The sequence below is a fragment of the Caulobacter sp. GW821-FHT10A10 genome (assembly GCF_059415745.1).
In genome coordinates this window covers 834,803-923,537 of record NZ_JBWKNV010000002.1, presented here as the reverse complement: position 1 = coordinate 923,537, position 88,735 = coordinate 834,803, and the positions used below count along the sequence as shown (strand labels likewise).

The 88,735-nt window shown below is 69.1% G+C and carries 89 protein-coding genes, 4 tRNA genes and 3 pseudogenes (1 of these 96 only partly in view); 40 read left to right on the top strand and 56 right to left on the bottom strand.

The features are described from left to right. The first annotated feature begins 381 nt into the window (after nt 1–381). Nucleotides 382–810, top strand: coding sequence for an RrF2 family transcriptional regulator (locus tag AC07NS_RS09270; RefSeq protein ID WP_494602823.1), 429 nt, complete (start codon nt 382–384; stop codon nt 808–810). Nucleotides 811–893: 83 nt separating this feature from the next. Here the strand turns inward: AC07NS_RS09270 and AC07NS_RS09265 are convergent, their stop codons facing one another. Then, nucleotides 894–1,325: a CBS domain-containing protein gene (locus AC07NS_RS09265; RefSeq protein ID WP_110120655.1), complete on the bottom strand. Its 432-nt coding sequence runs from the start codon at nt 1,323–1,325 to the stop codon at nt 894–896. A gap of 228 nt (nt 1,326–1,553) precedes the next feature. On the opposite strand from AC07NS_RS09265, the gene hfaA reads away from it, so the two are divergent. The 3 genes from hfaA to hfaD are packed head-to-tail and all read left to right on the top strand — an operon-like array spanning nt 1,554 to nt 4,165. Next, nucleotides 1,554–2,015: a holdfast anchoring protein HfaA gene (gene hfaA / locus AC07NS_RS09260; RefSeq protein WP_494602822.1), complete on the top strand. Its 462-nt coding sequence runs from the start codon at nt 1,554–1,556 to the stop codon at nt 2,013–2,015. Beyond that, nucleotides 2,005–3,009, top strand: coding sequence for a holdfast anchoring protein HfaB (hfaB, locus tag AC07NS_RS09255; protein ID WP_110120657.1), 1,005 nt, complete (start codon nt 2,005–2,007; stop codon nt 3,007–3,009). The genes hfaA and hfaB overlap by 11 nt, the downstream gene beginning before the upstream one ends. Next, entirely contained in the window at nt 2,936–4,165 is a 1,230-nt protein-coding gene (gene hfaD, locus AC07NS_RS09250) for a holdfast anchor protein HfaD (protein WP_487292517.1), read from the top strand. Before hfaB ends, hfaD begins: the two co-directional genes overlap by 74 nt. 904 nt (nt 4,166–5,069) lie before the next feature. On the opposite strand, the gene AC07NS_RS09245 is transcribed toward hfaD, so the two are convergent. Beyond that, nucleotides 5,070–6,320, bottom strand: a complete 1,251-nt coding sequence (locus tag AC07NS_RS09245) for a serine hydrolase domain-containing protein (protein WP_494602821.1) — start codon at nt 6,318–6,320, stop codon at nt 5,070–5,072. Between the two features lie 216 nt (nt 6,321–6,536). Here AC07NS_RS09245 and AC07NS_RS09240 point away from each other — a divergent pair, with 216 nt between their 5' ends. Further along, complete coding sequence (locus AC07NS_RS09240) at nt 6,537–9,470, top strand: M16 family metallopeptidase (RefSeq protein ID WP_494602820.1); 2,934 nt, start codon at nt 6,537–6,539, stop codon at nt 9,468–9,470. A 1,166-nt stretch (nt 9,471–10,636) separates the two neighbouring features. On the opposite strand, the gene AC07NS_RS09235 is transcribed toward AC07NS_RS09240, so the two are convergent. Further along, a complete protein-coding gene (locus tag AC07NS_RS09235) occupies nt 10,637–11,545 on the bottom strand; it encodes a hypothetical protein (RefSeq protein WP_494602819.1) in 909 nt (302 codons plus the stop codon). A 179-nt stretch (nt 11,546–11,724) separates the two neighbouring features. Between AC07NS_RS09235 and AC07NS_RS09230 the strand changes: the two genes are divergently transcribed. Beyond that, nucleotides 11,725–12,270 carry a PAS domain-containing protein gene (locus AC07NS_RS09230; protein ID WP_110120663.1) on the top strand — a complete coding sequence of 182 codons (546 nt, stop codon included), beginning with the start codon at nt 11,725–11,727 and terminating at the stop codon, nt 12,268–12,270. 126 nt (nt 12,271–12,396) lie between these two features. Here the strand turns inward: AC07NS_RS09230 and AC07NS_RS09225 are convergent, their stop codons facing one another. The 4 genes from AC07NS_RS09225 to AC07NS_RS09210 all read right to left on the bottom strand — a co-directional run bounded on the left by AC07NS_RS09225 (nt 12,397) and on the right by AC07NS_RS09210 (nt 17,043). Continuing rightward, nucleotides 12,397–13,260, bottom strand: a complete 864-nt coding sequence (locus AC07NS_RS09225; protein WP_494602818.1) for a class I SAM-dependent methyltransferase — start codon at nt 13,258–13,260, stop codon at nt 12,397–12,399. A gap of 75 nt (nt 13,261–13,335) precedes the next feature. Continuing rightward, a complete protein-coding gene (locus AC07NS_RS09220; RefSeq protein ID WP_494602817.1) occupies nt 13,336–14,277 on the bottom strand; it encodes an aldo/keto reductase in 942 nt (313 codons plus the stop codon). A gap of 243 nt (nt 14,278–14,520) precedes the next feature. Further along, nucleotides 14,521–16,185 carry a choline dehydrogenase gene (locus AC07NS_RS09215; RefSeq protein ID WP_494602816.1) on the bottom strand — a complete coding sequence of 555 codons (1,665 nt, stop codon included), beginning with the start codon at nt 16,183–16,185 and terminating at the stop codon, nt 14,521–14,523. Between the two features lie 330 nt (nt 16,186–16,515). Then, the gene (locus tag AC07NS_RS09210) at nt 16,516–17,043 is read right to left on the bottom strand and encodes a gamma carbonic anhydrase family protein (RefSeq protein ID WP_494602815.1); all 528 of its coding nucleotides are present in this window, start codon (nt 17,041–17,043) and stop codon (nt 16,516–16,518) included. A gap of 311 nt (nt 17,044–17,354) precedes the next feature. Here AC07NS_RS09210 and AC07NS_RS09205 point away from each other — a divergent pair, with 311 nt between their 5' ends. Then, a complete protein-coding gene (locus AC07NS_RS09205) occupies nt 17,355–18,131 on the top strand; it encodes a PhoH family protein (RefSeq protein WP_494602814.1) in 777 nt (258 codons plus the stop codon). Between the two features lie 101 nt (nt 18,132–18,232). Next, complete coding sequence (locus AC07NS_RS09200) at nt 18,233–20,224, top strand: OPT family oligopeptide transporter (RefSeq protein ID WP_494602813.1); 1,992 nt, start codon at nt 18,233–18,235, stop codon at nt 20,222–20,224. A gap of 61 nt (nt 20,225–20,285) precedes the next feature. On the opposite strand, the gene AC07NS_RS09195 is transcribed toward AC07NS_RS09200, so the two are convergent. Together AC07NS_RS09195 and AC07NS_RS09190 are read right to left on the bottom strand one after the other, a co-directional pair. Continuing rightward, a complete protein-coding gene (locus tag AC07NS_RS09195) occupies nt 20,286–20,516 on the bottom strand; it encodes a GNAT family N-acetyltransferase (protein ID WP_494602812.1) in 231 nt (76 codons plus the stop codon). Further along, nucleotides 20,517–20,969 carry a hypothetical protein gene (locus AC07NS_RS09190; RefSeq protein WP_494602811.1) on the bottom strand — a complete coding sequence of 151 codons (453 nt, stop codon included), beginning with the start codon at nt 20,967–20,969 and terminating at the stop codon, nt 20,517–20,519. 107 nt (nt 20,970–21,076) lie between these two features. On the opposite strand from AC07NS_RS09190, the gene AC07NS_RS09185 reads away from it, so the two are divergent. Then, entirely contained in the window at nt 21,077–21,937 is an 861-nt protein-coding gene (locus AC07NS_RS09185) for a hypothetical protein (RefSeq protein ID WP_494602810.1), read from the top strand. On the opposite strand, the gene AC07NS_RS09180 is transcribed toward AC07NS_RS09185, so the two are convergent. Continuing rightward, the gene (locus AC07NS_RS09180; RefSeq protein ID WP_494602809.1) at nt 21,928–22,539 is read right to left on the bottom strand and encodes a TetR/AcrR family transcriptional regulator; all 612 of its coding nucleotides are present in this window, start codon (nt 22,537–22,539) and stop codon (nt 21,928–21,930) included. The genes AC07NS_RS09185 and AC07NS_RS09180 overlap by 10 nt on opposite strands. 94 nt (nt 22,540–22,633) lie before the next feature. Here AC07NS_RS09180 and AC07NS_RS09175 point away from each other — a divergent pair, with 94 nt between their 5' ends. After that, entirely contained in the window at nt 22,634–23,899 is a 1,266-nt protein-coding gene (locus AC07NS_RS09175) for an MFS transporter (RefSeq protein WP_494602808.1), read from the top strand. Here the strand turns inward: AC07NS_RS09175 and AC07NS_RS09170 are convergent. The 4 genes from AC07NS_RS09170 to AC07NS_RS09155 all read right to left on the bottom strand — a co-directional run bounded on the left by AC07NS_RS09170 (nt 23,896) and on the right by AC07NS_RS09155 (nt 25,888). Further along, a complete protein-coding gene (locus AC07NS_RS09170) occupies nt 23,896–24,312 on the bottom strand; it encodes a type II toxin-antitoxin system VapC family toxin (RefSeq protein ID WP_494602807.1) in 417 nt (138 codons plus the stop codon). The two genes, AC07NS_RS09175 and AC07NS_RS09170, sit on opposite strands and share 4 nt — an antisense overlap. After that, on the bottom strand, nt 24,312–24,581 hold the full coding sequence (locus AC07NS_RS09165; protein ID WP_494602806.1) for a type II toxin-antitoxin system Phd/YefM family antitoxin: 270 nt from the start codon (nt 24,579–24,581) through the stop codon (nt 24,312–24,314). The genes AC07NS_RS09170 and AC07NS_RS09165 overlap by 1 nt, the downstream gene beginning before the upstream one ends. Nucleotides 24,582–24,663: 82 nt before the next feature. After that, nucleotides 24,664–24,870 carry a DUF3126 family protein gene (locus AC07NS_RS09160; protein WP_494602805.1) on the bottom strand — a complete coding sequence of 69 codons (207 nt, stop codon included), beginning with the start codon at nt 24,868–24,870 and terminating at the stop codon, nt 24,664–24,666. 106 nt (nt 24,871–24,976) lie between these two features. Beyond that, entirely contained in the window at nt 24,977–25,888 is a 912-nt protein-coding gene (locus tag AC07NS_RS09155) for a LysR substrate-binding domain-containing protein (RefSeq protein WP_494602804.1), read from the bottom strand. Nucleotides 25,889–25,960: 72 nt separating this feature from the next. Between AC07NS_RS09155 and AC07NS_RS09150 the strand changes: the two genes are divergently transcribed. Beyond that, entirely contained in the window at nt 25,961–26,092 is a 132-nt protein-coding gene (locus tag AC07NS_RS09150; protein ID WP_494602803.1) for a hypothetical protein, read from the top strand. A 61-nt stretch (nt 26,093–26,153) separates the two neighbouring features. Further along, nucleotides 26,154–26,711: a hypothetical protein gene (locus tag AC07NS_RS09145; protein ID WP_494602802.1), complete on the top strand. Its 558-nt coding sequence runs from the start codon at nt 26,154–26,156 to the stop codon at nt 26,709–26,711. A 3-nt stretch (nt 26,712–26,714) separates the two neighbouring features. Here the strand turns inward: AC07NS_RS09145 and cysE are convergent, their stop codons facing one another. Next, nucleotides 26,715–27,545 (bottom strand): serine O-acetyltransferase, encoded by an 831-nt coding sequence (cysE, locus tag AC07NS_RS09140; RefSeq protein ID WP_494602801.1) that lies wholly within the window; start codon nt 27,543–27,545, stop codon nt 26,715–26,717. A 74-nt stretch (nt 27,546–27,619) separates the two neighbouring features. Beyond that, nucleotides 27,620–28,231, bottom strand: a complete 612-nt coding sequence (locus AC07NS_RS09135) for an NUDIX domain-containing protein (protein WP_494602800.1) — start codon at nt 28,229–28,231, stop codon at nt 27,620–27,622. Nucleotides 28,232–28,302: 71 nt separating this feature from the next. On the opposite strand from AC07NS_RS09135, the gene AC07NS_RS09130 reads away from it, so the two are divergent. After that, nucleotides 28,303–28,917: a nitroreductase family protein gene (locus AC07NS_RS09130; RefSeq protein ID WP_494602799.1), complete on the top strand. Its 615-nt coding sequence runs from the start codon at nt 28,303–28,305 to the stop codon at nt 28,915–28,917. Between the two features lie 176 nt (nt 28,918–29,093). Here the strand turns inward: AC07NS_RS09130 and queF are convergent, their stop codons facing one another. After that, nucleotides 29,094–29,549, bottom strand: a complete 456-nt coding sequence (gene queF, locus AC07NS_RS09125) for a preQ(1) synthase (protein ID WP_110121693.1) — start codon at nt 29,547–29,549, stop codon at nt 29,094–29,096. Nucleotides 29,550–29,641: 92 nt separating this feature from the next. On the opposite strand from queF, the gene AC07NS_RS09120 reads away from it, so the two are divergent. Beyond that, complete coding sequence (locus AC07NS_RS09120) at nt 29,642–30,445, top strand: SDR family NAD(P)-dependent oxidoreductase (RefSeq protein WP_494602798.1); 804 nt, start codon at nt 29,642–29,644, stop codon at nt 30,443–30,445. Between the two features lie 248 nt (nt 30,446–30,693). Further along, a complete protein-coding gene (locus AC07NS_RS09115; protein ID WP_487291737.1) occupies nt 30,694–31,386 on the top strand; it encodes a TorF family putative porin in 693 nt (230 codons plus the stop codon). Between the two features lie 80 nt (nt 31,387–31,466). Here the strand turns inward: AC07NS_RS09115 and AC07NS_RS09110 are convergent, their stop codons facing one another. The 9 genes from AC07NS_RS09110 to sfsA form a co-directional block, all read right to left on the bottom strand. Then, the gene (locus AC07NS_RS09110) at nt 31,467–32,117 is read right to left on the bottom strand and encodes a cysteine hydrolase family protein (RefSeq protein ID WP_494602797.1); all 651 of its coding nucleotides are present in this window, start codon (nt 32,115–32,117) and stop codon (nt 31,467–31,469) included. Then, nucleotides 32,114–33,175 (bottom strand): LLM class flavin-dependent oxidoreductase, encoded by a 1,062-nt coding sequence (locus AC07NS_RS09105; protein WP_494602796.1) that lies wholly within the window; start codon nt 33,173–33,175, stop codon nt 32,114–32,116. The genes AC07NS_RS09110 and AC07NS_RS09105 overlap by 4 nt, the downstream gene beginning before the upstream one ends. A 101-nt stretch (nt 33,176–33,276) precedes the next feature. Further along, complete coding sequence (locus AC07NS_RS09100; protein ID WP_494602795.1) at nt 33,277–34,560, bottom strand: MFS transporter; 1,284 nt, start codon at nt 34,558–34,560, stop codon at nt 33,277–33,279. Further along, nucleotides 34,560–36,962: a TonB-dependent siderophore receptor gene (locus tag AC07NS_RS09095; RefSeq protein ID WP_494602794.1), complete on the bottom strand. Its 2,403-nt coding sequence runs from the start codon at nt 36,960–36,962 to the stop codon at nt 34,560–34,562. The genes AC07NS_RS09100 and AC07NS_RS09095 overlap by 1 nt, the downstream gene beginning before the upstream one ends. A gap of 178 nt (nt 36,963–37,140) precedes the next feature. Further along, nucleotides 37,141–37,812 carry an RES family NAD+ phosphorylase gene (locus AC07NS_RS09090; RefSeq protein WP_494602793.1) on the bottom strand — a complete coding sequence of 224 codons (672 nt, stop codon included), beginning with the start codon at nt 37,810–37,812 and terminating at the stop codon, nt 37,141–37,143. Further along, the gene (locus AC07NS_RS09085; protein WP_494602792.1) at nt 37,809–38,333 is read right to left on the bottom strand and encodes an antitoxin Xre/MbcA/ParS toxin-binding domain-containing protein; all 525 of its coding nucleotides are present in this window, start codon (nt 38,331–38,333) and stop codon (nt 37,809–37,811) included. Before AC07NS_RS09085 ends, AC07NS_RS09090 begins: the two co-directional genes overlap by 4 nt. 194 nt (nt 38,334–38,527) lie before the next feature. After that, nucleotides 38,528–39,232 (bottom strand): GntR family transcriptional regulator, encoded by a 705-nt coding sequence (locus AC07NS_RS09080; protein ID WP_494602791.1) that lies wholly within the window; start codon nt 39,230–39,232, stop codon nt 38,528–38,530. A 203-nt stretch (nt 39,233–39,435) separates the two neighbouring features. Continuing rightward, the gene (map, locus tag AC07NS_RS09075; protein WP_494602790.1) at nt 39,436–40,266 is read right to left on the bottom strand and encodes a type I methionyl aminopeptidase; all 831 of its coding nucleotides are present in this window, start codon (nt 40,264–40,266) and stop codon (nt 39,436–39,438) included. 182 nt (nt 40,267–40,448) lie between these two features. Further along, nucleotides 40,449–41,162, bottom strand: coding sequence for a DNA/RNA nuclease SfsA (sfsA, locus tag AC07NS_RS09070; protein ID WP_494602789.1), 714 nt, complete (start codon nt 41,160–41,162; stop codon nt 40,449–40,451). Nucleotides 41,163–41,214: 52 nt separating this feature from the next. On the opposite strand from sfsA, the gene AC07NS_RS09065 reads away from it, so the two are divergent. Continuing rightward, entirely contained in the window at nt 41,215–41,976 is a 762-nt protein-coding gene (locus tag AC07NS_RS09065) for a competence/damage-inducible protein A (protein ID WP_494602788.1), read from the top strand. 94 nt (nt 41,977–42,070) lie between these two features. On the opposite strand, the gene AC07NS_RS09060 is transcribed toward AC07NS_RS09065, so the two are convergent. Then, complete coding sequence (locus AC07NS_RS09060; RefSeq protein ID WP_494602787.1) at nt 42,071–42,448, bottom strand: helix-turn-helix domain-containing protein; 378 nt, start codon at nt 42,446–42,448, stop codon at nt 42,071–42,073. A gap of 106 nt (nt 42,449–42,554) precedes the next feature. Here AC07NS_RS09060 and AC07NS_RS09055 point away from each other — a divergent pair. The 5 genes and pseudogenes from AC07NS_RS09055 to AC07NS_RS09035 all read left to right on the top strand — a co-directional run. After that, nucleotides 42,555–42,743, top strand: a pseudogene (locus tag AC07NS_RS09055) (LuxR C-terminal-related transcriptional regulator); the annotation flags it as partial. 172 nt (nt 42,744–42,915) lie between these two features. Then, on the top strand, nt 42,916–43,281 hold the full coding sequence (locus AC07NS_RS09050; protein WP_494602786.1) for a hypothetical protein: 366 nt from the start codon (nt 42,916–42,918) through the stop codon (nt 43,279–43,281). Next, nucleotides 43,254–43,400 (top strand): hypothetical protein, encoded by a 147-nt coding sequence (locus AC07NS_RS09045; RefSeq protein ID WP_199228593.1) that lies wholly within the window; start codon nt 43,254–43,256, stop codon nt 43,398–43,400. The genes AC07NS_RS09050 and AC07NS_RS09045 overlap by 28 nt, the downstream gene beginning before the upstream one ends. Nucleotides 43,401–43,495: 95 nt before the next feature. Further along, nucleotides 43,496–43,834, top strand: a complete 339-nt coding sequence (locus AC07NS_RS09040) for a hypothetical protein (protein ID WP_494602785.1) — start codon at nt 43,496–43,498, stop codon at nt 43,832–43,834. Between the two features lie 81 nt (nt 43,835–43,915). Continuing rightward, nucleotides 43,916–44,338, top strand: a complete 423-nt coding sequence (locus AC07NS_RS09035; protein ID WP_494602784.1) for a hypothetical protein — start codon at nt 43,916–43,918, stop codon at nt 44,336–44,338. 145 nt (nt 44,339–44,483) lie between these two features. Here the strand turns inward: AC07NS_RS09035 and AC07NS_RS09030 are convergent. From AC07NS_RS09030 to hisD, 3 genes are all read right to left on the bottom strand, one after another. Continuing rightward, nucleotides 44,484–44,570, bottom strand: a tRNA-Leu gene (locus AC07NS_RS09030). Nucleotides 44,571–44,619: 49 nt separating this feature from the next. After that, nucleotides 44,620–45,384: an SDR family NAD(P)-dependent oxidoreductase gene (locus tag AC07NS_RS09025; RefSeq protein ID WP_494602783.1), complete on the bottom strand. Its 765-nt coding sequence runs from the start codon at nt 45,382–45,384 to the stop codon at nt 44,620–44,622. A gap of 15 nt (nt 45,385–45,399) precedes the next feature. Then, nucleotides 45,400–46,725 (bottom strand): histidinol dehydrogenase, encoded by a 1,326-nt coding sequence (hisD, locus tag AC07NS_RS09020; RefSeq protein WP_494602782.1) that lies wholly within the window; start codon nt 46,723–46,725, stop codon nt 45,400–45,402. Nucleotides 46,726–46,839: 114 nt separating this feature from the next. Between hisD and AC07NS_RS09015 the strand changes: the two are divergent. Then, nucleotides 46,840–46,956: pseudogene (locus AC07NS_RS09015) on the top strand (hypothetical protein); the annotation flags it as partial. Nucleotides 46,957–46,986: 30 nt separating this feature from the next. Here AC07NS_RS09015 and AC07NS_RS09010 read toward each other — a convergent pair. The 3 genes from AC07NS_RS09010 to AC07NS_RS09000 form a co-directional block, all read right to left on the bottom strand. After that, nucleotides 46,987–47,589, bottom strand: coding sequence for a helix-turn-helix domain-containing protein (locus tag AC07NS_RS09010; protein WP_494602781.1), 603 nt, complete (start codon nt 47,587–47,589; stop codon nt 46,987–46,989). A gap of 199 nt (nt 47,590–47,788) precedes the next feature. After that, on the bottom strand, nt 47,789–48,844 hold the full coding sequence (locus AC07NS_RS09005; protein ID WP_494602780.1) for an NAD(P)-dependent alcohol dehydrogenase: 1,056 nt from the start codon (nt 48,842–48,844) through the stop codon (nt 47,789–47,791). Nucleotides 48,845–48,971: 127 nt separating this feature from the next. Continuing rightward, complete coding sequence (locus AC07NS_RS09000) at nt 48,972–50,594, bottom strand: sensor histidine kinase (protein WP_494602779.1); 1,623 nt, start codon at nt 50,592–50,594, stop codon at nt 48,972–48,974. Nucleotides 50,595–50,659: 65 nt separating this feature from the next. Between AC07NS_RS09000 and AC07NS_RS08995 the strand changes: the two genes are divergently transcribed. Both AC07NS_RS08995 and AC07NS_RS08990 read left to right on the top strand, forming a co-directional pair. After that, nucleotides 50,660–51,277, top strand: coding sequence for a response regulator transcription factor (locus AC07NS_RS08995; RefSeq protein WP_110121673.1), 618 nt, complete (start codon nt 50,660–50,662; stop codon nt 51,275–51,277). Nucleotides 51,278–51,396: 119 nt separating this feature from the next. Beyond that, on the top strand, nt 51,397–51,768 hold the full coding sequence (locus tag AC07NS_RS08990) for a response regulator transcription factor (protein WP_494602778.1): 372 nt from the start codon (nt 51,397–51,399) through the stop codon (nt 51,766–51,768). 50 nt (nt 51,769–51,818) lie between these two features. On the opposite strand, the gene AC07NS_RS08985 is transcribed toward AC07NS_RS08990, so the two are convergent. The 4 genes from AC07NS_RS08985 to AC07NS_RS08970 form a co-directional block, all read right to left on the bottom strand. Next, nucleotides 51,819–51,895: transfer RNA gene (locus AC07NS_RS08985), tRNA-Arg, on the bottom strand. Between the two features lie 20 nt (nt 51,896–51,915). After that, nucleotides 51,916–51,992: transfer RNA gene (locus tag AC07NS_RS08980), tRNA-Arg, on the bottom strand. Between the two features lie 58 nt (nt 51,993–52,050). Continuing rightward, nucleotides 52,051–53,367 carry an NCS2 family permease gene (locus tag AC07NS_RS08975; protein WP_494602777.1) on the bottom strand — a complete coding sequence of 439 codons (1,317 nt, stop codon included), beginning with the start codon at nt 53,365–53,367 and terminating at the stop codon, nt 52,051–52,053. 2 nt (nt 53,368–53,369) lie between these two features. Beyond that, the gene (locus tag AC07NS_RS08970) at nt 53,370–54,431 is read right to left on the bottom strand and encodes a purine nucleoside permease (RefSeq protein WP_494602776.1); all 1,062 of its coding nucleotides are present in this window, start codon (nt 54,429–54,431) and stop codon (nt 53,370–53,372) included. Nucleotides 54,432–54,568: 137 nt separating this feature from the next. Here AC07NS_RS08970 and AC07NS_RS08965 point away from each other — a divergent pair, with 137 nt between their 5' ends. Further along, a complete protein-coding gene (locus tag AC07NS_RS08965) occupies nt 54,569–55,471 on the top strand; it encodes a 5'-methylthioadenosine/S-adenosylhomocysteine nucleosidase (RefSeq protein WP_494602775.1) in 903 nt (300 codons plus the stop codon). 167 nt (nt 55,472–55,638) lie between these two features. Here AC07NS_RS08965 and AC07NS_RS08960 read toward each other — a convergent pair whose 3' ends face one another. Further along, complete coding sequence (locus tag AC07NS_RS08960) at nt 55,639–56,601, bottom strand: ABC transporter ATP-binding protein (RefSeq protein WP_494602774.1); 963 nt, start codon at nt 56,599–56,601, stop codon at nt 55,639–55,641. A gap of 154 nt (nt 56,602–56,755) precedes the next feature. On the opposite strand from AC07NS_RS08960, the gene AC07NS_RS08955 reads away from it, so the two are divergent. Both AC07NS_RS08955 and AC07NS_RS08950 read left to right on the top strand, forming a co-directional pair. Then, on the top strand, nt 56,756–57,037 hold the full coding sequence (locus AC07NS_RS08955) for a zinc-finger domain-containing protein (protein ID WP_494602773.1): 282 nt from the start codon (nt 56,756–56,758) through the stop codon (nt 57,035–57,037). 1 nt (nt 57,038) lies between these two features. Beyond that, the gene (locus tag AC07NS_RS08950; protein ID WP_110121666.1) at nt 57,039–57,470 is read left to right on the top strand and encodes an acyl-CoA thioesterase; all 432 of its coding nucleotides are present in this window, start codon (nt 57,039–57,041) and stop codon (nt 57,468–57,470) included. A gap of 134 nt (nt 57,471–57,604) precedes the next feature. On the opposite strand, the gene ggt is transcribed toward AC07NS_RS08950, so the two are convergent. Then, nucleotides 57,605–59,353 (bottom strand): gamma-glutamyltransferase, encoded by a 1,749-nt coding sequence (ggt, locus tag AC07NS_RS08945; RefSeq protein WP_494602772.1) that lies wholly within the window; start codon nt 59,351–59,353, stop codon nt 57,605–57,607. Between the two features lie 276 nt (nt 59,354–59,629). On the opposite strand from ggt, the gene AC07NS_RS08940 reads away from it, so the two are divergent. Together AC07NS_RS08940 and AC07NS_RS08935 are read left to right on the top strand one after the other, a co-directional pair. After that, a tRNA-Arg gene (locus tag AC07NS_RS08940) sits at nt 59,630–59,706 on the top strand. A 72-nt stretch (nt 59,707–59,778) separates the two neighbouring features. Beyond that, nucleotides 59,779–60,240 carry a low molecular weight protein-tyrosine-phosphatase gene (locus tag AC07NS_RS08935; protein WP_494602771.1) on the top strand — a complete coding sequence of 154 codons (462 nt, stop codon included), beginning with the start codon at nt 59,779–59,781 and terminating at the stop codon, nt 60,238–60,240. Nucleotides 60,241–60,350: 110 nt separating this feature from the next. Here AC07NS_RS08935 and AC07NS_RS08930 read toward each other — a convergent pair whose 3' ends face one another. Beyond that, entirely contained in the window at nt 60,351–60,998 is a 648-nt protein-coding gene (locus AC07NS_RS08930; RefSeq protein WP_494602770.1) for a TetR/AcrR family transcriptional regulator, read from the bottom strand. A 169-nt stretch (nt 60,999–61,167) separates the two neighbouring features. Between AC07NS_RS08930 and AC07NS_RS08925 the strand changes: the two genes are divergently transcribed. The 5 genes from AC07NS_RS08925 to AC07NS_RS08905 all read left to right on the top strand — a co-directional run bounded on the left by AC07NS_RS08925 (nt 61,168) and on the right by AC07NS_RS08905 (nt 68,375). Continuing rightward, nucleotides 61,168–61,335, top strand: a complete 168-nt coding sequence (locus AC07NS_RS08925) for a hypothetical protein (RefSeq protein WP_494602769.1) — start codon at nt 61,168–61,170, stop codon at nt 61,333–61,335. A gap of 64 nt (nt 61,336–61,399) precedes the next feature. Continuing rightward, nucleotides 61,400–62,575 (top strand): efflux RND transporter periplasmic adaptor subunit, encoded by a 1,176-nt coding sequence (locus AC07NS_RS08920; RefSeq protein ID WP_494602768.1) that lies wholly within the window; start codon nt 61,400–61,402, stop codon nt 62,573–62,575. Between the two features lie 202 nt (nt 62,576–62,777). Further along, nucleotides 62,778–65,963: an efflux RND transporter permease subunit gene (locus tag AC07NS_RS08915; RefSeq protein ID WP_494602767.1), complete on the top strand. Its 3,186-nt coding sequence runs from the start codon at nt 62,778–62,780 to the stop codon at nt 65,961–65,963. Between the two features lie 161 nt (nt 65,964–66,124). Continuing rightward, the gene (locus AC07NS_RS08910) at nt 66,125–67,519 is read left to right on the top strand and encodes an efflux transporter outer membrane subunit (protein ID WP_494602766.1); all 1,395 of its coding nucleotides are present in this window, start codon (nt 66,125–66,127) and stop codon (nt 67,517–67,519) included. Nucleotides 67,520–67,742: 223 nt separating this feature from the next. Further along, nucleotides 67,743–68,375, top strand: a complete 633-nt coding sequence (locus AC07NS_RS08905) for a flavin reductase family protein (RefSeq protein WP_494602765.1) — start codon at nt 67,743–67,745, stop codon at nt 68,373–68,375. Nucleotides 68,376–68,489: 114 nt separating this feature from the next. Here AC07NS_RS08905 and gyrB read toward each other — a convergent pair whose 3' ends face one another. The 6 genes from gyrB to dnaN all read right to left on the bottom strand — a co-directional run bounded on the left by gyrB (nt 68,490) and on the right by dnaN (nt 76,404). Continuing rightward, a complete protein-coding gene (gene gyrB, locus AC07NS_RS08900) occupies nt 68,490–70,940 on the bottom strand; it encodes a DNA topoisomerase (ATP-hydrolyzing) subunit B (RefSeq protein ID WP_494602764.1) in 2,451 nt (816 codons plus the stop codon). Beyond that, on the bottom strand, nt 70,937–72,115 hold the full coding sequence (gene recF, locus AC07NS_RS08895) for a DNA replication/repair protein RecF (RefSeq protein ID WP_494602763.1): 1,179 nt from the start codon (nt 72,113–72,115) through the stop codon (nt 70,937–70,939). The genes gyrB and recF overlap by 4 nt, the downstream gene beginning before the upstream one ends. A 172-nt stretch (nt 72,116–72,287) precedes the next feature. Beyond that, nucleotides 72,288–72,665 carry a VOC family protein gene (locus tag AC07NS_RS08890; protein WP_494602762.1) on the bottom strand — a complete coding sequence of 126 codons (378 nt, stop codon included), beginning with the start codon at nt 72,663–72,665 and terminating at the stop codon, nt 72,288–72,290. A gap of 255 nt (nt 72,666–72,920) precedes the next feature. Further along, complete coding sequence (locus tag AC07NS_RS08885) at nt 72,921–73,280, bottom strand: hypothetical protein (protein ID WP_494602761.1); 360 nt, start codon at nt 73,278–73,280, stop codon at nt 72,921–72,923. Further along, the gene (locus AC07NS_RS08880; RefSeq protein WP_494602760.1) at nt 73,277–75,217 is read right to left on the bottom strand and encodes a S9 family peptidase; all 1,941 of its coding nucleotides are present in this window, start codon (nt 75,215–75,217) and stop codon (nt 73,277–73,279) included. The genes AC07NS_RS08885 and AC07NS_RS08880 overlap by 4 nt, the downstream gene beginning before the upstream one ends. 68 nt (nt 75,218–75,285) lie before the next feature. Beyond that, complete coding sequence (gene dnaN / locus AC07NS_RS08875) at nt 75,286–76,404, bottom strand: DNA polymerase III subunit beta (RefSeq protein WP_494602759.1); 1,119 nt, start codon at nt 76,402–76,404, stop codon at nt 75,286–75,288. Nucleotides 76,405–76,640: 236 nt separating this feature from the next. Here dnaN and AC07NS_RS08870 point away from each other — a divergent pair. Continuing rightward, nucleotides 76,641–76,808, top strand: a pseudogene (locus tag AC07NS_RS08870) (DUF2061 domain-containing protein); the annotation flags it as partial. 170 nt (nt 76,809–76,978) lie between these two features. Here AC07NS_RS08870 and AC07NS_RS08865 read toward each other — a convergent pair. The 3 genes from AC07NS_RS08865 to hrcA form a co-directional block, all read right to left on the bottom strand. Then, complete coding sequence (locus AC07NS_RS08865; RefSeq protein ID WP_494602758.1) at nt 76,979–77,356, bottom strand: GIY-YIG nuclease family protein; 378 nt, start codon at nt 77,354–77,356, stop codon at nt 76,979–76,981. Nucleotides 77,357–77,492: 136 nt separating this feature from the next. Continuing rightward, nucleotides 77,493–78,110, bottom strand: coding sequence for a nucleotide exchange factor GrpE (gene grpE / locus AC07NS_RS08860; RefSeq protein ID WP_494602757.1), 618 nt, complete (start codon nt 78,108–78,110; stop codon nt 77,493–77,495). A gap of 13 nt (nt 78,111–78,123) precedes the next feature. Further along, entirely contained in the window at nt 78,124–79,200 is a 1,077-nt protein-coding gene (gene hrcA / locus AC07NS_RS08855) for a heat-inducible transcriptional repressor HrcA (protein WP_110120421.1), read from the bottom strand. 124 nt (nt 79,201–79,324) lie between these two features. Here hrcA and rph point away from each other — a divergent pair, with 124 nt between their 5' ends. Then, entirely contained in the window at nt 79,325–80,041 is a 717-nt protein-coding gene (gene rph / locus AC07NS_RS08850; RefSeq protein ID WP_058348955.1) for a ribonuclease PH, read from the top strand. A 34-nt stretch (nt 80,042–80,075) separates the two neighbouring features. Here the strand turns inward: rph and AC07NS_RS08845 are convergent, their stop codons facing one another. The 7 genes from AC07NS_RS08845 to AC07NS_RS08815 form a co-directional block, all read right to left on the bottom strand. After that, nucleotides 80,076–81,683 carry a M61 family metallopeptidase gene (locus AC07NS_RS08845; protein WP_494602756.1) on the bottom strand — a complete coding sequence of 536 codons (1,608 nt, stop codon included), beginning with the start codon at nt 81,681–81,683 and terminating at the stop codon, nt 80,076–80,078. A 123-nt stretch (nt 81,684–81,806) separates the two neighbouring features. Next, the gene (locus tag AC07NS_RS08840) at nt 81,807–82,130 is read right to left on the bottom strand and encodes a hypothetical protein (RefSeq protein WP_494602755.1); all 324 of its coding nucleotides are present in this window, start codon (nt 82,128–82,130) and stop codon (nt 81,807–81,809) included. A 9-nt stretch (nt 82,131–82,139) separates the two neighbouring features. Then, nucleotides 82,140–82,487: a RidA family protein gene (locus AC07NS_RS08835; RefSeq protein WP_494602754.1), complete on the bottom strand. Its 348-nt coding sequence runs from the start codon at nt 82,485–82,487 to the stop codon at nt 82,140–82,142. A 53-nt stretch (nt 82,488–82,540) separates the two neighbouring features. Beyond that, entirely contained in the window at nt 82,541–83,992 is a 1,452-nt protein-coding gene (locus AC07NS_RS08830) for an FAD-binding oxidoreductase (RefSeq protein ID WP_494602753.1), read from the bottom strand. Nucleotides 83,993–84,082: 90 nt separating this feature from the next. Next, on the bottom strand, nt 84,083–84,511 hold the full coding sequence (locus AC07NS_RS08825) for a thioredoxin domain-containing protein (protein WP_494602845.1): 429 nt from the start codon (nt 84,509–84,511) through the stop codon (nt 84,083–84,085). A 228-nt stretch (nt 84,512–84,739) separates the two neighbouring features. Continuing rightward, nucleotides 84,740–84,970 carry a helix-turn-helix domain-containing protein gene (locus AC07NS_RS08820; protein ID WP_110120425.1) on the bottom strand — a complete coding sequence of 77 codons (231 nt, stop codon included), beginning with the start codon at nt 84,968–84,970 and terminating at the stop codon, nt 84,740–84,742. Nucleotides 84,971–84,989: 19 nt separating this feature from the next. Continuing rightward, a complete protein-coding gene (locus AC07NS_RS08815; RefSeq protein WP_110120426.1) occupies nt 84,990–85,520 on the bottom strand; it encodes a DUF2975 domain-containing protein in 531 nt (176 codons plus the stop codon). 358 nt (nt 85,521–85,878) lie between these two features. On the opposite strand from AC07NS_RS08815, the gene rdgB reads away from it, so the two are divergent. The 4 genes in view from rdgB to AC07NS_RS08795 are tightly spaced (at most 58 nt apart) and all read left to right on the top strand, a layout consistent with a single transcriptional unit that may run on beyond the window. Further along, the gene (rdgB, locus tag AC07NS_RS08810; protein WP_494602752.1) at nt 85,879–86,484 is read left to right on the top strand and encodes an RdgB/HAM1 family non-canonical purine NTP pyrophosphatase; all 606 of its coding nucleotides are present in this window, start codon (nt 85,879–85,881) and stop codon (nt 86,482–86,484) included. A 28-nt stretch (nt 86,485–86,512) separates the two neighbouring features. Next, nucleotides 86,513–87,643 (top strand): radical SAM family heme chaperone HemW, encoded by a 1,131-nt coding sequence (gene hemW, locus AC07NS_RS08805; protein ID WP_494602844.1) that lies wholly within the window; start codon nt 86,513–86,515, stop codon nt 87,641–87,643. Nucleotides 87,644–87,701: 58 nt separating this feature from the next. Beyond that, nucleotides 87,702–88,574 carry a 16S rRNA (cytidine(1402)-2'-O)-methyltransferase gene (rsmI, locus tag AC07NS_RS08800; RefSeq protein ID WP_487290655.1) on the top strand — a complete coding sequence of 291 codons (873 nt, stop codon included), beginning with the start codon at nt 87,702–87,704 and terminating at the stop codon, nt 88,572–88,574. After that, nucleotides 88,571–88,735, top strand: partial view of a YraN family protein gene (locus tag AC07NS_RS08795; protein WP_494602751.1) — the beginning only. It continues 240 nt past the right edge of the window; 165 of the gene's 405 nt are visible here — the first part of the coding sequence; the start codon lies at nt 88,571–88,573; its stop codon lies off the right edge, out of view. The genes rsmI and AC07NS_RS08795 overlap by 4 nt, the downstream gene beginning before the upstream one ends.

Here is an 88,735-nt window from a genome sequence, read left to right as displayed (position 1 = left end):
TTCTAGTGAAGCAATCCTGCCCAGTCAACCAACTCTTTTCGAAACTTTCCGAAGAACCGAAGCTCCCCAGAAAGCAACAAAAGCGCTCCCTCCCGAAGACCCTGAGGTCGTCGGCAATCCAGCTGCCCGAGTCGATTGAGGCCGCGGAATTTAGCGATCCAGCGCCGAAAATGCAAGTCGAAACCTTCATTTCCGAAGCTGCGAAGGCGTCCCCCGCGGCGAGGTGCGGCTTCTACGTGGGGCCTCCGCCGGCCGCAAGCCGATTCCGCCCGCCCCGCGCCCTTAGCTGTGGGCGGATCTGTGCATGGAACCGTGAACGGAACAGCTTGCGCCCCGCCCCGCCGTGGCTCCATAGAGCGCTCTATAGAAGAGGGGTCGTCTATGTTGTCCCAGAAGGCGCGCTACGCCCTGCGCGCGATGATCGAACTGGCGCGCGCCGAGGAGCAGGTCACGGCCGGCGAACTGGCCCTGCGCGCCGACGCGCCCCGCAAGTTCCTGGAAGCCATCCTGCTGGGCCTGGCCCGCCACAAGCTGGTGACCAGCCGCCGCGGCAAGTTCGGCGGCTACCTGCTGGCCCGCCCGGCCGCCGACATCAACTTCGCCGAGATCATCCGCCTGGTCGACGGACCGCTGGCCCTGGCCCCCTGCGTCAGCCGCACCGCCTTCCGCCGCTGCGAGGACTGCAGCGACCTGGTGACCTGCGCCCTGCGCGAGGCCCTGCTGCGGGCGCGCGACGCCACCGCCGCCGTGCTCGAGGGCTACACCCTGGCCGACGCGGTCACCGGCACGGGCGCCGAACTGATCGGCTGACGCGCCTCTCTCCATATGTAAGGGCGCTCTCTCATATGGAGGCGCTCCCTATAGAAAAGAGAGCGCCCTCGCCCGCCCCGGCCTCAGCCGGCGGCGATATAGGCCTTCAGGCCATCGGCCTCGGCCTGGGTCTCCTGGATCTTGTACTTCACCAGGTCGCCGATCGAGATGATCCCGACCAGCCGACCGCCCTTGGCCACCGGCAGGTGGCGGATGCGCCGGTCGGTCATCTTGGCCAGCAGGGCCTCGATGGTCTCGTCCGGCTGGGCGAAGATCACGTCGCGGGTCATGCAGGCCGAGATCGGCTTGGTGAGGGCGCCGGCCCCCTCCTTGGCGATCTGCCGCACGATGTCGCGCTCCGACAATATGCCGGCGATGCTTTCGTCGGCCTCCAGCACCACCATCGCCCCGACCTTGCGGGCGTGCAGCAGGGCGGCCGCCGCGCCGACGGTTTCCTGCGGCGAGGCGGTGAACACCAGGTCGCCCTTGTCCTTCAGGATCTGAGACACCAGCAAAGCTCAATCCTCCCTTATGGTTCTTGGAGAACGAGGGTCTCGCAATCCCGCTCCGGGATCAATGGCGTAAGAGACGCCAAAGGACGCGCGGCCCTCCGATCGACCGCCCCAACCGCCGCGCGGCGCGCGTTTAACCAATTCTGGATACCTTGGCGCCTAGGATTGGCGTGTCCGGTTTTGGCACGGGGGTTGCTTGCGATCCCCTGGCAGACAGTCGCGGAGCCCGTCATGGCCTCAAATAAGAACAACAAGCCCCTCGTCCGGGCCTACGGCGCGGCTCTCGTCGCAGCCGGAGTCCTGATTTCGGGCGCCGTTCCGGCCTTCGCCCAGAGCGTCAGCACCAATTCGGCCTCGTACAACGCCGGCTATGGCCGCACGGCGGGGCAGGAAAACCAGATCGTCGACTATTCGACCCGCGACGCCAACGGCAATCGCGTCATCGTCGACGGCGTCATGCTGACCGGCAGCGACCAGAGCGTCTATTCCAGCCGCAGCTCGTCGGGCTCGCTCGACAGCTATTCGGGCGTCGGCAGCCTGGGCGGCTATTCCAGCTCGACCGCGATCGGCAACAACCTGACGGTCATCACCCAGGGCAGCAACAACGTGGTCATCGTCAATTCCAAGCAGGTCAACAACGGCAATGTCACCGCCGGTTCGTCGACCAACGGCGGTGTCTCCAATGGCAACTAAGCGGATCCTCCTGCTGGTGGCCGCGGCCTGCTCGGCGCTCAGCGCCTGCGGCGGCGGCGTGCCCAAGCGCCTGGACGCGGGCAACTACGCCCGGCCGATCGGCACGGCGCCGGTCACGGCCAACCCGACCCCCTATTCGACCGCGCTGAACTGCCTGGCCAGCTACGCCCGGCAGAACCGCGTCGCCGCCCCGCGCATCGCCGTGGGCCGCATCGCCGACTACACCGGCAAGGAAGAGTCCGACGGTTCGGGCCGCAAGGTCACCCAGGGCGCCTCGCTGATGGCCATGACCGCCTTCGCCAAGGCCGGCATGCCGATGGTCGAGCGCTTCGACACCTCGGTCTCCGAGCTCGAACTGAAGTACGCCAACAACAAGCTGATCTCCGACCGCCCGGCCCCGACGCCGGACGCCCCGGCCGACTATCGCAAGATCGTCGCCGGCCAGGTCGCGGGCTCGGACTTCTACCTCGTCGGCGGCGTCACCGAGCTGAACTACAACATCCACTCGGCGGGCGCCGACCTCTATGGCGGCGACCTCGACAGCGACGGCCTGAAGGCCAACTTCAAGCGCCGCCTGTTCGTGATGAACATCGCCATGGACCTGCGCCTGATCAACAGCCGCACCCTGGTGGTGGAAGACGTCATCTCCTACCAGAAGCAGGTGATCGGCCGCGAAGTCAGCGCCGGCATCTTCGCCTTCGCCAACAACAACGTCTTCGACCTGTCGGGCGGCAAGGGCGCGCTGGAGCCGGTGCAACTGGCCGTGCGCTCGCTGATCGAGCGCTCGGTCGTCGAGATGAGCGCCAACCTCTACGGCATGCCCGGTCCCCAGAGCTGCCTGCAGTCGGATCCGTTCGGCGCCGACACCGTCGGCGTCACGGGCGCCTACACGCCCGCCTACAACAACCTGGGAACCAACAATGCGCAGACCCGCGAAGATCCGTCTCGCTGGAACGATCGCAGCGATCCCTCTGTGCGTCGCGGTCGCTACTAGCGTCGCCTTCGCCCAGGGCCAGGTTCTCAACAACCAGGTCAATCTGGGCGAGGTCTTCACCGAGCAGACCCTCAACGTCGTCACCGTCGAAGAGGGCGTCAGCGCCACGACCACCGCCACCGGCAACGCCGTCGGCATCGGCGGCGAGCGCGCCGACGTCAGCGCGACCTCAAACCAGGTGAACTCCGGCTCGGTCTACGGCCACGGCGTGGTCAACGCCTCGGGGTCGATGGGCGCCTCCAGCGACGTCACCACCGTGGCCACCGGCAACAACGGCTCGGTCGACATGACCGAGGCCACCTATTCCGGCTTCACGGTCCAGACCAACAGCGGCGCGGTCACCGCCCGCGGCCAGGTCGAGGGCGAGACCGCCCAGGCGGGCGACCTGACCATGGCCACCCAGGCTATGGGCAACGCCCAAGGGCTCTATCTCGACAACGGCTCGGCCGGCGCGCGCATCAGCCAGGCCAATTCCGGCGACGTCCTGGCCGACGGCGGGGCGATCGTGCAGTACGTGAGCGGCACGTCCACCGTGGCCGGCGCGGCGGCGGGCAACAGCATCGCGATCGGCGGCTACAACCAGTCGGCCGCCCGGGTGATCGCCGACCAGGGCAACACCTCCGACCTGGTGCAAGCCAGCAAGTTCACCGCCTATGGCAACAGCTACCTGACCAGCACGGCGACCACCGCCGTCGCCAACGATCTGTCGGCCAGCAACACCGGGCCGCTGCTCGACGTGGCCAACCACCAGTACAACACCGCCTATGTGCGCTCGCAGGCCGAGACCAGCTCGTATCTCTACGGCGCGGCCCAGGCCAGCGCCAACGGCGTGGGCAACAACGCCATCGTCGGCAACACCGGCGCGGCCCTGGTGCTCGACAACGTCCAGACCAACGACGGCGGCGGCGTCGAGGTGATCGCCAGCGCCACGGGCGACACCGGCTACGACATCGGCGCCAGCGCCACGGCGGCCGGCAACTCGGTCACCGGCTATGTCTGCAGCCAGTGCGGCGGCTCGATGAGCGTCTCCAACGACCAGTCCAACAGCGCCGACGTCTCGGCCCGCTCGACCACCACGGTCACCGGCTCGGCCCGTTCGGTCACCGGCACGGCCAGCGCCACGGGCAACAACGCGGCGTTCTACATCCGGAACTGACTTTGCTCCTCCCCGGTGAAACGGGGGAGGTGGCGCGCTGCTGATACGCAGCGTGACGGAGGGGGCGAGACTGGGCTCCGCGCATTCCCCTCCTCCGTAAAATCCCCGCGAAAGCGGGGACCCAGGTGTTTTATCGTCGAGCGCCGTGGGTTGCAGAAAAAGCCTGGGTCCCCGCTTTCGCGGGGATTTTACGGATGTTGGGGTGCTGACGGGGATAGAGCGCCCTCAATCCCCGGCGATCTCGAACCAAACTCCAACCAATCCAACCCCTTACAACTTTCTCAGCGTTCTGGATCAGACGCGCTGAAACTCGCTGCATAATCAGAGCTGTCCCGTCGCAGGGAGAGGGCGCAAGGATCCGGCCCGAAGCGTGCGGCGGTGATGCGATCGAGCGGGGCTGACGGAGCGGCGAGAGCCGGGCCTGAAGGCTTAAATGAGGATGGGGGACGTAAACCCATCCGTCGGGGGTCTGCCTAATAGGCTCCCGCCCGTCCAAGGGTACGCGCCCTGACGCACTCCTGGCCGCATGAACGGGGGAGCCTTGCGAGGGAAGGGGTGAAGGGCGGAAGAGGCCCGCGCGCCCCGGCCTGAGGTCAAATGATCGCGCGGGGCGTCTAAGCTTCGTCGAAACGGTATTTAGAACTCACACATCCGGGCGAGGCTCGGACGTCCCGCGCCCTCTCCATCCCCTCAGCGGTTCACCGCGTGAGATCGCCAACCCGCGCGCCCAGGAACCTCCCCCCGTGGGGGAGGCGGCCGAAGGCCGGTGGGGGGCCGTTTTCAGCTTTCGAGGCGTCGGACGATCAGCAACCACTCCCCCCTCCGATCGCTGCGCGATCACCTCCCCCACAGGGGGAGGTTCCTCGGGGCGGCCGCCACCTTCTCCCGCAAGGGGAGAAGGATTTTACCGCCCGTACACCGCGTCGCGCAGTTCGCGCGTCACCTGGCCGTTCATGCCTTCGAACGCGGTGTTGGTCAGCAGCACCACGGTCAGACCAGCCTTCGGATCCACGAACCAGTTGTGTCCATAGACCCCGCCCCAGGCCAGCGTGCCGACGCCTTGCGGCGTCTTGGCCACCGCCGGATCGTCGAGCACGGCCCAGCCGTAGCCGAAGCCCCAGCCCGGCCCCTGGGTGGCGGCCTTGATCCCGGCCTGGTCGGTGGTCATCAGCTTGACGCTGGCCGGCTTCAGCACCTTGCCGCCGCCCGTGCGCACGGCCTCCAGCAGGGCCAGCACGTCGCCGGCCGTGCCGACCATCCCCGCTCCGCCCGAGGGGAAGGCGGCCGGATCGGTAGCGCGGCTGGGGGCCATGCGCACGGCGGTCGCGCCCAGCGAGACGTCCTGATTGTCGGTGATCCTTGTCGGCGCCGGGCTGGCGTTGGCGTAGGGGGTGGCGAGACGCGCCGGGTCCTTGGCCTGGAAGCCGGCGTCCTTCAGGCCCAGCGGTCCGGTGACGGTGCGCTCGACCACCTGCGGCAGCGGATGGCCGTCGGCCTTTTCGGCCACCAGCCCCAGCACGTCGATGGCCAGGGAGTAGCGCCAGGCGCTTCCGGGCGCGAAGGCCAGCGGACCCTTGCCGATACGGGCGACATTCTCGTCCAGGCTCAGGCCCGAGATGTCGAGCCCGTCCGAGACGCCCAGCTTGTGGTAGGGGTGCTGCGCCGTCTCCGACAGGCCGTAGGTCAGGCCAGCCGTATGGTCGAGCAGCTGGCCGATGGTGATGGTCGGGGCCGAGCCGTCGGCCAGGGCCGGCTTGAAGTCGGGCAGCCATTTGGTCACCGGATCGGCCAGCGACAGCTTGCCCTCCTCGACCAGCCGCATGATCGCCACGCTGACGAACGGCTTGCTGACCGAGGCCAGGCGGAACACCGCGTCTTCCCGCATGGGGGCGGCCGCCTCGCGGTCGGCCAGGCCCACGGCCCGGTGGTAGACGAGCTTGCCGTCGCGGGAGACCAGGGCCACCGCGCCCACCAGCCGCTGGTCGGCCACGGCGCGGTCGAGCACCGCGTCGATGCAGGCCGCCAAAGCCGCGTCCTGGTTCTGCGCGACCACCGCCGGCTTGCCCACGGCCTGGGCCTGAACCATCGCCGGCGCGCCCGCCAGCACCGCCCAAATCGCCAGGGGGGCCGCAACGCCCGCAAGCCATCGACGCATTTCGCTGCTCCCTCGCCGCCGGACGCCCGGCCTTTCTACGGAGTGGGATGCGCGCCGGGCTTGCGCAAGGCCGGAACCGCGAGTTTCCCACAGGCTTGCGGCCCGATGTTGCAAACCGGAAGTCGCCCCGGCCGAATCCGCCGCCGCGCGGCCTTGCTTGCGCCACGCGCGCCGCCCAAGTTGAGCTTCGACTTCTTCCGCAATCGATCGGTAGCCATGATATCCGTCTCGCGCCTGGCGCTCGTCGTCTCCGCCGGCCTGGCGCTCACCGCCTGCTCCACCCTGCCTTCCGTTCTGCCCGGTTCGAGCAAGAAGGCCGACGCCCCGACCGCCTCGGCCGCGCCGCCTGCGGCCCCGGCGCCGATCGCCCCGGTCAAGACCTCGGGCCCGCAGTTCTCCGACCTCAAGCCCGGCCAGTGGCCGCACGAGATTTCCGACGTCGCCGTCGATCCGGCTATCCGCTTCGGCGTGCTGCCCAACGGCATGCGCTACGCCCTGCGCAAGAACGCCACCCCGCCCGGCCAGGCCGCGCTCAGGCTCTGGTTCGACGCCGGCTCGCTGATGGAGGCCGACGACCAGCAGGGCCTGGCCCACTTCCTTGAGCACATGGCGTTCAATGGCTCGAAAAACGTGCCCGAAGGCGACATGGTCAAGATCCTCGAGCGCAGGGGCCTGGCCTTCGGGGCCGACACCAACGCCTCGACCAGCTTCGACGAGACGACCTACACCCTAGACCTGCCCAAGACCGACGACGGCACGGTCGACGACGCCATGATGCTGCTGCGCGAGGCGGCCGGCGAACTGACCATCGATCCCGCCGCCGTCGACCGCGAGCGCGGCGTGGTGCTGTCGGAGGAACGCACTCGCGACACCCCCGGCTACCGCGTCTTCAAGCAGGGCTTCGCCTTCAACCTGGCCGGCCAGCGCCCGCCCGAGCGCCTGCCGATCGGCACGACCGACGTCATCTCCACCGCCCCGGCCCAGCGCATCCGCGACTTCTACCAGGCCTGGTACCGGCCCGAGAACGCGGTGTTCGTGGCCGTCGGCGACTTCGACCTCGACGCCATGGAGGCCAAGATCAAGGCCCGCTTCGGCGACTGGAAGGCCGTGGGCGAGCCGGGCAAGCGCCCCGACCTGGGCGCCGTGGCCCAACGCGGCCTGACCGCCAAGGTCATCGTCGAGCCGGGCTCGGGCGAGTCCGTGCAGATCGGCTGGGCGCAACCGGCCGACCAGCGGATCGAGACCAAGGCCACCGACCGCGAATACATGCTGGAATCCCTGGGCATGGCGGTGCTGAACCGCCGCCTGCGCGCCCTGGCCCGCGGCGAGACCCCGCCGTTCATCTCGGCCGGCGCCCTGCGCAACGACCAGTACCACGCCGTCCAGATCAACGGCCTGTTCGCCCAGGTGAAGCCGGGCGACTGGAAGACCGCCCTGCAGGTGCTCGACCAGGAACAGCGCCGCCTGGTGCAGTTCGGCGTGCGCCAGGACGAGCTCGACCGCGAGATCACCGCCATGCGCGCCGGCTACCAGGCCGCCGCCGCCGGCGAGGCCACCCAGCGCACCCCGGCCCTGGCCGGCGCCATCGTCGGCAGCCTGGGCGACCGCGACGTGCCGACCAGCCCCTCGCAGAACCTCGCCGGCTTCGACGCCATCACCAAGGACCTCAAGGCCGACGCCGTCTCGGCCGCCGTGCGGTCGCTGTTCGCCGGCCAGGGCCCGCTGATCGTGCTGCCCACCCCGACCGCCATCGAGGGCGGCGAGGCCACGGTCACCGCCGCCTATACGGACTCGACCAAGACCCCGGTCACCCCGCCGGCCGCCCCGGTGGTCACGGCCTGGCCCTATGCGGTGTTCGGCCCGACCGGCAAGCCGGTGGAGCAGAAGGACGTCGCCGACCTCGACACCGTCTTCGTCCGCTTCGAGAACGGCGTGCGCCTGACGGTCAAGCCGACCAAGTTCCGCGACGACCAGATCCTGGTGAAGGCCCGCATCGGCAACGGCCTGCTCGACCTGTCGAAGGCCGGCCAGAGCCCGCTGTGGTCGGCCTCGTCGATGATCGAGGGCGGCCTCAAGCAGATCACCGCCCAGGACATGGAGCAGGTGCTGACCGGCAAGGTCTGGAACGCCGGCCTCGGCGTCGAGGACGACGCCTTCGTGCTCAGCGGCCGCACCCGTCCCGAGGATCTCTCGACCGAGCTGCAGGTGCTGGCGGCCTACGCCTCCGACGCCGGCTGGCGGTCCGAGGCCTTCAACCGCATCAAGACCTATTACGGCACGATCCACGACCAGCTGGAGCGCACCAACAGCGGCGTCGTCGGCCGCGACCTCGCCGGGCTGATGCACCCGAACGACGGCCGCTGGACCTTCCCCAGCCGCCAGGACATCGCGGCCGGCTCGATCGACCAGTTGAAGGCCGCCGTCGGCCAACCCCTGTCGACCGGCCAGATCGAGGTCGTCGTCGTGGGCGACACCACGGTCGAGAAGGCCGTGGCCGCCGTGGCCGAGACCTTCGGCGCCCTGCCCGTCCGCGCCGGCGCACCGGCCCCGGCCGAGGCCAAGCAGGTCGGCTTCCCCGCCCCGTCCAAGACCCCGGTGATCCGCACCCACAAGGGCCGCGCCGACCAGGGCCTGCTGTTCATGGCCTGGAAGACCGACGACCTGTTCAGCGACCTGCAGCGCTCGCGCAACATCCAGGTCCTGGCCCAGGTGATGCAGCTGCGACTGATCGACGAACTGCGCGAGAAGCAGGGCGCGACCTATTCGCCCTCGGTCTCGGCCACGGCCAACGCCACCTTCCCCGGCTGGGGGTATCTGGGCCTGTCGGTCGAGGTGCCGCCCGAAAAGCTCGACCAGGTGGTCGCAAGCGTCCGCAAGATCGCCGCCGACCTGCGCGACAAGCCGGTCAGCGCCGACGAGCTGGAACGCGCCAAGCTGCCGCGCATCGACCAGCTGGAAAAGGCCCGCGAGACCAACGAGTACTGGCTGGGCGCGCTCTCGGGCGCCCAGACCGACCCGCGCCTGCTCGACGCCACCCGCTCGGTGATCGCCGGCCTGCAACGCGTCTCCGCCGCCGACGTCCAGAAAGCCGCCCGCAGCTTCCTGTCCGACGACAAGAGCTGGACCTTCGAGGTCAAGCCGGAGAAGTGACCATGATCCTAAGCTGACGGTTTGAGCGACCCTTAGAAGCTGTGCTACTTTGACGGAATGTCTGCTCAGCTTACTTTGCTGCTTTCCGGTGCTGCGATCGCGATATGTGCGGTCGTTCAGCTGTTTGCAGGCGTGGCCTTTAAGCGCGCCTACGATGATCTAACTAAGCTGCCGCCAGTTGTACCGCCGGTTTTAGAGGCCGTGTCGAAGCCCGCGAAGGAAGCCACCGAAGCACCGAGCCCTGTGAAGGCGCGACAGCCTGCGCGCACCGCAGCCTCTCAGATAAATGAATTCGAAGGGAAAGTCGGTTCGGTCACATCGACCAATCAGCAAGGGGGCATCACTGCGGGAAATGTCGGTACAATTAACGTGGGCACGCCAGAGCGTTAGCGCGCTTGTGCTTCTAGGAGCGTTAGCATTGGAAGACGCGTTTGCCGCCGAATTGCGTGTAGAAGAGCCAGCTACCTCTCCTGCCGCCCAGATTGGATCTGTCAATTCAACCGGCCAATTGGGCGGGATGACAATCGGGAATGTCTCTCAGCTCAATCAGACCGTAAGTCCGACACTCGTTCGCGGCCCCCTCCTCGAAAAATTCAAAACATCATACGTGACAGGATCTAGACTTTACAGAGAACTAGACACTCCATCCAACGATGCGAATTTGCAGTCCCTCATAAATTCTTGTGATCTTTGGTTGAACGAAACCGCTAATTGGTTGCGTCGCGACCTTGGTGACTACCCAGCTGAGCGCTTTTTGTTTCGCCCACCCATGATGTCGTTTAGCTATGGAGGTGGTCCGGGTGAGCTCGCTCACGTAGCGCAGAAGAGAGGCGAGATCCGACAAGCACTCTCGCTGCTTTTGATCAACTTGGATCAGTTAATGCGAGAGCCTTCGCTTTACCCTGATCCCTCCTCTCAAAAGCCGATGAAATAATAGTCCCTTTTTGCAGATCCTTCTCTGGAACATCGACGTAGTGGATAGTCGTAAGGTCAGCGTGTCCTAGCGCTACTGAGCCCTGACAGAGGAAGTGGCGGCATACAAAGCGCCTAGCTTCGCCCCCTCCACCACTTCGTGATCCCCCTCCCCAGCAAGCGGGTGAGGAGCAAAAGAAAAAGGCCTCCGCTCTTTCGAACGGAGGCCTTTCTCGTTTCGATGGACTGGGGTGCTAGTAAACCACCCCACCGACGCCGCCGTCGAGGCTGAGGCTCATGCCCGACGACCGCGTCTCCCGCACCGTCTCCTCGCGATAGGCGGTGTAGGTCTCGGTGGTCAGGATGCTCAGGATCTTCACGCCGGCGCCGTAGCGGCGCAGCAGCGAGCGCTCGTTGCAGTCGCGTGCCGGACGCTGCGGACGGCAGACCAGGGTGCCGCCTTCGCCACCACGAATACCAGGCGTGTGATAGAGCGCCTCGTTCTTCTGGCAGATATAGGTCTGGGCGCCGCGGCCGCCGGTGCTGACGTCGATCGTGCTGTCGTACTCGCCGATCACGTACTGCATGCGGCTGCCGGCGATGCAGCGATAGAGCTCGCCGTCATAGAGGTCGTCGATGTCGCGGTCGGGGGTGACCTGCGAGGCCGGGTGCGGGATGTCCTTGTCGTCCAGGCAGACGGCGCGGACGACGACGCGCTTGAACTTGGTGCGGGTGGCTTCATAGGCCGTGCGGCGGGCGGTCTCGCCGCCGACGACGTTGAGGCCGTCGATGTAGCCGGTGGCCTGCGGGCCCGAATAGTAGCCGCCATGCGCGCCGCCGCCGTAATAGACGGTCGAGCTGGCGCCCGCGCCGGCCCCGGCGCTGCTGCCGGCCGACGCGTTGGCCGAAGCGCTGGCGTTGACGTTGACGTTCACATTGACCGAGGTCTTGCCGCCTCCGCCGCCACCACCGCAGCCGCTGTTGCAGCCGCTAGGCGGCTTGGGCGGGCGCGGCGGCGCCGGCGGCGGGGTGCAGCAGCTCGGAGGCGTGGTCGTGCAGCCGCTGTTGCACTGGGCGTAGGCGACGCCGCCCACGAAGAGTCCGGCCATAGCCGCCCCGATGGCGATCCACAGCTTGGACACGGTCAGTTTCGGCGCCGTCATGGCGTCTCCCCTTCACACAGCGTGCGTCTTCCAGCCGGTTCACCAGCAAGAAGCGCGCCATGGACCCGCCGCGCCTCGACTCTGTGCCAAGACGATACGACGGGGCCCCTGGCCCGGTTCTCCTAGCAAGCCCCATGCGGTCGATCTGGACCGCGAAGTGGACCCGCCAGGGGACGACGATGTTCCATCCAAGCACGGAACGGTTGATAGACTATTGGCGAACCCAGGCCGGCGCCGCGCGCATGCCGGCCCGCGCCGATGTCGATCCGGGCGATTTCCTCGATATTCTGTCCCAGGTCTTCATCCTGGGACGCTCGGCCGGCCGCTATCCGTTCCGCCTGACCGGCGGCTTCGTGGCCGATCTGCACGCCCGCGACCTGCGCGGCGAGGACTCGCTGTCGCTTTGGGCGCTGTCGCACCGGCTGGAGGTGAAGTCGGCCCTGGAGGTCGCCCGCCGCCGAGCCGAGCCCGTCGTCGTCACCGCCGACATCCGCGCCCACGGCGTCGCCTCGGTCGGCATGGAGGTGCTGCTGGCCCCGATGACCGGCGCCAGCGGCGAGGTCGACCGGTTCCTGGGCCTCTACCAGCCGATCGCCATGATGCAGCGCCTGATGGGCCGCCCGGCCTACGAACTGGGCGTGCGCCGGATCCAGGCGCTCGGCCCCAACAATGCCGAGGCCCCGCGCCTGCGGCTGGCCAGCCTGGACGGCCGGCTGATCGCCTGAGAAGGTTTCCTCCCGGACTCTGGAGCGGGAGGCTTGCGTCGCACTGCCGGGTGCGACGCCGAAGGGACGGAGGGGGACGCTCGGGAGAGCGCCTCGCGGCGGGAGCGCCCCCTCCTCCCGGATTTACTAGGCGTCGCCGTTGCGTGCGGTGACGATCCAGCCGGCGCCGTCGATCACCACCGACCGGTCCTGCGCCTTGGCCGCGAAGGCGTCGCGCACGGCGATCCTGGCTTCTTCCACCACCGCCTTGGCCTGGTCGGCCAGGGCGCGGGTCAGCGGGCCGACCTGGAAGGCCAGGTCCACGGCGTCGGCGATCGCCGCCTCGCGCGTCTCGCCTTCCCCGAAGACGATCCGGCTGTCGATCGGCGTCAGCTCGACATCGACGAAGCCGGCCTCGCCCAGGATCCGCTCCACCCGCGCCCGGTCGCCGAACGAGAACGGCCCCGGGGCCTCGGGCGGCGGCGCGGTCGGCGGGCCGACGATCGGGGCGATCGCCTTCAGCGGCAGCCGCACCCAGTCGTTCTCGCCCGCCCCGCGCCAGCAGACGAAGGCTAGGCGGCCGTTCGGCTTCAGCGCCCGGCGCATATGGGCGAAGGCGCCGGCGGGATCATCGAAGAACATCACCCCGAACCGCGAGAACAGCAGGTCGAACTGCGCCACCGGCAGCAAGGCCCGGCTGGCGTCGGCGACCTGGAAGCGAGCGTTGGGCCGGTCCTCGCCCAGCTCGCGGGCCCGCGCCACCAGCGGTTCGGAAACGTCGACGCCCAGCACCCCGCCCTTGGCCCCGACCAGGGCCGCCAGCGCCAGGCTGCCGGCTCCCGCGCCGCAGCCGATGTCCAGCACCTGCTCGCCCGGCGCCGGCGCGGCGGCGGCGACCGCCGCCCGGCCATAGGCGTCGAGCATCCGGTCCAGCCGCGCCTGGTTCGCCACCCAGCGCTCGCCGGTGCGCCCGTTCCAGTCGGCGATCTGGTGGACGTTGCGCTCGGTCATGGCGGGGCCTCAGTTGAGAATTGATCTCAACAAGCTGTAGCCCCGCCGTCCGGTCCTGTCGACTGCCCCTGTCGACTACTGCCCCGCCGCGTCCAGCGCCGCGATCACCTCGGGCGGCAAGGTCAGGCGGGCGCCGGCCAGCAGCTCGTCCAGCTGCGCGACGCTGGTGGCGCTGGCGATCGGAGCGGTGATGGCCGGATGGGCGACGATCCAGGCCAGGGCGATCTGGGCCGGGCTCGCGCCGGTCGCCTCCGCCGCCTGGTCGAGCGCGGCCATGATCCGGAAGCCCTTGTCGTTCAGATAGCCCTTCACCGTCCGCCCGCGCGCCTTGCCCTCGAGGTCGGCCTCGCTGCGATACTTGCCGGTCAGGAAGCCGGCGGCCAGGCCGTAGAACGGTATGATCCCGACGTCTTCCCGCGCCGCGAGGTCCGCCAGCGCCCCCTCGACCTCGTCGCGGTCATAGAGATTGAACTTCGGCTGGATCGACTCGTAGCGGACCAAGCCCTTGTCGGCCGAGGTCTTCAGCGAAGCCTCCAGGCGCTCGGGCGTGAAGTTCGAGGCCCCGATGGCCCGCACCTTGCCGGCCTTCACCAGCCGGTCGAAGGCCTCCAGCGTCTCGTCGATCGGCGTGGCCGCATCGTCCTCGTGCGACTGGTAGAGGTCGACGTAATCCGTCTGCAGCCGGCGCAGCGAGTCTTCCAGCGCCGCGACGATGTTGGCGGCCGACAGGCCGGGGCGCTTGGGCCACTTGGCCACCTTGGTCAGGATCTTGATCCGGTCGCGCTTGCCGCCGGCCGCCAGCCAACGCCCGATCGTCGCCTCGGACTCGCCGCCCTCGTGCCCCGGAACCCAGGCCGAATAGACATCGGCCGTATCCACCGCGTCGAAGCCGCCGTCGACGAAGGCGTCGAGCAGCCGGTGCGAGGTCGCCTCGTCGGCCGTCCAGCCGAAGACGTTGCCGCCGAACACCAGCGGGGCGATCGAGAGGCCGGAGCGGCCGAGGGGGCGTTGGCTCATGAAGCAGGTCCTGATGGAAGACGGCCGTGGACTGTGGGCGGTTTTCCCCGCCCTCGCCCAATCAAACTTTGAAATAAGGCCTATTGGGCGCGGGCGTGGGATCTATCCGAAACCGCCCGTATGCCCTCTTCCGTAAAACCCCCGCGAAAGCGGGGGCCCAGGTGTTTTATCGTCAAGCGCCACGCGTTTCAGAAAAAGCCTGGGTCCCCGCTTTCGCGGGGATTTCACGGAGGTGTGGTGAACTCAAGCCGCCGCAGCAGACGCGCCGTCGAACACCGGCACCTCGACCGGCGCCGGGGTCGCCTTGCCGCGCAGCAGGTCGGCCGCGCGCTCGGCGATCATGATCGTGGGCGCATTGGTGTTGCCGCCGATCAGGGTCGGCATCACCGAGGCGTCGATCACCCGCAGGCCCGCAAGGCCCTGCACTCGCAGCTGGTCGTCGACCACCGCCAGCGGATCGCCGGCCGCGCCCATCCGGCAAGTGCCGACCGGGTGATAGATCGTCTCGGCCTTGGCCCGGATCCAGGCGTCGATCTCGGCGTCGCTCCTCACGGCCGCGCCGGGCGCGTACTCGCTGTCGACATAGGGATCGAGCGCCGCCTGGGCGGCGACGTCGCGGCCGATCCGCACGCCCTCGCGCATGGCCCGGCGGTCCTCGTCGGCGGCCAGGTAGTTGGCCAGGATCTTCGGATCGGCGAACGGATCGGCCGACTGCAAGCCCACCGTCCCACGGCTCTCCGGCCGCAGCTGACAGATGTGCAGGGTGAAGCCGTCCTTCTCGACCACCACCTTGCCGTGGTCCTGCATGATCGCCAACACCGCGTGGATCTGCAGGTCGGGCCGGTCGAGATCGGGCCGCGAGCGCAGGAAGGCGCCCGACTCCAGGAAGTTCTGCCGACCGATGCCCTTGCCCATCAGCAGGTACGAAAGGCCCACGCCCAGCTTGTTCAGCCCCTTGTTGGCCGAATAGGCCGTCTTCAGCCCCTTGGTCGTCCACGACAGACAGACGTCCAGGTGATCCTGCAGGTTCTGGCCGACGCCACGCGACTCGTGGACCGTCGAGATGCCGTGCGCCTTCAGCGCCTCCGGGTCGCCGATCCCCGAAAGTTGCAGAATTTGCGGAGACTGCACCGCGCCGGCGCTCAGCAGCACCTCGGCGTCGGCATGCGCGACCGCCGTCTGGCCGCCCTTGCCTGCGACATATTCGACACCGATCGCCCGCCCCTTCTCGACCAGGATCCGCGTCGTGCGGGCCTCGGTGATGCAGGTCAGGTTCGGCCGCGACAAAGCCCCGGCCAGATAGGCGGCGGCCGCGCTCCAGCGCTTGCCGTCGCGGATGGTCAGATCGTAGGGGCCGAAGCCCTCCTGCTGATAGCCGTTGAAATCCTTGGTCACCGGATGGCCCGCCTGGCGGCCCGCCTCGATCACCGCCTTGTAGAACGGGCTGTCGGACTCGCCGGCCGAGACGTGCAGCGGCCCGTCGCCGCCATGATAGTCGCAGCCCCCGCCGTGGAAGGTCTCCGAGCGCTTGAAGTAGGGCAGCACCTCGGAATACGACCAGCCCGACAGGCCCATCTGCCGCCACTGGTCATAGTCGCGCGCATGGCCGCGGATGTAGATCATGCCGTTGATGGCCGAGGATCCGCCCAGGCCCCGGCCGCGCGGCCACCACAGGCGGCGGCCGTCCAGGTGCGGCTCCGGATCAGTCCAGAAGCCCCAGTTGCTCTCGCCCTTGGCCTTGATCAGTTCGCCCACGCCCGCGGGCATGCGCACCAGCACCGAGCCGTTCTTGCCGCCGGCTTCCAGCAGCAGAACCTTCACCGCCGGATCCTCGCTCAGCCGCGCGGCCAGCACGCAGCCCGCCGAACCGGCGCCGATGATGACGTAGTCGTAGCGCGTGCCCGACATGGCGTCCCTCCCACAATGTTATCGTTGTTAAGACAGAGAGTGACCCGGCCGGGCGACGGCGGCAAGAGGGCGCGTAAACGCCGCCATAACGTCGTTACGGATTTTGCGAAGACTCAACCTTAATCCGATCTGCAAACCTGCCCGCCATCATGACGGTCATCAGATCGATCGGCGGCTTCGTGGAGAGCGCCTTCCGGTCATCCGAACTTCCAACGGCGGCTTCAGTCCCGCTGCCGCCGTGAGAAGCCCCGCGCATCGAGCCCCCCGCGCGGGTCCGTCAGGAGCGCCGCCGTCTTCCCCCCAGAGGGCGGCGCTCCTGCATTTTCCGGCTCAGATGGCCTTCAGGCCGGCGCGATAGCGCTTCCAGTTCTCGACGTAGTGCAGGGCCGAGGCCTGCAGGATCATCGCCTGATGCTCGCTGACCTCGCGGATGATCTTGCCCGGCGCGCCGACCACCATCGCGTTGTCGGGGATCTCCTTGCCCTCGGTGATCAGGGCGCCGGCGCCGATCAGGCAGTTCTTCCCGATCCTGGCGCCGTTGAGGATGATCGAGCCGATGCCGATCAGCGAGCCGTCGCCGATCGTGCAGCCGTGCAGCATCACCATGTGACCGACGGTGACGTTGGCGCCGATGGTCAGCGGAATGCCGGCGTCGGTGTGCAGCACCGAGCCGTCCTGGATGTTGCTGTTTTCGCCGATCGTGATCGGGTCGTTGTCGCCGCGCAGCACCGCGCCCCACCAGACGCTGGCGTTCTGCTTCAGAACGACGTTGCCCATCACGCTGGCGCTGGGGGCGATCCAGTATTCGCCTTCCAGGGGAAGCCGCGGCGCCGCATCGCCCAACGAATAGACAGTCATCCGTACACCCCGTGTTCTTTTGGCACGCAGAATCTTAATCGGTCAGAAACCATAATCACCCCATTGTAAATCCGGTGATTCGGCATGGAACATCCCTTCATCGGGAGACTTCCTTCCGTATCCGCCGCGGACCATACCGACCGCGGCCTCCTGACGACGGAGAACAGGGTCTTGCGTTCGGCGTTCCGGCGTACAGCACCGCCTTCCTGGGGCTCCACCGAGCCGCCCGGCCGCGCCTGCGGCTCCGTCTTCTGCTCCTCTCATCGACCCAAGGACGACGCCTCACGGCCTCGTCCTTTTTTCATGCCTGAATGGAGGCTTTGATGACCAAGCGAGCCCTGAAGCGGATGGTGCGCGAGGGCGCGGACGATCGCTACGACGACGGCAAGGTTCGTCGTCTGCCGGTGGAACATCGCGGCGGCTGGTCGCCGCTGGGCGACACCGACAATGCGCCCAGGGATCAGAGCTACATCAAAACCATAAAACCCAAATCGCCGGGCCAGGCCCAGCTGATGGAGGCCATGGACTCCAAGAACCTGGTCATGGCGCTGGGTCCCGCCGGCACCGGCAAGACCTACCTGGCCATCGCCAAGGCCGTGGAGGCGCTGGAGGCCGGCCGGGTCAACCGCATCGTGCTGTCGCGCCCCGCCGTCGAGGCCGGGGAGTCGATCGGCTACCTGCCGGGCGACATGGAAGACAAGCTGGCTCCCTATCTGCGCCCGCTCTACGACGCCCTGACCGATCGCCTCTCGGTCAAGCGCATGCGGGCCCTGATGGCCGAGGGCGCCATCGAGATCGCCCCGGTCGGCTTCATGCGCGGCCGCACCCTCAACAACGCCTTCGTGGTCATCGACGAGGCCCAGAACTGCACCTACATGCAGCTGAAGATGCTGCTGACCCGCCTGGGCTGGCACTCGACCATGGTGGTCACGGGCGACCCGAACCAGTCGGACCTGCTGCCCGGCATCTCGGGCCTGGCCGACGTGGCCGCCAAGTTCGAGGAGCTGTCGAACATCGCCGTCGTCCGCCTGGCCGACAAGGACATCGTCCGTCATCCCCTGGTGGCCGAGATGCTCGGCGTTCTGTGACCCTAATTCTGTAATTTCATAACAGAACTTGCCCTTACGGGCTTGAGTATGGGGCGGTCGGACTGCAAGGTCCGGCCGCCTTAACTGTTTTGGGACCCCATATGTCCGATGCCGCTGCCGCCCCACGCTCGGAGTTCACGCTCCGCGGCGTGCTTCTGGGGATCCTGATCACCGTCGTCTTCACGGCCGCCCAGGTCTATCTCGGCCTCAAGGTCGGCCTGACCTTCGCCACCTCGATCCCCGCCGCGGTGATCTCGATGGCCCTGCTGCGGTTCTTCAAGACCTCGACCATCCAGGAAAACAACATCGTCCAGACGATCGCCTCGGCGGCCGGCACGCTGTCTTCGGTGATCTTCGTGCTGCCGGGCCTGCTGATGATCGGCTGGTGGTCGAACATCCCGTTCCTGGCCACCTTCGGCATCTGCGCCGTCGGCGGCATCCTGGGCGTGATGTACACGATCCCCCTGCGCCGGGCGCTCGTCACCAACTCGCCCCTGCCCTATCCGGAAGGCGTCGCCGCCGCCGAGGTGCTGAAGGTCGGCGCCGGTTCGCGCGAAGGCGCGGCCGAGGGCAAGGCGGGCCTGTGGGCGGTGATCGCCGGCACCCTGGCGTCGGCGGCCTTCGCGGCCCTGGGCGCGGCCAAGATCTTCGCCGCCGAGGTCGCCACCTATTTCAAGGTCGGCAAGGGCGCGACGGGCATCGGCGCATCGAGCTCGCTGGCGCTGATGGGCGCGGGCCACCTGATGGGCATCACCGTCGGCATCGCCATGTTCACCGGCCTGTTCATCGCCTGGGCCGTGCTGGTGCCGATCCTGACCGGCGTGTTCCCGGCCGAGGCCGGCATGAGCGTCGCCGACCACGCCCTGAAGGTCTGGTCCACCAAGGTCCGCTTCCTGGGCGCCGGCGTCATCGGCGCGGCCGCGATCTGGACCCTGGGCAAGCTGGTGGTGCCGATCTGGCGCGGTCTGGTCTCGGCCTTCGAGGCCGGCAAGGCCCGCCGCTCGGGTTCCGGCGAGATCCCGCGCGTCGAGCAGGACATTCCGATCTTCGTCGTCGGCCTGGTGTCGGTGGCCCTGCTGGCCCCGGCCGGCTGGCTGCTGGCCGCCTTCGCCCTGGCCGGTCCGGCCGGCGGCCTGGCCTTGCCGCTGACCATCATCGGCGTCGCCTACCTGGTGTTCGCCGGCCTGCTGGCCGCCGCCGTCTGCGGCTACATGGCCGGCCTGATCGGCTCGTCCAACAGCCCGGTCTCGGGCATCGCCATCCTGACCGTGCTGGGCGCCTCGCTGCTGGTCGGCGCCATCGGCCGCGGCCTGATCGGCCCCGACGCCGCCAAGGCCCTGGTCGCCTTCGCCCTCTACGTCACCGCCACCGTCCTGGCCGTGGCCGTCGTGGCCAACGACAACCTGCAGGACCTGAAGACCGGCCAGCTGGTCGACGCCACCCCGTGGAAGCAGCAGTCGGCCCTGGTGATCGGCGTGCTGTCGGGCGCCGTGGTGATCCCGTTCGTGCTGGACCTGCTGGCCAAGTCCAACGGCTTCGTCGGCGCGCCGAACCTCAACGTCGTGCCCGGCGCCGAGCCCCTGGCCGCGCCGCAGGCGACGCTGATCTCGACCCTGGCCAAGGGCGTCATCGGCCATAACCTGCAATGGGACCTGCTGGGCGTCGGCGCCCTGATCGGCCTCGCCCTCGTCGTGATCGACATCGTCCTGCGCCGCGCCAGCAAGGATCGCTTCAGCCTGCCGCCGCTGGGCGTGGGCCTGGCCATCTACCTGCCCAGCGCCGTGACCGCCCCGGTGGTGGTCGGCGCCGTCGCCGGCTGGATCTTCGAGCGCGTGGTCGCCAAGGACCGCAAGGCCGAGGTCGCCAAGCGCCTGGGCGTGCTGATCGCCTCGGGCTTCATCGTCGGCGAGAGCCTGTTCAACGTGGCCCTGGCCCTGCTGATCGTGGCCACCAACAAGGGCGCGCCCCTGGCCATCGCCTCGCCGCCGCCCGAGCACCTGGGCATGATCATCGCCCTGGTCGTCGCGGCGATCCTGGTGGTGGCGCTCTACGCCTGGTGCCGCATCCAGGCGCGGAAGACGGAAGAGGCCTGATCGGCTTTTTCCGCTGAAGACGAAGACCCCGGAAGCTTCCGCTTCCGGGGTCTTTTTCGTTTCAGGCCGCCGCCAGCACGGTGAACCAGACGTCCGCCCGCCGCTCGAACCCCAGCGCCCGATAGAGCGCATTGGCCCCGACGTTGTCGGCGTAGCTGTGCAGGAACGGCGTCTCGCCCCGCGCCAGGATCTTGCCGGCCACATGCGCCATCAGTCCGGCGGCGTAGCCCTGGCCCCGGAAGTCGGGACGGGTGCAGACGCCGCTGACCTCGGTGAAGCCGTCTGGCCGCATTCACTCGCCGGCCATGGCCGCCAGTTCGCCGCCCACCTTCACCCCGACGAATTCGCCCAGTTCGTGGGTGCGCGAAAAGAACGGCCCTGGCTTGGTCAGGGTCGCAAGGGACAGCATCTCGGGCGAGTCGGCGTCGGTCAGCGCGACGATCTCGAAGTCGACCGGCTTGAGCGGCGTAATCGCCGACGCCGTCATCTGCCAGCACAGGGCGCTGGAAACCACCGCCGTCCCGGGGATCGGTGGCGGCGGAGAAAGCTCGACGAGGCCGCTGTTTCCATGTTCGCGGACCAGCGCGCCCAGGGCCGCCAGGCTTTCTGGCGTCTCCTCGGCCACGGCGGCGAACAGGCCAAAGCGTGGATCCATCCGCAACGCGACGCCATTCGCGATCGCCAAGTGCGCCTGCCGGCCGGTCAGGCTGGACCAGACGGGACGGTCGAGAAGGTGGGCGGCCATGGCGGATTCCGGAAAGTCGATACGAGCACGGGGAGCTTTGCAGAGGTGACCGCCGCCTCACAGCTATCTAGGATTGAGACCGTTCGATCTCCACACGAAGGACGGAAATGAAGTTCGCTCTCGCGCTCGGCGCCGGTCTTCTCGCGACCTTCGTTTCCGCCGGCGCTTCGGCCCGCGGCGTTCCGCCGCCGCCGATGCTCACTCCACTGGAACTGCAGCAGCCCATCGACGGCTACGACATGAGCGGCCCCTACGAGCAGTGGCGACACTGGATCGAGGCCCGCAAGGGACCGGTCATGGACGCCCTGCTCGCCGCGCCGCCGCTCCCGCCGCCCGGCGAGCAGGGGTTCGGCGCGACCCAACTGCGCTTCAAGGCCCATTGGGACCTCGGCCGTTTCACCACCGGCGACGCCCAGGTCTATTGCCGGCCCAAGCCGCCCTACGGCTTCGACCAGACGACCTGCCACGTCGTCCTGCGGCGCGTGCAGATCCCCGACGACGTCGGCGGACTGGGCGGACCCAACGCCCTGTCGCGCTGGATGCAGGCCAATTTCGACGCCCCCGCCCTCGCCCGCCACCTGCGGGCCGAAGGCGTCGAGCCCGGCGCGAACTGGTGGCGCGTCGATCGCGCGCGGATGTTCGCGGCCTCGCCCTCGCCCGACGACGCGCTGAAGGCCGCGGCCCGCCTTGACCGGGTGGATTCCCGCGACTGCCCGGCCATGGCTGAAGCCTTCGCCAATCTCGACAGTTCCATCATCGACTTGCGCTTCGACATGACCGGGATCGGCGACGACGTCGTCGGCCAGGCGCCCGCGCCGCACTCGAACTTCTGGACCTACACCCTGAACGTTCGCGGCGACAAAGGCCTCACCACGATCGAGACCGACAGCTGGCGGATCGGCGACCTCGTCATTCCGATCCTCAAGGCCGCCGAGGCCTGCGCGAAAGCCGCGCCGCCTCAGCAGTAGGCGGCGATCAGGGCCTTCACGGCGCCGACGCTGGCCATGGCCGGCTTGTCGTCGCCGTCGAACATCTGGCTGGAGGTGAAGACCCCCTCGATCAGCAGCAGGAAGGCGTCGCCCAGGGCCTTGGGGTCGGTCGCGCCCATCTCGGCGGCCTTGGCGCGCAACCGCGCGCGCAGGTCTTCCTTGTGGGTCTGCGAGACCATGCGGCCGGCATGCTGGCGGTCGGGATATTCCACCGCCGCGTTGCTGAGCGCGCAGCCGCGATAGTCGTCGCCGACCGACCGCGCCGCCAGCCCCTCGAAATAGGCGACCATCTGGGCCTTGGGATCGTTCGGGAAAGCATCCTCGGCCGACTTGAACCGGTCCCAGAAGCCCTCCTCCACCTCGCGCAGCACGGCGGCGACCAGGTCGTCCTTTGACTTGTAGCTGCGATAGAGGCTGGGCTTGGTCACGCCCGCCTTGCTGACGATCTCGTCCACGCCCACGGCGCGGATGCCTTCCCGATAGAACAGGTCGCGCGCCGTCTCGAAGATCTTCTCGGCCGCCCGCGCGCCGGGCGCGTAGGGCTGCAGGTGGAGGGGCGTGTCGGCGTCGGTTTTCGTCATCGTGAACAAGGCCTCTTGACGATGTTACTAACCGGTACGTACAACGCCATCAAGACCCGTACCGATCGGTTACATTTTCCGCTTGGAGCAGCTCATGGCCGCGATCCGCCGCCCCTTCGGCCGCAACTACGCCTTCGTGGTGGCGGGCGTGACCTTCCTGGCCCTGCTGGCCGCGGCCGGCCTGCGGGCCGCGCCGGGCGTGCTGATCCTGCCGCTGGAAAAGAGCTTCGGCTGGGATCGCGGCTCGATCTCGCTGGCCGCCGCCATCGGCATCTTCCTCTATGGCCTGACGGGTCCGTTCGCGGCGGCGCTGATGCAGTCGTTCGGCGTGCGCAAGACGGTCAGCCTGGCCCTCGTGCTGATGGCCGCCTCCACCGGGCTCTCGGCCTTCATGACGGAGAGTTGGCACTACGTCGCCACCTGGGGCGTGCTGGCGGGCTTCGGCAGCGGGGCTGTGGCCATGGTGCTGGGCGCGACCATCGTCAATCGCTGGTTCGTCGAGCGGCGCGGCCTGATGCTGGGCCTGCTGACCGCCGCCACGGCCACGGGGTCGCTGATCTTCCTGCCGGCCATGGCCTTCATCGCCGAGCACGGCGGCTGGCGGCCCGTGGTGCTGACCGTGGCCGGCGTCGCCGCGATCATGGCCCCGATCGCCTGGTTGCTGATCCCCGAGCGCCCCGCCGACATCGGCCACAAGCCGTTCGGCGCGGGCGAGGACTGGGTGGAGCCGCCGCGCGGCTCGGCCTCGAACGCCCTGGCCGGCGCCTTCGGAGCCCTGGCGCGGGCCAGCAAGACCCGCACCTTCTGGCTGCTGTTCCTGGGCTTCTTCATCTGCGGCCTGACCACCAACGGCCTGATCGGCGTGCACATGATCGCCTTCTGCGGCGACCGGGGCATGCCCGAGGTCCGCGCCGCCGGCCTGCTGGCGTTGATGGGCCTGTTCGACCTCTTCGGCACCACCGCTTCGGGCTGGCTGACCGACCGCTACGACCCGCGCAAGCTCCTGTTCGTCTACTACGCCCTGCGCGGCCTCTCGCTGATCTACCTGCCCTATTCGGACTTCTCGATCGTCAGCCTGTCGGTGTTCGCGGTGTTCTACGGCCTGGACTGGATCGCCACCGTGCCGCCGACCGCCCGCCTGGCCACCCAGGCCTTCGGCGACCGCGACGGTCCGATCGTGTTCGGCTGGATCGCCGCCGGCCACCAGCTGGGCGCGGCCACGGCCGCCGTCGGCGCGGGCCTGATCCGCGCCGCCCAGGGCCAGTACGTCCAGGCCTTCGTCATCGCCGGCGTCGCCGGCCTGGTCGCGGCCGGCGCCTCGCTGCTGATCCGGCGCGAGGTGAAGGCGATGGCGGTCTAGGCGTTCCAGGGATCCAGTACGGGACCGCCCCAGGCTTCGAAGTCGCGGACGTTGCGGGTGACCAGGGTCAGGCTGCGCACCTCGGCGGTGGCGGCCAGGAAGGCGTCGATCGATGGCATTGTCCGACGGGCGTTTTCGGCGGCGCGGCGGATGCGGGCCTGGGCCATGGCCACCTGGGCATCGACGGGCAGCAGCCGCTCACCGAAATCGGCGACCACCGCATCGAGCCAGTCCCGCAGGCTTTCCGCCTTGCGGCTCGGCGCGAGACGCTCGACGCCATAGCCTGCCTCCGCCACGCTCATGACGCTGATGAACAGGACCGCCACTGGCTGGTCCGCCAGCCATCGCGCGACACCCGGATGGGGCCTCAACTTCGTCGCGTCGGAAAAGACGTTCGTATCGAGCAGGAACATCAGAATTCGACAACCCGCCCAGGATCCTGGTCGCGGGCGAAGAGTTCGGCATGCTCCTCATCGCTAAGCACTCGGTATTTGGGATCGAGCCAGGCGTGTGGTTTCCCCGGCGCCGCGCTGCGCAGCCGCTCGTACTCCTCGGCCGACAGCACCACGGCGGCGTCCTGGCCGTCCCGGGTCAGATGCTGGGGCCCTTGCGTGCGGGCTCGCTCGACCACTTCGCCGAACTTGGCTTCGGCCTCGGCCAGGCTCCAGGTCCCGTCAGCCATCTCGCCCTCGCGCCATAAAAAATGACCACCCCGGCAGGATAGCCAGGATGGTCATTTTTTCATAGCGACGGTGCGCTGAAGCCTATTCGAGGTCTTCGGCCAGGATGGCCATCTCGAACATGTAGGAGCCGTCCTCGTCTTCGTCCTGGAAGACGACGCCGATGAATTCGCCCTTCACTTCGACCTCGGCCGAGTCCTTCTGCTTCGGACGGGCCTTCACGGCGATGTGCGGGTTGCCGAAGGTGCGCTTCAGGTGAGCTTCGAGCTTGGCGATGGCGGCGGCGTCCACGGGGGGCTCCTGATCTTGTTATTGGGCTTTCGCCCCCGTGGGGCGGAATGGCGGGAAACTAGAGGTCCCGGGCGCAAAGTGTAAGGCCTTTTGCGCGCGAACCGGCTCAGGCCTGTTGAGAAAACGGCGGCGGCGCGGTCGCCCGCCCCTGCTCCACCAGCCAGTCGCGGAAACGCCGGGCCCCGCGCGAGGCGCCGGTCCTGGGCGTCAGGGCGCACAGCAGCGTCGGCTCGGCCGCCATGCCCAGCGGCGCCACCAGGCGTCCCGCCGCCAGGTCCCGCTCGGCGAAGGCGTAGGGCACGACCGCCGCGCCCAGCCCGGCGGCGGCGGCCTCGATCATGTAGAAGTAGTGGTCGAACTCCCGCACCAGGCCCGGCGCCGGCAGGTCGAGACCCGCGGCCTTCGCCCACTGGTCCCAGCTGTGCAGGTAGGTGCGGGTGTGCAGGCGCGGCAGCGTCGCCAGGTCCGCCGCCGTCCGGACGCGCGCGGCCAGTTCCGGCGCGACGACGGGTCCGACGAAGGTCGCCAGAAACGGCGTCGCCTCGGCGTCGGACGACGACGGCGCGTCGGGCTCGCGCATGCGGATGGCCAAATCCACGCCGTCGGCGCGAAAGTCGAACGGCCCGTTGGACTCGGCCACCCGCACCGGCGTGTCGGGAAAGCGCGCGACGAAGTCGGGCAGGCGCGGGATCAGCCACTTCATGGCGAAGGTCGGCAGGCACGAGACCACCGTGGGCCTAGGCTCGTCTTCGGGCGGGCGCGGCACGGCCTCGTCGAGGATGTCGAAGGCCCGGGTCAGGCCCTCGGCCAGCTTCAGCCCGGCTTCGGTCATGACCAGGCGATTGCGCGGTCCCTCGGTCAGGGCGACGCCCAGATGGTCCTCGAGCTGGCGGATCTGGCGACTGACGGCCCCGTGGGTGACGCACAGCTCGTCGGCGGCCAGGGTCATGCGCCCGCGCCGGCCGAAGGCCTCGAAGGCGCGCAGGGCGTTCAGCGGTGGCAGCGGATGACGAGCCATGTGACGAAACCTCACAGACCTCGACCGATAAGTCGTTAGCCGCGCGGCCGCAACCACCGGATAAGCAAGGACATGGACAGGCAGCGGAAAATCACATCGGCGCAATGGGCGGCGGTCGCGGCGCTGTGGGCGCTGGCGATCTACGGCATGACGGCCAAGCCGGCGCCGAGGCTTGAGACGGCGCGGCTGGTGGCGTGTCGCTGAAGCTTGGCCGCTCAGCCACCTTGCCTCTAGGATGCCCCAGCGCGGCGAACGGGATCCGAAGATGAAGTGGTCAGACCTGTTCAAGCCTCGCAAGGTGCTAGGCGACTACGATCCGCTGAACGATCCGACCATCGAGCAAACCTTCTACATCCTCGCGGCGCGCAAACGCCGGGACGTCGGGCGCGACACCCAGGCCCGGCTCTATCTGCATGACGGCAAGCGCCTGATCGTCACCGCCGTCGCGGGCATCAGCGACACCGGACCGGTGGCCATTCTCGACATCGGGTCACCCGACCGCGAGATCGGCGTCTGCGTGCGCGAACACCTCCTACGGTTCTCACCCGACAGCCCGAGCGACATGCGTGACCACAAGGCCGCCGACTGGGCGGCGTTCAAGGCTTCCAAGGAGCGCTCGGTAAAGGGCTTCGAGGAACGATGCTTCATGGTCATCGTCCAAGGCGGGTCCAGCAGCGTCACGATCGACGCCTTTCCCCGCAAGGGCCTGCACCCCGGCTTCAGCGTCCATGCGACCGAGCGCTACGACGAAACCGAATTGGGCGCCGCCATCCGCCGGACCCTGGCCGGAGCCCAGGCCCTGCGGAACGCGGGCGTCCTCTAGTCCTCAGATCACGTAGTCGTACACCACGTCGGCCAGGGTGTGGTCCATGGTCCGGGCCGGCTCTTCGCAGGTGGGGCAGTTCACCAGACGGGCTGGCACGCCTGCGGCGGTGCAGTGGGGCGGGATGGGCTTCAGCACCACCGAGCCCGAAGCCACCTTGGCGTATTCGCCGACGGTGATGTTGCCCAGCACCTTGGCGCCCGCGCCCAGCAGCACGCCCTTGCCGATCTTGGGGTGACGGTCGCCGCGCTCGGCGCCGGTGCCGCCCAGGGTCACGCCGTGCAGCATCGAGACGTCGTCGCCGACCACCGCCGTCTCGCCGATGACGATGCCGGTGCCGTGGTCGATGAACACGCCCGCGCCGACGCGCGAGGCCGGGTGGATGTCAACCTGGAAGACCTCGCTGGCGCGGCTCTGCAGGTAGAAGGCGAGGGTCTCGCGATTATTGTTCCACAGCCAGTGCGAGACGCGGTGGGTCTGCAGGGCCAGGAACCCTTTGAAGAACAGGAAGGGCTGGACGTAGCCCTTGGTGGCCGGGTCACGCTCGAACACGGCGCGCAGGTCGGCCTCGGCGGCGGCGACGAGGGCCGGATCGCTCTCGAAAGCCTCGGCGGCGAATTCGCGGGCGGTCATCGCCCGCATCTCCTGGTCGCCCAGCTTGCGGGCCAGCTGGAAGGTCAGGGCGTCGGCCAGATTGTCGTGGCTGAGGATCACGGCGTTGAGCAGCGAAGCCAGGGCCGGCTCGGCCTTGGCGGCGTGTTCGGCCTGGTTGCGCAGGGCGGCCCACACGGGCGGCGCGGCGCGCTCGGTCACGACTTCAAGATGCTTGGCCACGGGGCTCTCCCTTCCCAGCGGAGACTAGAGCATATTTATTCAAAACGCCCTAGCCGAACGGACGCGAACCCTACTCAACGCGCCAGGACCAGCGCCGCCAGGTCGGCCGGCAACTCGCCCACGGACGCCATATGGTGCACCCGAAGGAGTAACGCCACCGTCAACGAGTCCGGCATCCGCCCAGTGACCGCGGCGTGGAGAGCTTCCTGGAACGGCACGCGGGCCACGGCCAGGTCCTCGGTGTCGTCGGGCGCGGTCTCCGTCGGCGACAGGTCCATGGCCAGAAAGCCATAGGCGAACTCGTCGGTGACCGAGTTGGAGAGCTCCATGGTCAGGATCGGTCGCCAGTCGCCGGCGACCAGCCCGACCTCCTCGGCCAGTTCGCGCCTGGCGCCGTCGAGCGGATCCTCGCCCATGGGCGCGCCCCCCTCTGGCAGCTCCCAACTGTAGTTGCCGTGGGCGAAGCGGTTCTGGCCCACCAGGGTCACCGTGCCGTCGGCATGCAGCGGCACAATGCCGATCGCCTGGTTCTTGAAGCCGACCTTGCCATAGAGCGCCGGCCGCCCCGTCGGGGCGATGGCCTGATACTCGGTCACCTGGATCCACGGGTTGTCGTAGACGACCTTGGCGCTGGTCACGCCCCAGGGTTTTCCGTGCGGCTTCAGCCAGATTGGATCGTCGGACATGGTCTCTCGACTTGTGCGGGCCGCGCGCCGGCCATAGGTGACCTGCCTTAGCGCGCTTTCAGGAGATCGTCTTGGCCGGTTCCGTTCCCCCCGCCCCCGAATTCGGCGAACCGATCGCCATCGAACCCGCGCCCGAGGTGCTGGCCTTCCTGGCCCGCCGCCGCTCGGCTTCGGCCATGGCCCTGGTCGCGCCCGGCCCCAGCGAGGACGAACTGTCCGACCTGCTGCGCCTGGCCGTTCGGGTGCCCGACCACGGCAAGCTTTCGCCCTGGCGCTTCGTGCTGCTGCGCGGGCAGGCCAAGGCCGCCTTCGCCGAGAAGATCGCGCCCCTGGCCGCCGACCAGGCCAATCCGGTCAAGGCCACGGCCGCCATGCGCAAGCTGACCACCCCGCCGCTGGCCGTGGCGGTGATCGCCCGCCCGCTGTCGGACGAGGTGCCGAAGTGGGAGCAGGTGATGAGCGCCGGCGCGGTCTGCACCCAGCTGCTGCTGGCCGCCTCGGCCATGGGCTACGGCGCCAACTGGATCACCGACTGGTACAGCTTCGACGAACGAGCGCTGCAGATCCTCGGCGTCGCCGAGGGCGAGCAGGTCGCCGGCTTCCTCTACATCGGCACGAGCGCCGAACAGCCGCAGGAACGCGTGCGGCCCGACGTGGCGGCGATCACCAGCGAGTGGACGGAGTAGTTCCTTCTCCCCTTGCGGGAGAAGGTGTCGACGAAGTCGACGGATGAGGGGTCGCACCCACGAAAAACGCCGCGACAGCTGATCGGCTGTCGCGGCGTCTTGCTTTTGAGAGACCCCTCACCCGACCTCCCCTCCGGGAGGCCACCCTCTCCCGCAAGGGGAGAGGGGACGGGTAATCACCCCCGGCCGCGATAGGCCGGCACGCCTTGCTCGGGCACCCACAGGCCTTCCGGCGCCGGGCCGGTCTGCCAGAAGACGTCGATCGGGATACCACCGCGCGGGTACCAGTAGCCGCCGATGCGCAGCCAGCGGGGCTTGGCCACCTCGACGATCTTGCGGCCCACCTTCACGGTGCAGTCCTCGTGGAACGAGCCGTGGTTGCGGAAGCTGGTCAGATAGAGCTTCAGCGACTTGCTCTCGATCAGCCAGTCGCCCGGCGCGTAGTCGATCACCAGGTGCGCGAAGTCGGGCTGGCCGGTCACCGGGCACAGCGAGGTGAATTCGGGGGCCACGAAGCGGGCCAGGTACAGCACGTCGTTCTGCGGATTGGGCACGGCCTCGAGCACGGCGGCCTCGGGGCTCTCCGGCGCGGAGACGGTCTGGCCCAGTTGGGTCACGGAAAGTTCGGTCATGGTCGCGATTTAGGCCTCCGCCCCCGGCGAGACAAGCGCCCGCGCGCCGGCTACGGTGTCGCAAACAAGCGTTCGAACTCAGGAGGAAACGGATGACGGGTCGCGACTTCGACGGCTTCACGGTGGTGGTCACCGGCGCTTCGACGGGCCTTGGCCGGGCCATGGCGGTCGAGACCGCCCGTCGCGGCGCGGCCCTGGTGGTGGTCAATTTCGCCAGCAGCGCCCAGGAGGCCGAGGAGACCGCCCGCCAGATCGAGACGCTAGGCGCCCGCGCGGTTCTGGCCCAGGGCGACGTCGCCGACGACGCCGATTGCCGGCGGATCGTCGAGGCGGCCGCGCCCTCGGGCCGCATCGACGCCCTGTTCAACAACGCCGGCGTGACCAAGTTCGCCCCACGCCACGCCGACCTCGACGCCGTGAACGCCGAGGACTTTCTCAAGCTCTATTCGGTCAACGTGGTCGGCGCCTTCCAGATGTTGCGCGCCGCCCGCAGCCTGCTGGAGGCCGCGCCCCGGCCCGGCGCCGTGGTCAACACCAGTTCGATCGCCGGGGTCATGGGCAACGGCTCGTCGGTGCCCTACGCCGCCTCCAAGGGCGCGATGACCACCATGACCCTGTCGCTGGCCCGCGCCCTGGCCCCGAGGATCCGGGTCAACGCCGTCTGCCCGGGCTTCATCGACACCCCGTGGTTCGGCAAGGCCATGGACGAAGAGAAGATCGAGCGCCTGCGGGCCGGCGCGGCGGCGGCCACGCCCCTGCAGGTCGCCTCCAGCGCCGAGGACGTGGCCGGCGCGGCCGTGTTCCTGGCCTCGCCCGCCTCCCGCCACGTCACCGGCGAGACCCTGCTGGTCGACGCCGGACTGCACCTGGGCGCGGCGACGATGGCGATGCGCTGAAGCCGCAGCTAAGCGCTAAACATCCACCTGGCGACAACTGTGGCCTAGGAAGCTGCTTATGAAGCAAATTCGTCACACATGCCCAAGTTTTGGACGACCCTTGTTCTTATCGCTGGCGCTGTCGCCTAGCTGATTGCAACTAGAGCACGGCCCGCAGTTAATCCTGGCTTGTGAACTGACGCGCTTGCAGGCGCCGCACAGGTTGGGAGCAAACTCCCGGCGGGCTAACAAAAAAGGGGATAGCACGGATGAAGTTCTTCAAGCTTTCGCTGGCGGCCGCCGCCGCGACGGTCGCCCTCGGCGGCGCCGCCATGGCCCAAGAAGTCAGCCTCTCGTACAATGTCGGCATCGCCAGCGACTACGTGTTCCGCGGCGTGAGCCAGACCCAGGAAGACCCGCAAGTGTTCGGCGGCGTCGACCTCGGCTACGGCATCGGCTACGCCGGCGTCTGGGCTTCGAACGTCGATTTCGGCACCGATGATCCGTCGGTCGAAGTCGACCTGTACGGCGGCATCAAGCCGACCGTCGGCGACGTGTCGTTCGACTTCGGCGTGCTGTACTACGGCTACGTCGAAGACAAGGGCCTGACCCCCGGCAAGTTCAGCTACACCGAACTGAAGGCCGCCGTGTCCAAGCCGTTCGGCAAGGTCACCCTCGGCGCCGCCGCCTACGTCTCGCCGGAATGGCCGGGCGACCTGGGCACCGCCACCTACGTCGAAGTCAACGGCTCGGTGCCGCTGAACGACAAGTTCTCGCTGAGCGCCGCCCTGGGCAAGCAATCGGTCGAAGACGCCGCCGACTACACCACCTGGAACGTCGGCGTCGGCTACGCCCTGACCGACAAGCTCGGCCTGGACGTCCGCTATTGGGACACCAGCGAGCATGACTTCGGCGACATCTACAAGTCGCGCATCGCCGTCTCGCTGAAGGCCGCTTTCTAAGCCAAGGCCCTTCGGTAAAGGATCAGCCGCCCGGGTTCGCCCGGGCGGCTTTTTCTTTATCGGTTCATCAAGATCCGGGGCTAGCCGCCCCAGGCCGCCTCGATCTCGGACGCGGTCTCCAGCAGGGCGAAGCTCAGCCCCAGGCTCTTCAGCGCGCCCTCGTGCAGGTCGGGCTCGTAGGCGGCGCAGGCGTCGCTGGCCACGAAGACGTGGTAGTCGCGATGGAAGGCGTCGCGCACGGTGCTGTCGACGCAGCACTCGGTCGTCAGGCCGCAGACCACCAGCGTATCGACGCCCCGCGCCCGCAGCCGCGCGTCGAGATCGGTGCCCACGAAGGCGCTGTAGCGCGGCTTGCGCACCACCAGTTCGCCCGGCCCTGGGACAGGACCGTAGAAGTCGGCGCCCCGCGTTCCGGCCCGGCAGATGGCTCGCTCGATCTCCGGATCGCCGCCGCGCCGGCGCATGCGCTCCAGCAAGGTGGGGGCGTCGGTCTGCGGTGTCGTCTCCAGGCCGACGAACACCACCGGCGCGCCGGCCGCCCGCGCCGCCTCGACCAGGCGACCGGCCGCGGCCAGGGCGGCTTCCACCGCCGACAGGTCGACGCCGAACCGGCCGATCACCCCGTCCGGCGCGGCGAAGTCCACCTGCATGTCGACGACCAGCAGCGCCGTGCGCGCCGGCGCGATCCAGGTCGAAAGGCCGTCGTCGGCGCGGATCGGGGCCGTGTTCAAGGATAGGCCTCCCGCAGGCCAGGCAGGATCTCGGCGCCGAACATGGAAAGGCCGGCCTCGTAGTCGGGGAAGATCAGCATCAGCCCGTCCAGCTCGCAGGTTTCGACCAGGTCGCGAATCCGCGCCCCGCAGGTCGCCGGCGCGCCGATCACCGTCCGGGTCATGAACGCCCCCTGGCGCGCGGCCGTCTCGGCGAGGCGCTCGGGGGGCACGCCCCAGTTGGACAACATGGTGGTGACCGCCGCCATGTCCACCCCGTCGCGATAGCGGTCGGCCAGGGCTTCGGCTTCGGCGTCGGTCGCCGCGTGGACCACGGTGCACATGGCGTAGGTGCGGATCGCCTTGCCCAGCTCGGCCGCCCGCGCCTTGGCCCGGCGGCTGGCCTCGCGCAGCGCCGTCTCGTCCTCGCCGCCGATGAAGCAGGCGTCGGCTTCGGCGACGGCGAAGGAAAAGCCGCGCTCGGAGACGCCGGCGCAGATCAGGTCCGGGCGCGGGGCGCTGATCGGCTTGGGCTTGGACCGGCAATCGTTCAGCGTGAAGAACCGCCCCTCGTGGGTGACGCTGTCCTCGGTCCAGAGGCGCTTGACCAGGCGGGTCCACTCCTCGGCCAGCTCATAGCGGTCGTCGTGGCTCAGCGTGTCGTCCCAGGCGCTCATCTGGGCGAACTCGTCGCGATAGGCGCCGGCGACGATGTTGAGGCCGGCCCGACCGCCGCTGATATGGTCGAGGGTGGCGATCATCTTGGCGGCCACGGCCGGGTTCTGCAGCAGCGGATGCAGGGTGGCCCAGATCTTCACGCGGCTGGTGGCCTCGGCCAGGGCGGCCATCAGGGTCACCGACTCCAGGGCCGCGCCCCAGTGGTCGGTTTCGCCGCCGAAGCCGCGGAACTTGGCCATCGACATGATGAAGTCTAGGCCGATCTCATCGGCCAGCACGGCGGCGGCGCGGTTCTGGGCGTAGAGGCCGTCGAGCGGCGGCGTCGTCTTCGAGACGATCCAGCCGCCATTGGCCACGGGCAGGAAGACGCCGAACTCCTTGCGTCCGTCCTCGCGCCCCATGCTCGCCTCCTGCCGTGCTCGCCCTGCTGGCGAGTCGGCGGCGACCATAGACCAAAAGGATGACGTAGGGAGACCCCGGGACGAGGTATCGGCGTGCGGTATCAGGGCGCCGGGACGGCCTCCGTCTCCGTCGTCGCGAGACGCGGCTTGGGCGGGCGCATCATCAGGGCGGCGACGAACACCACCGCGGTCAGGGCCGCGAACAGCTCGAAGGTCTGGGTGAAGCCCCCCAGACGGTCGCGCATGAAGCCGCCGATGAACGGCCCCGCCGCCGACACCGCCCCCACCAGGCAGACCAGCGAGAAGAGCTCGACGTTGTTGCGGCGGCCGAAATAGTTGAGCAGCAGCAGGCTGACGGCCAGCACGGTGAGGCCAAAACCCAGGCCCACGCCGACCGCATAGAGCGCCTGCAGCGGCAGGGTCGTGGCCCGCGACAGGGCCAGCAGGCCCACGACAAGCAGGCCTTGCGCCAGGGCCAGCAGCCAGCGCGGGTCGACGCGGTCGCCGACGGCCCCGCCGGCCAGACGCGCCACGACCTGCATCAGGCCCTCGGCGCTGAGCGCGCCGGCCGCCACGACGCCGGCCACGCCCAGCTGGGTCAGGTGCGCCTGGGTCAGGCTGGCGGCGGTCACCCCGGCCAGCAGGTGGCTGAAATAGGCCGCCACCAGGATGGCGAACTGCGGGGTGCGCACGGCGTCGCGCACGCTCCAGTCGTGGTCGGTGCGGTAGACGCGCGGATGGGCCGGGGCGGCCTTGGCGTCGGCGGCGGTCAGGCGGTCCATGGCCGCGCCCGCCTCCTCCAGCCACTTGGGACCGCCGACCACGGCGGCGCAGAGCAGGCCCAGCACGCCGATGGCCAGCGCCTGCAGCGCCCAATAGACCCGCCAGTGGCCGTCGAAGGCGCCTTGGCTGGCCAGCACCATCAGCGGCCCGGCCACGCCGCCCAGGGCGCCGCAGGTGAAGTAGATGCCGAACGGCATGGCCCGCTGGCGGAAGATCGCCGACAGCACATAGGTCCCCGGAATCAGGGCCGCGGCCTGGAAACCGACGCCCAGCAGGGCCGTGGCCAGGAAATAGGCCGGCAGGCCGTGGACATTGGCCATCAGCGCCAGCCCCCCGGCCATGACCGCCGCGCCGGCCACCAGGGTCGCGCGCACGCCCCAGCGGCGGATCAGCAGGGTCGGCAGCCAGGACGAGGCGCCGGTGGCCACGCCCATGATCGAAAAGCCGAGGAAGGCGTGCTCCCAGCTCCAGCCCAGTTCCGGAACCATGGCCGGAATGACCACGCCCAGCGACGAATAGGTCGCCGCGGTGATCAGGAACAGCAGCAGAGAAAAGGCGCCCAGCAGCAGCCAGGGGCGATGCTGGATCCGGACGTGGGCCATCAGAAGCGCCTCGCGAGGGTGACCCGCCACTCCCGCCCCTTGCCGGGCAAGGCCGCGAGGTTGGCGTAGGTGTCGGCGACGGGCGTGAAGTAGAGCTCGTCGAACAGGTTGTCGATGTTGAGCGTGGCCGTATAGGGGCCGTACTCGTAGGCGACCGAGCCGCTGGCCACGGCATAGGCCGGATAGACCACCGCGCCGGGAACCGTGCCCGAGGTCTTGGTCACGTGCGTCACGCCCAGGGTGGCGAAGACCTTGCCCCAGTCGTGCTGGTCCGACGTGTAGGCGCCGTACAGGCTGACCACCGACTTGGGGATCAGGGTGTAGTCGTAGTCGCCCGGCCGGATGCTGGCGAAGCTCCACACCACATAGGCGCCGCCATAGCCGTCCACTCCGCTGACGCCGGCGGTATAGGTCGGGATGTACTGGAACGAGGTGTCGGGCCCCTTCACCGTCGTGTGCTGGCTGTTGCCCGAGAAGGTGAAGCTGAAGTGGTCGCTGGCCAGCCAGCGCACCTCCAGCTCGACGCCCTTGGCGCGTGTGCCGGTCGGCGTGGCGTTGATCCCGGTCAGCTGGGTGCGGTTCTGGCGATAGCCGGCCAGCGAGCCGATCAGCGTGCCCTTCAGCCATTGGAACTTCACGCCGGCCTCGGCCAGGTCGCTGTCCGACAGCCAGGCGTCGCTGGCGTCGGCCACCAGGCCTGGCGCGATGTCGCCCGCCTGGCTCATCTCGAGCGCCGAGGCTTCGGCATAGGTGACGTAGGGCATCAGCCCGAAGGGCGCCTTGTACGAGACGCTGGCCGTATAGGTCCCCTTGCCCTTCCCCGCCTTCTGCACGCCGGCGACGGTGTAGGACAGATAGCCGACGTCCTCCGACGTGACGTCGTAGTCGTCGTAGCGGCCGCCCAGCATCAGGTTCAGGCGCTCGCCGATGGAGATGTCGGTGGTGAAGAACACGCCGGCCTGCGTCCACTTGGAGTGGTTGTCGTTCTCCCATTGAACGCCGTCGCCGGGATTGAACGGACTGCCGATGATGTCGGTGGCGGTGGCGCCGTACGACAAGTCCCGGCGATCCAGGGCGATCAGGCCGCTGTTGAAGCTTTCACGCCGGCGGCCGTCGAAGGCCCGGTACGAGGCGCCGACGAAAGACTGGGCCCGCAGCGCGCCGTCGAAGGCCTCGTTGCGGAAGTCCCAGGTCAGGCGGGCCTCCCAGACGTCGCTGTCGAACCAGGCCGGATAGCCGTAGGAGACGAAGCGCTTGTTCTCCAGGGAGTCGTAGAACAGCTGCAGCTTCACCGAGCTGTCGGGCGACAGCTTGCGGCCGATGTCGAAATAGAGGGTGTTGGTCGCCGTCTTCGAGAAGTCGGCGGCCGAGACATAGACGGTGCGCGGCGACAGCTTGGTCGTGCCCACCCCGGTGTCCAGCGTGTGGGCCGCATCCGTGGTTGGGTAGCCGTAATAGGCCAGGTAGAGCGCGCTGGCGTAAGGGTAGGAACCGATCTCGCTGGGCGTCAGCCGGCCATTGCCGTCGGCGTCGGCCAGGCTGGTGTCGCGGCCGGTGACGTAGGTCTGGTTGTCGATCAGGTCCTGGGTCAGGCGGTTCCAGCCCGAGGTCTGCACATCGCCCTGCGAGCGATAGATCATGCCGCCCAGCGCCGTGCTCCAGCCGTTCCCCAGGTCGAAATCGGCCGAGACCTGACCGGTCTGCCGACGGGGATAGACGCCATGATAGAAGCTGTGGCCGTCCTCGACCTCTCCATAGAGGTGGACGCCGCCGATCACCTGGCCGACCTCGACCGGCAGGCCGAGCTGGGCCGTGGCGTCCTTCTTGTTGTAGCTGCCGTAGGTGAGGGTGATCTCGCCCTCGGGCTTTTCCAGATAGCCGCCCTCGCCCTTTCCGGACTTGGGGATGAAGTTCAGCATGCCGCCGACCTTGCCCGAGCCGTAGATCGGGGTCGGCGGGCCGCGCACGATCTGGATCTGCTCGGCCGCGCCGATGGGGGTGGCGTAGGTGCCGCGGTTCTCCACGCGCTTGAAGCCGCGGAAATAGGTCTCGGCCAGGGTTCCCCGGATGTTGAGCGCCCCGGGCACGCCGTAGAAGCTGGCCGTATAGGTGCCCGGCGACACCGCCGTCAGGTCGTCGATGGTCTCGACGCCGTAGCGCTGCAGGGTCAGGTCGGAGACGAAGCTGGCCGAGCGCGGCGTCTCGATCAGCGGCTTATCCAGGCCGAAAACCGTGTCGTTCGGTTGCTTCTCCAGCAGGCCGGCGTTGCGATCGCGGGCCGTCACCACCACCGCGTCGACTTCCGTCAGCTGGTCGGCCGCCCGCGCCGAAGAGGCGGCGGCGATGCTCGCGAAGGCGCCGATGGACGCGACGGTGGCGAGAAGGACGAGGCGACGGGACATTCGGCAGGCTCCGGGAAGCGGCGCCTTGGGCCCCGCCTCGCCGCACCAAATGGGGATGACTTGACGTTCGTCAAAATCTCTTCTGACATTTTAGAATGGATTGACAGAGCCCTGTGTCGCGAAAGCCTCACAGTTGGCGAGACGTTCCGCCGTCTGTCGCCCAGCGGCCACAGACGCTTCAGGCGGCCAGGCGCCGGGCCTCGATCCGACGCGACCCAGCCTCGACCCGCAGTTCGTAGTGATCGCGCTGGGTGACGTCCTGAACGTTGCGGGGACGATGGGCGACGACATTGATCCCGCCGGCGTGGCGCAGGCTGTCGAACAGGATCCCTGCCCCGCCTGACGCGCGCACCGCCTCACCCATCGCCTGCCCCGCCGCATAGTCGTCGCTGGCATAGACCTCGGGCAGCGCCGTCTGCTGGCCCCGGATGTCGAGATAGTCACCCCCCAGCCTGGCCGAATAGACCCGGTACTGGCGAGACAGGCTCTGAGCGCCCGTGGCGACCGCCTCGCGCCGCAGATGGTGGGCCACCTCGGCCACCGCCGTCGTCAACCGGGCGGCGGCGTACCAGGCGCCCAGGTCCGGGCCGTTGAAGCGCATGCCGCCCGGCGCGACGTGCAGGAACGAGGCCATGACGATGCTGGCGTTGGTCCGACCATAGACCCGCTCATCGACCGGCAGGCGCGCCACGCGCTCGGCCACGAGGCGGTCGTTGGTCCAGCCGGCCAGCTCCATCACCGCGTCGAGGTCGGCCGCCGTCGCCACCGTGTCGAACAGGCCGATCGGCGGGAAGCGCGACGGGATCAGCCGGTAGCTCGGCTGCGGCGCCGGCGCATGGGCCTCGCTCACGAGAAGACGATCTCGGCGTCGTCGTAGGGGCGGAAGTCACGGTCGAGATCGCCGGGCGGCATGTAGAGCCCGCCCCGCGCCCCGTCGAGGAAGCGGCGCACGCTGATCAGCCCGTCCTGGGTTCCGCAGGTCAGCACCTCCAGCGGCGGCCGGCCGCCGAACAGCGGGGCCGTGTGCGGCGTCCGCAGCCAGGCGACCGCTTCCCGCTCGCCCGCATGCAGCACGCCCAGCGCCTGATGCACGCCCAGCACCGCCGAGATGCGGGTCAGCATGTCGAGATCCAGCGTGACGTCGCGATGCTCCCGCACCGCCTTCACCCAGTTGTAGTAGGTCGAGCGCGACGGCAGGCCCAGCACCAGCAGGCGCTGGTCTTCGGACAGGTCCCAGAGGTCGGCGATGGCCAGGAAGGTGCGCAAGCCCGGCCCGCTCAGCCGGCGGCGGTTGGCGGGCGAGAAGCGCGACAGGTCCAGCACGGCCGAACTGGCGGCGACCTCGACGGGTTTGCGCTTGGCGACGGGCATGCAGACCTCCATCCAGATCGGAATATAGTCCAGATTTGGACTTGATGGAAGGCGCGCGCCGAACGCTCCCTTCCCCCTTGATGGGGGAAGGGCTGGGGATGGGGGTGAGTGCTGAGGTTCGGGCAAGCGCGCGGCTTCCAACGCCGCAACCACCCCCACCCAACCCTCCCCCATCAAGGGGGAGGGCTTTAGGATCACGCCTCGACCGGCGGCCGCTGCACGGCCTCGGGGGTCACGCTCAGCACCCGCATCATCGCCGCCTTCGAGGCCTCGACGTCGCCGCTGGCGATGACGTCGGCGACCTCGCGGTGCTGCTCGATGTCGGCCATCAGCTCGGCCTCGGTCGCGCCGCCGAACGAGAACACCCAGAAGCGGGCGGCCTTGTGCTGCAGGGGGATCAAGATCCGGGCCAAGGCCAAGTTGCCCGAGGCGCGGGCGACGGCGGCGTGGAAGCGCTGGTCCATGGCCACCAGGGCCGGCAGGTCGCGGTTGCGGGCGGCCTCCTCGGCCCCGTCGAACACGGCCTTGATGGCGGCGGCGTCGGTCTTGGAGGCGTGGCGGGCGGCCAGGCCCGCGCAGTGCGGCTCGATCAGGGCCCGGGCCTCGTAGCCCTGGCGCAGGTCCACCAGGTCCAGCGGCGCCACCGTGGTGCCCGAGCGAGCCCGGCGGATGACCAGGCCCTCCAGCGCCAACCGGCCCAGGGCGTCGCGCACCCCGGCGAGCCCTGCGTCGTAGCGCGCCGCCAGCGACTGCTCGTCCAGCCGCGCGCCCGGCGGCAGTTCGCCCAGGATCAGGTCGAGCAGGATCTTCTCGTAGACCTTGGCCTTCTGCAGGTCGGGCGACCAGTCCTCAAGCCCCGACGACGAGCAGACGTCCAGCACCAGCATCCGCGAGCGCATGCCGCTTCCAGCGACGTTGTAAGGGGCGTCGTCAGGCGCGCGAGGAGGCGAAGGCTGGCGCACGAAAAGGCTCCCGAAGGTTGCGACTTCGGACTGATAGGTAAGCTGAAATGTCAGTTTCGCCTAGTGGCTTCGCACCCGTAAGGGTGTGCGCGTAGTCCGAACGGGCCGAGCCTCGAAGGACGCAAAGCGCCGGCGGCGCCTCAGGCGCCCTGCATCGGCGGCTGGAACAGGCCCGTCGGCGAGGCGGTGAACACCTCGCAGCCGTCTTCCGTCACGCCGATCGAGTGCTCGCACTGCGACGACAGCGACTTGTCGCGGGTCACGGCCGTCCAGCCGTCGCCCAGCACCTTCACCGCCGGCTTGCCCAGGTTCACCATCGGCTCGATGGTGAAGAACATGCCGGCCTTCAGCACCGCACCCTGACCGGGACGGCCGAAGTGCAGGATGTTGGGCGAGTCGTGGAACACCTTGCCCAGGCCGTGGCCGCAGAAGTCGCGCACGACGCTGCAGCGCTGGGCCTCGACGTAGCTCTGGATAGCGTGGCCGATGTCGCCCAGGGTCGCGCCCGGCTTCACCACCGCCAGGCCGCGGGCCAGGCTTTCGTAGGTGATGTCCACGAGGCGGCGAGCACGCGGCCCGACCTCGCCGACGCCGTACATCCGCGAGGTGTCGCCGTGCCAGCCGTCGACGATGACGGTGACGTCGATATTGGCGATGTCGCCCTCGCGCAGGGTCCAGTCGCCCGGGATGCCGTGGCAGACCACGTGGTTGCGCGAGATGCAGACCGTCTTGGGATAGCCGCGATAGAACAGGCAGGCCGGCAGGGCGCCGTTGTCGAGGATGAACTCGCGGGCCAGCGTGTCCAGGTGATCGGTCGAGACTCCCGGCACGACGTGCGGGATCAGCATGTCCAGGCACTCGGCGGCCAAGCGGCCGGCCTTGCGCATGCCTTCGAAGTCTTCGGGCTTGTGGATCTTGATCTCGCCCGTGCGGGTCTCGGTCTCGATCTCGAAGGCGTCGTCGAGGGTCATGGGCGGCTCAATCTCAAACGGGGGCGCGTCACGCGGGGGAGCGCCAGGAACACATGTCGGTCGGGCTTATGTCGCGACTATAGCACGAAAGTTCAACTAGGGGCGCCGCGCGCACCTCTCCCTTCCCCCTTTGATGGGGGAAGGGTCGGGGATGGGGGTGACAGCGGTTCAGAAGAGGGCGCTCACCGCTTCCAGACGATCGGCCGCGCGATCCGGATCTCTTCGGTGCTCATCGCGCACGCCCAGACCATGACCTCCACCCCCGCCTCGGCCGCGACGTCGAGACCCCGCGCGAAGGCCGGGTCGAGTTCGCGACAGGCCTGGAAATCCTCGCAGTCCTCGCGCTGCACGACGAACAGCGCCACCGCCCGATGGCCCTCGGCGACCTGGGCGGCCAGGTCCTCCAGGTGGCGGGTCGAGCGGGCGGCCTTGCAGTCGGGGAATTCGGCCAGGCCTGGCGAACGCGACAGGTGGACGTTCTTGACCTCCAGCCAGCACGGCGGCCGATCCGGATCGGTCAGCAGGAAATCGACCCGGCTAGCGGCGGCGTACTTCACCTCCGGCCGCACGTTGGCGTAGCCCGTCAGCTCGGGGATCACCCCATCGGCCAGGGCCTCGGCCACCAGCCTGTTGGGCAGCATGGTGTTGACGCCGACCAGACCCGTCCCGTCCGCCCCGGCCGCCTCGACCAGTTGCAGCGTCCAGGCCAGCTTGCGCTTGGGATCGTCGGAGAACGACACCCAAGCCCCCTGCCCCGGCAGGTTCACCCCCAGCATGGCCCCGGAGTTCGGACAGTGCGCGGTCACCTCGCGCCCGTCGTCCAGCACCAGATCGACGAAGAAGCGCTTGTAGCGCTGGACGATGCGGCCGTGGGTAAGCGGTTGCGGCAGAAGCATGCGAAGCCTAAGTCGAGTAGCTATCCAGGATAGCGTTTAGGGGACGGCGACCATGACGGCCAGCAAGGATCGGGTGACAGCGGCGGTGCTGATCATCGGCGACGAGATCCTGTCGGGCCGCACCCAGGACGTGAACCTGAACGCCATCGCCAAGTACCTGGCGACCTATGGCGTCGACCTGGCCGAGGCCCGCGTGGTGCCCGACGTCGAGCAGGAGATCGTCGAGGCGGTCAACGCCCTGCGCGCCAAGTACGACTACGTGATCACCACCGGCGGCATCGGCCCGACGCACGACGACATCACCGCCGACTCGGTGGCCAAGGCGTTCGGCGTCACGGCGCCCGAGCATCCCGAGATCATGGCCATGCTGCGCGAGCGCTGGGGCGAGCCCAACGCCGCCCGTCGCCGCATGGCGCACGTGCCCGAGGGCGGCAGCCTGGTGAAGAACCCCGTCCAGGGTCCGCCCGGCTTCCAGAAGGAAAATGTCTTCGTGCTGGCCGGCGTGCCGGCGATCATGCGCGGCATGCTCGACGACGTCGGCCCGCGCCTGCGCACCGGCGCCGTGGTGGTCGCCACCACTGTCCGCGTCACCGGCACGGGCGAAGGCACGATCGCCGCGCCGCTGGAAGCCGTCGCCAAAGCCCACCCGGACCTGTCGATCGGCAGCTATCCCTTCTTCGCCCTGCCCGACGTCTACGGCGCCAGCCTCGTCATCCGCGGCCGCGATCCGGCCGAGGTCGAGGCCGCCGCGGTCGAACTGGAAAAGGCCCTGGCCGAGCTGGGCGTCGCGGGCGTGGAGCGGCTGGAGGCCTAAAGCATTTTCGAGCGAAGTGGATTCCGGTTCGCGTGAAGAAAATGCGTTAAAACAAACAATTAGATTTTCGATCTGATGCAATCAGGTCGGAAATCTAATCCTCTTCGCCGGCCTCGATCATGGCCTGGGCCAGGCCCACCATGGCCCTCTGGGTCTTGGGGCCGGCCTGGGCGTAGGCGTTCAGCAGGTCCAGCGCGCCCGGCAGGGTCAGGGCCGCCAGCATGCCGGCGCTCTCCTCGGCGGGGGCGTCCTCGCCCACCAGGGTGGCGACCGAGGTCTCCAGCCGGGCGGCGATGCGCACCAGCATCGAGGCCGACACGCGGTTCTCGCCGCGCTCGTACTTCTGGATCTGCTGGAAGGTCAGGCCCAGGGCCTCGGCCAACTCGTCCTGGCTGATCTTCAGATAGCGGCGACGAATGCGGATGCGCGTTCCGACGGCGAGGTCGATGGGATCCGGGCCGGCTGTCGTCATCTAGGCATGTCCGAAGATCGAAGAACTCGGCTATCTATCGACGTGGCCGCCCCGCGCCGCAACGCACTTCATCCCTAGATCGAGTGGAGCCGATTCGCTCGCCCCCATGGACACGCCTTCCAATCCCGCCGCCGGCCTCGAACTTCTGACCAAACGCGAGCGCGAAGCCCTGCGCCTGGTCAGCGAACACAGGCTTTCCAAGGAGATCGGCCCGCTGATGGGGGTCTCCAAGTCGCGCGCCGACGCCCTGGTGGAAAGCGCCTGCCGCAAGCTGGGCGTCAACGGCCGCCGGGCCGCGGCCCGGGTGCTGAGCGAGCATGAACGGGGAATCGATCCCCCCCTCGCCCCCCCAGTCACACCGCCCGCCGACTATGGGACTCGATCCCACCCCGACCCAATCGGACTGGCGGGCGCCCCGCCGGCCTCGCCACCGTCGTCCTTGCGTAAAACCGAGGCCTACGACGACCGTGACATCCGACACTACCGACCAGAAGACAGCCGCCCCAGTCAGCCTGCAGGAACACCGCCTGGGCATGCTGGTGTGGAAGGCCCGCCAGATCCGCCAGGCGGTGACCGCCTTCGAGCAGGCCTGGCCGCCCCTGCCCCCCGAGCCGCCGGTCCCGCCCTTCGGCTGGTCGCAGCTGCAGCGCCAGCTGACCGATCTGGCCCCGCCGGAACTGGCCCCTCTGGTGACCGACCTGGTCTCGGCGATCCGCAAGGAAGCGGCCGCCAAGCCGCCCGAGATGGTGCTGAGGGAGATCCTGACCATCACCGCCACGGTGCTGGACGAGAGCTTCCGCGAGAAATGCGCGGAGGATTCGACCATGCTCTGACCCCCGCCTTCCGCCTGCTGGCCGTCCTGGCCATCGCGCTCGGCTTCGCCATGCTGATCGGCGGGCTGCTCAGCGCCCGCCAGGTGGTCGAGCTCTTCCAGAACCTGCGCCACGGCTGAGGCCGCCTTTCCCCAGAAGGCGCCCGCCGGCGCCTTCGCTCAACGTCCGGATCGCGGCCCGCCGAAGCCGCCGGACCTTTCGAGGGGAACTCCACATGAACCGCCGCATCGTCGCCGAGCATCTCGCCACCCGCCTGTTCACCGCCGAGGAGGCCGTCGACAACACCCTGGCCGCCATGGGCGAGCTGATCGCCGCCATGCCCCGCGCCCGCCTCCAGGCCCGGGTCGCCGCCGGGGTGGGCCAGCAGGCCGTCGACCACGTGATGGTGGCCGCCTCGGGCCTGGCGGACGTCCGCCGCTCGCTGATCGCCGCCCACGGGGCCCTGTCCGACGCCAAGGACCAGATCGGCCTGCGCCGCGTCACCTTGGTGGGCGGCGGCGACAAGGAGGACGCCGACACCACCGGCCGGCTGGAGGTGGTGAAGTCGGCCTGAGGCCGGCGCGCCCTTTCGCGCCCCTTTGCCGATCCCGCGATTCACCGCGACAATGGCCCCCGGACACGTTCGGGGGCCGCCTTGTTCTCAATCCTGCCGACCCAGCTGGGCGCCGGCGCCATGTTCGTCATCTGCGGCGTCGCCCTGTGGATCGGCGGCCGCATGGAGCGCGGCCTGGCGATCGCCACCATCATCGCCTGGGTCGGCTCGGCCGCCCTGGAGATCGACGACCACCGCATCCCCCAGTGGGGCATCTTCGCCGTCGACCTCGTCTATCTCGGCGTGCTGGGCAGCCTGGCGCTCTTCGACCGCCGGATCTGGCTGCTGTTCATGACCGCCTTCCAGCTGCTGATCGTCCTGACCCACGTCGCCTTCGCCCTCGACCGCTCGCTGCGGCAGTGGGGCTTCTTCTCGGCCTATTACCTGTGGAGCTACGCCGAGTTGGTGGCGTTTGCGGTGGGGCTGGCGGCGCTGGCGTGGCGACAACGGCGCGCCCGCCGCTGACCGCGGGTGGCCGGCCCGGGCTGGGACGCGCGAGCCGGCCGGCGTCCGACAGTGTGGAGTGGAAACGAACGCGCGCCCGACCTCGCGGGAGTCGCCGCGCTCATCTGTGCGCAGGCGCACAAGCGGCGCGAGATCGTGGAAAAGCTGGTGCGGGCAGCCGGGGTCGAACCGGCAAGGCCTTGCGGCCGGCGGATTTTAAGTCCGCTGCGTCTACCAGTTTCGCCATGCCCGCGCGCCTGGTGACCCTGGCCTAGCCTAGCTGCGGGAGGTCGTCGAGCCCCTCAATCTGCTGTCCAGCCGCCATCGACGACCAGGGAACTGCCGGTCATCAGGGCCGAGGCGTCGGAGGCGAGGAAGACGATGGCGCCCATCAGGTCCTCGACCTGGCCCAGGCGGCCGAGCTTGATCTTGGAAAGCACGCTCTGGAGGAACGCCGGGTCCTCGAAGAACGGCTTGGTCAGCGGGGTCTCGATGAAGGTCGGGGCGATGGTGTTGACCCGGATCCCGTGCGGGGCGAGGTCCAGCGCCATGGCCTTGGACAGGCCCTCCAGCGCCCATTTCGATGCGCAGTAGAGCGTGCGGTTGGGACCGCCGACATGGCCCATCTGCGAGGTCATGTGGATGATCGAGCCCTTGGCGCCCTGCTCCACCATCCTTTGCGCTACGGCCTGGGCGACGAAGAAGGCGGCCTTGAGATTGAGGTCGAGCACGGCGTCGTAGTCGTCGATGCTGACCTCGCCGAACGGCTTGGGGCGGTTGGTGCCGGCGTTGTTGACCAGGATGTCGAAGGCCGGACGGCTGGCCAGGGCCGCGCGGACAGCCTCGACATCGCCGACGTCCAGCGCCAGCGCCTGCGCCGCCCCACCCTGCTCGCGGATGGCCTGCGCCGCCGCCTCGATCTCGCCGGCCGAGCGGGCGACCAGGGTGACGGTCGCGCCGGCGTCGGCCAGGGCCGCGGCGGCGGCGAGACCGATGCCTCGCCCCGCCCCTGTCACGAGGGCCCGGCGGCCGTCCAGCCGGAACGACGGCGTGTGCGGCAACTCCATAGCCCTGCCCCGTCCCTATTCCGCCGCCAGCACGGGCGAGGCCGCTCCCGCATAGGGCACCTCGCGATGGCCGTAGCGGCGCACGCGGATGTTGGCCTGCTCGCCATGGCCGGCGAAGCCTTCCAGGGCGCACAGCCGCGAGCAGTACTCGCCGACCAGGGCCGAGGCCTCGTCGGTCAGCACCTTCTGGTAGGTGCAGGTCTTGATGAACTTGCCCACCCAAAGGCCGCCGGTGTAGCGGGCCGCCAGCTTGGTCGGCAGGGTGTGGTTGGTGCCGATCACCTTGTCGCCGAACGAGACATTGGTGCGAGGGCCCAGGAAGAGGGCCCCGTAGTTGGTCATGTGCTTGAGGAAATAGTCCGGATCGGCCGTCATCACCTGCACGTGCTCGGAGGCGATCTTGTCGGCGATCTCGACCATCTCCGCGTCGCTGTCGGCCAGGATCACCTGGCCGAAGCTCTCCCAGGCCCGGCAGGCGATGGCGGCGGTGGGCAGGATCTCGAGCAGCTTCTCGACCCAGACGATGGTGTCTTCGGCGAGCTTTTGCGAGGTGGTCAGCAGGATGGCCGGGCTGTCGGGGCCGTGCTCGGCCTGGCCCAAAAGGTCGGTGGCGCAGAGCTCGCCGTCCACCGTGTCGTCGGCGATCACCAGGGTCTCGGTGGGGCCGGCGAAGAGGTCGATGCCGACCCGGCCGAACAGCTGGCGCTTGGCCTCGGCGACATAGGCGTTGCCGGGCCCGACCAGCATGTCCACCGGCGCGATCGTCTGGGTGCCCAGGGCCATGGCGGCCACGGCCTGCACCCCGCCCAGGGTGTAGATCTCGTCGGCGCCCGCCATGGCCTGGGCCGCGACGATGGCCGGGGCGGGCTTGCCGCCGAACGGCGGGGCGCAGGTCACCACCCGGGGCACGCCCGCCACCTTGGCCGTCAGCACCGACATGTGGGCCGAGGCCAGCAGCGGATACTTGCCGCCCGGCACGTAGCAGCCGGCGGCGTTCACCGGCAGGTTCTTGTGGCCCAGGATCACGCCCGGCAGGGTCTCGACCTCGACGTCTTTCAGGCTATCGCGCTGGATCTGGGCGAAGTTGCGCACCTGGGTCTGGGCGAACTCGATGTCCTTCAGATCACGATCCGAAAGCTGGTCCATGCAGGCCTGGATCTCGGCCGCCGACAGGCGGTAGCTCTCGCGGTCCCAGCCGTCGAACTTCGTCGACAGCTCGCGCACCGCCGCATCGCCCCGCGCCGCAACGTCGGCGAGGATCCCCTCCACCGTCTCGCGCACCGCACGGTCCGCCGCCGCAACAACGCCCGCGTCCGCACCGCTCTTCAACCACTTCGCCATGGCCGTCTCTCCTGGAAGTCTCCCGGGAGAGGTGTCGCGCGGATCGGCGGCTCGCGCGCGGCGTGTGGCCGGAACGGTCGCGTAGTGGAGACGGGCCGGCCTATCTTTCATTCCCGTCATTCCCGCCCTTGTGGCGGGAAACCCTCTGTCCGCCGCGGGGGCCGATGAGGCGGACCGCCAGCGGTCCGCTGGCGCTTCACGTGTCAGCTGAACCAGGGGTTCCCGCCATAAGGGCGGGAATGACGGGAGAAAGGAGAGGTCTCAAGCCGCCAGGCGGTGAGCCCGGCGCCAGGCCTGGGGCGCGGCGCCCATGGCGCGGCGGAACAGCCGGCACAGGTGCGACTGGTCGGCGAAGCCGCACAGATAGGCGATCTGGCTCAGCGGCTCGCGGGTGGTCAGCATCATGTGCTGGGCGGCCTCCAGCCGCCGGCGGGTGACATAGGCGTGCGGCGTCTGGCCGAAGGTGACCTTGAAGGCGCGGCCGAAATAGCTGGGGCTGAGCGCCACCAGCGCGCCCAGGGCCGCCGTGCTGAGATCGCCCTCCAGGCCCTCGTCGATGTGCTTGCGCAGCTTGCGGGCCTGCCAGGGGGCCAGGCCGCCCTGCACGGCCTGCGCGGTCAGGGGGGCAACGCTCGGCGCGGCGACGCCAACGACGCCCACGCCGACGACGAGGGCCGAGGCCTTGGCGATCAGGGCCCGGGCCGTGGCGGCCTCGGGTTCGGCCGAACGCTCCAGCGACCGTTCCAGGGCGCCGAGCACCTCACGCAGGTCGGCGAAGCTGCGGGGCTCGCCCGCCAGTTCCCGCGCGGCCAGCAGGCCTTCGACGGGGGCGTCGGAAACGGTGATGGGGGCGAGGAAGGCCATGGTTTCGATCCCTGAACTGCGGGCGGCCTCCAAGGCCCCCTTCGTTTTCGAGGATCATTGTTCTGTGACCGCGACGCATGTCGCCATCGCACCCGCGCTTATCGTCGCAGTCCCTGGGTTTGGCGGGGTCATACCCAGGTATGGGATCGCTACCTTGCGAGGTGGGTCCGCGCGGCTTTCGACGCGCGGACCCCGCCCGTCAGCCCTCGGCCAGCGAGGCGCTGTCGATCACGAAGCGGTACTTCACGTCGCTCTTCTGCATGCGCTCGTAGGCGGTCTCGATCTCCTGGATCTTGATCATCTCGATGTCGGAGACGATGCCGTGCTCGGCGCAGAAATCGAGCATCTCCTGGGTCTCGGCGATGCCGCCGATCAGCGAGCCGGCGATCGACCGGCGCTTGAAGATCAGGGCGGCGACGTCCGGGCTCGGGTGAGCGTGTTCGGGCACGCCGACCAGGCACAGGGTCCCGTCGCGCTTCAGGAGAGCGGTGAAGGCGTCGAGGCTGTGGCTGACCGAGACGGTGTTGAGGATGAAGTCGAACGAGTTGGCGTGGGCCGCCATCTCATCGGCGTTGCGCGACACCACGACCTCGTCGGCGCCCAGGTCCAGGGCGTCCTGGCGCTTGGCTTCCGAGGTGGTGAAGGCCACCACGTGCGCGCCCAGGGCGTGGGCCAGCTTGACGCCCATGTGGCCAAGGCCGCCGATGCCGACGACGCCGACCTTCTTGCCCGGACCGACGTTCCAATGGCGCAGCGGCGACCAGGTGGTGATGCCGGCGCACAGCAGCGGGGCCACGGCGGCCAGCTGCTCTTCGGGGTGGCTGATCTTCAGCACGAAGCCGTCATTGACGACGATCTGCTGCGAGTAGCCGCCCAGGGTGTGGCCGGGGGCGTCTTCGGTGGGGCCGTTATAGGTGCCCACGAAGCCGTTCTCGCAGAACTGCTCGAGGCCGTCGTCGCACGAGTGGCAGTGCTTGCAGCTGTCGACCATGCAGCCGACGCCGACCACGTCGCCTTCCTTGAAGCGGCTGACCGAACCGCCGACGGCCGAGACGCGGCCGACGATCTCGTGGCCGGGCACGCAGGGGAACAGGGTGCCGGCCCATTCCGAACGCACGGTGTGCAGGTCCGAGTGGCAGACGCCGCAATAGGCGATGTCGATCTGGACGTCGTGCGCGCCGATGGCGCGGCGGGTGATGTCCATCGCTTCCAACGGCTTGTCGGCGGCGAAGGCGCCATAGGCTTTGATGGCCATGTGCAGGATATTCCGATTGGCTTTTTGGGGGAGGAAGACCCGCGAAGGATCTTGCGAAACCAATCTAGCGCGCGCGCGATCGTAAAATTAGCCGCTCAGCTTTTCACGGCTCGATGAGCAAAATTCATCAATCAACCTCTTGCGACGCGGCCGCCACGGGCAGTCGAAGATCGAACCGCGCCCCCTCCCCCGGCTCCGACGTCACGACGATCGTCCCGCCATGGGCCTCGGCGATGGTCTTGCAGATCGACAGCCCCATGCCCATTCCCTCGGACTTGGTGGTGTAGAAGGCGTTGAACAGCTGCGGCAGGCGCTCGGGCGCCACGCCCGGCCCGGTGTCGGCCACCGACAGCACGACCGCCTCGCCTTCCCCTTGCCCCTCCACAGCCCCGCGCAAGGTCAGCACGCGCTCCGCCTCGTCCTCCAGGCCCTCCGCCATCGCCTGCACCGCGTTCACCATCAGGTTGACCAGCACCTGCTGAAGCTGGACCCGGTCGCCGTCCACCTCCGGCAGATCGACAGGAACCTGCGCTCGCAGGGCCACCCCATTGGCCGTCAGCTCGCGCCGCACCAGCAGCACGGCGTCCTCGACCAGCGCGCCGAGCGCCAGCCGCGCCGTCTCCGGCTCGCCCTTGACGGCCATGGTGCGGATGCGGCCGATCACGCCCGAGGCGCGGTTGGCCTCGCCGATCATCCGGTCGAAGGCCCGGCGCACCTCCTCCAGGTCCGGCGTCTCGCGCTTCAGCCAGCGCAGCCCCGCCTCGCCGTTGGTGACGATGGCCGACAGCGGCTGGTTGACCTCGTGGGCGATCGAGGCGGTCAGCTCGCCCAGGGTCGAGATCCGCGCCGCATGGGCCAGTTCGGCCTGCACCCTTTGCAGGTCCTCCTGGGCGCGCAGGCGGTCGGTGATGTCGATGACGCCGACCAGGGTCGCGCCCTGCGGCAGGTATTCGCGCGGATAGCAGCAGGTGAACAGGCCGTCGAACTCGCGGCCGTCATAGGTGCGAAACCGCGCCTCGCTTTCGTAGTGCGGCTTCTTCTCCAGGGCGGCGATGACGCTGGCGGCGAAGACGTGCTCGCTGCACGGCGGCCAGAAACGATCGACAGGACCCAGCAACTGCTCGCGCGTGGCCTCGAACAGCTGCAGCGACTTTTCGTTGACGTCGACGACCTGGCTGGCCTCCATCATCTCGCGCACGAAGCGCGGGTTCTCGGCGATGTGGGCCCGCAGGCTGGTCACGCCCCTGGCGCGCAGGGCGCCGAACATCCCGGCCAGGGCCGAGAAATCCAGTTCCCAGAACGACACGCTCATGGCGTGGAAGACGTTGCGGAAACGGTATTCGCTGCGCCTCAAGGCCTCCTCGGCCTTGCGGGCCTCGGTGACGTCGCGGCTGGTCTCCAGGATCTGGAGCGATCCGCCCGAAGCGTCGCGACGCAGCGACCAGCGCAGGTCGATCACCGCCTCGCGGCCGTCGGCCAGCCGCCGGGTGACCTCGCCCCGCCATTGCCCCTCGTCCAGCAGGCGGGCGTTGATCTCCTCCAGCGGCGCCGGAAAGACGGTGGCCAGCGGGTCGGACGCGCCGGCCCCGCCGACGGCCTCGCGGCCATGGCCGTACAGCGCCTCGCACCCCTGGTTCCAGAACAGGATCCGCCCCTCCAGGTCGCGCACCAGGATCGGCTCGTGGGCGGCGGCCAGCAGGCCGAGCAGGGATTCGGTCGAAACGTTCAAGACGTCGGGGTGGTCGCGCATCGAGATCACCGAAGGTTGCGCCCCTTTATTGACGGCGCGCAGTGGTTGGTCCAGCTATCGCCCTCATGTCGGTTCCGACGGTGCACATTGTCGACGACGACGGGGCCATACGCGAAGCCCTGGACAGCCTGTTCCGTTCGGTCGGGCTGGAGACGCGCCTGTTCGGCAACGCCCAGGACTTCTTTCGCTCCGGACATGCGCACGACGCGGGCTGCCTCGTCTTGGACGTACGGCTCCCCGGAGTCAGCGGCCTCGACTTCCAGGCCCAGCTCAACGCCGCCGACATCCGTATGCCGGTGGTGCTGATGACCGGCCACGGCGACATCCCGATGACCGTGCGCGGCATGAAGGCCGGCGCCGTCGACTTCCTGGCCAAGCCCTTCCGCGACCAGGACATGCTCGACGCGGTGACCGCCGCCATCGGCCGCGACCAGGCCCAGCGCGCCGAGCGCTCGGGGCTCGACGAGGCCCGCCGCCGCTACGACACCCTCACCGCCCGCGAGCGCCAGGTCATGGCCATGGTCGCCGCCGGCCTGATGAACAAGCAGATCGCCTTCGAGATCGGGCTCTCCGAGATCACGGTGAAGATCCACCGCGGCTCGGCCATGCGGAAGATGGAGGCGCGCTCGATGCTGGAGTTCGTGCGCATGGCCGAACTGCTCGGCGTCGCCCCTGCGACATGACGCCATACACCCGAGTATGATTCCGCCGCCGGCCGGTCTGGGGCAGATAGATCCCACCCGCCGCCCGCCGCCAGTCCGCGCGTTCCCGGCGGGACCGGAAGGCCGGAAGGGACGAGTAGGTGTCGCAAGCCCCGTTGATTGCCGTGGTCGACGACGACGAAGCCGTCCGGGCTTCCCTGGAAGCCCTGATCCGCTCGCTGGGCCACCGCGTCGCCACCTTCGCCTCGGCCGCCGCCTTCCTGGCGTCAGAGGACTCGTCCGGCGCCGACTGCCTGATCAGCGACGTCCAGATGCCCGGCCTCTCCGGCTTCGACCTGCAACTCGCCCTGGGCGAACGCGGCCTGGCCACCCCGGTGATCCTGATCACCGCCTTCGACGACGCCCGCGCCCGCGCCCGCGGCCTGGCCCTCGGCGCCGCCTGCTTCCTGAAGAAACCCTTCAGCGGCGACAGCCTGATCCGCTGCCTGGAATCGGCCCTGGCCGGCCGCTGACGCGAACGACGGAGCGGCCACGAGGCCGTCGGTTTTCTGGTTTGGGAGAATGGCGCGCCCGGAACGATTCGAACGTCCGACCCTCAGATTCGTAGTCTGATGCTCTATCCAGCTGAGCTACGGGCGCGCATTTCAGCGCAAGACGACTGGCGCACCCGACACGATTCGAACGTGTGACCTTTGCCTTCGGAGGGCAACGCTCTATCCAGCTGAGCTACGGGTGCATCCGCCTTGCGGAAGCGCGGTCTTAGCCGAAAGCCGCGCCTGCGCAAAGGGTTTTGGTCAGCCTTTCGCCAGATAGACGAAGCGCAGCACGAACAGCGCGGCGAGGACCACCAGCAGCCAGTCGCCCTTGCGCAGCTTGCCGGTCACGGCCTTGAGGATCGCGTAGCTGGTGATGCCGAACGCCAGGCCGTTGGCGATCGAGAAGGTCAGCGGAATGGTGATCACCGTCAGGAAGGCCGGGATGGCCACCGTCGGGTCGTTCCAGTCGACCTCGGCCAGCGAGCCGATCATCAGGGCGCCCACCAGCACCAGGGCCGGGGCCGTGGCGGCGGCGGGGATGGCCTGCACCAGCGGGGCGAAGAACAGGGTGATCAGGAAGAGAATCCCGACCACCACGGCCGTCAGGCCCGTGCGGCCGCCGGCGGTGACGCCCGAGGCGCTCTCGATGTAGCTGCACACCGTGCTGGTGCCGGCCGCGGCGCCGATCATGGTGGCGGCCGAGTCGGCGGTGAGGATGCGGTTGAGGCGCGGGATCGTGCCGTCGGGCTCCACCAGACCGGCCTTCTTGGTGACGGCGACCAGGGTGCCGACGTTGTCGAAGAGGTCGACGAACAGGAAGACGAAGATGATCTCGAGCAAGGCGACGCCCATGCCGCCGCGCAGGTGCAGGGCCGCGCCGACGTCCATCTTCAGGAAGGTCGCAGAGAGGTCGGTCAGGCTGTAGGCGCCCGGCGTGAACTTGGAGAGACCCAGCAGCCAGCCGGCGATCGCGGCCAGCAGGATGCCGATCAGGATCGCGCCCTTCACCCGCCAGGCCTGCAGGGCGGCGATGACCACGAGGCCGATCAAGGCCAGGGCCGCCGTCGGGGTGGTCAGATCGCCCAGGGCCACGGCGGTGGCCGGGTTGGCGACGATGACGCCGGCGTCCTTCAGACCGATGAAGGCGATGAAGAGACCGACGCCCGCCGCGACGGCCGAGAACAGCGGCCGGGGGATGGCCGCCACGATCATCTGCCGGATGCCCGCCACGGTCAGGATCAGGAAGGCCACGCCCGAGATGAAAACGCAGCCCAGCGCGGTCTCCCACGGCACGCCCATGCCCTTGACCACGGTGTAGGTGAAGTAGGCGTTGAGGCCCATGCCGGGGGCCAGGGCCAGCGGGTAGTTGGCGATCAGCCCCATCAGGATCGAGCCGAGGCCGGCGGCCAGGCAGGTGGCGGCGGCGACGGCGGCCACCGGCATGCCGGCCTCGCCCAGGATCGCCGGATTGACGATGACGATATAGGCCATGGTCATGAAGGTGGTCAGGCCCGCCAGCACCTCGGTGCGGACGTTGGTTCCCTGGGCCTTCAGGTGGAAGAGACGTTCGAGCATGGCTATCGGCTCCCGGCCGTATTGGGCAGGGCGCGCGCGTAGCGGTCCCAGTTCTTGACGAGGTCGCGGGCCACGACGCCCCCGACCAGGAATTCGGCTTCGAAGCCGGCCTTGGCCCCGTCGTCGTGCAGCACGCGCGGGAAGGTCGGTTCGCCCAGGGGCGGGCGCGTGTAGTTGCTGGCCGTGCGCAGCACCAGCACCCGGCGCCGGTCGATGCGGCCGCTGTCGGCATGGGCGTCGAGCACGTCGAGGATCCCCTGGTCTTCGCAGTCGCTCATGGTGAAGGTCCCCGCGCCGTCGGTCCAGAGCTTGACCCAGTCGCGGGCCCACTGGGTGCGCTGCGTCCCGTGCCAGAAGCGCACCGTGCCCAGGGCGTCGCCCTGCAGCACGAACGGCGGACGGGCGGCGTTGGGCTCCTTCACATAGCCGGCGCGCAGCTTCACCAGGTCCGGATTGTCGGGCAGCTTGACGTCCTTGGTCAGGGCGTAGGCCCAGTCGACCAGGCCGCGATCGAGCGTCCAGACCATGGCGCTGGAGCCCTCGGCCTTGCCCTTCACGTTCGGGCGGTCGGCGTCGTTGGAATAGAGGCCATAGGGCCAGTCGGCCGGGATCTCGCGGTCGTCGACCTCGTAGATCGGGTCGGCGTCGACCACGTAGAGGGCCCAGGCGGCGCTGCCGACCGAGGCCGAGGCCGGATCGACGCCGGCGATGCCGCTGACGATCCAGTAGGCGTGGGAGAGATCGAACTGGTCCGACAGGATCAGGGCCGCGACGCTTTCACGCGTGCGGCCGCGCATGTCGCTGACGATGGCCAGCACGCCGTCGTCGGAATAGCGGGCGACGTGGCGGATTCCAGGCACCTTGATCTCGCTTTTCAGCGGCCAGCCTTCGACCCAGGGCTGGAACTCGCCGGCGACGTCGCCCGTATCGGCCCCGATCTCGAAGGTGGTGACGACCACGACCTTGATCGGGATCGGCTTGGTCGCCGCCTGGACGAGCCCCGGGGCGCTCGCCCCGAGGACGGCCGCCAAAACGACCAATGTTCTTAGAATCCAAGCCCTCATGCCTGCCCCGTTCGCTGAAAACGGCGCGAAAGTCGTCGGAACCGGCGGGCGATGCAACAGGCTGGATGTCGGCTCTTCCGGCGCCGGCGCGCGCGAGGCTAGGGTGCCGCCGAATCGACCACCGGAAGCCTTCCCCCATGCGTCTCGCCCTGACCGTCCTCGCCTGCGCCGCCTTCGCCGCGCCGATTGCTGCGAGCGCCGCCGAGCGCCTGGACGCCTCCCCGCGCACGGCCGTGGTCAGCGCCTTCCCGCCGGAGATGGCGGCGCTGGAGGCGGCGACCGCCGACAGGAAGGAATTCACGGCGGCCGGTACGCGCTACGTGACCGGCAAGCTGGAGGGCAAGCCGGTGGTGCTGTTCCTGTCGGGGATCAGCATGGTCAACGCCGCCATGACCACCCAGGCCGCGCTCGACCGCTTCCATGTCGTCCGCATCGTGTTCTCCGGCGTGGCCGGCGGCGCGGACCCCGAGCTGGAAGTCGGCGACGTGGTGGCGCCGGAGACCTGGGCCCAGACGTCGGAAATGGCCTATGCCCGCGAAGTTCCGGGCGGTTTCGCGCCCACGCCCGGCCTGGTCAGCGACCTGCCCAATTTCGGCATGATGTATCCGCGCGCCGTGACGGTGACCCAGGACCCGGCCAAGACGGAAGACAGGCTGTCCTTCACCGCCGATCCTGAGCTGATCGCGCTTGCCCGCAAGTCGGTGGAGGGCCTGGCCTTGAAGCGCTGCGCGGCCGACCAGTGCCTGACCAAACCGCCCAAGGTGGTGGTGGGCGGGGCCGGCGGCTCGGGCCCGGTGTTCGTCGACAACGCCGCCTTCCGCGACTACGCCCACAAGACCTTCGGCGCCCGGGTGCTCGACATGGAAAGCGCGGCCGTCGCCCAGGTGGCTTACGTGAACAAGACTCCGTTCATCGCCTTCCGCAGCCTGTCGGACCTGGCCGGCGGCGATCCGGCGACGAACCAGTTCCCGGTGTTCCTGCGCCTGGCGGCGGACAACTCCGCGACGGTGGTGCGGGCGTTCGTGAAGGCGCTGCCCTGAATCCTTCTCCCCTTGCGGGAGAAGGTGTCGACGAAGTCGACGGATGAGGGGTCTCTCAGATGCAAAACGCCGCGATAGCTGATCGGCTGTCGCGGCGTTTCTGTACGCGCACCCCCTCACCCGACCTCCCTTCGGGAGGCCACCCTCTCCCGCAAGGGGAGAGGGGGTCAGGTCTTCAACGGATCCTTGGCGTTCGGATCGCCGTAGGTCAGCGACACGAACACGTCCTCCAGGTCCGGATCCTCGGTGGCGATGTCCTTGATCGACACGCCGGCCCCGCGCACGGCGGCCAGCACGTGCTCGACGCTCGACTGGCCGGTGCGGTAGCTGACCGAGAAGGCGCCGCCCGCGCGGCCCTTGGTGTCGAAGCCTTCCAGCGCCGGCGGAACCGACAGCGGGCTCTCCGGCGTCACCACCACGTTGCGGATGTCCATCCGGCCCAGCAGGGTCGGGGTCGGCTCGCAAACCACCACCTCGCCGCGATTGACGATGGCGATCTGGTCGCAAAGCTCCTGGGCCTCTTCCAGATAGTGGGTGGTCAGCACGATGGTCACGCCCAGTTCGTGCAGGCCCTTCACATATTCCCACAGCTGGCGGCGCAGCTCGACATCGACGCCGGCGGTCGGCTCGTCGAGGATCAGCACCGGCGGCTGGTGGACCATGGCTTTCGCCACCATCAGGCGCCGCTTCATGCCGCCCGACAGCTGGCGGACGTAAGCGTTGGCCTTGTCGCCCAGGCCCAGCGCGTTGAGCAGCTCGTCGGTGCGGCGCTCGTTCTTGGGCACGCCGTAATAGCCAGCCTGCACCTCCAGCGACTCGCGCGGGGTGAAGAAGACGTCGGCGGCCAGCTCCTGCGGCACCACGCCGATGGCGGCGCGGGCGTCGCGCGGGCGCTCGTCGATGTCGCGGCCCCAGATCTTCACCGTGCCCGACGACTTGCGGGTCAGGCCGGCCAGGATGTTGATGAAGGTCGACTTGCCCGCCCCGTTCGGACCCAGCAGGCCGAAGATCGAGCCGCGCGGCACCTTCAGGTCGATGCCGTTCAGCGCCCGCTTCTCCGGCGCGGTCTTGGTGGCGGGATAGGTCTTGAACAGGCCCTCGGCTTCGATCGCGTAGGCAGGCAGGTCCATGAAGCGTCCAATCAAGGCCCGTCGCGGGGCCGAAGGCTTTGAAAACGAAGGCGCGGCGCCTTGCCCGAATTGACGCGGCGCCGACGCGTCGCATAGGTATGCCTCGTTCGCCGCCTAGCCAAGGCCGCGCTCAGAATTCGAAGGTTTAGTTCCCATGGCCAAGGCCAAGTCCGAAGCTCCAACCGCCCCCACGGGCATGGACGTCGCCGTCACCGCCGGCCCGGCCCCGGAGATCGTCCACGTCCATTCGCACCGCATCGCCTGCGAGGGCGTCGGCGGGGCGCTGGGCCACCCGCGCGTGTGGCTGGAGATGGGCGCGGCCGGCTCGGTCGACTGCCCCTATTGCGACCGCCGCTTCATCGCCGCCTCGCACGCCGGCCACGACGAGGACGAGCAGCTGGCTCCGGGCGTCTACGAAGGCGCCGGCGGCCACTAAGTTGGACGACTCCAGCCTCTCCGGCCCGCGCGCCGAGACCCTCGCCCAGGCGTGGGAGGCGGCCGAGTGGCCGCACGACCCGCCGGTCCTGCGCGCCATCGCCATGCCGTCGGACACCAACCCCGAAGGCGACATCTTCGGCGGTTGGCTGCTGTCGCAGATGGACCTGGCGGCGGCCTCGATCGCCTTTCACCGGGCGGCCGGCCGCTGCGCCACCATCGCCGTCGACGGCATGGTGTTCATCAGCCCTGTGTTCGTCGGCGACGAGGTCAGCCTGTTCGCCCGCATCGTCCACACGGGGCGCACCTCACTGAAGGTCGAGGTCGAGGCCTGGCGCCGCCGCCGCGACGGCGAAAAGGCCCACAAGGTGACGCAGGGCGTGTTCACGTTCGTCGCCATCGGCGAGGATCGGAAGCCGCGTCCGCTGCCGTAATCCAAGACGCTCCCCCTGAAGGGGGAGCTGTCGGCGAAGCCGACTGAGGGGGAAGTGATCGCGGCGCATCAGCAGCCGCTTCCCCCTCCGGCCCTCCGGGCCACCTCCCCCTTCAGGGGGAGGATCTGCTGAAGCTACTCCAGCCCCTTGGCCACACCTTCGCGGCGCGGATCCGCGCCGCCTTCCAGAACGCCGCCCTTGCGGACGATCACCCCGTGCAGGCCCGAATTCTCGTTCTGGCCCTCCTTGACCATCACGCCGCGCGCCTGCAGCGCCGCGGTCAACTCCGGCCCGAAGCGGTCGACCTCGCCCGAAAACACGTCGCCGCGCGCCACCAGGTTCGGCAGGGCCACGGCGTCCTGCATCGACAGGCCCCAGTCGAACACCCCGACCATGGCCTTGAGGTTATAGGACAGGATCGCCGAGCCGCCCGGCGAGCCGACGGCGGCCAGGAACTTGCCCTTCTTGTCGAGCACGATCAGCGGCGACATCGACGAGCGCGGGCGCTTGCCGCCGGCCACGGCGTTGGCGCCGGGCAGGCCGTCCTTGTCGACGGGTACGAAGTTGAAGTCGGTCAGCTGGTTGTTGAGGAAGAAGCCGCCGACCATCCGGCCCGAACCGAAGATGCTCTCGACCGTGGTCGTCATCGACACCACGTTACCCGCCGGATCGACGATGACGAAGTGGGTGGTGCCGCCCGGCTCGATGGTCGAGTCGGGACCAACCTTCGGCGCGCCCTTGGGCAGGCCGAAGCTGGGAACCGGGCCGGCCGTCTGGCCGATCAGCTTGGCGCGTTCCTTCACATAGGCCGGGTCCAGCAGGCCCTCGACCGGTACGGTCACCTTGCCCGGGTCGCCGACATAGCGGTCGCGGTCGGCGTACATGACGCGTTCGGCCTCGGCGATCTGGGTCCAGGCGATCGGGTCCTTGGGACCGCGCTTGGCGATGTCGGTGTGCTCGAGCATCAGCAGGGCCTGCAGCAGCGACACCCCGCTCGACGACGGGTTGGGCACGCAGACGGTGTAGACCTTCCACGGCCGGCAGAGGGCGTCGGCGCTTCGCGGCCTGTAGGCCGCCATGTCGGCCAGGGTCATGGCCGAGGGCCGCTCGCCCTCGTGCAGCTTGGCGACGATCGCCTCGGCCAGCGGGCCTTCATAGAGCGCCGACGGGCCTTCGGCCGCCAAGCGGCGCACGGTGGCGGCGTAGGCCGGGTTCTTCAGCGTCTCGCCGGCTTGGTAGCGCTGGCCGTCGGGCTTGGTGAAATAGGCTGTCGCGTCGGGCGTCTTGCCCTGCGGCGCGCGGCCGTTGATCATCGAGGCCAGGCGTGGGCTGACCGTGAAGCCCTGGTCGGCCAGCTTCTCGGCGTCGAGGAACAGGCGGTCCCAGCCGATGGCGCCGTGCTCCTTCTGGGCCTGGGCCAGCATGCCGACCGCGCCGGGCACGCCGGTCGAGCGGCCCGACAGCACCGCGGCGATGAACGGCACGGGCTTGCCGTCGTCGCCCAGGAACAGGGCCGGCGTCGCGGCCGCCGGCGCGGTCTCGCGACCGTCATAGGCGGTCACCTTGCCGGTCTTGGCGTCGTAGACCATCAGGAACGAGCCGCCGCCCAGGCCCGAGCTCTGCGGCTCCACCAGGCCCAGCACCGCCTGCACGGCCACCGCCGCATCGACGGCCGAGCCGCCCTCGCGCAGCACCCGCAGGCCCGCCTCGGTGGCCAGCGGATTGGCCGTGGCGACCATGCCGCGCGGGCTGTAGGCGGCCGCCGCGCCAGCCGTCGCCGCAACGGCCGGCCTGTCCTTGGCCACCGCCGCCGGCGTCGCGCAGCCGGCGATCCCTCCGCAAGCGGTCAGGACGGCGAGGGCGGCGAGAACGGGCAGGCGCATGGGCGGATCCTCGGAACGGAGCGCGGAACAGGTCCTGGCGAGCGGCTTCAAAGCCGACTCCCGGGACGGAGATTCGACGAACCATGCCCCCGCCGCCGCCAGCGCGCTCGCAAAAAACACGGCCCCACGCCCCTGCGACATCTTTTCCGGCCGTTGAAACCGTTACAGCACAAGGAGTCGCCCACTTATCCACCGGACTCGGCGACTTTTTTCGACAAGACGCTTGCACACCCCCGGGGTCCGGGCTATTTCCCCCGCCTCGCCGCAAGGCAGTGCGCGCCCGTAGCTCAGCTGGATAGAGCATCAGACTACGAATCTGAGGGTCGGACGTTCGAATCGTTCCGGGCGCGCCATTTTCTTCTCCTAGAAGATCTCCTGAAAAATCAGAGTTGTCGGCACGGCGGGTTTTGGCCTAGCGGTTCGGCATGACCGTTTCCGTGCTGTTCGTCTGTCTGGGCAACATCTGTCGCTCGCCGCTGGCCGAGGCCGCGTTTCGGCTGGAGGCCGAGCGGGCCGGGCTGGACGTCGTGGTGGATTCGGCGGGAACGGGCGGCTGGCATGCGGGCGATCCGCCCGATCGCCGGGCCCAGGCGACGGCGCGGCGGCATGGGGTGGAGATCGGGCACTACGCGGCCCGGCAGGTGACGGCGGTCGACTTCGAGCGCTTCGACCATGTGGTGGCGCTGGACCTGGACAATCTGCGGAACTTGAAGCGGCTCGCGCCGGCGGGAAGCCGGGCGCGGCTGAGCCTGCTGCTGGATCACGTCGAGGGGCGGGCCGGCGAGGCGGTGGCCGATCCCTATTATGGGGATGACGCCGGGTTCGAGATCACCTGGGCCGACGCGATGTTCGGGGCGCGGGGGTTGGCGGCGAAGATCGCGGGCTGACCCCCTCAGTCGCTCCGCGACAGCTCCCCCGGAGGGGGAGCATCTGACTTGCTAGATCCTCCCCCTCTGGGGGAGGTGGCCCGGAGGGCCGGAGGGGGCCCAGCCCCCCCCTACCGATCCCCCAGGTGCACGCGGATCAGGCTGCGCGCCGCGCGGGCGACGGAGCGGGCGGGGCCGTCGGCGCCGAGGGTGACGCGGGCGGTGTAGGAGCCCTCCATCAACAGCATCAGGGAGTCGGCCAGCTCGTCGTCATTGGCGCCGGCGCGGCGGCACAGGTCGATCAGTCGGCCGTGCAGCGAGCGCTTGTAGTTCACCGACACCTGCTGGGCCGGGTGGTTTTCCTCGTGCAGCTCGATGGCGGCGTTGGCCAGCGGGCAGCCGTGGATGTTGGTGTCGCAGGCCTTGGTCTCGAAGGCGTCGAAGATCGCCTCCAACTGGCCGCGCGGATCGCTGCAGCACATGGCCGTCACGCCGTCCCACCAGGCCCAGTATTCGCGTTCCTGCTCGCGCAGGACCTCGGCGACCAGCTCGTCCTTCGAGGGGAAGTTCCGGTACAGCGTCATCTTGGTGGCTTCGGCCTCGGCCGCGATGGCCTCGACGCCGACGGCCCGGATGCCGTGCTGGTAGAAGAGCTCGCGGGCCGTCTCGAAGATCCGGTCGCGGGCGGGCCTCTTGGACGCCGGCGGGCCGTCCGGCGCGCACGCCGTCCCGGCCTCCAGCTCCCCCGAGCCGACCTCCCCAGATTTTCTCGCAGCCATTTTCGCAGCACCTCGCCTTGACGTGAGAGTTACCGGTCAGTATCTCTCCGCCATGGAGAGTGATACCGAACGGTATCGTCACATCCTAGATCGTTATCCCTAGCCGCCAAGTCAAGCAACCGACCCTGCGACATTTCCCCCCTCTTAGCCCCTGAACGGAGCGCAAGCCATGCCGAACGCGAGCGACCTCACAGCCGCCCCCGAAGCCCCGGCCGCTCCCGTCATGGGTTGGCTGACCGCCGCCGCCGAACACGGCCGCACCCTGAAGCGCTGGATCGGCCGGACGGCCTCCCAGCCGAAGCCCAGCCGCCGGGCTCGCCGCCCGGCCTGGGAATAGCCGTTCAAGCGTCCCCCTCCCCGTCCGCCCACCTCCCCGGGCGTCTCTTTCGACAGGTTTCCCGATGCGCCACGCCATCAACACCTTCGCCGGCCTCGCCGCCATGGCGGTCCTGGCCGCCTGCAGCGCCAAGGCTCAGCCCGAGCAAGGCCCCGCCCCCGCCGTCCAGGTCACCGTCGCCGACGTGGCCTTCAAGTCGCTGCGCCAGTGGGACGACTTCACCGGCCGCTTGGAAGCGGTCGACACCGTCGACATCCGTCCCCGGGTCGGCGGCTATGTGAACACCGTCCGCTTCACCGAAGGCGCCTATGTCCGCAAGGGCCAGGTGCTGTTCGAGATCGACCCGCGCCCGTTCCAGGCCGACGCCGCCCGCGCCTCGGCCGAGGTGGCGCGCGCCAAGGCCGGGCTCGACCTGGCCGTCGTCAACCGCGAGCGCGGCCAGCGGCTGATCGACCAGAACGCCCTGGCCCGCAGCGAATTCGACCGGCTGTCGTCGGAAGAGAAAGCCGCCCAGGCCAATCTCGCCGCCGCCCAGGCCGCCTTGCAGACCGCTCGCCTGAACCTGGAATGGACCCGCGTGACCTCGCCGATCGACGGCCGGGTCTCCAAGGCCCTGATCACCCGCGGCAACCTGGTCACCCAGGCCGACATGCTGACCACGGTGGTCTCCGACACGCCGATCTACGCGGCCTTCAGCGCCGACGAGCAGACCTTCCTGAAGTACGCCGCCGCCGAGCGCGGCAAGGAAAGCCCGGTCTATATGGGCCTGATGACCGAGGACGGTTACCCGCACGTCGGCAAGCTGGCCTTCATCGACAACGCGCTGGACGCCAAGAGCGGCACGATCAGCGGCCGGGCGATCTTCGCCAACGCCGACGGCCGGTTCACGCCGGGCCTGTTCGCCCGCATCCGCCTGGTCAGCGCGGCGTCGCAGACGGTGGCCCTGGCCCCCGATCGCGCCATCGCGACGGATCTGGGCAAGCGCTACGTCATCGTGGTCGGGGCCGACAACAAGGCCCAGTACCGCCCGGTCGAGATCGGCCCGCTGGCCGGCAACCTGCGGGTCATTCGCCAGGGCCTCAAGCCCGGCGACCGGGTGATCGTCGGCGGTCTGCAGAAGGTCAAGCCCGGCGACGCCGTGGCGCCGGTGGCGGTGAAGACCGAAGCCGCCGATCTGGGCCAGCTGGAAGCTGGTCCGCGGAAGGTGGCCGCGGTCGCCACGGCCACGAGCCAGAACTGATCTCCCTCCCTTCCCCCTCGATGGGGGAAGGGCCGGGGATGGGGGTGACAGCAGCGCTGGCCGACAGACGCCGGCGCCCGTCATCTCCCTCAGCAGACACCCCCACCCCTGCCCCTCCCCCATCGAGGGGGAGGGGTTCTCCAAACACGCCCCCTCACGTCCCTCCTCCCCTCCGCCTCCTCGCCTTCAAAGGGCGCCCGCCATGAACTTCGCAAAATTCTTCGTCGGCAGGCCGCGGTTCGCCGCCGTCCTGTCCATCGTCATCTTCATCGCGGGGCTGGTGGCCCTGCCCAACCTGCCGATCAGCGAGTACCCCGAAGTGGTGCCGCCGACGGTCGTCGTGCGCGCGGCCTATCCCGGCGCAAACCCGTCGGTGATCGGCGAGACGGTCGCCGCGCCGCTGGAGCAGGCCATCAACGGCGTAGAGGGGATGATCTACCAGTCGTCCCAGTCGGCCTCGGACGGGGCCATGATCCTGACCGTGACCTTCGCGCTCGGCACCGACCTGGATAAGGCCCAGGTGCAGGTGCAGAACCGCGTCGCCCAGGCCCTGCCGAAACTGCCCCAGGAGGTGCAGCGCATCGGCGTGACCACCAACAAGGCCTCGCCCGACCTGACCCTGGTCGTGCACATGATCTCGCCCAACAACCGCTACGACATGCTGTATCTCAGCAACTACGCGCAGCTGAACGTGCGGGATCGCCTCAAGCGCATCGACGGCGTGGGCGACGTGCAGATCTTCGGGGCCGGCGCCTACTCCATGCGGGTGTGGCTGGATCCGGAGAAGGTCGCGGCCCTCGGCATGACCGCCGGCGACGTCGTGCGGGCCCTGCGCGAGCAGAACGTGCAGGTGGCCGCCGGCCAGCTGGGCGCGCCGCCCAACGCCGGCTCGGGCGCTGAATTCCAGCTGTCGATCAACGCCCCCGGGCGCCTGACCGACGAGGAGCAGTTCCGCGACGTGATCATCCGTTCCGGCGCCGACGGCCAGATCACCCGCCTCGGCGACGTGGCCCGGGTGGAGCTGGGGGCCAACAACTACGCCCTGCGCTCCCTGCTCGACAACAAGTCGGCCGTGGCCGTGCCGATCTTCCAGCGCCCCGGCTCCAACGCCCTGCAGATGGCCGCCGACGTCAAGAAGACCATGCAGGAGCTGAAGAAGGATTTCCCCGAAGGCGTCGACTACGAGATCATCTACGACACCACCGCCTTCGTGCAGGAAAGCATCGACTCGGTGGTCCACACCCTGATCGAGGCCATCATCCTGGTGGTCATCGTGGTGGTGGTGTTCCTGCAGGGCTGGCGGGCCTCGGTGATCCCGCTGCTGGCCGTGCCGGTGTCGCTGATCGGCACCTTCGCCATCATGCTGCTGCTGGGCTTTGGCCTCAACGCGCTGACCCTGTTCGGCCTGGTGCTGGCGATCGGCATCGTCGTCGACGACGCCATCGTCGTGGTCGAGAACGTCGAGCGGCACATCACCAACGGGCTCTCGCCGCCCGAGGCCACCCGCAAGGCGATGAGCGAGGTCACCGGCCCGATCATCGCCGTGGCGCTCGTCCTCTGCGCGGTGTTCATCCCCACGGCCTTCATCACCGGCCTGTCGGGCCAGTTCTACCGCCAGTTCGCCCTGACCATCGCCATCTCGACGATCATCTCGGCGATCAACTCGCTGACCCTGTCGCCGGCCCTGGCCGCCGTGCTGCTGAAGTCGCACGACGCGCCCAAGGACCGCTTCCAGAAGCTGATCGACCGGGCCCTGGGCTGGCTGTTCACGCCGTTCAACAAGGTCTTCCACCGCGCCTCGAACGGCTATGTCCGCGGCGTGAAGGCGACCCTGGGCCGCTCGACCGCCTCGCTGTTCGTCTATGGCGGCCTCCTGCTGCTGACCGGCCTGGCCTTCGCCCGCACCCCGTCCGGCTTCGTGCCGCAGCAGGACAAGGCCTATGTGGTCGCCGTCGTGCAGCTGCCCGACGCCGCCTCGCTGGACCGCACCGAGGCGGTGATCAAGCAGATGGGCGACATCGCCATGAAGACCCCGGGCATCGAGCACTCGGTGGCCTTCCCCGGCCTGTCGGCCAACGGCTTCATCAACAGCCCCAACGCCGGCGCGGTGTTCTTCCCGCTCAGCGACTTCAAGGACCGTCGCGGCAAGGAGCTCTCGGCCGGCGCCATCGTGGGCCAGTTGAACCAGAAGTTCGCCGCCATCCCCGACGCCCAGATCGCGGTCTTCCCGCCGCCGTCCGTGCAGGGGCTGGGCACCATCGGCGGCTTCCGCATGCAGATCGTCGACAAGGCGGGCCTGGGTTCTGACGAGCTCTACAAGGCCACCCAGAACATCATCGCCAAGGCGCAGAAGGATCCGGCCCTGGCCGGCGTCTTCTCCAGCTACCAGGTCAGCGTCCCGAAGATCCAGGCCGACATCGACCGTGAGAAGGCGCGAGCCCAAGGCGTGTCGCTGACCGACCTCTTCGAGACCCTGCAGGTCTATCTGGGCTCGCTGTACGTCAACGACTTCAACCGCTTCGGCCGCACCTACGAGGTCAACGTGCAGGCCGACCAGAACTTCCGCCTGCAGCCCGAGCAGATGCTGCGCCTGCAGACCCGCAACGGCGCGGGCCAGATGATCCCGCTGGGTTCGTTCATCAGCTTCAAGGAGGCCACCGGTCCCGACCGCGAGATGCACTACAACGGCATGCTGACCGCCGAGATCAACGGCGGCCCCGCGCCGGGCTTCTCGACCGGCCAGGCCCAGAAGGCCCTCGAGGAACTGGCCAAGCAGGAACTCCCTGCCGGCATGGGCTTCGAGTGGACCGAGCTGACCTACCAGCAGATCCTGGCCGGCAACACGGCGATCTACATCTTCCCGCTGTGCGTGCTGCTGGCCTTCCTGGTGCTGGTCGCGCAGTACGAAAGCTGGAGCCTGCCGCTGGTGGTGATCCTGATCGTTCCGATGACCCTGCTGTCGGCCCTGGCCGGCGTGCTGGTCACCGGCGGCGACAACAACATCTTCACCCAGATCGGCCTGATCGTGCTGGTGGGGCTGGCGTGCAAGAACGCCATCCTGATCGTCGAGTTCGCCCGCGAACGCGAGATCGAGGGCGACACGCCGCTGAAAGCTGTGCTCGAAGCCTGCCGCCTGCGCCTGCGTCCCATCCTGATGACCTCGATCGCCTTCATCATGGGCGTCTGGCCGCTGGTGGTGTCGCACGGGGCCGGGGCCGAGATGCGCCGGGCCATGGGCGTGGCGGTGTTCTCCGGCATGCTGGGCGTCACCGTCTTCGGCCTGATCCTGACGCCGGTCTTCTACTACGTCATCCGCCGCCTCAGCGGCTCGCGCTCGCTGGTGAAGAGCCAGCCCGTCGCAACCACCGAAGCGGAAGCCCACGGATGACCCAACGCCTCTTCCCCTCCCCCTCGATGGGGGAGGGGCCAGGGGTGGGGGTGACTACAGCGGCGGACGTCACGCCGGCCTCTCCCCATCCTGAACCTCTGTCACCCCCATCCCCGACCCTTCCCCCATCAAAGGGGGAAGGGAGACCTTCGAGGTTTCCCATGACCTTCCTGAAAGCCTCGCTGATCGCCGGCGCCTCGCTGCTGGCCACGGCCTGCGCCGTCGGCCCGACCTACAAGGCCCCCGTCGTCGCCCCCATCGCCCTGCAGAACGCCGCGCCCGCCGTCGCCTCCACCGCCGCCCCCGAGGCCCAGTGGTGGAAGGCGTTCGGCGACCCGACGCTCGACGCGCTGGTGACCCAGGCCCTCTCCACCAATCTCGACCTCGAGATCGCCGTGGCCCGGGTGAACGAGGCCCGCGCCCTCTTCAAGGACGCCCGCCTCGACGCCGCCCCGCGCGTCACCGCCAGCGGGACCTACGCCGCCGCCGACCAGCAGCAGCCGACCTCCAACGGCCAGCGCGTCTATGGCGACACCTACCAAGCCGGCTTCGACGCCGCCTGGGAGCTCGATCTCTTCGGCCGCGTGCGCCGAGGCGTGCAGGCCGCCAGCGCCGAGGCCGGCGCGGCCCAGGCCGACCTGCGCGACGCCCAGGTCACCGTCGCCGCCGAGGTCGCCCGCAACTACCTCGAACTGCGCGGCGCCCAGGCCCGGCTGGCGGTCGCCCGCCGCAACCTGGAAACCCAGCGCGAAACCCTGCGCCTGACCCGCGTGCGCTTCGAGGCCGGGGCCGGCTCGCCCATCGACGTCGCCAGCGCCGAGGCCCGTCTCAAGGCCACCGAAAGCGCCATCCCCGAACTGGTCACCGCCGAGACCCGGGCCAACTATCGCCTGGCCGTCCTGACCGGCCAGCGGCCCGGCGCCCTCGACGTCCAACTGAAGCCCCGCGCCCAGGACCCGGCCCCGCTGGTCACGGCCCTGCCGATAGGCGATGCGGCGACCTTCCTGCGCCGCCGGCCCGACGTGCAGGCGGCCGAGCGGCGGCTGGCGGCCCAGACCGCCAAGGTCGGGGTGGCCACGGCCGACCTCTTCCCGCGCGTCCGCGTCACCGGCTTCGTCGGCTTCCTCACCGGCACGGCCTCCGGCTTCGGCAACAGCGCCAGCCAGGCCTGGTCGGTGGCCCCCAGCGTCAGCTGGCCGGCCCTCGACCTCGGCGGCGCCCATGCGCGGCTGAAGGCGGCGGAAGCGCGCAACGACGCGGCCCTGGCGGCCTATGACAAGGCCGTGCTGACCGCGATCGAGGACCTGGAAACGGCGCTCGTCTCCTACCGCCAGCGCCAGGCGCGTCTCGCCAGCCTCGCCGACCAGGCCGCCGCCTCGCGCCGCGCCGCCGAGCTGGCGCGGATCCAGTACAAGGAAGGCGGCATCGACTTCCTCGTACTGCTCGACGCCGAACGGACCCTGCTGACCGCCGAGGACGCCCTGACCGTGGCCGAGACCGGCGTGAACACGGATGTGGTGGCGATCTACAAGGCGCTGGGCGGGGGGTGGTCGTAACAGACTACCCTCTCCCAGAGGGAGAGGGAGGGGCCCATGCGCAGCATGGGAGGGTGAGGGGTTACACCGCTGGCGGTCCCCTCCCCCAAACCCAGCGTGGTCGTTCAAGCTTAAGCCCGGCCGACGCCTTACCCCCTCACCCTCCCACGCCTGCGGCGCGGGCCCCTCCCTCTCCCCATGGGAGAGGGGCTATATGGCGACACCCTCTCTTGGAGCCCCCCGCATGGCCGCCGCCGACGCCCACCAGTACCAGCCCCGCGACGGCCACGGCCTGGCCCACGATCCGTTCAATTCCATCGTCGGCCCGCGCCCGATCGGTTGGATCTCGACGGTGGACACGGAAGGCCGGCGCAACCTCGCGCCCTACAGCTTCTTCAACGCCTTCAACTACACCCCGCCGATCGTCGGCTTCGCCAGCACCGGCTGGAAGGACACCGTCGCCAACATCCAGGCCACCGGCGTGTTCTGCTGGAACCTGGCCACCCGCGACCTGGCGACCGCGATGAACATCACCTCCGCCCCCGCCGCCCCCGGCCAGGACGAGTTCGAGCTGGCCGGCCTGACGCCAGTCGCGGGCAGCCTGATCGCCGCCCCGCGCGTGCTGGAAAGCCCGGTGAACTTCGAGTGCCGCCTGACCCAGTCGTTCAAGCTGACCAAGGCGAACGGCGACGAGGTCGAGACCTGGATGACCTTCGGCGAGGTCGTCGCCGTCCACATCGACCGCCGCCTGATCCGTCCCGACAACGTCTATGACGCCCCCGCCGGCGAGCCGATCCTGCGCTGGGGCGGCTGCGGCGACTACGTCGCCGTCGAGCCCTCGGCGCTGTTCGAGATGATCCGCCCGACCAAGGCGTGACTCTAAACCACCTCTCCCAGAGGGAGAGGAGTTCGCGGGACTGCCAAAAACGAAAAACCCTCCCGAACCGGCCGGCTCGGGAGGGCTTTCAGGTTCGCTCGAACCGAGCCGCCGTCAGACGTCGACTTCGGCGTCCAGGGCGTTTTCCTGGATGAACTCGCGGCGCGGTTCGACCAGGTCGCCCATCAGGCGGCTGAACATGTCGTCGGCGTCGTCGGCGTGGTTGACCTTGACCTGCAGCAGGGTGCGGGCGTCGACGTCGAGGGTGGTTTCCCACAGCTGGTCGGGGTTCATCTCGCCCAGGCCCTTGTAGCGCTGGATGGTCAGGCCCTTGCGGCCGGCGTCGAGCACCGCCTGCACCAGGTCGAGCGGACCGCGGATCGTGGTCGACTTGTCCTTGCGGCGGAAGGTGGCGACGCCCGAGAACACCTCGGCCAGCTTGACCGCGCGTTCGGCCAGGCGGCGGGCGTCGGCGGCGTGCAGCAGCACGTCGTCGAGCACGATGCGCTCCGACACGCCGCGGCGCACGCGGCTGAAGACGAAGCCGGTGTCGCCGCGTTCGCCCGACCAGGGGCCATCGCCCTCCTCGTTGTAGAGGTTCAGGCGCGTGGCGGCGGCGTTGGCGTCCGGGGTCTCGCCCAGCAGGCCGGCCAGGGCCGCTTGCTCGATGGCCGAGGCCGGGGCGCGGGTCGCCAGGCGATCGACATTGGCCTTGGCCGAGCGGGCCAGCTGCACCAGGGCCAGCAGGTCCTGGCCGATCAGGCGCTCGCCCGAGACCAGGTCCAGCTCGGCCCCATCGACGCCCTCGTCCACCAGGAAGGCGTCCATTTCGGCGTCGTCCTTGAGGTAGCGCGAGGACTTGCCCTTGGCGGCCTTATAGAGCGGCGGCTGGGCGATGTAGATGTAGCCGCGCTCGATCAGCTGCGGCATCTGCCGGTAGAAGAAGGTCAGCAGAAGCGTACGGATGTGAGCGCCGTCGACGTCGGCGTCGGTCATCAGCACGATCTTGTGGTAGCGCACCTTGTCCGGGTTGAAGTCGTCGCGGCCGATGCCGGCGCCCAGCGCCGTGATCAGCGTGCCGATCTGGTCGGACGACAGCATCTTGTCGAAGCGCGCGCGCTCGACGTTCAGGATCTTGCCGCGCAGCGGCAGGACGGCCTGGTTGTCGCGGTTGCGGGCCTGCTTGGCAGAGCCGCCGGCCGAGTCGCCCTCGACGATGAAGATTTCGGACTTGGCCGGGTCGCGCTCGGAGCAGTCGGCCAGCTTGCCGGGCAAGCTGGTGATGTCGAGCGCGCTCTTGCGGCGGGTCAGTTCACGCGCCTTGCGGGCGGCTTCACGGGCCGCGGCGGCCTCGGCGATCTTGGAGACGATCGCTTTCGCCTCGTTCGGGTGCTCCTCGAACCAGGTCGAGAGCCCCTCGGCGACCATGCTTTCCACGGCCGGGCGCACTTCCGACGAGACCAGCTTGTCCTTGGTCTGCGAGCTGAACTTCGGGTCGGGAACCTTGACCGACAGCACGCAGGTCAGGCCCTCGCGGCTGTCTTCGCCGCCCAGGTTGACCTTCTCCTTCTTCAGGATGCCGGAGCTTTCGGCGTAGTTCGAAATCACCCGGGTCAGGGCGCCGCGGAAGGCCGAAAGGTGCGTGCCGCCATCCCGCTGGGGGATGTTGTTGGTGAAGCACAGCATGTGCTCGTGGTAGCTGTCGTTCCACCACATGGCCAGGTCGACCTCGACCTTGTCCTTGCGGCCCTTGACCGTGATCGGGGCCTTGAGCAGCGGGGTCTTGGCCTTGTCGAGGTGGCGCACGAAGGCCTCGATGCCGCCCTCGTAGAACAGCTTCTCGACCCAGGGCTCGGCGTCGCGGTTGTCCTTGAACCAGATGGTGACGCCCGAGTTCAGGAACGCCAGCTCGCGCAGGCGGTGCTCCAGGGTCTTCCGGTCGAAATCGATGAAGGCGAAGGTGTCCTTCGAGGGGAAGAAGGTCACCTCGGTGCCGGTCAGCACCTCGCCGGCCTTGGGGCCGTCGTCGCGCACCGGCGAGACGCCGGTTTCCTTCAGCGAGGTCACCGCGTCGCCGCGCTCGAAGCGCATCTGGTGGACCTTGCCGTTGCGGTGGATCAGCAGTTCCAGCCAGTCCGACAGCGCGTTGACGACCGAGACGCCCACGCCGTGCAGGCCGCCCGAAACCTTGTAGCTGTTCTGGTCGAACTTACCGCCGGCGTGCAGCTGGGTCATGATGACCTCGGCCGCCGAGACGCCTTCGCCCTCGTGGATGTCGGTGGGGATGCCGCGCCCGTCGTCGGTGACCGTCACCGAGCCGTCGGCGTTGAGGATCACCTGGACCTTGGTGGCGTGACCGGCCAGGGCCTCGTCGATGGCGTTGTCGACCACCTCGTAGACCATGTGGTGCAGGCCCGAGCCGTCGTCGGTGTCGCCGATGTACATGCCGGGGCGCTTGCGCACCGCGTCCAGGCCCTTGAGGACCTTGATCGAGTCCGCGCCATATTCGCCGGCGACGGCTTCTTCGGGAACTTCGGGGACTTGGCCTTCGGTATTCTCGGTCATTCGTCTTCCAGAGCCGTAGACTCAATGGGGGTCAGACCGGCCTCGCTGACGCGAACGCCCAGAGCCCGACCCTTGAGATGGTCGAACAGCGACTCGTCCGTGCCGGTAAGGAAGGCCTGGAGCTTGAGCGCCGTGAGTTCGTCGGCCAGAGCGGCTCGCCGGGTGAGGTCGAGATGCGCGGCGACTTCGTCGAGCAACACTATAGGATTCGGCGCGGATTCCGCACGCGAAAGTCTCGCCGCCTGGGCCAAAACCAGGTTCAAAATCAGCGCTTTTTGCTCCCCGGTCGAGCATTCCGAGGCCGGACGGTCCTTGTCGACGTGGAACACCGCCAGATCGCCCCGGTGCGGGCCGGTCAGCGCCCTCCCCGCGGCCCCGTCGCGGGGCCTCGCGGCGGCCAGGGCCTGGGCCAGCTGCAGCTCGATCTCGGCCGCGTCGGCGCCGTCCAGGGCCATCTGCTCCCAGGCCCCGGTGAGGGCCAGACGGGCCTGCGGGAAAGGTCGATCGCCCCGGCTGTCGATCTCGGCCTGCAGCGCGGTCAGGGTCCGCGCCCGGGCCTGGACCATCAGCGCCCCGGCCCCGGCCAGCCGCGCCTCCAGCACCGTCAGCCAGGCCGGATCGGCCGCCGCCCCGCCGTCGGCGGCGTCGGTCAGCAGGCGCATGCGCTCGCGCTGGGCCTTGTCGTAGGCGTTGGCGTGGCTGGCGTGGGCCGGCTCGGCGGCGAACACCAGCCGGTCGAAGAACTTGCGGCGGTCGGAAGCCGCCTCCAGGAACAGGCGGTCCTGGGCGGGCGTCAGCCACATGGGCCGCACATGGTCGGCCAGCCGCCCCGGCGGCACGGTCTCGCCCTCGATGCGGACGATGCGGCGCGAGGCCCCGGCCAGTTCCGTACCGGTGCCGACCTTCAGGATCTCGCCGTCGGCCTCCTCGATCTCGGCCGCCACGGCCCAGGCCCGGCCCACGGCCTCGCCCGGCTGCCGGCGCCCGACCTCGGCCAGGCTCGACCCGCGCAAACCCTTGCCGGGCGACAGCAGGCTGACGGCTTCCAGCAGGTTGGTCTTGCCCGCGCCATTGGGCCCGAACAGGTAGACGCTGCGCCCGCCGGTCGAAAGATCGGCGCGCTCGTAGGATCGGAAGTCGGTGAGCCGCAGGCGGGCGATGGTGGCGGACGCCATGGGCGTCTCTTAAGGCAGGTCGGTCCCAACTGAAACCTCTCCCATGGGGAGAGGGAGGGACCCGCGCCGAAGGCATGGGAGGGTGAGGGGGTACGCCGTCGGCGGCCTGCCCCCCACCTTCCTTCCCGTCATTCCCGCCACAAGGGCGGGAATGACGGGAGCTTAGGGGACGCTATTCCCCCAGCCGGTAGGCGCACAGCTTGTTGCCGTCCAAATCCCGGAAGTACGCGAAATAGGCCTTGGGCATCCGCTCGCCCGGCTGGCCCTCGCACTTGCCGCCCAGCTCGATGGCCTTGGCGTGGAAGGCGTCGACCTCCTCGCGGGTCTCGAAGTCGAAACCGCCCATCATGCCGTTGCCGATGCAGGCCGGATTGCCGTCATACGGCCCCAGCACCCCGAACATGCCCACGCCCTTGCCGCGATAGAGCCGCCCGCCGGACGGGTGCTCGAACAACGGCTTCATGCCGATCGAGCCCAGCAGGGCGTCGTAGAAGGCCTTGGCCTCCTCCAGCCGGTTCGAACCGACGGTCATGTAACTGATCTTCGCCATGGCGAGGCCTCCCGTTTTCTTATGAAACGGACGGTGGCGCGGGGCGGCGGCGGGCGTCAAGGGGTGTGGCCTGGGTGGCGGTTTTCCCTGCTCCTCAGCCAACAGAATCTCGCCTCCCTCGCCCTCGTGGCGAGGCCCCATGTCGGCCGCTGCTCAGACGGTGAACAGGCTCGAAAGGTCTGAGCAGGCTGAGCGATGGATCCCCGGCACAAGGCCGGGGAAGGCAAACTCTTTGGGGCTTTGGAAACCGCGCCCCTACCCGAAATACCCCCGCGCGACCTCGACCTCGGCCAGCCGCCAGACGCCCGCCGCGCCCAGCAGCACACGGCGCATCTCGATCTCGAAGATCGTCCGCGCGACGTCACGATCGACCAGGTCGCGCACGGCAGCCTCGAACGGCGCATCCGGCGCGATCGCCTGGTGCACGGCCGAGTTCATGACCGCCAGATCCACTGCCGCCTCCAGCGAGGCGAAGGCCGCGGCGACCGCCTCCGACCGCTCGAACCACGTCGCGCAGCCGGAAAAGTCGATCGCCTCCCAAAGGGTCAACATACGGTCGAAGAGGTCGTCGAAGCGCTCCTCGCGCAGCAGGCCCGCCGGACCGCCCCGGCTCACTGACCCGCGCCGGTCCCCAGCACCTTCTCCAGGAACTGGGTCTCGACCTCGCGGCGGCGGTCGTTGTTGACCTTCTTGAGGAAGCCGTGGCCCTCGTCCTTGAACTGCACGTACCAGGTCTCCACGCCCTTCTCGCGCAGCTTCTCGACCACCTGGTCGGACTCCGACTTGGGCACCCGCGGATCGTTCCAGCCCTGCATGACCAGCATCGGCTTGGTGATCCTGGAAACGTTGTTCAGCGGCGAGATGGTCTCGAAGGCCTTCAGCATCTTCGGGTCGCGCTCGTCACCGTATTCGACGCGGCGCAGATCCCGGCGATAGGCCTCGGTGTTCTTCAGGAACGAGACGAAGTTAGAGATGCCGTAGCGCTCGACCCCGCCGGCCAAGCGGTCGGAATAGTGGGTCATCACCGCCAGCGACATGTAGCCGCCGTAGGACTGTCCGTAGACCACCACGCGGCTGGGATCGAGGTCCGGCTGGGTCTTGATCCAGTCCAGCAGCGCGCCGATGTCCTTGACCGAATCCTCGCGCTTCTCGGCGTTGTCGAGATCGAGATAGGTCTTGCCGTAGCCCGACGAGCCGCGGACGTTGGTGACGATCACCGCCGCGCCGAGCTCCGCCACCGTGTGCTGGTGGAAGGCGTTGAACACCGGCCGCGACTGGCCTTCCGGACCGCCGTGGATGTCGATGATCACCGGGGCCTTCGCGCCCGCCGCCAGCTTGGGCTTGTAGACGAAGGCCGGGATCGAACGCTTGTCGAACGACGGAAAGCGCACAAGCGTCGGCGCGACCAGGGCCGCGGGATCGAGACCGCCGAGCTCCGAAGCCGTCCAGCGGGTCACCTGGCCGCTGGCGACATCCAGGCTCCAGGCGTCGCTCGAGGTGGTGGGCGTGGCCAGGGAGAAGCCGATCTTCGAACCGTCGCCCGAGAAGGCCAGGTTCGACACCACCCCGCCCGGCAGCTCCGGCTGCGGCAGGGCGCGGCGGGTGCGGAAGTCCTGCACCACCAGTTTCGAATAGCCGTCCTCGTTGACGACGTAGGCCAGCACGCGGCCGTCGCCCGACAGCTTGAAGTCCTCGACGTCCCAGGGCCGCTCGCCCGAGACCAGGGCCTTCTTGCCGCTGGCCAGGTCGAACTCGACCAGACGCATGAAGTCCGAGCCCTCGTCCGACAGCATCAGCACCGACTTGCCGCCGGGCGTGAACACGCCGCCGTCATAGGCGACCTTGCCCTTGGTCGGGTTCAGTTCGGTGGTCTTGCCGGTCGCCACGTCGAGCAGCCAGCGCTTGCTCTGCCCGATCGAGAAATAGCGGCCCAGCAGCACGGTCTTGCCGTCGGGCGAGACGTCGATCGGCGAGACCTGGCCCTCGCCCTGGAAGATCACCCGGCGGCCGCCCGGCGCGGCCGGATCGCGCAGCACGATGTCATAATTGGCCGAGCCCTTGGTCGCCCGGCTCCAGACCAGAACCTTGCCGTCGCCCGACCAGGCCGGCGACTGGTTGCGGGTACCGGGCTCTGTCAGCTGGGTCTCGCGGCCCGAAGCGTCGCGCACGAACAGCTGGAACCACTCGTCGCCGCCGGTGTCCTTGGAGAAAAGGATCTCACCCGTGGGCAAGGTGTGGACGCCGCTGACCGGCTCGTCATGGAAGGTCAGCTGGCTGCGGTCGGCGCCGGGGCCGGCGACCTTGTGGATCTGGTTGGTGTTGCCAAAGCGCGTGACGATCAGCATGCCGCCGTCGGCCGCCCAGTCCTGGAAGGCCGCGCTACGAGCGTTCTGATAGCGCGCCAGGCTCTCGCGGATCGACGGATCGGCGACCGGCACGTTCTCGAGAATCTGATTGCCGATCTCGCGGCGCTCGACGGGCTGGGTTTGGGCCAGCACCGGTCCGCCGGCCAGGATCAGGGCGGCGACCGAGGCGCCGAGCAGGGACTTCATCAAAACAGCTATCCTCAAAGCAAAACGGGCGCCCCTGGGGGCGCCCGTTCATGTTCAGAACCGCGCGATCAGACCCGCAGCGGCATCAGCACGTACTTCACGCCCGGATCGACCGGGTCGACCACCAGGGTGGGCGAGGCAGGGTCGGCGAAGCGGAACTCGGCCTGCGGGCCGGCGATCTGGCCGCAGACGTCGAGCAGGTAGCGGGCGTTGAAGCCGATCTCGAAGGGCTCTCCGTCGTAGTCGACCTCGACCTCTTCCACGGCCTGGCCGGCTTCCATGTTGCGAACGGTCAGGGTGATGCGGCCCGGCTCGATGGCCAGCTTCACCGAACGGCTCTTCTCGGCCGAGATGGTGGCCACCCGGTCGACGGCCTTGGCGAAGAGGTCGTTGTCCAGCGTCAGGATCTTGGCGTTGTCCTTGGGGATCACGCGCATGTAGTCGGGGAACGAGCCGTCGATGACCTTGGAGGTCAGGGCGGCGCGGCCGAACTCGAAGCGGACCTTCTGGGGCGAGACCTGCAGGTCGATCGACTCGCCGGCGTCTTCCAGCAGGCGGCGGGCCTCGGCGATGGTCTTGCGCGGCACGATCACGCCGGGCAGGCCGGCGGAGCCTTCCGGCGCCGGCATCTCGGCCAGGGCCAGGCGGTGGCCGTCGGTGGCCACGGCGCGCAGCTTGGTCTCGCCGCCCTCGTTGACCGTGTGCAGGTAGAGGCCGTTCAGATAGTAGCGGGTCTCTTCGGTCGAGATCGCGAAGCGCGTCTTGTCGATCAGGCGCATCAGCTCGTTGACGTCGACGGCGATGCGGCCCGACAGGCCCTCGTTGCTCATCACCGGGAAGTCGCCGGCCGGCAGCACCGGCAGGTTGAAGCGCGAGCGGCCGGTCTGGATGACCAGGCGCGGATCGTCGCCCGAGAAGTTCAGCGAAACGTCCGAACCGTCCGGCAGCTTGCGGACGATCTCGTACAGGGTGTGGGCCGGCGCGGTGATCTGGCCGGGCACGTCGATCTGGGCCAGGCCCTCGTCGATGATCTCCATGTCGAGATCGGTGGCCGAGAACGAGAGCGTGTCGCCATCCGCCGACAGCAGGATGTTGGACAGGATCGGGATCGTGTTGCGTCGCTCGACGACGCTCTGCACGTGACCCAGCGCCTTCAGCAGCGCCGCCCGCTCGATGGTAAGCTTCATTTCTCGGTCCAGGCTGGACGCGGAACCGTCGTCGTCAAGAGAATCCCCCCGAGCGCCCGCCCCGTCGTCAATGGACCACGGACATTAGCGCAATCCCTGCCTCTGGGAAGAGCCTGCAAGGCCTTTGGCGCAAGCCATGGCTGTGGATCACGGGGGTGGATGTTGAAAACCTGTCCTCTTGATCGGTTTCAGCGATAGCTTATATTGATAATCAATCGCAACTAAGGCCGAAAGCCATGCGCCTCGCCCTGAAGACCGCCACCTACGCCACCATGCACCTGACCGTGGCCATCGCCGTCGCCTACGCCCTGACCCGCGACTGGCGCGTCGCGCTCGCTGTCGGGATCGTCGAACCGATGGTCCAGACCGTGGCCTTCAACCTGCATGAGCGGGTGTGGAGCAAGGTCGGGAAAGAGAAGGCTGCGGCGTGAGCCAAATCCGATTTTCTTTGTCATCCCGGCCGTAGCGAAGCGGAGCGCCGGGACCTCCCACGGTTCAAAAACTGCAAGCGTGGGAGATCCCGGCTCTAAGGCGCTGCGCGCCTTCGGCCGGGATGACAATGAGGGGATGGCGCTCAGTCCCTCCGCATCCAGGTCAATGTCCCCGGATCCCCTGGCGCCAGGAAGTCCGCTTCGGCCTCCCAGGGAAACCGCTCCTCGCCCATCAATCCCGGCCACAGATCTTTCCAGTCCGAATTGCGCGCCTCGATCAGGTCGACCTTCCACGCCCGTAGCCATCGCTTGAGTCGCTTTTCGCGATCGATCGCGTCGCGCACGTCGTCGAAACCCTCGAACCAGACGAGGCGACGGCAGTTGTAGCGCTTGGTGAAGCCGTCCTTGTCGCCGGTACGATGCTGCAGGACACGGGTCGGAAGGTCCGAGGTCACGCCCACATAGATCATGCCGCGTTTGCGGTTCGACATTATGTAGACGAAATAGACCACCTCAATCATGGGTTGATATTTACCCATGAAAGGCCGGTTGTCATGGCTGGCGTGGGAGGTCCCGGCGCTTCGCTGCGCTACGGCCGGGATGACAATCGGAGAGGCATATGAAAAAGGCCCCCTCCTTTCGGAGAGGGCCTCTTCATCAAGCCTTGGTGTCGAACGACCCGCCCGACTCTTCACCCGAAGCAGCGTACGGGTTCGCGGCCGCGGCGGCCGGTTCGGCCGGGGCCGGGCCGGTGGAGCCCTTGGCGGCCACGGCGACCATGGCCGGGCGCACGAGGCGGCCCAGCAGTTCGTAGCCGACCTGCAGCACCTGGATGACGCCGCCGGCGGCGACTTCGTCCGAGGGCTGCTCCATCACCGCCTGGTGCAGGTGGGGATCGAACTTCTCGCCCTTGGTCGGGTCGACCTTCTTGAGGCCGTTGCGCTCGAAGGCCGCCTGCAGCTCCTTCTCGGTCATCTCCACGCCGACGATGAAGTTCTTCACCGCCGCGTCCTGCGAATCACGCGGGCTGGCCGCCGTGGCGCGCGACAGGTTGTCGGCCGCGCCCAGCAGGTCGCGGGCGAACTTCTGGATGGCGTAGGCGCGGGCGTCGTTCATCTCGCGCTCGGCGCGGCGCTTGACGTTCTCGGCCTCGGCCGCATAGCGCAGCGCCTGGTCCTTCATCGCCGCGATCTCGGCCTTCAGGGCCTCGATTTCCTGGGCGGCGTCCTCGGCTTCGAAAGCGACGTCTTCGGCCGGCGTCTGCTCGTCGGTCATTTCCAAACAGTCCTCATCCATCGATCATCCGGCCGAGCACGCGGGCGGTATAGTCCACCAGCGGGATCACCCGGGCATAGTTCAAACGCGTGGGGCCGATCACGCCGATCGCGCCCAGCACCTTCTGTCGCCCCGTCATATAGGGCGCCGCGATCACGGAGGAACCCGAAAGCGAAAAGAGTCGCGTCTCGGCCCCGATGAAGATGCGCACGCCCTCGGCGTCGCGGACGTCGTCGAGCAGGCCGATCAGCTGGCCCTTCTGCTCCAGGTCGTCGAACAGCTGGCGCACGCGCTCCAGGTCCTCGCGGGCCCCGCCCTCGGCCAGCAGGTTGGCGCGGCCGCGCACGATCAGGGCCCGCTCGGCCCCCTCCCCGCCGCCCCAGGCGGCCAGGCCGTCCTCCACGAGGCGCGCGGCGGTCTCGTCCAGCTGGCGGCGAGCCGTCTCCAGCTCGGCGCGGATCTCGTCCTTGGCCTCGGTCAGGGTGCGGCCGCGCAGGCGGGCGTTCAGGAAGTTCGACGCCTCCTGGAAGGCCGAGGGCGTCAGCCCCGCCCCGCCGCGCATCAGCCGGTTCTCGACCGTGCCGTCCTCGAACACCATCACCGCCAGGGTCTGGCCGCCGCCCAGGGAGACGAACTCCACGTGCTTGACCCCGCCTTCGCGCACCGGCGTGACGACGATGCCGGCCCCGCCGGCCAGGCCCGACAGGATGGCCGAGGCCTCGTTCAGCGCCTCCTCGAAGGTGCGGCCCTTGGCGTAGAGGCGGCTTTCGATCTCGCGCCGCTCGTCCTCGCCGACGTCGCCGACCTCCAGAAAGCCGTCGACGAACATCCGCAGGCCCGCGTGGGTGGGCATCCGCCCGGCGCTGGTGTGGGGGCTGTCCAGCAGACCCAGCTGCGCCAGGTCCTGCATGGTGTTGCGGATCGAGGCCGGCGACAGCTGGATCCCGCCGCGCGACAGCGTGCGCGAGCCCACCGGCTCGCCGGTCTCCAGATAGGCCTCTACGACCCGGCGAAAGATGTCGCGGGCGCGGGCGTCCAGCTCGGTCAGGCCGGGCGTCCGAGCGATCGGTCCCGGAAAAAGCTGCGTCATGGCCCTTCGAGATAGGAACTGGCGGACAAAAAATCGAGCGGGGACTTGGAGGTTCCCGTCCGGGGGAGGATAAGCGGCGCCTTCAACCACGACTAGCCCCCGCCAACCAGACCGGAGTTTCCGCATGCGTCCGTCCGAACGCGCCCCCGACCAACTGCGCGCCGTCACGCTGGAAACCGGCGTCAACCGCTACGCCGAGGGCTCGTGCCTGATCGGCTTTGGCCACACCAAGGTGCTGGTCACCGCCACGGTCGAGGAGAACGTCCCCGGCTGGATGCGCAACAAGGGCGCCGGCTGGGTCACGGCCGAATACGGCATGCTGCCCCGCGCCACCCACACCCGCGGCCGCCGCGAGGCCGCCGCCGGCAAGCAGACCGGCCGCACGCAGGAAATCCAACGCCTGATCGGCCGCTCCCTGCGCGCCGTCGTCGACCTCAAGGCTCTGGGCGAGCGCCAGATCAGCCTCGACTGCGACGTCATCCAGGCCGACGGCGGCACCCGCACCGCCGCCATCACCGGCGCCTGGGTCGCCCTGCGCCTGGCCACCAACTACCTGCTGGAAGAGGGCGTGCTGAAGGCCGACCCGATCCTGGGCCAGGTGGCCGCCATCTCTTGCGGCGTGTTCAAGGACACCCCGGTGCTCGACCTCGACTACGAGGAAGACAGCAACGCCGAGGCCGACGGCAACTTCGTGCTGACCGGCGGCGGCGACATCGTCGAGATCCAGGCCACCGGCGAAAAGCGCGGCTTCACCCGCGGCGAGTTCGACACCCTGTTCGGCCTGGCCGAAAAGGGCGTCGGCGAGCTGTTCGCCTTCCAGCGCGCCGCGATCGGCAAGTAAGGGCCAAGCCCCGCCCCCGCCCTCGCGGCGGGGGCTACCGCCAGCGATCCACCGTCCAGGCCATCGGCCTGGCCGGCATCGGCGCCTTGCAGGCCACGGCGCCCACGGCCTTGCCGTTCAGGCTCAGGACCAGTTCGCCCTGGGCCGCGCAGACGGGTCCCGCCGCATCGAAGGCCGCATGGACGTCGGTCATGATGTCGTGGCCGGCGACGGCGTCGATGGCCGGATCGCCGTTCAACGCGCCGCACCGATCGCCGGTGTCCAGCTTCAGGGCCTTGGGATCGCCGCCGTAATAGCCGCGATCGCCTTTGCAGACCTGATCCAGCACGTGCATCACCAGGGCCTGGCGTTCGGCCTCGCCCGAGCGCGTCGGCGTGATCTTCGCGCCCATCGCCTCCATCGCGCTGGTCAGGCGGCTCCAGCGGTCCGGCCCGCCCGGCTGCATCAGCAGATTCAGCGGCTCGTCGGCGACGCTGTCCGATAGTCCCGCCAGGGCGAGCAATCCGGCGCTGTCGTACTGCCCGCCGTTTCGCCCCGCCTCGGCGAAAAGCGTTCGCCAAAGATCGAAGACGTCGCGCGATCCGTTCGACGTCCGGCGCACCCGCAGGTCGGCGATCCATTCCACCAGCACGCCGCAGTCGTAGACGCCGCCGCCGCGCCGTGGCGGATCGGCGGCCAGACCCTTGGCCTTCAGGGTGTTGGCGCAGCCGGTCAGCCGGCCGGCCAGGGCCTTGCCGACCTCGGCTTCGCTCATGGCGCCGGCCTCCCGAGCCGCCAGCAGGGCGGCGTACTCGGCCATGCCCTCGTGCAGCCAGGCTTCCCGGGCTCCGTCCCGCGACCTGAAGGTGCGGCTGTTCCAGAAATGGAAGAACTCGTGATTGACGAAGCCGACGGCGCGATCGGCGTCGCCGGCGTCCATCTGGCCGGCCTTGGGGCCGAAGAAGCGCAGCGAGGCCACTGGTCCCGCCGTGGTGTCGCCCTGCCAGCCGGGATTGAAGGTCGGGACCAGGGCGATCATGACCGTCGGCTTGCCGCCGAGCTCCACGCCGAGACGCCTCGTATAGTAGGCGGCGGCCTGGCTGGCGGCCTTGGCGACGGCGTCACGCATGATCGCCGGGGTCTCGGGTCCGGCCACGAAGGTCGCCGGCCCGGCGGTGATGGCGCCGGCCGGACCGGCATAGACATAGCCGTCCAGCGCAATGCGGTCGCCCGCGCCCGCCGGCGCCGTCGCCCAGCCTTTCGGCGACACGACATGACCCTCCACGACGCCTTCGGCCGCCTTGAAGTAGGGCCCGTAGATCTGCCAGCCGCCGCCGATCGCGGTCAGGGCCGGATAGCGCCGGTCACGCGGCTGACTGTCGGGCGTGACCAGGACCGAAAAGGTCGAGAAGGCCCCGCCGTCCGCCCGCGACACCACGCCCTCGGCCAGCACGACGCCGGGCGTCTGGAGACGCCAAGTGTCGCCCCGAACGTCCTCGACGGGCTCTTCCAGCGCGAACCGCGTCACGGGGTCCGGCAGGATGAAGGTCGCCTCGACGCCCCTGGCGTTCGGCTTCAGTTCGAGCCGCACCGGCTCGGCGGCTTGCGCCCTGGCCGCGATCAAGACGATCGCCGCCACCAGAACACCCACACCCCTACGCATCACGACGCCTGATCCCCCAACGCCCCACGAAGGTCGATCACTACCACCCACACGGGATCGCGCACGTACCAAACACGCGACGCCGGCGATGTCGGCCAGGGACGCCCCCCGGCCGAGCGCGCTTCAGTCCCGCCAGAACCAGACCTCGAATTCGACGCCGTCCTCGACCGTCATCGACCCGTAGTTCTCCCTGGCCTGCTCGGCCGCGGCGTCGGCTCGCGCCGGGAGATCGCCCGCCATCCGGTCCAGGTCGTCGCTCTCGATGTGGAAGCCCCAGTCGGCTCTTGGCGTCCAACCGCTGTCGCACGTCGCATCGATGGTCGAAACCGACAGGCCGCGCGATCGGCCAAGCTCGATCAGCGCCATCATCCGCTCGAACGACAGGGCGCCGGAGCCCTTCGCGGTGAGCGCGGCGGCGATGGCGGTCTCCAGGTCAGCCGTGAGCATGACCATCCCCTACCGCGCCGCCACCACGGTGATCTCCACGGCATAGCCCGGATCGGCCAGCCGCGCCTCGACCGTCGTGCGGGCCGGCGGGTTTTCGGGATCGACCCAGGCGTCCCAAGCCGTGTTCATGGCGCCGATCTGGCCGATGTCGGCCAGGTGGATGGTCGCGCTGACCAGGCGGGACTTGTCGGTTCCGGCCTGGGCCAAAGTGTCGTCGATCTGGGCCAGCACTTCGCGCGTCTGGTCCAGCACCGAGCCGCCAGCGGTCTCCTCGGCGACATGACCCGACAGGAACACCAAGCCGCCCGCGGCGACGGCGTCGCTCCACCGCCTGGCCTTGCCGATACGCTCGATCATGTCCGGGTCTCCTGAAATCGTCACGGCGGCAAGACCGCCTGCGGGCGGCGCCGTCAAGCCACGCCCGCGAAATACCGATCCCACATGGTGTTGCGGAAGAGGCCGCCCGGATCCAGCCGGCGCTTCTCGGCCACGAACCGCGACAGCCCCGGATAGGCCCGCGCCAGCTGGTCGGGCCGGGCGTGCAGGCGGTAGGGCAGGTAGAACGAGCCGCCGTTCGCCAGGGCCGCGTCGATCAGGGCCTGGGTGACCGGCTTCATCGCCGCGTCGGCCTTAAGCGTCCTGGCCTGCGAGAACGACATCACCGCCGCCACCCGGTCGGTCGGGGCGAAGGCCATGACGCTGGTCCGGTCGGCCGCCACATAGCGCAGCGTCACGTTCAGCAAATCCAGGCCCGACTTCGGAATGATGTCGCGGCAGGCGGCCAGGAAGCCCTCCAGCCGCTCGGGCGGCAGGAAGTATTCGTGCAGGATGTCGGTGCGGCGGCGGTCGCGGTCGGCCAGTTCGTCGACCGACGAGTTGATCAGGGCGTTGCGGGTGAAGACCTTGTCCTCAAGACCAGGCTTGAGCACCGTCTCGGCGTACCAGCGCAGGTTCTTCCAGACCTCCGAACCGATCTGGGCGCGGTAGAGTTCGCGCACCACCCCGGCCATCGGATCGCCCTTGCCCGACAGGCGCTCGGGGTCGCCGTCCACCCGCCGGAACACCGTCATCATCGCCTCTTCGAAGAAATCGCGCCGCGACACCGACAGACGCCCATACCCCATGACCACGCCCGGTTCGTGCAGGGCCTTGGCGAAGCGCGGCCCGAACCCGGCGGCCGGCATCGTCTCGTAGCTGGGCTTGAGACGGACGTTGGGGACCATCTCGACCTCGAGGTCGACGATCACCCCGAACAGGCCGTAGCCGCCCATGGCCAGGGCGAACAGGTCCGGCTCGACCTCGCGCGAGCAGCGCACCAGCTGGCCGTCGGCCGTCAGCAGGGTGATCGCCCGCACGGTCGAGCCCATCGGACCCAGCGGCGCGGCCCAGCCGTGGACGTTGACGCTGAAGGCGCCGCCCAGAGTGAAGTCGTTGTTGGCCTGGGTGACCTTGGGCGCGAAGCCCAGCGGGTCAAGCGTGGCGATGACGTCGCGCCAGCGGGCGCCGGCGTGGGCGCGATAGGTCAGGCTGGCCGCATCCGCAGCGCAGCCGCCGCGGTCGTAGGTGATGGCCGCGCCGTCCCGCGCCAGGCTCTGACCGCCCATCGAATGGCGCGCGCCGCCGACGCAGACCGGACGGCCCGCCGCGGCGGCGTCCTTCAGCTCCCGCCGCAGCGCCTCGACCAGGCCGCCGTCGATCGTCGGCCGCACGTGGCGGGCCACCGGCGTGGCGTCCAGCCCGCTGACGTCGTCGAGCAGCAGCGGATCGGGCGCGGCAGGCGCGGCCAGCGCGGGCGTCGCCAGAACGGCCGCCCCCGCCATGACCCCGCCCACGGCCTCCCGTCGAGAAACGGCCTTCGACATGCTGATCGCCCCCGCGTCACAACCTGGCGATCCTAGCCGCCAGGTTGTGAAGGTCGATAGCTCGCGCCTATGGCCAAGTTTGGGCGCGGGTCAGCCCAGCGCCTGCGTCGTCCAGTCCACGATCTGCGACGCGCTCATCAGGCCGGCCTGGCGGGCGACCACCGCGTTGTCGCGGAACAGGATCAGGGCCGGGATGCCGCTGACGCCCAGGGCCGAGGCCGGCGCGGGATGGGCCTCGGAATTCAGCTTCAGCAGGCGCACGCGGGGCTCCAGCTTGCCGGCGGCGGCCGCGTAGTTGGGCGCCATAGACCGGCACGGCCCGCACCACGGGGCCCAGACGTCGAGCAGCACGGCCGCCCCTTGCGTCAGGCGGCGGTGGCGATCGAGGCCGGCGGCGTCGACCTCGATGGGCGTCGCCGTGAACAGGGCGCTCTTGCAGCGGCCGCACTTGCCGGCGCCGGGGTCGCGATCTTCGGGCAAGCGGTTGGCCGCTCCGCAGGATGGACAGACGATTTGCATGGCCAGCAGGTGTGGCGCGGAAGCCCGTCCTGCAAGGGCGCCTTTAGGGCGGATCGGCATCCACCCGCCCGAGCTCATTTTTTCACCGAGCATCCCCGCGAAGGCGGGGACCCAAGCCGAGGTCGGGATCGATCCACGGTCGCGCCTCATCCTGAAAATCAGCTTGGGTCCCCGCCTTCGCGGGGAAACACGGATTTGAAGATCGCGAACAGCTGAACGCCGATCCCCCTAATCCTCGTCGTGGCCTTCGCCCGGCCCGTGCTCGAAGGTCATCAGGTCGCCCGGCTGGCAGTTCAGTTCGCGGCACAGGGCGTCCAGCGTCGAAAAGCGGATGGCCCGCGCCTTGCCGGTCTTCAGGATCGACAGGTTGGCGATGGTCACCCCGACGCGGTCGGACAGCTCGGTCAGCGACATGCGGCGCTCCAGCAGCACGCGGTCGAGATTGACGCGGATGGACATGGCGAGACGAACTCCGCGCTCAGATGGTCAGTTCGGCTTCGCGACGAAGGCGGGCGCCCTCGCGGAACACCTCGGCCAGGACGAACACCACCAGCACCGAGAACCAGGCGTTGAGGGTGAAGGAGCCGTCGACGACCTTCTCGCCGTCGATCAGCACCCGGGTCAGGGCGGCGAACACATAGCGCCCGACCTCCAGGGCCGCCAGTATGCCGCCAACCACCCGCAGGCGGCGCACGTTCTCGGGGTGGAACGGGTCGCCCAGGGTCATGGTGGCGAAGATCTTGCGCAGCCGCTCGACGATGGCCATCCAGCCGCCCGACATCAGCGCCCAGCCGGCCAGGGCGGCGGCCGATCCCGGACCGTTCTTGGCCAGGGGCTCGGCCAGTTCGCTGGGCAGGATCGAGGTCAGCAGGTCGGTGTTGAAGCTCAGCAGCAGCACCAGGATGGTCACCAGGGCCAGCAGGCTGACCCAAATCCACAGCACGTAGTAGCTGACGTCGAGAATGATCTTCAGGAAGCTCGATACCGAGCCCGGCCCCAAGGCGCGCATGGGCTTTTGTCCCCACCTATGCTCTGGCGACTCGCCCCGGGGACGGTCGCCGGATTGAAGTCTAGAGCGAGTGGGCGAGGAACGTCACGGCCGAGATCGGCAGGCCCGCGATCAGCGCCACGGTCGCCAGGCGGAAGGCCGAGGTTTCCAGCAGGCTGAACAGGCGGGGCATCGTCATCGGTCGGTTCCAGGCGGGGGGACGGAGAAGCCTTTCTCCGATGTCGCCAGGATCGCCGATCGGTGGCCAGCCAGCAATGTCGCTTATCGATAAACGATATTAAACTTTCGCAATGATCGGGCCTTGCGGCGAGGGTCCGCCAGGGGTCTAACGGGCGGTCTTTTGTCGAGGAGCCGCGCGATGACCCTGAAACTGATCAACGGCCAGAAGATCGTCGCCGCCACCCACAATCCGGGCAAGGCCAAGGAGCTGGCCGCCCTGCTCGACGGCCGTTTCGAGGTGCTGGCCGCCGGCGCGCTCGGCCTGCCCGAGCCGGACGAGACCGAGACCACCTTCGTCGGCAACGCCCTGCTCAAGGCCCGCCACGCCGCCGACCTGTCGGGCGAGGTGTCGCTGGCCGACGACTCGGGCCTGTCGGTCGCCGCGCTGGACGGCGCGCCCGGCATCTATTCGGCCCGCTGGGCCGGCCCGACCAAGGATTTCGCCCTGGCCATGGACAAGGTCGCCGAGCGCATCGAGGAGAAGGGCTCCGACGACCTGTCGGCCTGGTTCACCTGCGCGCTCGCGGTGGCCTGGCCCAACGGCGGCCCGGCCGTGGTGGTGCAGGGCGAGGTGCACGGGACCCTGGTGTTCCCGCCGCGCGGCGACAAGGGCTTCGGCTACGACCCGATCTTCATCCCCACCGGCCACGACCTGACCTTCGGCGAGATGGAGCCGGCCGCCAAGGACGCCATGAGCCACCGCGCCGTGGCCTTCGAGAAGCTGAAGGCGGCGCTGTTTGAGTGACGGCCTCGCCCCTCTAGGCCTCCCCCCTCTGGGCCTTTACGTCCACTGGCCCTACTGCGCCCGCATCTGCCCCTATTGCGACTTCAACGTCGTGCGTGACCGGGGTCGGACGGACGAGCAGGCGGCTTTGGCTGAGGCGATCGTCGCCGACATGACCGCCCAGCGCACCCTGACCGGACCGCGCCGCCTGCTGTCGATCTTCTTCGGCGGCGGCACGCCCTCGCTGATGGATCCGGCCGCCGTCGCCCGCGTCATCGCGACCGCCAAGGCCCTCTGGAGCCCGGCCGACGACCTGGAGATCAGCCTCGAGGCCAATCCCACCGACGCCGAGGCCGGCCGCTTCGAGGCCTTGGCTGACGCTGGCGTGGCGCGGCTGTCGCTGGGCGTCCAGGCGCTGGACGACGCCTCGCTGAAGCTCTTGGGCCGCAACCACGACGCCGGCTCGGCCCGCCGCGCCGTCGCCACGGCCGCTCGCCTCTTCCCGCGCCTGTCGGTCGACTTGATCTACGCTCGCCCCGGCCAGACCGACGCCGCCTGGCGCGAGGAGCTGGCCGAAATGCTGGCCTACGGACCCGAGCACGTCTCGCCCTACCAGCTGACCATCGAGGCCGGCACCGCCTTCGACCGCGCGGTGGGGCGCGGCAGGATCGTCCCGCCCGACGAGGACCTGGCCGCCCAGCTGTTCGAAACGACGCAGGAGGTGTTGGAGGCCGCCGGCTTCGACGCCTACGAGGTCTCCAACCACGCCCGGGGGCCGGCCGCCCGCTCGCGCCACAATCTCGTCTACTGGCGGGGCGTCGACTATGTCGGCGTCGGCCCCGGCGCCCACGGCCGCCTGACGTTGCCGTCGGGCAAGGTCGCCACCACCGCCCGCGCCAAGATCGCTGACTACATCGCCGCCGTGGCCCGCGACGGAACCGGTTTCGAGCGCGAGGACCTCTCCGCCGTCGAGGCCGCCGAGGAGCGCCTGCTGCTGGGCCTGCGCATCGACGACGGCGTGGCCTTTTCCGAAATGGCCGCCCTCGACCTTCGTCCGGACACGCCCAAGGTGAAATCGCTGGTCGAGTCCGGGCTTCTGGTCGATGACCCGATACGCCTGCGCGCCACGCGGCAGGGCCGGCTCGTGCTCGACCGGCTTACGGCCGTGCTGGCGACCTGATACCTATTCGCGACTGCTTCTCGGGGGCGAGCGCCCCGCACAAGGATAGTTCCGCGTCTTGAGCCGTCTGCTTCCCCCGCCCGTCCTGTCCGACGCCCCCCTCGCGCCCGGCCTCTATCTCGTGGCCACGCCGATCGGGAACCTGCGCGACATCACCCTGCGGGCGCTCGACGTGCTGGCCGCCTGCGACCTGCTGCTGGCCGAGGACACCCGCGTCACCGGCAAGCTGCTGTCGGCCTATTCCATCAAGACCAAGCTGGAGCGCCACGACGAACACGTGGCCGAGCGCGCCATCCCCGCCATCCTGGAGCGGCTGGAGGCCGGCGAGCGCGTGGCCCTGGTCTCGGACGCCGGCACGCCGATGGTCTCCGACCCCGGCTACCGCCTGGCCCGCGAGGCGATCGCGGCCGGCCATCCGGTGTTCCCGATCCCCGGCGCTTCCGCCGCCCTTGCGGCGCTCACCCTGGCCGGCCTGCCCACCGACCGCTTCCTGTTCGCCGGCTTCCCGCCGCCCAAGAGTGGCGCGCGCAAGACCTTCCTCGAGGAATTCGCCAACGTCCGCGCCACCCTGATCTTCTTCGAAGGCGCCTCGCGGGTGGACGACACCCTGGCCGACATGGCCGCCGTGTTCGGCGCCGATCGTCCGGGCGCGGTGTGCCGTGAACTGACCAAGCTCTACGAGACCTGCGTGCGCGGTCCGCTGGGCGAACTGGCCGTCGATCCCCGCTTCGAGGCCCCCAAGGGCGAGATCGTCATCCTCGTCGGCCCCGGCGAGGAGAAGGCCGCCAGCGCCGACGACGCCGAGGCCGCCTTGCGCGAGGCCATGACCCGCCTGCCCCTGGGCGAGGCCGCTTCAGAGGTCGCCAAGGCTCTGGGCCTGTCACGCAAGGACCTCTACCGCCAGGCCCTGGCCCTGAAGGAGGCCGGATGACGGCCGGCCCCTTCCGCGAGATCCGCAGTGCGCGCGGCGCGGCCGCCCGACGCTCCGGCCGCCGGGCCGAAGCGCTCGCCGCCGCCTGGCTGATGCTGAAGGGCTACCGCATTCTCGGCTTCCGCCTGGCCACCCGCGCGGGCGAGATCGACATCCTCGCG

Coding starts and splice junctions, on each gene's coding strand:
- AC07NS_RS09270 (WP_494602823.1), top strand. CDS start 382: ATGTTGTCCCAGAAGGCGCGCTACGCCCTGCGCGCGATGATCGAACTG.
- hfaA (WP_494602822.1), top strand. CDS start 1,554: ATGGCCTCAAATAAGAACAACAAGCCCCTCGTCCGGGCCTACGGCGCG.
- hfaB (WP_110120657.1), top strand. CDS start 2,005: ATGGCAACTAAGCGGATCCTCCTGCTGGTGGCCGCGGCCTGCTCGGCG.
- hfaD (WP_487292517.1), top strand. CDS start 2,936: ATGCGCAGACCCGCGAAGATCCGTCTCGCTGGAACGATCGCAGCGATC.
- AC07NS_RS09245 (WP_494602821.1), bottom strand. CDS start 6,320: ATGCGTCGATGGCTTGCGGGCGTTGCGGCCCCCCTGGCGATTTGGGCG.
- AC07NS_RS09240 (WP_494602820.1), top strand. CDS start 6,537: ATGATATCCGTCTCGCGCCTGGCGCTCGTCGTCTCCGCCGGCCTGGCG.
- AC07NS_RS09235 (WP_494602819.1), bottom strand. CDS start 11,545: ATGACGGCGCCGAAACTGACCGTGTCCAAGCTGTGGATCGCCATCGGG.
- AC07NS_RS09230 (WP_110120663.1), top strand. CDS start 11,725: ATGTTCCATCCAAGCACGGAACGGTTGATAGACTATTGGCGAACCCAG.
- AC07NS_RS09225 (WP_494602818.1), bottom strand. CDS start 13,260: ATGACCGAGCGCAACGTCCACCAGATCGCCGACTGGAACGGGCGCACC.
- AC07NS_RS09220 (WP_494602817.1), bottom strand. CDS start 14,277: ATGAGCCAACGCCCCCTCGGCCGCTCCGGCCTCTCGATCGCCCCGCTG.
- AC07NS_RS09215 (WP_494602816.1), bottom strand. CDS start 16,185: ATGTCGGGCACGCGCTACGACTACGTCATCATCGGCGCCGGTTCGGCG.
- AC07NS_RS09210 (WP_494602815.1), bottom strand. CDS start 17,043: ATGACTGTCTATTCGTTGGGCGATGCGGCGCCGCGGCTTCCCCTGGAA.
- AC07NS_RS09205 (WP_494602814.1), top strand. CDS start 17,355: ATGGAGGCTTTGATGACCAAGCGAGCCCTGAAGCGGATGGTGCGCGAG.
- AC07NS_RS09200 (WP_494602813.1), top strand. CDS start 18,233: ATGTCCGATGCCGCTGCCGCCCCACGCTCGGAGTTCACGCTCCGCGGC.
- AC07NS_RS09195 (WP_494602812.1), bottom strand. CDS start 20,516: ATGCGGCCAGACGGCTTCACCGAGGTCAGCGGCGTCTGCACCCGTCCC.
- AC07NS_RS09190 (WP_494602811.1), bottom strand. CDS start 20,969: ATGGCCGCCCACCTTCTCGACCGTCCCGTCTGGTCCAGCCTGACCGGC.
- AC07NS_RS09185 (WP_494602810.1), top strand. CDS start 21,077: ATGAAGTTCGCTCTCGCGCTCGGCGCCGGTCTTCTCGCGACCTTCGTT.
- AC07NS_RS09180 (WP_494602809.1), bottom strand. CDS start 22,539: ATGACGAAAACCGACGCCGACACGCCCCTCCACCTGCAGCCCTACGCG.
- AC07NS_RS09175 (WP_494602808.1), top strand. CDS start 22,634: ATGGCCGCGATCCGCCGCCCCTTCGGCCGCAACTACGCCTTCGTGGTG.
- AC07NS_RS09170 (WP_494602807.1), bottom strand. CDS start 24,312: ATGTTCCTGCTCGATACGAACGTCTTTTCCGACGCGACGAAGTTGAGG.
- AC07NS_RS09165 (WP_494602806.1), bottom strand. CDS start 24,581: ATGGCTGACGGGACCTGGAGCCTGGCCGAGGCCGAAGCCAAGTTCGGC.
- AC07NS_RS09155 (WP_494602804.1), bottom strand. CDS start 25,888: ATGGCTCGTCATCCGCTGCCACCGCTGAACGCCCTGCGCGCCTTCGAG.
- AC07NS_RS09150 (WP_494602803.1), top strand. CDS start 25,961: ATGGACAGGCAGCGGAAAATCACATCGGCGCAATGGGCGGCGGTCGCG.
- AC07NS_RS09145 (WP_494602802.1), top strand. CDS start 26,154: ATGAAGTGGTCAGACCTGTTCAAGCCTCGCAAGGTGCTAGGCGACTAC.
- AC07NS_RS09135 (WP_494602800.1), bottom strand. CDS start 28,231: ATGTCCGACGATCCAATCTGGCTGAAGCCGCACGGAAAACCCTGGGGC.
- queF (WP_110121693.1), bottom strand. CDS start 29,549: ATGACCGAACTTTCCGTGACCCAACTGGGCCAGACCGTCTCCGCGCCG.
- AC07NS_RS09120 (WP_494602798.1), top strand. CDS start 29,642: ATGACGGGTCGCGACTTCGACGGCTTCACGGTGGTGGTCACCGGCGCT.
- AC07NS_RS09115 (WP_487291737.1), top strand. CDS start 30,694: ATGAAGTTCTTCAAGCTTTCGCTGGCGGCCGCCGCCGCGACGGTCGCC.
- AC07NS_RS09105 (WP_494602796.1), bottom strand. CDS start 33,175: ATGGGGCGCGAGGACGGACGCAAGGAGTTCGGCGTCTTCCTGCCCGTG.
- AC07NS_RS09100 (WP_494602795.1), bottom strand. CDS start 34,560: ATGGCCCACGTCCGGATCCAGCATCGCCCCTGGCTGCTGCTGGGCGCC.
- AC07NS_RS09095 (WP_494602794.1), bottom strand. CDS start 36,962: ATGTCCCGTCGCCTCGTCCTTCTCGCCACCGTCGCGTCCATCGGCGCC.
- AC07NS_RS09085 (WP_494602792.1), bottom strand. CDS start 38,333: ATGCCCGTCGCCAAGCGCAAACCCGTCGAGGTCGCCGCCAGTTCGGCC.
- AC07NS_RS09080 (WP_494602791.1), bottom strand. CDS start 39,232: ATGCGCTCGCGGATGCTGGTGCTGGACGTCTGCTCGTCGTCGGGGCTT.
- map (WP_494602790.1), bottom strand. CDS start 40,266: ATGACCCTCGACGACGCCTTCGAGATCGAGACCGAGACCCGCACGGGC.
- sfsA (WP_494602789.1), bottom strand. CDS start 41,162: ATGCTTCTGCCGCAACCGCTTACCCACGGCCGCATCGTCCAGCGCTAC.
- AC07NS_RS09065 (WP_494602788.1), top strand. CDS start 41,215: ATGACGGCCAGCAAGGATCGGGTGACAGCGGCGGTGCTGATCATCGGC.
- AC07NS_RS09060 (WP_494602787.1), bottom strand. CDS start 42,448: ATGACGACAGCCGGCCCGGATCCCATCGACCTCGCCGTCGGAACGCGC.
- AC07NS_RS09045 (WP_199228593.1), top strand. CDS start 43,254: ATGCGCGGAGGATTCGACCATGCTCTGACCCCCGCCTTCCGCCTGCTG.
- AC07NS_RS09040 (WP_494602785.1), top strand. CDS start 43,496: ATGAACCGCCGCATCGTCGCCGAGCATCTCGCCACCCGCCTGTTCACC.
- AC07NS_RS09025 (WP_494602783.1), bottom strand. CDS start 45,384: ATGGAGTTGCCGCACACGCCGTCGTTCCGGCTGGACGGCCGCCGGGCC.
- hisD (WP_494602782.1), bottom strand. CDS start 46,725: ATGGCGAAGTGGTTGAAGAGCGGTGCGGACGCGGGCGTTGTTGCGGCG.
- AC07NS_RS09010 (WP_494602781.1), bottom strand. CDS start 47,589: ATGGCCTTCCTCGCCCCCATCACCGTTTCCGACGCCCCCGTCGAAGGC.
- AC07NS_RS09005 (WP_494602780.1), bottom strand. CDS start 48,844: ATGGCCATCAAAGCCTATGGCGCCTTCGCCGCCGACAAGCCGTTGGAA.
- AC07NS_RS09000 (WP_494602779.1), bottom strand. CDS start 50,594: ATGCGCGACCACCCCGACGTCTTGAACGTTTCGACCGAATCCCTGCTC.
- AC07NS_RS08995 (WP_110121673.1), top strand. CDS start 50,660: ATGTCGGTTCCGACGGTGCACATTGTCGACGACGACGGGGCCATACGC.
- AC07NS_RS08975 (WP_494602777.1), bottom strand. CDS start 53,367: ATGCTCGAACGTCTCTTCCACCTGAAGGCCCAGGGAACCAACGTCCGC.
- AC07NS_RS08970 (WP_494602776.1), bottom strand. CDS start 54,431: ATGAGGGCTTGGATTCTAAGAACATTGGTCGTTTTGGCGGCCGTCCTC.
- AC07NS_RS08965 (WP_494602775.1), top strand. CDS start 54,569: ATGCGTCTCGCCCTGACCGTCCTCGCCTGCGCCGCCTTCGCCGCGCCG.
- AC07NS_RS08960 (WP_494602774.1), bottom strand. CDS start 56,601: ATGGACCTGCCTGCCTACGCGATCGAAGCCGAGGGCCTGTTCAAGACC.
- AC07NS_RS08955 (WP_494602773.1), top strand. CDS start 56,756: ATGGCCAAGGCCAAGTCCGAAGCTCCAACCGCCCCCACGGGCATGGAC.
- ggt (WP_494602772.1), bottom strand. CDS start 59,353: ATGCGCCTGCCCGTTCTCGCCGCCCTCGCCGTCCTGACCGCTTGCGGA.
- AC07NS_RS08935 (WP_494602771.1), top strand. CDS start 59,779: ATGACCGTTTCCGTGCTGTTCGTCTGTCTGGGCAACATCTGTCGCTCG.
- AC07NS_RS08930 (WP_494602770.1), bottom strand. CDS start 60,998: ATGGCTGCGAGAAAATCTGGGGAGGTCGGCTCGGGGGAGCTGGAGGCC.
- AC07NS_RS08925 (WP_494602769.1), top strand. CDS start 61,168: ATGCCGAACGCGAGCGACCTCACAGCCGCCCCCGAAGCCCCGGCCGCT.
- AC07NS_RS08920 (WP_494602768.1), top strand. CDS start 61,400: ATGCGCCACGCCATCAACACCTTCGCCGGCCTCGCCGCCATGGCGGTC.
- AC07NS_RS08915 (WP_494602767.1), top strand. CDS start 62,778: ATGAACTTCGCAAAATTCTTCGTCGGCAGGCCGCGGTTCGCCGCCGTC.
- AC07NS_RS08910 (WP_494602766.1), top strand. CDS start 66,125: ATGACCTTCCTGAAAGCCTCGCTGATCGCCGGCGCCTCGCTGCTGGCC.
- AC07NS_RS08905 (WP_494602765.1), top strand. CDS start 67,743: ATGGCCGCCGCCGACGCCCACCAGTACCAGCCCCGCGACGGCCACGGC.
- gyrB (WP_494602764.1), bottom strand. CDS start 70,940: ATGACCGAGAATACCGAAGGCCAAGTCCCCGAAGTTCCCGAAGAAGCC.
- recF (WP_494602763.1), bottom strand. CDS start 72,115: ATGGCGTCCGCCACCATCGCCCGCCTGCGGCTCACCGACTTCCGATCC.
- AC07NS_RS08890 (WP_494602762.1), bottom strand. CDS start 72,665: ATGGCGAAGATCAGTTACATGACCGTCGGTTCGAACCGGCTGGAGGAG.
- AC07NS_RS08880 (WP_494602760.1), bottom strand. CDS start 75,217: ATGAAGTCCCTGCTCGGCGCCTCGGTCGCCGCCCTGATCCTGGCCGGC.
- dnaN (WP_494602759.1), bottom strand. CDS start 76,404: ATGAAGCTTACCATCGAGCGGGCGGCGCTGCTGAAGGCGCTGGGTCAC.
- AC07NS_RS08865 (WP_494602758.1), bottom strand. CDS start 77,356: ATGATTGAGGTGGTCTATTTCGTCTACATAATGTCGAACCGCAAACGC.
- grpE (WP_494602757.1), bottom strand. CDS start 78,110: ATGACCGACGAGCAGACGCCGGCCGAAGACGTCGCTTTCGAAGCCGAG.
- hrcA (WP_110120421.1), bottom strand. CDS start 79,200: ATGACGCAGCTTTTTCCGGGACCGATCGCTCGGACGCCCGGCCTGACC.
- rph (WP_058348955.1), top strand. CDS start 79,325: ATGCGTCCGTCCGAACGCGCCCCCGACCAACTGCGCGCCGTCACGCTG.
- AC07NS_RS08845 (WP_494602756.1), bottom strand. CDS start 81,683: ATGCGTAGGGGTGTGGGTGTTCTGGTGGCGGCGATCGTCTTGATCGCG.
- AC07NS_RS08840 (WP_494602755.1), bottom strand. CDS start 82,130: ATGCTCACGGCTGACCTGGAGACCGCCATCGCCGCCGCGCTCACCGCG.
- AC07NS_RS08835 (WP_494602754.1), bottom strand. CDS start 82,487: ATGATCGAGCGTATCGGCAAGGCCAGGCGGTGGAGCGACGCCGTCGCC.
- AC07NS_RS08830 (WP_494602753.1), bottom strand. CDS start 83,992: ATGTCGAAGGCCGTTTCTCGACGGGAGGCCGTGGGCGGGGTCATGGCG.
- AC07NS_RS08825 (WP_494602845.1), bottom strand. CDS start 84,511: ATGCAAATCGTCTGTCCATCCTGCGGAGCGGCCAACCGCTTGCCCGAA.
- AC07NS_RS08820 (WP_110120425.1), bottom strand. CDS start 84,970: ATGTCCATCCGCGTCAATCTCGACCGCGTGCTGCTGGAGCGCCGCATG.
- AC07NS_RS08815 (WP_110120426.1), bottom strand. CDS start 85,520: ATGCGCGCCTTGGGGCCGGGCTCGGTATCGAGCTTCCTGAAGATCATT.
- rdgB (WP_494602752.1), top strand. CDS start 85,879: ATGACCCTGAAACTGATCAACGGCCAGAAGATCGTCGCCGCCACCCAC.